This is a genomic window from Desulfitobacterium sp. (genome assembly GCF_035539115.1).
In the GTDB taxonomy this organism is placed as follows: domain Bacteria; phylum Bacillota; class Desulfitobacteriia; order Desulfitobacteriales; family Desulfitobacteriaceae; genus Desulfitobacterium_A.
This window is the reverse complement of record NZ_DATLJA010000086.1, coordinates 57672-138731: the sequence shown is the minus strand read 5'-3', so window position 1 is coordinate 138731 and position 81060 is coordinate 57672. Positions and strand designations below refer to the sequence as shown.

At 44.3% G+C, this 81060-nt stretch carries 66 protein-coding genes, 4 tRNA genes and 3 pseudogenes (1 of these 73 cut by a window edge); 11 read left to right on the top strand and 62 right to left on the bottom strand.

Annotation, left to right across the window (positions count from 1 at the left end):
* Positions 1-199, top strand: a 199-nt coding sequence (locus VM640_RS14270) for a hypothetical protein (RefSeq protein ID WP_325393347.1), incomplete at its 5' end; no start/stop codon positions are given.
* 556 nt (positions 200-755) lie between these two features.
* On the opposite strand, the gene VM640_RS14265 is transcribed toward VM640_RS14270, so the two are convergent.
* The 6 genes from VM640_RS14265 to VM640_RS14240 all read right to left on the bottom strand — a co-directional run bounded on the left by VM640_RS14265 (position 756) and on the right by VM640_RS14240 (position 7954).
* Positions 756-1796 (bottom strand): PfkB family carbohydrate kinase, encoded by a 1041-nt coding sequence (locus VM640_RS14265; protein WP_325393345.1) that lies wholly within the window; start codon positions 1794-1796, stop codon positions 756-758.
* A gap of 94 nt (positions 1797-1890) precedes the next feature.
* Positions 1891-3729: an HAD hydrolase family protein gene (locus VM640_RS14260; RefSeq protein ID WP_325393343.1), complete on the bottom strand. Its 1839-nt coding sequence runs from the start codon at positions 3727-3729 to the stop codon at positions 1891-1893.
* A gap of 114 nt (positions 3730-3843) precedes the next feature.
* Positions 3844-4974, bottom strand: a complete 1131-nt coding sequence (locus VM640_RS14255) for a hypothetical protein (protein ID WP_325393341.1) — start codon at positions 4972-4974, stop codon at positions 3844-3846.
* Positions 4961-6877, bottom strand: coding sequence for an ORC-CDC6 family AAA ATPase (locus tag VM640_RS14250; RefSeq protein ID WP_422653307.1), 1917 nt, complete (start codon positions 6875-6877; stop codon positions 4961-4963). Before VM640_RS14250 ends, VM640_RS14255 begins: the two co-directional genes overlap by 14 nt.
* A 36-nt stretch (positions 6878-6913) precedes the next feature.
* The gene (locus VM640_RS14245) at positions 6914-7513 is read right to left on the bottom strand and encodes a phosphoribosyltransferase-like protein (RefSeq protein WP_422653306.1); all 600 of its coding nucleotides are present in this window, start codon (positions 7511-7513) and stop codon (positions 6914-6916) included.
* Positions 7514-7549: 36 nt separating this feature from the next.
* Positions 7550-7954: a dCTP deaminase/dUTPase family protein gene (locus VM640_RS14240; protein WP_325393335.1), complete on the bottom strand. Its 405-nt coding sequence runs from the start codon at positions 7952-7954 to the stop codon at positions 7550-7552.
* Positions 7955-8967: 1013 nt separating this feature from the next.
* Between VM640_RS14240 and VM640_RS14235 the strand changes: the two are divergent.
* The 5 genes and pseudogenes from VM640_RS14235 to VM640_RS14215 form a co-directional block, all read left to right on the top strand.
* Positions 8968-9218: pseudogene (locus VM640_RS14235) on the top strand (hypothetical protein); the annotation flags it as partial.
* Positions 9219-9333: 115 nt separating this feature from the next.
* Positions 9334-9681, top strand: a complete 348-nt coding sequence (locus VM640_RS14230) for a helix-turn-helix domain-containing protein (RefSeq protein WP_325393333.1) — start codon at positions 9334-9336, stop codon at positions 9679-9681.
* Positions 9681-10433 carry an ImmA/IrrE family metallo-endopeptidase gene (locus VM640_RS14225; protein WP_325393331.1) on the top strand — a complete coding sequence of 251 codons (753 nt, stop codon included), beginning with the start codon at positions 9681-9683 and terminating at the stop codon, positions 10431-10433. Before VM640_RS14230 ends, VM640_RS14225 begins: the two co-directional genes overlap by 1 nt.
* Positions 10426-10962 carry a PIN domain-containing protein gene (locus tag VM640_RS14220; RefSeq protein WP_325393329.1) on the top strand — a complete coding sequence of 179 codons (537 nt, stop codon included), beginning with the start codon at positions 10426-10428 and terminating at the stop codon, positions 10960-10962. The genes VM640_RS14225 and VM640_RS14220 overlap by 8 nt, the downstream gene beginning before the upstream one ends.
* A gap of 415 nt (positions 10963-11377) precedes the next feature.
* Complete coding sequence (locus tag VM640_RS14215; protein WP_325393359.1) at positions 11378-11674, top strand: tyrosine-type recombinase/integrase; 297 nt, start codon at positions 11378-11380, stop codon at positions 11672-11674.
* 241 nt (positions 11675-11915) lie between these two features.
* Here the strand turns inward: VM640_RS14215 and VM640_RS14210 are convergent.
* From VM640_RS14210 to dnaG, 6 genes are all read right to left on the bottom strand, one after another.
* Positions 11916-11991, bottom strand: a tRNA-Val gene (locus VM640_RS14210).
* A gap of 30 nt (positions 11992-12021) precedes the next feature.
* A tRNA-Glu gene (locus VM640_RS14205) sits at positions 12022-12097 on the bottom strand.
* A gap of 91 nt (positions 12098-12188) precedes the next feature.
* Positions 12189-12263, bottom strand: a tRNA-Ile gene (locus tag VM640_RS14200).
* A 19-nt stretch (positions 12264-12282) separates the two neighbouring features.
* Positions 12283-12357: transfer RNA gene (locus VM640_RS14195), tRNA-Asn, on the bottom strand.
* A gap of 66 nt (positions 12358-12423) precedes the next feature.
* Positions 12424-13614 carry an RNA polymerase sigma factor RpoD gene (rpoD, locus tag VM640_RS14190; RefSeq protein WP_325393327.1) on the bottom strand — a complete coding sequence of 397 codons (1191 nt, stop codon included), beginning with the start codon at positions 13612-13614 and terminating at the stop codon, positions 12424-12426.
* Positions 13601-15526 carry a DNA primase gene (gene dnaG / locus VM640_RS14185; RefSeq protein ID WP_325393325.1) on the bottom strand — a complete coding sequence of 642 codons (1926 nt, stop codon included), beginning with the start codon at positions 15524-15526 and terminating at the stop codon, positions 13601-13603. The genes rpoD and dnaG overlap by 14 nt, the downstream gene beginning before the upstream one ends.
* A gap of 209 nt (positions 15527-15735) precedes the next feature.
* Here dnaG and VM640_RS14180 point away from each other — a divergent pair, with 209 nt between their 5' ends.
* A complete protein-coding gene (locus VM640_RS14180) occupies positions 15736-16335 on the top strand; it encodes a GerMN domain-containing protein (RefSeq protein WP_325393323.1) in 600 nt (199 codons plus the stop codon).
* Between the two features lie 133 nt (positions 16336-16468).
* Here VM640_RS14180 and yqeB read toward each other — a convergent pair whose 3' ends face one another.
* From yqeB to VM640_RS14055, 25 genes are all read right to left on the bottom strand, one after another.
* Positions 16469-17323: a selenium-dependent molybdenum cofactor biosynthesis protein YqeB gene (yqeB, locus tag VM640_RS14175; RefSeq protein ID WP_325393321.1), complete on the bottom strand. Its 855-nt coding sequence runs from the start codon at positions 17321-17323 to the stop codon at positions 16469-16471.
* A gap of 31 nt (positions 17324-17354) precedes the next feature.
* Entirely contained in the window at positions 17355-17726 is a 372-nt protein-coding gene (locus VM640_RS14170; RefSeq protein ID WP_325393319.1) for an XdhC family protein, read from the bottom strand.
* The gene (locus VM640_RS14165; RefSeq protein WP_325393317.1) at positions 17719-18501 is read right to left on the bottom strand and encodes an XdhC family protein; all 783 of its coding nucleotides are present in this window, start codon (positions 18499-18501) and stop codon (positions 17719-17721) included. Before VM640_RS14165 ends, VM640_RS14170 begins: the two co-directional genes overlap by 8 nt.
* Before the next feature lie 21 nt (positions 18502-18522).
* Complete coding sequence (gene xdh / locus VM640_RS14160) at positions 18523-21084, bottom strand: selenium-dependent xanthine dehydrogenase (protein WP_325393315.1); 2562 nt, start codon at positions 21082-21084, stop codon at positions 18523-18525.
* A gap of 14 nt (positions 21085-21098) precedes the next feature.
* Positions 21099-22481, bottom strand: coding sequence for a dihydropyrimidinase (gene hydA / locus VM640_RS14155; protein WP_325393313.1), 1383 nt, complete (start codon positions 22479-22481; stop codon positions 21099-21101).
* A gap of 357 nt (positions 22482-22838) precedes the next feature.
* Positions 22839-23789, bottom strand: coding sequence for a carbamate kinase (gene arcC / locus VM640_RS14150; protein WP_325393311.1), 951 nt, complete (start codon positions 23787-23789; stop codon positions 22839-22841).
* A 2-nt stretch (positions 23790-23791) separates the two neighbouring features.
* Positions 23792-24796: an ornithine carbamoyltransferase gene (locus VM640_RS14145; RefSeq protein ID WP_325393309.1), complete on the bottom strand. Its 1005-nt coding sequence runs from the start codon at positions 24794-24796 to the stop codon at positions 23792-23794.
* Positions 24797-24887: 91 nt separating this feature from the next.
* Positions 24888-26135, bottom strand: a complete 1248-nt coding sequence (locus VM640_RS14140) for a YgeY family selenium metabolism-linked hydrolase (protein ID WP_325393307.1) — start codon at positions 26133-26135, stop codon at positions 24888-24890.
* 270 nt (positions 26136-26405) lie between these two features.
* Entirely contained in the window at positions 26406-28175 is a 1770-nt protein-coding gene (locus VM640_RS14135) for a sigma-54-dependent Fis family transcriptional regulator (protein WP_325393305.1), read from the bottom strand.
* Positions 28176-28370: 195 nt separating this feature from the next.
* Positions 28371-29594: a diaminopropionate ammonia-lyase gene (gene dpaL, locus VM640_RS14130; protein ID WP_325393303.1), complete on the bottom strand. Its 1224-nt coding sequence runs from the start codon at positions 29592-29594 to the stop codon at positions 28371-28373.
* A gap of 33 nt (positions 29595-29627) precedes the next feature.
* Positions 29628-30005, bottom strand: coding sequence for a RidA family protein (locus VM640_RS14125; RefSeq protein WP_325393301.1), 378 nt, complete (start codon positions 30003-30005; stop codon positions 29628-29630).
* A 201-nt stretch (positions 30006-30206) separates the two neighbouring features.
* Entirely contained in the window at positions 30207-31568 is a 1362-nt protein-coding gene (locus tag VM640_RS14120; protein WP_325393299.1) for a PLP-dependent cysteine synthase family protein, read from the bottom strand.
* Positions 31569-31592: 24 nt separating this feature from the next.
* Positions 31593-32849, bottom strand: coding sequence for a threonine synthase (locus tag VM640_RS14115; RefSeq protein ID WP_325393297.1), 1257 nt, complete (start codon positions 32847-32849; stop codon positions 31593-31595).
* A 177-nt stretch (positions 32850-33026) separates the two neighbouring features.
* Positions 33027-34355, bottom strand: coding sequence for a putative aminohydrolase SsnA (gene ssnA, locus VM640_RS14110; protein WP_325393295.1), 1329 nt, complete (start codon positions 34353-34355; stop codon positions 33027-33029).
* Positions 34356-34457: 102 nt separating this feature from the next.
* Positions 34458-35801, bottom strand: coding sequence for a nucleobase:cation symporter-2 family protein (locus tag VM640_RS14105; RefSeq protein WP_325393293.1), 1344 nt, complete (start codon positions 35799-35801; stop codon positions 34458-34460).
* Positions 35802-36141: 340 nt separating this feature from the next.
* Complete coding sequence (locus VM640_RS14100) at positions 36142-37938, bottom strand: sigma-54 interaction domain-containing protein (RefSeq protein ID WP_325393291.1); 1797 nt, start codon at positions 37936-37938, stop codon at positions 36142-36144.
* Between the two features lie 215 nt (positions 37939-38153).
* Positions 38154-39650 (bottom strand): class I adenylate-forming enzyme family protein, encoded by a 1497-nt coding sequence (locus VM640_RS14095; protein ID WP_325393289.1) that lies wholly within the window; start codon positions 39648-39650, stop codon positions 38154-38156.
* Between the two features lie 95 nt (positions 39651-39745).
* On the bottom strand, positions 39746-40987 hold the full coding sequence (locus VM640_RS14090) for an acyl-CoA dehydrogenase family protein (RefSeq protein WP_325393287.1): 1242 nt from the start codon (positions 40985-40987) through the stop codon (positions 39746-39748).
* Between the two features lie 29 nt (positions 40988-41016).
* The gene (locus tag VM640_RS14085) at positions 41017-41418 is read right to left on the bottom strand and encodes a MerR family transcriptional regulator (RefSeq protein WP_325393286.1); all 402 of its coding nucleotides are present in this window, start codon (positions 41416-41418) and stop codon (positions 41017-41019) included.
* Positions 41419-41681: 263 nt separating this feature from the next.
* Complete coding sequence (gene ygfK, locus VM640_RS14080) at positions 41682-44708, bottom strand: putative selenate reductase subunit YgfK (RefSeq protein ID WP_325393284.1); 3027 nt, start codon at positions 44706-44708, stop codon at positions 41682-41684.
* Between the two features lie 65 nt (positions 44709-44773).
* Positions 44774-45277 (bottom strand): xanthine dehydrogenase subunit XdhC, encoded by a 504-nt coding sequence (gene xdhC, locus VM640_RS14075; protein WP_325393282.1) that lies wholly within the window; start codon positions 45275-45277, stop codon positions 44774-44776.
* Complete coding sequence (xdhB, locus tag VM640_RS14070) at positions 45261-46142, bottom strand: xanthine dehydrogenase FAD-binding subunit XdhB (protein WP_325393280.1); 882 nt, start codon at positions 46140-46142, stop codon at positions 45261-45263. Before xdhB ends, xdhC begins: the two co-directional genes overlap by 17 nt.
* Positions 46143-46161: 19 nt before the next feature.
* Positions 46162-48456 carry a xanthine dehydrogenase molybdenum-binding subunit XdhA gene (xdhA, locus tag VM640_RS14065; RefSeq protein WP_325393278.1) on the bottom strand — a complete coding sequence of 765 codons (2295 nt, stop codon included), beginning with the start codon at positions 48454-48456 and terminating at the stop codon, positions 46162-46164.
* Positions 48457-48736: 280 nt separating this feature from the next.
* Positions 48737-49738 (bottom strand): deoxyguanosinetriphosphate triphosphohydrolase, encoded by a 1002-nt coding sequence (locus VM640_RS14060; protein WP_325393276.1) that lies wholly within the window; start codon positions 49736-49738, stop codon positions 48737-48739.
* Between the two features lie 73 nt (positions 49739-49811).
* A complete protein-coding gene (locus tag VM640_RS14055; protein WP_325393274.1) occupies positions 49812-51176 on the bottom strand; it encodes an MFS transporter in 1365 nt (454 codons plus the stop codon).
* A gap of 398 nt (positions 51177-51574) precedes the next feature.
* Here VM640_RS14055 and VM640_RS14050 point away from each other — a divergent pair, with 398 nt between their 5' ends.
* Positions 51575-52933 (top strand): IS4 family transposase, encoded by a 1359-nt coding sequence (locus VM640_RS14050; RefSeq protein ID WP_325393357.1) that lies wholly within the window; start codon positions 51575-51577, stop codon positions 52931-52933.
* A 111-nt stretch (positions 52934-53044) separates the two neighbouring features.
* On the opposite strand, the gene VM640_RS14045 is transcribed toward VM640_RS14050, so the two are convergent.
* The 13 genes and pseudogenes from VM640_RS14045 to VM640_RS13980 all read right to left on the bottom strand — a co-directional run bounded on the left by VM640_RS14045 (position 53045) and on the right by VM640_RS13980 (position 65726).
* Entirely contained in the window at positions 53045-53578 is a 534-nt protein-coding gene (locus VM640_RS14045) for a flavodoxin (protein WP_325393272.1), read from the bottom strand.
* Positions 53579-53655: 77 nt separating this feature from the next.
* Positions 53656-53943 carry a cupin domain-containing protein gene (locus tag VM640_RS14040; protein ID WP_414648001.1) on the bottom strand — a complete coding sequence of 96 codons (288 nt, stop codon included), beginning with the start codon at positions 53941-53943 and terminating at the stop codon, positions 53656-53658.
* 121 nt (positions 53944-54064) lie between these two features.
* On the bottom strand, positions 54065-55234 hold the full coding sequence (locus VM640_RS14035; protein ID WP_325393270.1) for an iron-containing alcohol dehydrogenase: 1170 nt from the start codon (positions 55232-55234) through the stop codon (positions 54065-54067).
* Between the two features lie 439 nt (positions 55235-55673).
* A complete protein-coding gene (locus tag VM640_RS14030; RefSeq protein ID WP_325393355.1) occupies positions 55674-56849 on the bottom strand; it encodes a DegT/DnrJ/EryC1/StrS family aminotransferase in 1176 nt (391 codons plus the stop codon).
* A 21-nt stretch (positions 56850-56870) separates the two neighbouring features.
* Positions 56871-57995 (bottom strand): DegT/DnrJ/EryC1/StrS family aminotransferase, encoded by a 1125-nt coding sequence (locus tag VM640_RS14025; protein ID WP_325393268.1) that lies wholly within the window; start codon positions 57993-57995, stop codon positions 56871-56873.
* 23 nt (positions 57996-58018) lie between these two features.
* Positions 58019-58789, bottom strand: a complete 771-nt coding sequence (locus VM640_RS14020; RefSeq protein WP_325393266.1) for a DeoR/GlpR family DNA-binding transcription regulator — start codon at positions 58787-58789, stop codon at positions 58019-58021.
* Positions 58790-59757: 968 nt separating this feature from the next.
* On the bottom strand, positions 59758-60687 hold the full coding sequence (locus tag VM640_RS14015; RefSeq protein ID WP_325393264.1) for a ketopantoate reductase family protein: 930 nt from the start codon (positions 60685-60687) through the stop codon (positions 59758-59760).
* Between the two features lie 720 nt (positions 60688-61407).
* Positions 61408-61692: pseudogene (locus VM640_RS14010) on the bottom strand (IS91 family transposase); the annotation flags it as partial.
* Between the two features lie 39 nt (positions 61693-61731).
* Positions 61732-62277 (bottom strand): phage integrase N-terminal SAM-like domain-containing protein, encoded by a 546-nt coding sequence (locus VM640_RS17240; RefSeq protein ID WP_422653305.1) that lies wholly within the window; start codon positions 62275-62277, stop codon positions 61732-61734.
* Between the two features lie 549 nt (positions 62278-62826).
* Positions 62827-63219, bottom strand: coding sequence for a GNAT family N-acetyltransferase (locus tag VM640_RS13995; RefSeq protein ID WP_325393262.1), 393 nt, complete (start codon positions 63217-63219; stop codon positions 62827-62829).
* Between the two features lie 219 nt (positions 63220-63438).
* Entirely contained in the window at positions 63439-64275 is an 837-nt protein-coding gene (locus tag VM640_RS13990) for an alpha/beta hydrolase (protein ID WP_325393260.1), read from the bottom strand.
* A 3-nt stretch (positions 64276-64278) separates the two neighbouring features.
* Entirely contained in the window at positions 64279-64818 is a 540-nt protein-coding gene (locus VM640_RS13985; RefSeq protein WP_325393258.1) for a PadR family transcriptional regulator, read from the bottom strand.
* A gap of 281 nt (positions 64819-65099) precedes the next feature.
* Positions 65100-65726 (bottom strand): flavodoxin family protein, encoded by a 627-nt coding sequence (locus VM640_RS13980; RefSeq protein WP_325393256.1) that lies wholly within the window; start codon positions 65724-65726, stop codon positions 65100-65102.
* 164 nt (positions 65727-65890) lie between these two features.
* On the opposite strand from VM640_RS13980, the gene VM640_RS13975 reads away from it, so the two are divergent.
* Both VM640_RS13975 and VM640_RS13970 read left to right on the top strand, forming a co-directional pair.
* Positions 65891-66292, top strand: a complete 402-nt coding sequence (locus VM640_RS13975) for a MerR family transcriptional regulator (RefSeq protein WP_325393254.1) — start codon at positions 65891-65893, stop codon at positions 66290-66292.
* Positions 66293-66359: 67 nt separating this feature from the next.
* A pseudogene (locus tag VM640_RS13970) lies at positions 66360-67469 on the top strand (aldo/keto reductase).
* Positions 67470-67843: 374 nt separating this feature from the next.
* Here VM640_RS13970 and ppdK read toward each other — a convergent pair.
* Genes ppdK through ccpN form a run of 3 tightly spaced genes read right to left on the bottom strand, consistent with a single transcriptional unit; the run spans position 67844 to position 71963 of the window.
* Entirely contained in the window at positions 67844-70492 is a 2649-nt protein-coding gene (gene ppdK / locus VM640_RS13965; protein ID WP_325393252.1) for a pyruvate, phosphate dikinase, read from the bottom strand.
* Positions 70485-71306 (bottom strand): pyruvate, water dikinase regulatory protein, encoded by an 822-nt coding sequence (locus VM640_RS13960; protein ID WP_325393250.1) that lies wholly within the window; start codon positions 71304-71306, stop codon positions 70485-70487. Before VM640_RS13960 ends, ppdK begins: the two co-directional genes overlap by 8 nt.
* Before the next feature lie 15 nt (positions 71307-71321).
* A complete protein-coding gene (ccpN, locus tag VM640_RS13955; RefSeq protein WP_325393351.1) occupies positions 71322-71963 on the bottom strand; it encodes a transcriptional regulator CcpN in 642 nt (213 codons plus the stop codon).
* A 248-nt stretch (positions 71964-72211) separates the two neighbouring features.
* On the opposite strand from ccpN, the gene VM640_RS13950 reads away from it, so the two are divergent.
* Entirely contained in the window at positions 72212-72967 is a 756-nt protein-coding gene (locus tag VM640_RS13950; RefSeq protein WP_325393248.1) for an epoxyqueuosine reductase, read from the top strand.
* 78 nt (positions 72968-73045) lie between these two features.
* On the opposite strand, the gene VM640_RS13945 is transcribed toward VM640_RS13950, so the two are convergent.
* The 9 genes from VM640_RS13945 to era form a co-directional block, all read right to left on the bottom strand.
* Positions 73046-73375 (bottom strand): hypothetical protein, encoded by a 330-nt coding sequence (locus VM640_RS13945; RefSeq protein ID WP_325393246.1) that lies wholly within the window; start codon positions 73373-73375, stop codon positions 73046-73048.
* A 41-nt stretch (positions 73376-73416) separates the two neighbouring features.
* Positions 73417-73731, bottom strand: a complete 315-nt coding sequence (locus VM640_RS13940; RefSeq protein WP_325393244.1) for a hypothetical protein — start codon at positions 73729-73731, stop codon at positions 73417-73419.
* A gap of 156 nt (positions 73732-73887) precedes the next feature.
* On the bottom strand, positions 73888-74490 hold the full coding sequence (locus VM640_RS13935) for a hypothetical protein (RefSeq protein WP_325393349.1): 603 nt from the start codon (positions 74488-74490) through the stop codon (positions 73888-73890).
* A gap of 513 nt (positions 74491-75003) precedes the next feature.
* Positions 75004-77076 carry a glycine--tRNA ligase subunit beta gene (gene glyS, locus VM640_RS13930; RefSeq protein ID WP_325393242.1) on the bottom strand — a complete coding sequence of 691 codons (2073 nt, stop codon included), beginning with the start codon at positions 77074-77076 and terminating at the stop codon, positions 75004-75006.
* 1 nt (position 77077) lies between these two features.
* Positions 77078-77968 (bottom strand): glycine--tRNA ligase subunit alpha, encoded by an 891-nt coding sequence (gene glyQ, locus VM640_RS13925; RefSeq protein ID WP_325393240.1) that lies wholly within the window; start codon positions 77966-77968, stop codon positions 77078-77080.
* An 826-nt stretch (positions 77969-78794) separates the two neighbouring features.
* Entirely contained in the window at positions 78795-79277 is a 483-nt protein-coding gene (locus tag VM640_RS13920) for a DUF4342 domain-containing protein (RefSeq protein WP_325393238.1), read from the bottom strand.
* Positions 79240-80058, bottom strand: coding sequence for a DNA repair protein RecO (recO, locus tag VM640_RS13915; RefSeq protein ID WP_325393236.1), 819 nt, complete (start codon positions 80056-80058; stop codon positions 79240-79242). The genes VM640_RS13920 and recO overlap by 38 nt, the downstream gene beginning before the upstream one ends.
* 44 nt (positions 80059-80102) lie before the next feature.
* Positions 80103-80750 carry a deoxyribose-phosphate aldolase gene (deoC, locus tag VM640_RS13910; protein WP_325393234.1) on the bottom strand — a complete coding sequence of 216 codons (648 nt, stop codon included), beginning with the start codon at positions 80748-80750 and terminating at the stop codon, positions 80103-80105.
* Positions 80751-80782: 32 nt separating this feature from the next.
* Positions 80783-81060 carry the 3' portion of a GTPase Era gene (gene era / locus VM640_RS13905; RefSeq protein WP_325393232.1) on the bottom strand. The gene runs 634 nt beyond the window's last position, so only the last 278 of its 912 coding nucleotides appear in the window; its start codon lies off the right edge, out of view — the gene reads right to left on this strand; the stop codon is at positions 80783-80785.

The following is an 81060-nucleotide window of genomic DNA, read 5'->3' as shown; positions in this document are numbered from 1 at the left end:
ATTCACTATTAGACGACCCATAGCAAACGTTAAAACAAGCCTTGCTTTATTATATATTTTAACTTATAACGTACTCTGCTGTCATATTGCTATGAAAATTTGTTTTCGAGTTTTAGAACAAAACGAGTATTCTTGCGGCATCCGGCCACTAATCCTCTATACCTTAAAAGCCCTCCATCCGATGATGAAAGGCTTTTAATCTAAAACTGCTATTCTTTAAAATTATTGCCTGAATGTATATGATCTTTTCATTTGTTTTATGTCGCCTCTCGGGGGAATTGTTAAAAGACCAGTTAGTCCTTTTGCGATACGCCCTTGAACAGCCCCTTCTTGTTTGGCTAAAAATCTGATCGCGTCCTTTATGGTAGATCAACTTGTTATTGAATTTATCAAAGTCGGATAGTGTTACATTGCAATTGTCAGAATTGTTCCCCATCGTGTAAGGGTACGACCCCGCGGGCGCCCTTTTAAATAACAAGAGCAAGGAAATCTTTAGTTACTCCCTTGCTCTCTGACTTTGATTCATCCTAATAGGTGACATTTTATTTCTAAGGAAATTATATCCAAAAGAATATATATTATCAAACGCTAAACTATAATTTCTCCACTCTCCTCGAGGCCACCCTTTTCGGTGCGTCAGGAGCGATCCCCAATACTTTAGAACAGCAACTGGACAATACGTTAAGCGGAACCGACTTTGCTTATTGGGGCAATCGGTTCACTGAATGTAATTTTAATCCACAATTCCAATAGATTCACCTTTCCAACAAACAAAATTCGCAATTGTCTGAGCTCAAAATATCAGAGGGAGTAGCAGGAATCAAGGAGTTCGTAAATAATCTGGCACGATCGCCCAATAATTTCTTCTCCATCTCTTCGTTCACATCAGAATAGATGAGGCCTTGGGCACCAAGAAAACAGCAGGAAATAGCAGACAATGCTTGACCATATTGTAAGGAAGCCACCACGTCCTGATGGGTCAAATACGTTGTGAAATTAGGATACTTATGAACTAAACTATAGAGCATACCGGCTGTGCACCAATCTCCAGCACCACAAGAATCCACAAAATGAGGCACAGGCTGAACATCCAGATGTTTCCACTGAGACATCGTATTGTTCCGCGTGCGATAGCTGTACACCAGCCCCTCCGCTCCCATGGTGCGAACGATAAGTACTGTTGCACCATGCGTTGACTCGTTTCTTATCGTGTCGGCTATAGCCATAGATACTTTAGCTGCTGAAAACTTAACGATATGGGAATCAAGAGCATGGGTTACTAAGCTATTAACATTTCTCGAACTATTCGGTTCATAAACGGTCCATGCCCCTTTATCCTTAAACAGCTTTCTCAGTAAAGCAATTCCTTTTGATGCCCTATCCGAGTAGAACACATTAAAATCATCGAGTTCCAAAAAACAAACACTCTTCTCAGGCAAGGGGCTTAACCGAGGTAGTTCACGGCCGCATCGAGGGCAGACCAGAGAAAATCGATGCTCCTTTTGCGGTCCATTGATAAACTCCTCAATGATTCTTGGAGTAGCTAAACTCCCATGCTTAACTTCAATCCTTTTTACGCCCAATCCATCCAAATTGCAATTCAACAATTTAGCGGCTTCATCCTTATATTGGCCGATAAGAACAGCGTTCTCCCATCCCAAAAATGACAGTCCTGAAGCAACATTACCGCAACTTCCCCCATTATAGTATTGAACCTTGCCATCCCTATTGATAATATCCAGGCAAACCAATCCTGCGCCAAGCAAACGGGGAGCGGTTCTTTCCCTAACCGTCATTTTACAACCTCCATTACATATTCCTTATATTATGAAGCAACTTGTCAGTTTATTATAACCTTTCCTATCCACATCTGAATAGCCAAAACCATTCTCAATTACTGAAACTCTTGATGTCCAGTTTAAAACCACCCTCAACCTGCTCAATAGCTTTAAGCAATCTCAGCATCCCCTGCTCACCTCTCGACCTCTCATCTTTGCCCAGCCACAAACACGCATTGGATACCGGTCTGGCTTTCCCCACACTCGCCGAAGGTTTCCAGCTTAAAATTTCCTCATCATTTCCACCCAGCTGGCCTTGATCACCAATACACAAGACCTGCCTTTCCGGCAAAAGACTCATATTTTCCAGGACATTTAATTTACTCGCCCAGTAAGGTAAGATATCCAATGAATGTCCAGAATGCTCAAATTTCATAAACTTTGTTCCCTGTCCAAAGTTTCTTGATAGTTCCTGCTCAAGGAAATCTCTTTGATTTTTTTCAATTCCCGCCACTGTAATTTGAGTCGGTCTGACTGTTAATTCCGTCCCAGGTATTTTGCCGCATAGATCTTCAACTAGAGAAGCAATGGAAGGCAAAGACGCCCATTCCAACGCTTGCTTCTCATCTAAGTCCTCATCCAGCCTTAGAATTCGTGTTCCATTATATAATCCTACAATAACTTGGGGCCAAAATTCTTGAGATATAGAGTTCCTTAACAATTCTAAAGCGGATTTCCCTCTTCCTGTGGCAAACGCCAGCACCAGGCCTTCCTGCAAAAGGCGGTTCAACTCATTTCCAATATCTCCGCCAATAGCCGAATATCTGTTTTCTGTCTCGAGTAACGTCCCATCGATATCCGAAACTATCCCGACAAACGTCATTTCCAGAGCCGGATAATTAGCCCCTCTAGCCCTTGTCCCCTTCACTAATTCTTCCCCTGCTCCTGCTATGTCTTTCAAGCCTAACCGCAAAGAATGCAGCTTCCGCCCCCATTCAGGAACTGCAGGCTTTCCAGGATCGATAGCCTTAGCCTTAGCCAACTCAGAGAAAAGCAACATGGAGCGGGTTAAACAATAGACGGCTCCATCTAACCCTCCATACGGAGCGCAGATAGAGTAAGGGGTAATAAACTCTGGCAAATTCTTAATAAACCTTTGAATATAAGACTTTGAACGAGGGGTTCCAAACAAAACTACAAAAGAATCTCGATACGTTTCCAGCCAAATAAAGCGGCCATGGGCGAAATTCCGTGGATCAGTTAAGAAACAAGGGCTAACTCCAGACTCCGCCAAACGCGTTTCCAAATCATGACCTGCTGGTATCCCCCATTCGGAAGCGATAATCTGAATCGTAGGGACATGATCTAACGCCTTGATCAAATCGACATTTTCCTGATGGTCTTTGCAGGCAGTAGCAACCGGTGAATCTTCCACAGTTCCTTTCCCCAATAGACTCTGTGCAACTTTTACAATAATACCGGCCATAGCAATAATGGAGTTTACTGCCAAAAAACCATCCTTGGGGGTAGAAACTTTTGGGTAGATAACAACAGACTGATCAGGAAGAGATTTAGCAAGCCGAACCAAAGCCGAATTGGCATTAACCGTAAAAACGATAATTTTGCAGTCCTTGCGCGCTGCCGATCTAAACACCTGCAATATATCATGATTTTTCCCGCTGGCAGAAAAAAGAAAAACCGTATCAGGAGCCCTATCAAATTGGTTAAATTCATATGGCGTCACCGTCTTTGCCATGCCGAGATGATACTCTTCAAACACAAATTGCCATAATTTCGCGATGGCCATTGAGCCCCCCGAACCTATACAACAAGCGCTACCCGAAAAAAGATCAGCCTTAACAGGCGGGTTTATTACAACTTCGTGTGACTGGACCGTATTCCAGGTTGACTCCAATTCTTGTATTTCCTCAAAATATGAACGTTTAGCCATTATTTCAATCCTTTACCTCATTCGTCTTTCTGTTACCTTAGTTATTCTATAAAAACCTGCAAATCCCTTTGCCTAATGCGCAAGGAACCATGGCAAAATTCAACTTTACCATGTTCATTCATAGCAACTTCCCGAAAGGGATAGCGTAAATAGCTCATTATTTGCTTCAAAATCAGACATATCTCGCTGCATTGTATATCCTTGTGCTTCGATATGGGCTAATCCAATGCTTTTGCCTTTTCGTTTAAGTTCATACGTTGCAAGAAGTGCCCCTAGCGAAATCAACTTACTTGACACAGCTGAGATAACAAATTTACATCCACCCAAGGGATTAAGGGCCTGCTCATAATGTAAGACGGTACGGCAAATCTGCCTATAGGCTTCAAAAGGATTTTGCTCGCTTGAATAGATGATGTTTTTGGGTTCAACTCGCCATTGATCAAAGATCAATTCCCGATATTCTAATAGGATGTCATCTCCTTGACGAGGATTCGCTGATGGCGAAGGTAACACAGGACATATTTCATCAGGGCTCACAAGGGTATAGATTCTTTCCAGCTTAACAGAATTCCCTTCTCCCAAGATGGGAATCCAAATCTTAGGAATGCCTTCGGTTGCTTCATTCTCTAGTCCACTGCTAAAACCATGAACATAGTAAGCTTTATCATCGATCCCATCATCAATAATACGCTTATCTATCATGACATTCTCGCAAACGATGATATGCAGACTGATATGACTCGCTCTTTCATCAATCAAGGAGAGGCAGCTTCCAATTAAAGGGAAATAAATGCTCTGTGGCATCGCACTAACATCAACTACAATATCCGTATATTCATCGATGTTTTCAATCTTTGACATCACATTACCTGCCGAAAATGATCCTATCCTCCGTTTTCTTATATCATCTCCCGACCACATCTGGACAGATTCTCTCCGAATTATCCCTTTGCCAGACATCAACTCATGTAGTTTCTCTAAATTACGATGAGCTCTCGGAGAGTATTGATGAGAAGATGACTCCTCGCCTTCTTCAAATTCGATCAGCAAGCAATCTCTTTTCCCTTTCCCTCCATAGTACAAGAGTTGTTCTATTCCGTTACACATGCGAGGATCAAATCCTTTACCCAGGACATATAAAATTTCCTTTTCTCCTAACCCAAGATACTGATTGCAGAATTTTCCAAATTCCTCTCCCCCCTTTAATAAATATGGATCCCAGCGCATCGAATCACCCTTCATCAAATAGACTTCCTCCGTTCTTATCGGATAATCTGTATCCCTTGTCTACCCAGTTGATAAGTTCTTTTGGCTTTATAGATTTCCATCCACCATATTGTAACGGAAGACCAAATTGCAGGCATAACCATCTGTTTAAATAAAGAATCATCCAACTCTTTCCACCTTGTTTCAGACCGAGCGTTACTTCCAATAAATGATTTGAAATGCATAAGGAGAGAATTGTATTAAGATTTTTGTACATGGCATGCTGATAATTGCTATCTGATTTGACCATTTTATCTCGATCAACCATGGTAATTCCTATACCCGTGATCCCTCCACCTCCTCCATAAGAAGCAGTCCCTTTATCCCATTCTTCATTTGCTAAATCTTTTATGGCAAGCAGAAAATTCTGGACACCACGTCCATTGGGAATCCTTCTGATAATATCATCCCATCTTTGCTGTGCAACTTTTTTCTGGATCGCTTCTTGACGAGACGGATCCAGCGATTGTTGTCTTTTCAACAATGTAGAAGCAATTATCTCTTCAAATAGCTCGCCCGAAAAATCCAGAAATTGTTCAATATTGTAAGAAGCAATTGAAGTCACGCGAGAAATGCCATAATAGTATGGAATATTAAATTCTTCGGCTAGATATAGTTCTGCTGCAGCCTGTGCAGAGGAATTATCACGATGTTCCAGTTCATCAAGGGATAAGATATTATCAAAATCAAAGGAAAGTTGACTCTTGTTTAGATCACGCTCAATCAAAATTTCTAAAGTACGCCATCCGATGGCCTGCTGGCGCAGAGTCCCCTCTTCTATTTCTTTAGAACGAATCCAATCATCATACTTCTTCGAATTCCCCTTTTTATCCATTATTCTCTTTTCACATGTATCAATCGTTTGCTGAAAGACTTGGTTCCATTTTGCACCATCCAGGGATTCTTGAAGACAAGCATCAAAGGAAACTATTGGAATATCCCGTGCCGATCTGGCCCTCCGATCGGCAATATCGATCATTGCCTTTTCGAACCTTTTATTATGAACATTACGCCAATACTCTTCCATATTTATGGGCCTTTCGTATTCTCGTCCGGCGATTACTCCTGATGCAAGCAATTCATCCGGGGCGAGCGCCTCTAAACGCTCTGCTAGCCATACACTGACTACAGGTCTCGCTTCAATAACTGTTTGAATTAGTTTTCTGCGCTGGTTCAAGCTAAGTTGGTGTACATCATCAAACATAATGAGTACTCTACATTTTAACGGATTTCCATCAATCGAAATATGATCAGGCGTAATCATCTCTAAGGAAAATAAAGTATCATGCCCTTGGATAGGTTTCCTTTCTATAGGTCCAAACCTATCCATGATATCACTCACCGACTTTTCCACTGAGCGAGCCCATTCATATAATTGTCGCCCTGTACAGGGTGTTTCGATATCTGCCGGAAAGGCATCTATATTAATTTCAAAAGTTATTCTATGAAGATCGTTTGGATAATTCATTTTTTTTAAAATTAACACATTACGCAATGTTGCGAGGATAATTCTTGCATTTAAGAGCGCATAAAGTAAGCGTTCTTTTTGAACAGGATTACAATCAAGATCTTCTAATGTCGCATAGTTACGCGAACAGGAAAGGACGATACCCAATAAATTAGGGCCATCTTCTGTAATAACGTCCAACTGCTTCATTTTATTAAATAACATTTTATAATCTTCATTGCTTTGAGACTCATAAAGGGTATTCAATACATTCGGCGTGAAGGCACGAAGAAGGGTCGTCTTCCCTCCTCCAGGTGCACTACGGATTATCTGAACCCTTTCCCATAGTTTATTTTGCGGTAATAAATCCAACCCCTCCGGGCAAAATAGCCGAATAAAGGTCGAATCCGAGTCGATATGTTCTGAAGAACGCATACGAAATGGATTACGTGGCTCTCTCATTTCTCCTCCTTATGTATGCCTGCTCACTCTAGGAAACAGCCCTGTACTTTTCTCATATGAAAACCAAAGAATAGGTAATGAATTATTAGGCGTATTATGACTTAAAATGATCGGTAAAGCACATCCGTCAAATCCAAGATAGGGTTCTGTTAAGTCACCTTTTTCATAGCTGGATGTGATGATATCCGGATTATAATATCTCTTAACAATCTCCACAACAGCCTTTTCCGTTTCCCTATTTAAAGGTATCTCATCTCCAAGCGTTTGAATCGCTAATACTTGGATTTTAATCTTACTCTCATGATCCTTTACCCAATCATCAATTATGCTTTCTAAATAGTTTAAAGCTTTTTGGGTAGCAACATATAAAACAATACAGATAGTTATTTCCTCTAGATCAAAAAGTTTAGCTTCGCTTAATGAAAGAGAAACTATACGATTTAAAACCTTGCTGACTTTCCCTTTCCATTCTAATTTCTCCTCTCGAAGATAACTAATCCCACTGGCCGAAAAATCATCAAGGAGAAACACCGTACTAAATCGCATTTCGTCTGACTGAAGCTCTTTGTCCAAACAATTTTCCAACCGTTTTATTAACTCCTGCTTCAGTTCAATCGCTTTAGAAAAACTTCAACCTCACAATATTTACTTAACTTTCAAATAGTACGTCAAGATTAAAGTAACAATTGCAACAATGATACCGGATATTATTTGTGTATAATCCGTATTTACAATTTTATCTCTGATCATCTCCCGCTTTGTTCGCGTATAATCATCTTGTGGAAGCGGTTTATCTCCCCAGCCAGTAGATTTAGTCGGTATGCACTTTTCTGTTACATCAAAAAAAGATATGGCAGCAATTTTATCACCATTGTGACCCGCTTTTAGATCAATAGATCGTTTAGATAAATTGGTCATCACAAGCGTTAAATGATTAGGGTTAAAACCGGGGTCTATTTTACCTGGGGCAACCGAAAGTCCTTTTATTGCTCTAGAAGCAGAATTTACTACTAAACCAACAACATCTTCCTTTATTCCTATCGTGGACAAAACATATAAAGTTCAGTGGTCACAGACCGGTTTAAATGAACTTGCAAACATGTTGGCTTATCCTCCCGAAGTTAAGGAGCGCATTTTTAATGACTCATTCACTCGGTTATCTAATACGCCAACTCTTACTGCCAAGCAAATTCCTTACGGGAAGTTGGAAGGTTATTGGGCAAGACTTGGACTCTATCAAAATAATTCTAATATATGATGTCGATGAACAAAATGCGGACGTTTGGATTGACGGCATTAAACATAAACGTCAAAATATATACTGGAAGAGAATATAAGTTACATTGTGCAAAAACCTCCTGCTATCAGGGGGTTTTTGCACAATGTAACTTAATGATCCCGAGTAACATTTTAATTGTCAGAATTGTTTCCTATTGTGCGAGGGTACGACCCCAGCACTCTTTAACACCTCTCAATGATCTTCATATGTAAGGAACGAGTAGGAGCGTTCCAAGATAGCTTATTTGTGGCTTAGTGATTATCTACTTTGTTTTTCAATCTTAAGAACTAAGCGGATACCGTAATTACGCTGCATGTAACAAAAAAAGCACCTCCCTCGAAAGGAAAAGTGCTAGTTATAGAATGCTAATTATGCTGAAAGCCTTGATATGACTGGTGGGCGATACCGGGATCGAACCGATGACCTCATCCGTGTGAAAGGCCAGTACGCAGTTTTTCAATCGGTCCCATTTAGCGTTAATATCCATTAACCATGCGGTTTTCAGGCACTTCTAGTTAGGAGTGTCTGCTCTTTTTTCGCCCTGTTTTTTTAACGTTTTTGTATGCGTAACTATACACGTAACTATACAAAATGCATTCCATTTATCGATAACATCAGGGTTTTGGTAGTAACTGTAGCTAGCTCATTATATCACATTATCAGCAACAAGGAAATTCCAGTCGATATAGGGTTTGTGGATAGTGTGGTCAAGTTCTTTTATTCGAGACCCAAAATGACTTGTCCAAGCACTGTGGATATCCATAGTATGTCACTATCCACAAACCTATTCCTCATGACCTACTGCACACTGATTCTGCTCTAACTTGAAATCGAGTACAAAAGAGATTTACTGACCCTACAAAGGATGCTCATCGCTGTCTCTTTGAAAGCTACGATTCGTTTTTAGAAAAGCTCCGGCGACGAAGAAGAAAGGGTTCCCGGCGGATCAAGTATGGCCAGATCTACAAAATGACAGAGCACCAGATCATAAATGAAGAGATGGAGTCAATCTTGAGAGCGAAGCAAACCCAATAATCTCTCTTAACTCTCCTTCTTCTCGGCTAATCTCATTTTGTCATAAATTTATTTAAATTATTTATTTATTTTATGACAACTTTAGCATATACTATTCTTACAAGGAGGGATCTTTATGAAAAAATCATTCGACAACATCGGTGCTCAAATAAAAGTTTTACGTGAAAATAGCGGCTTTACCCAAAAGAATATTGCTAATTATCTAGGTGTAGACCAAAGTTTAATCTCGAAGTTTGAAGCTGGCGAACGTCCCATCAGTGCTGACATGCTTGAGAGACTGGTGACATTATTCGGCTGCAGCATATCCGTTTTCAAGGAAGCAACCGCCGAATATAAGCCCCTATCCTTGGTCCTTCGAGCAAGCGAAATAGGCGATGATGACTTGGAAACGATTAGCGCCATAAATAAAATTGCCTTAAACAGCGCTTTTATGACAAAATTACTGGAGAGTGAGGCACTCTAATGGATAAACTTGATTTGTGGAAAAAAGCGACCAGCTTACGCAAGTATTTAGGTGAGGACGCTCAATCTCCGCTCGATATCTTTGCTTTAGCGCATTCCCTTGATGACCTTACCCTTGTCTTTTATCCAATGGGTGATCGACTAAGCGGTATGTGCATCAAGAATCCCAAAAGCAATGTTATTGCGATTAACTCCGCTATGTCACTGGGTCGTCAGCGTTTTTCGATGGCTCACGAGTTATTTCATTTGTTTTATGACCCCAAAATGGCAACAACAATCTGCGCCCAAAAGATAGGCAGCGGCCAGCCCATAGAAAAAGAAGCGGACCAATTTGCCTCCTATATTTTGATGCCGCCGAATACTTTAACTGAGGCAATACAAAAAAATAAAAAAGACACAAATGCTAAACTAACCGTTGAAAACGTCGTTAAGCTTGAGCAGTTTTTTGGTATCAGCAGACAAGCCATCCTCATCCGCTTAATTGAAGAAAAAGAACTAACGGATCGTGAATCCGATTCTATGCGAAGAAATGTGATTCGCTCTGCCCGATGCCTAGGCTATGATGATGCTCTCTACAGACCCCTTCCCCCCGAAAAGCAGTTTATGACTTATGGACACTATATTCAACAAACTGAAAAAATTTTAGAACGTGAATTAGTATCCGAAGGAAAATATGAGGAATTGCTTTTAGACGCTTTCCGCTCCGATCTCGTTTATGGGGATATAAGCGAGGGAGGCGAATTAGTTGACTGATTCGCTCTTCTTTGATAATGATTGTTTATCTGCCTTTCTATGGGTTGGCGACGAAAATTTGTTAGTCAAATTATACCCTGGACGAGTTCGCATACCAAAACAGGTCTATATTGAACTATCCTCTCCCGGAGTAGCTCATCTCAAAGCAAGGGTAGATCATCTCTTAGCAAACAAACAGGTTTCCCTTACGGAAATAACTGTGGGTACAGAAATATTCGACTTATATTATCAATTGACTGAAGAACCAGAATCGGGACATGTGATTATTGGTAAAGGAGAAGCATCCTGTATCGCCTTAGCCAAATATTGCGATGGCATTGTTGCCAGCAATAACTTAAAGGATATTTCTTCATACATCAATGAACTTGGCTTAAAGCATATAACCACTGGCGATATTCTTATTGAAGCATTTGATAGAGGTTATATCACTAAAGCAGAAGGAAATACCTTATGGTCTGCCATGTTAGCCAAACATCGGAAATTAGGTGAAAAATCATTTACAGACTATTTAAAGAGAAGAAGAATATGATGTTTCAATTACATCATTCAGTAAAACACTGAATCCGCCATATTTCCCACGTGGGAAATATGGTCTTATTTTCTCAATTAACTAATCCAAATAACGGAAGCACCGAGCCGGCTAAAGCCCGCTCGGTTCCTGAATAAAGAGTGCATGTTATTCCCCAGTGTCCAATGCATGCTGGGCAGACAGCCGTCCAGTCCAAGATGAAAATTTTCCTGGTCCGCCTGGCCGTCAGACTGCCCTTGCCTCTGGGGTCAGGGCCTCCGCCCACGCTAGACTCCCGCACAGGCTCCAATCTCCGGGCTTCGCCACTCCGCCTGTGCACTCGTCCGCGTCGCCTCCGGCCTCTCGGGCAAAACTTACTGGTCCTGCTGTCGCGCGGCCGTTCGTAGACCGGCCGCGCTGGGTCATTCTCTGGGGTATGCATCGCTGCGCAAGATCAAGTCCGGCCGTTGCTTCACTTTACACTGCACGGCAGTTGCCGGCCAAGTATCAGCGGGCAACTGCCCACTATTTTTCGTTCAGATTGTATCGTAATATTTTTGGGTTTGAGGATTCCATGTTCCAAATATTTCGCTGTACTCCAATTGAACCCCGGAACCTTATTCGAACCTTTCATCGCATCCGCGATAAGGCAAAAATTCGTAAGGATATAACAGTCCACTCACTTCGGCATACGTTTGCCACAAGATTATTGGAACAAGGAATTGATCTCTAAACCGTTTTAGAATTGCTGGGTCATACCGACATATCGATGACTGGCAACATTTACTCTCACGTAATGCCCCGCTTACGCACAGGGACCGCTTCCAAAATGAACGGACTCTTAAAAACAAAGAAAGCACCTCTCCAAACTGGGAAAGTGCTAGCATCAAAACGCTAAATTATGCCGTAACTATACGTGTAACTATACATTGCATATTTCACTTGAATGTAAAGGCTGAAAGCCTTGATATGACTGGTGGGCGATACCGGGATCGAACCAGTGACCTCATCCGTGTGAAGGATGCGCTCTACCGACTGAGCCAATCGCCCATGGTAAAATCAATATTCTACTATCAAAAATGGTGACCCGTACGGGATTCGAACCCGTGTAGCCGCCGTGAAAGGGCGGTGTCTTAAGCCGCTTGACCAACGGGCCATTATCGATGTACGACAAAATTCGATGTTCGACTTTGGAGTAATCCCTTTGGTCTTTCGAGCTTCGAACCTCGTGCCTCGAACTTCGAGTATGGTGGGCCCACTAGGGTTCGAACCTAGGATCAACCGGTTATGAGCCGGCAGCTCTACCGCTGAGCTATGGGCCCAATCGCAGAAATAAAAAAATGGCTCCCCGAGTAGGACTCGAACCTACAACCTACCGGTTAACAGCCGGTTGCTCCACCATTGAGCTATCGAGGAATGCCCTGTGCACTGACTATTATACGCAATTCACTATTTATAGTCAAGCCTTCAGAAACAAATATTCTATTCGAGATAATCTTTCAGTTTCTTGCTCCGGCTAGGGTGACGCAGTTTACGGAGGGCCTTTGCTTCAATCTGGCGAATCCGTTCGCGGGTAACACCAAACTCCTGCCCGACTTCTTCCAAAGTCCGGGTTCTACCATCATCTAGGCCAAACCGTAAACGCAGAACTTTTTCTTCACGCGGTGTAAGCGTTTCCAGAACCTCTTCCAACTGCTCCTTGAGAAGGATAAAGGACGCTGCTTCCGCTGGGGCCGGAGCATCTTCATCAGGAATGAAATCTCCCAAATGCGAATCTTCTTCTTCGCCAATCGGGGTTTCTAAGGATACTGGTTCTTGGGCTATTTTCATGATTTCCCGTACCCGTTCGACGGGGATATCCATCTGAGCTGCGATTTCTTCGGGAACGGGTTCCCGCCCTAGCTCTTGTAAGAGTTGGCGCGAAATCCGAATAAGTTTATTAATCGTTTCAACCATATGCACCGGGATCCGGATAGTCCGCGCTTGGTCAGCAATCGCGCGCGTAATCGCTTGACGAATCCACCAGGTTGCATAAGTCGAGAACTTAAATCCTTTTTGATAGTCGAATTTCTCGACCGCCTTAATGAGTCCTAAATTTCCCTCTTGAATTAGATCGAGAAACAGCATGCCTCGTCCCACATAGCGTTTAGCAATACTGACGACAAGTCGGAGGTTTGCTTCGGCTAACCGTCGTTTCGCTTCTTCGTCTCCCTGCTCCATTCTTTTGGCAAGCTTAACTTCCTCTTCAGCTGATAATAGGGGGACCCGGCCGATTTCCTTCAAATACATACGAACTGGGTCATCTATTCCTACCCCTTCAGGAACAGAAAGATCAACCTCAACCTCTTCCTCAGCGTCTTCCTCTTCAGCATCACCGTGGAGATTATCCTCGGTTGTCTTTTCTAAGACTTCTTCCTCTTCACCTGGTTCAGGAATGATTTCAATACCCAGCTGCCCGATCTGCTCATATACCTCATCAATTTGGTCGGTTGTGAGCTCAATTCCTTGGAGGGTATCCATAATTTCGTGGTATGTGAGGGAACCCTTCTTTTTTCCTTTTTGAATGAGATTTTTAACGGCCTCAACCCGTAGTTCTTCATCATTCATGGACTTGGATTCCTTTCCTTCCTTGGGATTCTGTTTCTGCGTGCTCATAACCTTACTTTTCGCCACTTTTTAACCGCTCTCCTATCTCTTTTAACAGGGCAATTGCCCCTGCCATATCACCGGATTTTTCTAACGCGACCATACGGGTTTGTAATTCTTCTACTGTTTCCTCCGACTGGACTGATCGGATTTGATGCAAACAATCATGAAAAAGCTTTTCTGGCTGGGACACATCTGCCTCTTCAACCATAATATTCGCGATTTGGCTTTGTAATTCTTCCGATGTATTCATCGGAATTCCTGTTCTATTTTGCAGTTGAACTTCCTCAATCGCGTTAAAAAGTTGTTGATGGATTGGAACTTTCCAGAAATCCTTACCAAGTTCCGCTTCGACTTGAGCAACAGACAGTAACTGTTCCAGCAAAAGACGTAAAAGAATTCGCTCTGCCCGAAGGACTCCATTAGGTACCGTAATGGCAGAAGGAACAGGATTTACATACCTATTGATATTATCTCTGTTTTTTACAGAAATATCCTGATTTGCCGGAGAATATTCACTTTCCCGCGGTTTTTTTGCCTTATTCCTATCTTTACTTACAATCTCTAACTGAACCGCTTCCAAAGTAAGACCTAATTCCAAACTCAAAAAGCGTTCGTACCCTTCTCTTTCGACTGGACTCGTAACTTTGAGAATATCTCCTGCTAATTCGCTCACTAGTTCTCGTTTCTCTGGAGCGCTATGCACGGTGTGGTCTTGAATATAAACCTGATATTTAAACTCAATATAGGGTTTAGCCTGATCCAAGGCTTCCTTGAATTTCTCAGGCCCTTGGGATTTTAAATACTCGTCCGGATCCTTAGCACCAACTAAGCTTAAAACATCGACCCGGAAACCTGCGTCTCTTAATATCTCGCCCGCCCGGAGCGTGGCTTGAATCCCCGGCTTGTCCGAATCATAGACCACCACTATGCGTTGGGTATAACGTCTTAAAAGCTTCCCCTGATCTCTAGTGAGCGCCGTTCCCAGAGAGGCCACCGCATTACTGAAACCTGCTTTTTGCAAAGTGATGACATCCATGTAACCTTCAGCCAACAAGGCAAATCCAAATTCACGAATTCCTTGATGGGCCCGGTTCATTCCATATAAATGATGTCCCTTATTAAAAAAAGCAGTTTCAGGAGAGTTCAGATACTTGGGTAAGGTATCATCAAGAACCCGACCTCCAAAAGCAATGGATTTTTGTCGTGAGTCTAAAATCGCAAAAATGACACGATTGCGGAAACGGTCGTAATACCCCCGGTTTGCTTTTCCTTCCTGGGCATCTCTTTCAATGGCTAGACCGGCATCTGCCAGTTCCTGAGGACGAATTCCCCGAGACGAAAGTGCCTCAAGCAACCCCTCCCATCGAGCGGGTGCATATCCAAGACGAAAGGTGTTCATGGTTTCGGAGTCGACTCCTCGTTCCGCAAAATACTGCCTACCTAGTTCGCCCTCAGGCCGATTCATGAGGATATCATGATAGTAAACTGTGGCCCATTCATGGATTTCTTCCCAACGATGGCGACGTGCTTGTTGCTCCCTTTCGCGGGGTGAAAGTTCTTTTTCAGGAAGCATAATCGCGTATTTATGCGCCAAGTACTCGAGCGTTTCCGGAAAACTCCAGTTCTCTTTCTTCATGAGAAAAGAAAACACATTCCCCCCCGTATGACAGCCAAAACAGTAAAACATCTGTTTATCAGGAGTCACGGTGAAGCTCGGGGTTTTTTCGGAATGAAAAGGACATAATCCTAAATAGTTTTTCCCTTTGCGCTGTAATGAAACATATTCAGAGATGATTTCGACAATATCTGCATGTAATCTTATGTCTTCAACGGTATCTTCGGGAATTCTATAATCCACAGACTGTTGTTCGCCACCCCTGCCACATTTTATTCTGAAAGTCAAGACTAGATATAGATTTCTTCGCCAAAAAGTCATGGAATCCTCTTTTTAGGCACGACGAATATCCTGATTATGCAAATATTATCTTACTTAAGTTTGAGATTTCGTATTTCCCTAAACTATTCTCTCAAACTTCTATTTCTCCTCCCTATTTCGACTCCATTTTTAATATTAACTTCGACCTTAAATCATGATAGAATAGAATTGAAATCTTCCTCGCATTACATAAGAAAGGTGGAAATTCCATGCATCTCAAAAAAATCCGGCCTCTCGCCTTGATTCTAATAACCATACTCGTCACGATCCTTGGGGTAACCGGTTGCGGGTCGAGTAATATGAAAACTCAAGCCAACGTATCGGCAACTCCGAATGACACGAGTGTTGCAGCGAATTCTTCTTCTAGCCCAAGTTCAAACAACGCTCCAACTACTCAAGCGGTTAAAATGACACTTTATTTCCCAAAATCAGATGCCAGCGGTCTTATGGCGGTTGAGCGAACCATCAATGTCGACAACAAGGAAATCATTAAAGCCATGTTCAATGAATTAAACAATCCCCCTTCCGGTCTCGAGCGGCCCCTCCCTAAAGGAACTGAACTTCTCAGTGCCACTGTCAAAGACGGCGTGGCTACGCTTGATCTATCAAAACAGTTTAGGTCAAGTTTTACGGGTGGCGGTACGGGTGAACAATTGATTCTCTATAGTATTGTCAATTCTTTAACGACTCTGCCTAACGTTCAGAGTGTTCAATTCCTCTTAAACGGTGAAAATTCGATTGCAATTCTTGGCGAAACGGATACCTCGACACCCCTTAAGCGGGATGAAAGCTTGATTCAGAAACAGTGATTTCAAACCAGATTTAGTGTGGATTAGCGTTTTATTCAGATAAAAACGGCTAGAGAACCTTTAACACTTATCGTTAAGGGTTCTTTAGCCGTTTTTTGTTTTTCTTTAAGTTACTGTTTAAAATTTCAATTGTTTATGATACTCCGCAAATTATGGTTTTATTTCCTTCAGCACTATGTCTTTGTTCCAAGATGCTGAGCACGACTGCTGCTCCGATGGCCCGAGCTTTTTCCGAAATTGTCCAACAGTATTCCACTTTTCCTCGAGGATCGATATCCCCAACCTTGACTTGTTGACCCACTCGAACACCCGACCGCAGCAATCCTCGCAGCACACCATCGAGAGGAGAAAGAACGGGCGTGTTTAAGCCTTCAATCGTTCCTAAGACATCACCAGCAGCTACCTTCTCACCGATTTGGCGTTGTGCTCGAAATACACCAGCTTGGGGGGAATAGATAACCCGCTCGCGACTATAACCCGCGATATTCCCCGGAATTCCGGTATTCGGTTCAGCCGTTCCGGACGCAATGATCCGCCCTAGATCATGCCCACGATTCGTTTCGATCACTAAATGAACATCCTCCCCCGCCGTAAAACCAGGACCCAAGCCAATCGTTAAGGGCGCCATCTGACGCTGGGTTCCCAAATTTCGTTTAGCCAGGATGGCATCGACAAGCACTTCTGGCTGCCAAAGATCTAATACGTTTAAATCCGGGTCAATCAGGATGGGAATCTCTCCGTTTCCCCAAACGTTTGGGCATTCTTCCGGACTTGACACTCGCCGTGCAACGAGCCCTTCCACACTCCACTTTCCTTCTTCCACTGCTGTGCCAAAGCTTACCGGCCAACGCACCATGAGAGGCTGCTCAACTTCCGTCATCAACACCCTAAATCCCGCTTTAGCGAGAGCCCAGCCTACGCCGCTTGCCTGTTCACCCGCTCCGCGGACGAGGACAATCGACCCTGTCAATTTTCGGTTATTCTTCATTGGTCTATCTTTTTCGTCTTTCATTCGATCGTCATACTTTCTCCGGGGAGTACAGCGCCGGCTCAATATACACTTGCATAGCCCCACCACAAACCATTCCGTCCTCGGCAGCAGCTTCATGAGTGAGGTTAATTTCGACCACGGCGGGCTGGCCTTGCTCGATCACCCGAAAAGCATGTTGGCGTACTTCTGCTTCCCCACATCCTCCGCCGATCGTACCGACAACCCGTCCATCTCGAAAGAAAAGGATTTGGGCTCCGGCCTTACGTGGCGTGGAACCTAAGGTGTTGATAATGGTGGCTAACGCTGCCTGATTAAATAAATCATTTTCTGATCCCGCATCTTGGTTCGTTTGTGATTCCTCATTGAGTCGAAGGAGCGTCTCAAGTACTTTGCTATCCATTGCTTTTCTTCCCCCTAGCTTGCGTCCCTAGACCGTTACTCTTCCCATAGTGCTCAACCATGATAATTTCGGCCAGAATGCTGAGGGCAATTTCTTCGGGAGTCTGGGCGCCGATATCCAGTCCAATCGGTGCATATACCTTGTTCAGCAGTTCCTCAGGAGTCCCATTCTCTTTTAAGGCATCCATAATCGCGGCAACTTTGCGTCGACTCCCGATCATCCCTATATAGGCAGGCTGCACAGGGGTATTGAGCACCGCCTCGACGCAGAGTTGGTCATAACGATGACCACGCGTCACAATGACGACATACGTATTTTGATCAATACACACGCGCGGAAAAACCGTCTCAAAGCTCTCACAGATGACTTCGTCAGCTTCACCAAAGCGCACCGGATTGGCAAACGAGGGACGGTCATCGACCACGGTAACCTGAAAATCCATCAGCCTCCCCAGCTTGACCAGAGGCAGGGCAATATGGCCTCCTCCTAAAATAAGCAAGCGCGTTGGCGGATAAAGAGGATTCAAGAAAATCTTCAAACCTCCCGCTACGGTTAAAGTCATGGGCTTTTTGCTACGCATACTCATTAATAGATCTTCTTGAAGCGAATTAAGCACATTCTTGTTGAGATTTCCTGCCAGGAGTTCACCCGCGTCATTAACCAGAAATTTCGTCCCGGTAGGACAAAGCGCCGGATCTCCCTCGATCACTACTCCGCTTGCCCCAATCTGGTGATTTTCAAGCATTTCGTTGAGTTTATCATAAATTCTTTGCATAAACCGTTCTCCATTCTTGTCTCAACCCTTACTGTTATAAAGGGTCTCCTTTAAGGGTAAACTTAACCGCAGCTTACCGTCAAGTTTTCGATAAGCAGCCGCCACAGCAGCTGTGATGGGGATTGAAGAAATTTCTCCTATTCCTTTGGCACCATACGCCAAGGAGGATGGATTTTTCTCGATAATCACAGTTTCGATCTCTGGCATGTCTGTCGAACGGAAGAGCCCAAGCGTTCCATATTTAGCGGTAGGGACTCCTTTCTCTAGTGGAAAATCTTCCCGTAGGGTATAACCCAACCCCATGGCCACACCACCTTCAATTTGCCCTTCCACAGCGATTGGATTGATCGCGCGACCAACATCGTGTGCTGCCACGACTTTTTGGACTTTTCCTTTTTCGTCTAAAAGGGCAACATGCGTTGCATAACTATAGGCCACATGATTAACTGGGTTGGACTTATCAGATTGAAGCGGATCCGTTTGACCCAAGTATTCTCCGTAATATTCCGTCCCTTCGAGCTGTTCCAGCGTTTTATCTTCCAGGGCTTGTTGTAACGCTAAAGCCGCTTGGCGAGTGGCCTCGCCCGTGAACAGCGTTTGCCGCGAAGCCGTTGTGGTACCGGCATCCGGAGTAAGGAAAGTATCTGGGGCAACTACTACGATCTGATCCCCGGTTATCCCTGTTGCCTCATTCACGATTTGGATCACAATGGTTGCTAACCCTTGGCCAATACATTGGGCGCTGGTATAAACCCCCACTTTTCCCTTTTCAATCTTCATGCGCACGCGCGAGATGTCCGGTAAACCCACACCAATCCCAGAATTCTTATAGGCACAGGCAATCCCTGCATAAGGTGAAGATTCGTAAACTTCGCGGACAGCTAGGAGCGTTTCTTTGAGTGCTGTTCCTTCATCAGCGATTTGTCCACTCGGACCGACTTGACCGGGTTCTAACGCATTTTGAAAACGGATTTCCCAGGGAGAAATTCCGACTTTTTCCGCGAGAAGATTCAGATTCGTTTCTGAAGCAAAATTGGATTGGGGAACGCCAAAGCCGCGGAAGGCGCCTGCAGGTGGATTATTCGTATATACGCAGAATCCCATAACCTCAATATTGGGAACACTGTAAGGACCACCAAGATGGGTGCACGCCCGTTCCACAACGGCTGATCCGAGCGAAGCATAGGCTCCACTATCGGCCATCACTGTTGCTTTTATCCCTGTAAGATGTCCTTCCGCATCACAACCTGTTGTCACTTCAATTTCCATGGCATGGCGCTTCGGGTGAACCAGGATGCTTTCCTGGCGCGTTAAGGTGACTTTCACCGGCTTGCCTGTTTTCCAGGCCAGTAAAGCAGCATGGTGTTGCACCGTGAGGTCTTCCTTACCCCCAAAGCCTCCACCGACAAATTGACTAATCACCCGTACCTTCTCAGGAGGTAAACCAAGGATCGCACTTATCCCATGCATATCATCATAGACACTTTGACTTCCTACGTAAACAGTCACACTCCCATCCGAATGAGGAAGCGCTAAAGCGCTTTCAGTCTCCATGAAGGCATGCTCGGTGGGCGGCGTGGTGTAACGATTAGAGACAACATAGGCCGATTGCGCCAGGGCCTCCTCAGGATTTCCTCGGCGCAGATGAGTTTTACTCAGCAGATTTCCCTTGGGCTGGATAAGCGGCGCTCCAGAAGCTAACGCGGCAGCCGGTGTTAACAGCGGCTCAAGCTCCTCATACTCCACCTGAATAAGTTTGAGAGCTTCCCTCGCCTGTTTTTTCGTTTGAGCAGCGACTAAGGCGATGGCATCGCCGATATAGCGGGTTTCTTCACCGACCGCAACCAGCGTCGGCCAATCATGAAAAATATGCCCCCAGTAGCGCTCGCCAGGGATATCTTCGGCTGTCATCACCGCGACGACGCCAGGGTAAGCCTGGGCTGCCGAGACATCAATCCCTTTGATCAAAGCGCGTGGATATTTCGTGCGCAACGCAACCCCGTAGAGCATCCCGCCGACAAATAAATCATCAACATACTTGGCTTTACCCAGAGCCTTATCGATGGCATCGACGCGCACTAAATTGGTACCGATCCCTTCGCTTAGCGGTTTCGCGGATTGAGGTTTAATTTCGCCGCGCAAAGCCTTGGCTGCAAGACTAATGCCCTTTTCGATTTTCACATAACCTGTACACCGACAGATATTTCCTTTGATCGCTTGCTTAATCTCTTGGAGAGACGGACTCAAGGTTTTGTCGAGTAACCCTTTGGCACTAATCATCATCCCTGGAATACAGAAACCACACTGGACCGCTCCAACTTCAGCAAAAGCCCAGGCATAACCTTCTTTTTCCCGTTCCGAGAAACCTTCGACGGTAAGGAGACTTTTTCCATCGACTTTTGAGGCTTTGAGAAGACATGATCGCACCGCTTTCCCATCGACGAGAATCATGCAGGCACCGCAAGCACCCTCCCCACACCCATTTTTTAAAGAGGTTATATGCAATTCTTCCCGGATATAATCCAGAATATTAATATCTTCTTCAAGGGAATAGTCTTCCCCATTGATTGAAAATGTGTACATCTTCATCCCACCTTTCATGTGGAAAACGCATCACGATAGAGGTATTTTCCCTGAGGATATTCCGAATTCATTTGCCCCTCGCTCACCACGTGCTGACCGCGTAAAAAGACATGACGCGCTTGACCTATTTGGGTGAACCCTTCATAAGGCGAATAGTCAACCTGTTGAGCCTGGGTCTGGGCGGAAATCACTGCCCTTATTCCCGGATCCCAAACCACGATATCAGCATCACTGCCTACGGCAATCACCCCTTTGCGGGGATAGAGTCCGAAAAGTTGGGCAGCATGAGTTGAGGTCAGATTGACAAATTCCTGGAGTGATATTTTTCCGGGAACGACGCCGTAGGTGTAGAGCAGAGCCAAGCGCGTTTCAACCCCGGGCATGCCGTTAGGAATTTTACTGAAATCCTCGCGTCCCAATTCCTTCTGACCCTGAAAATTAAAGGAACAATGATCCGTAGCCACTGTCTCAATCCAATGATCTTTGATTCCCTGCCAGAGGGCATCTTGGTTTTCCTTCGCCCGCAGTGGCGGCGAGATCACATACTTGGCGCCCTCAAATTCAGGTAAATCGTAGACCGATTCATCAAGCAAGAGATACTGGGGACAGGTTTCGGCGTAAACGTTAAGACCTCGTCTTTTAGCTTGAGTCACAACTTGAAGCGCTTCGCCGGAGGTCAGATGAACAATATAAACTGGCGCCTGTGCTAGTTCCGCTAAGGCAATAGCCCGTGAGGTTGCCTCTCGTTCCGCAAGAATGGGCCGCGTATGTGGATGAAAAGAGGTCTCCAGTTTTCCTTCGTCGTGAGCTTCTTTTACGAGTTCAGCGATGATATCCCCGTTTTCACAATGCAAACAGAGCAGGGCTCCGCTCCGTTTGCTCTCACGGAAGGCCTGCAACAGGACACCATCATCGACTTGTAAGCTTCCTTTGTAGGCCATGTAAAATTTAAAGGAAGAGACGCCTTCCTCTTGGACGAGTTTCTGCATTTCTTGGGCCACAGCATCGTTCCAATCCGTAATCGCCATATGAAAGCCATAATCAGCATAGGATTTCCCCTGAGCTTTAGCGTGCCAGTTTGCTAAACCTTGGTGTAAGCTTTCACCTTTAAATTGGGTAGCAAAATCGATAATGGTTGTCGTTCCCCCCAGAAGGGCCGCCTTCGTCCCACTCGCGAAATCATCGGCAGTTACCGTTCCTGCTGAAGGCAGGTCAAAATGCGTATGGGGGTCAATTCCTCCCGGAAACAAAAAGCAGCCATCCACATCTAAGACTTTATCTTGTGCTTGTCGGATATTTTTCCCGAGGGCAACAATCTTTTCGTCTTCAATGCGTACGTCTGCTTCATATGTTTCGAGGGCTGTGACAATTTGACCACCGCTTAATACAATAGCCATGTTTTTCTCTCCTTGGCAGAGATACGTTCTGCCCTGAAAAATTCTTTAAGAATGACTAAAAAGACCCACAAACGTAGCTTCTCCCCTTCGAGGATAAGTCGACTAAGGCTTGAACTTCGTACCTCAACTCTAAGCCAAGTCTCCTATATCGCACAGGAATAAACGATTTCGCGGAGGGGCGCTATGGCGCACAACGCTTCTGAGGGTTAGCGGCGCCACTGGTTGACTTGCAGAAAGCAGAAGGGTTTGGCAGAGCTCCCTCAGAGACAAGTGTGCCAGTCCTGGAGCGCTGAGTGAATGGATGTGCGGGAAGCTACTCGACCCAAAATTCTTTTATTTTCCTTAAGACATATTGAATCAAGGAATAATGTGTGTCCCCGTTCTACCTGCGACTGCTTCTTCCAACGATTCAGGGTTTGTAATAATCGCTTCTTTACCGCCCGCTTCAAGAAAATTAATCACGGCTTGAACTTTGGGCAACATGCTTCCCGGTGTGAAGTGGTTTTCTTGGACATATTCTTTGATTTCAGCGAGAGTTATTCGATCTAACGCCTTCTCAGTCGGCAGCCCATAATTTAAATAAACCTGAGGTACGCCAGTCGAGATGATGAGCAAATCAGCGGCTAGTTGAGTTGCTAAGAGGCTAGAGGCAAAATCCTTATCGATGACGGCATCTACGCCATCAAATCCGCCATTTTCCTTAACTACGACCGGGATTCCGCCGCCACCGGCTCCGATGACACAATAGCCGGCATTGACCAGCAAATTGATGACTTCTTTCTCCACGATTTGACGCGGGGCCGGCGAAGGGACGACACGCCGATAACCCCGGCCTGCGTCACTGACCATAACCCAACTTGGATTTTCTTTTTGAATCAGGTGAGCCTGTTCTTCGCTGTAGAAAGAACCAATCGGCTTAGAGGGTTTCAGAAAGGCTGGATCATTCTTATCCACCAAAACTTGCGTAATGATCGTGACTGCGGATTTTCTGATCCCCCGTAGTCTGAACTCATTATCAATCGCTTGTTGGATCTGATAGCCGATCGAACCTTGGGTATCCGCACCGCAACTAACGAGCGGCACACCATGCATCGCTGCCACTTCACTGGCAATTTCCGCTCGGCGGAGAATAAACCCAACCTGCGGGCCGTTGCCGTGGGTAACGATCACTTCATACCCTTGCTCAATCATGCCCACAATATGGCGCGCTGTTTCCACAATTGCTGCGTATTGATCTTCGACGCTTTGATGGGCATTATCTCGAATCAAAGAGTTCCCGCCGATAGCTACAACAGCTAATTTGTTCACGTTTATCTGCCACCCATCAATAAAGTCATCACTGCTTTGGCTGTATGAATACGATTTTCTGCTTCATCATAGACAATCGAATGAGGCCCATCAATGACCGAATTTTCGACTTCATTATCGCGATCAGCCGGCAACGCGTGCATATACATCACATCTTTATCAGCGGTCGCCATTTTGGCTTCGGTGCATTTCCAGGATTTTTGAGCCATCAGTTTATCATCGACGACTTTCGAAGCGCCAACAAGTGTTGCTCCCGTTTGGTCGTTAACCCAACTTCCCCAGTTTTTCGGAATGACGATGTCTGCCCCTGCATAAGCTTCGGCTTCATTATTCGTGATCGTAACCGTACCCCCATAACGGGTAGCATTAACTTTCGCTTGATCAATAACCCAGTCAGGCAGTTCCCAACCTTTCGGATGGGCCAAGACGACATCCATACCATAGCGTGGGAAGAGCAAAATTTGGGATACCGGAACCGAAATCGGCTTTTTATGGCTTTCCGCATACGCCCAGATAATGGATACTTTAACCCGTTTCAGATCCCCGACTTTCTCTTTCATGGTCATCAGGTCGGCAAGAGCTTGAAAGGGATGGTAAAGATCGCATTGCAGATTCATAACCGGAGCTGTCGACCACTTAGCCAATTCATTGAGGTATTTATTGCCCACGCCCCAGTTGCAATAACGGGCGGCGATGGCATGTCCAAAACGGGAAAGAATGACTCCTGTATCTTTCGCTGTTTCGCCATGAGCCACTTGCATACTGCTGGAATCAAGGTAGTTAGCATGACCGCCCAGTTGAGCGATCCCCGCTTCCATCGAATTCCGTGTTCTAGTGGATTGCTCGAAGAACATCAGGAACATGGTTTTATTTTGTAGGTAAGGTGTATCAACACCCATCGCGAACTTTCTCTTCAGATCGAGCGAAACCTCGATCATTGTATCGACTTCTTCTTTGGTGAAATCTTCAAGATTAATGAAATGTCGGCCGTGAAAAATAGTTTGCATCTAAAATCTCTCCTTCTAATATTTTCTGATTTCAAGGTAGTATAACTCTTCACCTAACTTAGAGAATCTTAGAGTCTTTCGATTGAAACACTCAGTCGACCCGAAGTAAGTTTTCCGTGGTCTCTGGCATTTTCGCTGCGTATTTTTGGGTATAGAGCATGGGAATAACGGCATACATCGCAGCCGCATTGACCAATTCCTTTTTCCAAGTTTTTTCATTGGGGGCATGCGCTTGGTCTTCATGGCCGGGACCAAAACCAATACAGGGAATACCATATCGGCCCATGATTGAAACGCCATTGGTGGAGAAGGTCCATTTATCTAAGACTGGGGTTTCATGGAATAACTCTTGATAAGATTCTTCGAGTGTCGTGCAAAGTGGGTGTTCTTCTTCAATGAGCCAGGTGGGGAAGTAGCAATCGGTCGGATAAACCAGATTGGTATAAGAAGGCCGTTCGTAAGTATACATCGTCACTTCCGCTTGGGCCGCTTTAACGGCAGGCAGGTTTCGGATCTGTTGCAGCGCGAATTCGGCTGTTTCTCCGGCAGTTAAGCGACGGTCAAGGGAAATCCAGCAGCTATCAGCAACGGCACAACGAGAAGGTGAGGTAAAGAAGACTTCGGAAACGGTTAAGCTGCCTTTACCGAGGAAAGGATGATCAGTGAGGTTTTCATGGAGCGCACGCAGTTCGTTGAGAATTGGAGCCATTTTGAAGATCGCATTATCTCCACGTTCTGGAGCTGAACCATGGCAGCTGATGCCTTTCGTGGTCACTTTAATTTCCATCCGGCCACGATGTCCGCGATAGATCTTGCCATCGGTTGGTTCCGTAATGACTACGAATTCCGGATGGAGTTTGTCCTCATTGACAATATACTGCCAGCATAAGCCATCACAATCTTCTTCTTGAACAGAACCCACAACGATCAGCGTATAGTCATCTTCAAGTCCTAATTCTTTGATAATCTTGCCCGCATAAACCATGGAGGCCATCCCTCCGCTTTGATCGCTTCCCCCTCGACCGATAATGATCTCGTCATCTTCATACCCTTGATAAGGGTCATATTCCCAAAGCGAGCGATCCCCGATACCCACAGTATCGATATGGGCATCCATGGCGATCACGTGTTGACCATGACCAATATATCCGAGGATGTTCCCCATGGGGTCAATCACGACTTTATCAAAGCCCACCTTTTCCATTTCTTCTTTAATTCGCAAGACAACTTTTTCTTCTCCGCAGCTTTCGCTCGGAATGGCGATCAGATCCCGTAAAAAGCGACTCATTTCTGGCTTGTACGCTTGGGCCATCTCCAGGACTTTGGCAAAGTTCTCCACGCTGATTACCCCTTTCTTTCATCACCTGTTAAGTTCCTTGATTGACGTCTCACATTTTTTGCTTCTGTATACCCTATTTCTTTGCAAAAAGCGTGCCAATTTAACAGGGTCGTAAAACACTCATTTACGTTTGAGTATTTAGGGGGAAAATCTCGCTTTGAGACTGTTAAGTTTTATCCCAGATCACTATTTATGCCTATTCCTTACCCCAGTGGGAGTCTTTCTGTCCAGTCTCATATCGCGACACATTTCTCTTCATGAGACTCGCCTTTAAGAATACGTTTTATTAGCCGTTATCTGATATTCCTTAATCTTGCGATAGAGCGTGGCGCGGCTGATTCCCAGCAACTTTGCGGTCTCTTCTTTATCGCCTGAGGCTTCGGCCTGGGCCAGCGCCTTCATAATCGTCTCGCGTTCTAGCTCTTTCAGATTCAACCCTGAATTGGTAGGTCGTGATGTTAGATCAGCCTTGACCCGTTCTGGCAAAAGCTTAGCCGTGATGGTGTCCTGCTGAGACATTGTGACACAATATTCGATGACGTTTCCCAATTCGCGAACATTTCCAGGCCAGGAATAGCGTTCAAGAATCTGCTCCGTCTCGGGCATCAACCCTTTAACAGCCTTCCCTGTCACCTCACAGTAATGCTCGAGATAAAACTGAATCAGGATGGGGATATCTTCTTTACGCTCGCGCAGAGGCGGAATTGTAAGCGGAATGACGTTGAGGCGATAATACAGATCTTCACGGAACTCACCGGTTTTAACCATATTGTCAAGATCCTGATGGGTCGCGGCAATAACTCGTACATCGACAGGAAGAGAACGTGAGCTTCCGATTTTTTCAACCCGTTTTTCCTGTAAAACCCGGAGTAATTTGACCTGCAGATGAAGTGGCATATCGCCAATTTCGTCTAAGAAAATCGTACCGTTGTGAGCGAGCTCGAATTTCCCCAATTTACCGCCGCGGCGGGCACCGGTAAAGGATCCCTCCTCATAACCAAACAATTCGCTTTCCAACAAATTCTCAGGTATAGCACCGCAATTTACGGCAATAAACGCATGATTATGCCGTTTACTGCTTTGATGAATCGCCCGCGCGAACAATTCCTTACCTGTCCCGCTTTCACCGAGGATCAGGATCGTCGCGTTACTCTGAGCAACACGTTGGGCGACTTCCTTAACATTTTTCATCTTCGCACAATCTCCAATAATTTCGGAGAAATGAGTTTCGACCTCATTGACCGTAGTATCTCTGACGAGCTTTTTAATCTGCTTCATGTCCTTGAGACTGATGACTGCACCCTCAATCAGGCCATTATTTTTTATGGGGACAGCGTCGCAATAAAGCAGGGTGGCCACTCGTTTCCCTTTGATTTGACCGGAAAAGGACTCTCCTCTCATGATCGATTTCCAAATTTTCTTATCATCAAGGATTTGGCTCAGCTCGATCTTTTTGGGGTTTAATTGTGAAAAATCGAGAAGTTTAGCTCCCAATGTATTAAAATGGGTGACTTGTTTTTGCTCATTGACCAATAAAATTCCATCATGGAGCTGGTTTAACAGCGTAATCAACTGGCCGGTCAAAAGCTCCCGCTCCCGATTTTGGGCATTTTCCGAAACCTTGGCGCTCAGAAGGTCGGCCATCTTCTCTAAGAATTGCAGAAGCGATTGTTTGTTATCGATTAAACGCTTAGCTTGTTCTTCGTCAAAACTAACCAGGCCGATCGCACCGAGCACCTGGCCTTCTAAAACAATGGGGATGGCCACTTCGGAGTATTCCATACAGTTGCCTCGTCGCGGGCAGGGCTGACAGAGCGGATTAAAACCAGGGTTATCGATAATGACAGTGCTTCCTGTCTGCATCACATGGCGATAAACAAAGCCCTCTTTCATCGGAGCTCCACATTGATTCGAGTACTTCCCCGTGCCTGCGATGCGGATCAGCTCAGCGTCTGCGATCTCGACCTCAATTTTAAGGGCAGCGGCAATGGCATCTGCCGTTTGTTGAACCGTATTTTGAATATCTTGCAGTTGATACATAGATTCACCTCATTTGAAAATTAAAGATGCACTTTAATCTAATAACATATTCGTGCCCCAACTGCAATTTCCTACTCTCCTCCTCTAAACCCAGGATATTTTCAAAGGACTTAGTGCCGGTTAATCAGCAGATAAAATTTAGGGAGCACAAAACCTTTGACAGATTCTTTTTGTGCTCCCGCAATCTTTTTTGCCTTAACGTGCTGCTGAGGGAAATTCACCATCCCAAACAATACTTCGATACTTTTCTGGATCCGTGTCTCCTTCGGTATTGAAGATCAGGATTTGGGAATTTTCGTCCAAGCCCAAGGATTCACGAACCTCACTCATGTTCTTGTCTTCAAGTAAACTTAAAAGAAGTCCCGTCGTTACCGCTCCAGATTCGCCTGAAATGACCCTGGGGTCGCCTTTGAGGGGATTTCCTAAAGTTCGCATTCCTCGCGCGGCAATCCAATCAGGACAGGAGCAAAATAGTTGACTATAATCGCGTAAAATGTTCCATCCGATAGGGTTGGGCTCGCCACACGCCAATCCTGCCATGATCGTCTGCATCTCTCCACCGACGTTCCTCGGCATACCATCATTAGCTAGTACTGATTTGAATAAGCAGGCCGCTTTATTCGACTCGGCGATGATCGTCTTGGGCCGCTCTTCACCAAAAACTGAGGCGAAATATCCCTGTACTGACCCTGCCAGAGCTCCTACTCCTGCCTGAACAAAAATATGGGTCGGCTTTTTGATACCAAGCCGATTTAATTCCTCCAGGGCTTCAGCAGACATGGTACCATACCCTTGCATAATCCATGTTGGAATCTCGACATACCCTTCCCAAGCTGTATCTTGAACCACTACCCAACCCTTTTCCTCCGCTTCGGCAGCGGTCATCCGGACGGCATCATCATAATTCATATCCACTATGGAAGCTTCAGCACCTTCCGCGCGAATTTTTGCTAAACGATACGTTGATGACCCTTTGGGCATATATACCACCGCTTTTTGATGAAGTTGCCGTGCCGTCCACGCAATCCCCCGCCCGTGATTCCCATCCGTCGTGGTCACAAACGTAATCTCTCCTAGTTTCTCCCTGACTTCCTGTGACGTTAATAACGCGTAAGGGAGTTCAGAGATGTCCCGATGCAAGCGCTGCGCTAGATAACGGGCAATCGCGTAAGAGCCGCCAAGCGCCTTAAAGGCATTCAGTCCAAAACGATATGATTCATCTTTAACATAAATTCCACCCACCTTTAATTTTTCGGCAAGGTGGGAAAGATTCTGTAAGGGGGTCGGCTCATAGCTTGGGAAGGTCTGATGAAAGCTCTTGGCTTTTTCCACTTCCGCTGCACTGAAGAGTACAGTAGATACCCCTTCGCCATATTTCTTCACCATTTTGTTTTCTGTCCAAAGTATTTTCTCGCTCATAACTATCCCTTTCCCAATGTCTTGTCAATTCTATTAGACGATTACAATTGCTTCGATTTCAACGTGTGCACCCAGTGGCAGCTTCGCCACTTGCACGGTACTCCGGGCGGGAAAGTTCCCGCTAAAATATTGGCCATAGACTTCATTCACCGTTTGGAAATCGTCCAAATTGGTCAGAAAGATGGTCGTCTTGACAACCCGATTTAGATCTGAGCCTGCCTCACGTATAATCGCCGCTAAGTTTTCCATGCTCTGTTTGGCTTGATCCTCAATCTTCTCAGGCATCTTTCCTAGAGCTGGATCCATTGGCAGTTGTCCAGAGACAAAGATAAAGCCATTCGCTTTTATTGCTTGAGAGTATGGCCCAATCGCTTTTGGTGCACGTTCGGTGCTAATACATTCTTTAGACATTTTTAATCGACCTCCAATTGTTTCTGAGAAATTCTTCTTTATCTACATAATGCAAGTTTATAATGCAAGTTTCATGCCAATAAACTGAAATAAATTAAGGCTTGAATCCGTATACGGTATTCAAGCCTTGTTATTTTGGTTTCGCTACTAGACACCGGTTTTTATCATTTGATGGTGCTCATATCGGCATGAACGATTAGCCTACTCCTTTCGGAGTCTGGCGATTTCCTGATCGTAATGCTCTACTTTTGCAAATTCCATTTCCCAGAATTCTTCTGTTTTCATCGTGTCTAAATATTCCTGTGAATAACCAAAAGGTAACCAGTCTTTTTCTTTTTGCATATAGAGCTGTTCCTTGGCCTCTTTGCTCCGGTAATCATAAATATTGCTCGTATCCTGACAAAGAAATATATCTTTAGCCCAACGTCTTAAAACAAATTTTTCTGTTTCCAGGTAACGTTTTTCGAGATCCTCTAAGACTGAGGGATAACGATCAAAGCCGTCCGTCGCAATCGTCACGACATTGTCATCCGGCCCAAGTTTAAGGTAATGAGCCATTTTAATCGCGCCTAAGATATTACAAATTCCGGAAACTCCAAAAAGACCATGGAGAGCGAGCGCCTGCTCTTTGGAAACCCCTTGTTCTTCGAGAACTTCAGCCCCATCCTGCGTTATTTTCAAGCCACGAACGGCATCATCGTCCGGAATCAGGGCGACAAAGTCCGTGGTATTGATGTTGTGGATCAACGTACACATTTTATCACCGATGCCTTCGATCCGGTGCTGACCTCTGCCGCCATTGGCTAAAGTAGAGCACTCATAGGGTTCCAGCGCCACAATCTTGGCTTCCGGGAAAGCGTGTTTAATCTCATCCCCTGCCGCAATCGTACCTGCCGAACCGGGAGCAGAAGTAAAACAAGCAATCCGGCCGTTACCAATTCCTTTTACCGCTTCAATGGCTGAATTACCCGTGACATAACGATGAAAACGATAGTTTGGCATGAGCTCGAACTGAGCTAAGGGCCGATTTTTCGGGTCCTTTTTTAACTCATAGGTCCGTTGCAGGGTCAGAATGACATCCGATTCGGTACCAGGCGTGAGATCCAGTTTTGCCCCATACTTTTGAATCCGATCATAGCGTTCTTTACTCATGTTATCCGGCATAATGACGACAGCCTCATACCCCATCAGATTACAAATATAAGCAACACCGATCCCAAAGTTACCCGTTGAGGGTCCAAGGATCGTGTGTTCACCTGGAAGAATATCGCCATCAACACAGCCTTCAATCAGCGTCGCATAAGCAGGTCCAACTTTATGCGAACCGGAGGGGAAATACTTTCCCAGCATGACGACGATATTGGCTTCTGTCCCAGTCAGCTCTTTAGGAAGCACAATTTTTCGAACTTCCCCTTGAGCATCTTTCCAAGTGATGTTGAAGAGGTTAAGGGGATCTAATTCATTGGTTTCTTTGGCTTTTAAGGCTTGTGCATGAACTTTAGGAGCAATCGTCTCCGGATAAAGCATTTCCTGATAGGTCGGTCCAAACGGAATTTTAGCCATAGTGAGTGTTCCCCCCGTTAAATTCTATAAATTAGAACTAATGCCTCGTTGCTGCAAGGCTTCAATTAACAGTGGTAAGGACGGTTCAACACAAATAGGTTCACCCGCAGCTGCGATAGCATTTTTCACGTCTTTAAGTCCATTCCCGGTAACGATGGCAACCACCGTTTCGTCCCTTCCAATCGTTCCCTGAGCGACCATACGTTTTAACCCTGCGATTCCTGTCACTCCTGCCGGTTCACCGAAGATGCCGCTGGTCTTTCCGAGCTCACGCAGGGCTTCGAGAATCTCCTCATCACGAACAGCAATCATGGTTCCTCCCGATTCACGCACCGCTCGCAGCGCCTTTTCCGGGTTACGCGGTACGCCGACCGCGATACTGTCAGCAAGGGTATTCTCTTCGGCTGGCTGCCAGGGCCGATTTTCCAGAAAAGCATCAACTAAAGGGCTGCACCCTGTAGATTGAACTCCGACCAGCTTCGGCAAACGGTCAATCCAACCCACGCTGTACAGGTCCTTAAAACCTTTCCACACGCCGGCGATTGTACAGCCATCTCCGACTGAAAGGATGACCCAATCGGGAACCTTCCAGTGCAGTTGCTCGGCGATTTCCAAGGACACGGTCTTCTTCCCTTCAACAAGATAGGGGTTAATTGCCGCATTGCGGTTATACCAACCCCAGCGTTCAATCGCCTCGGCCGATAAACGAAAAGCATCTTCATAAGACCCTTGAACACTGATGACATTGGCCCCGAAAATCAGGAGCTGAGCGATTTTCCCCTGCGGTGCCCGTCCGGGAACGAAAATCACCGTGCGGATGCCCATCGCCGCCGCGCTTCCAGCTAACGATGAGGCGGCATTGCCGGTTGAGGAGCAGGCAATGGTTGTCGCCTGTTCTTCAATCGCCTTGATCACTGCAATTACGGAAGCCCGATCCTTCAAGGAAGAAGTGGGATTTTGACCATCATCTTTGACATATAAATTACTCAGGCCCAGACTTTCTCCCAAGCCCGCCGGTTTATAAAGGGGACTCCAGCCAATGCATAAATGCGGGCGAGGTGTTTCCGGCTTAATCGGAAGAAAGGGCAAGTAGCGAAAGACCGAGTAATCCCTGGAATTCTCGACTTGCTCCCGCGTCGTCTGATGCTTGATTTGGGCATAGTCATATTGGACATCGAGAATACCCTCTTTACTACCACAGCTTGGGCACGTATAGAGACCTGGCTTGGCTGGAAACTCTCTGCCACAGTGAATGCAGCGCAACCCAAGAACGTTATCCATGCTATCAACTCCCTTTTTCTATGACAGTAGACCCTTACGCCACTATGCAAAAATGCCTGACCCGAGACCCGAGCATTGACCCCAAACCATCGCTTGCTAAATACTTATTAGTACTGCTCTCAGTGCTCCTTAACATTCTCCAGCAAATGACGCCGCTGGTCCTGCCCAAGCAAAGCCTTAAAGTTTATTCCACAGCTTCTGTGCCAATTCCCGCGAACGAGCGCAAATCGCTTCTTCGTCAATTCCGATAAGCTCACGATTGAGCATCCGAACCTGACCGTTAATGATCGTTGTTTCTACTGAGCGTCCTGATGCTCCAAAGAGCAGGTGACCGCTCCAGTTTGATTCATTCATGGGCGTAAAGGGCAGATAGTCGACGATGATTACATCGGCCCAGGCCCCTGGTGTTAAAGCTCCAAATTGTCCACCAAAAAGCCGACCCGCGAACTTCGGATTTTGCTCATAAAGCATATGGGGAATTTCACTCCAAGCCACGCTGGGGTCTGCTGCCGTATGCTTTTGCAGGATATTCGCAACTTTAGCGCTTTCAAACATATCACAAGTATAGCCATCTGTACCCAAACCCATTTCGACACCACGCTCGAGCATTTTCAAGACAGGTGCGGCACCGACTGCATTCCCCATATTGGATTCTGGATTATGCACGACTTGAGTCTGGGTTGCTTTGAGAATCTCGATCTCCTCATCATTAACGTGCACACAATGTGCGGCGATGGTCTTCGGACCCAGAATGCCAAATTTATTTAAGCGTTCAACCACCCTTAGACCTGATTTTGCTAAGCTATCCTCGACGTCTTCTTTTCCCTCAGCCACGTGAACATGGTAGCCGGCCTTGAGCGGGGCATTGGCTTCTTGGCAGCGTTCTAAAGTCTGATCGGAGAGTGTCATGGAGGCATGAAGTCCGAATAGTCCTGCAACCATGGGGTTGGGATTGGCCTGACAATCGGCAATGAAGTCGGCATTTTCCTTAATCCCCTTGAGCGCAATTTTTTCACCGTCACGGTCAGACACTTCATAACAAAATGCTGAACGCATCCCAACTTCTTGAGCGGCTTTGGCCATGGTTGTTAAGCTCCTCGTCACAGCCATAGGGCTGGCGTGATGATCGATTATCGTCGTTGTTCCTGATTTAATGCACTCAATTAAGGGAACAAGAGCACTATAATAGACATCCTCAAGGGTTAACCGTTTATCTAACTTCCACCAAAGGCCCTCTAAAATATCGACGAAACTCTTCGGCGGCTTACTTTTGGCATCCATACCCCGAGCAAACGTACTATAAAGATGCATGTGGGAGTTAATCAATCCCGGCATAATCACTTTGCCATGGGCATCGATATACTGAGCCTCAGGGAAACGTTTTTTGAGGTCAGCGTTAAGACCAGCCTCTTGAATTTTTGTGTCCTGAATGAGAACTGCACCATTGGGAATAACTCGATTCGTTTGTCCCAGTGTAAGCACAGTACCATTTCCGATTAAAATCATAACGTCATCCCCTCACCTTTTTCATCCGTGTAAAAGCCTAATCATTACTCTTTCCAATGCGCTAAAAGGCGGGAAAGCGAAGCTCTCCCACCTCTCTATATTTTAACCATTCATCCCGGCATTTGCAGCTAGATCTTTTTGTACATCTGTCTCCGCATGGCCACCATTAAAGAACGCATTAAGAATAATGGCTGTCAACGATCCGAGGGTAATCCCACTATGAACGATCGTTTGACTCCAGGCTGGAAACATTTTAAAGAAATCAGGCGCAACGATTGGAATAAGACCGATACCGATACTGATCGCAACAATGAAAAGGTTATGAGGTTTTTTGTCAAAATCGACCTTGGACAAGGTTTTGATCCCATTAGCCGCAACAATTCCGAACATCGCAATGCCAGCACCACCAAGTACAGCATTCGGCAGAGAAGCAATGACAGTTGCTACTTTGGGGAAAAGTCCCATGGCCACTAAGATCAGACCTGAAGTGGCCACCACAAACCGGCTTTTTATACCCGTTAGACCGACAAGACCCACGTTTTGGGCAAAAGCAGTATAGGGGAAGGCATTAAAGGCACCACCCAGCATGGTCGCAAAACCATCCGCCCGAAGCCCTCGTGTTAGATCCTCTTCGCCGACGTGCTTTCCTACCATTTCACCAATCGCTAAGAAATCGCCCGTCGATTCGACCATAACAACCAACATGACCAGAATCATGGAAAGGATGGCCCCAAAATCAAAGGTTGGGATTCCATAGAAAAAAGGCGTATCAATACCTATCCAAGCTGCAGTTCCAACGCCAGAGAAATTGACTAATCCGAGAGGCATGGCCACAACCATCCCTATCACGAGTCCAAGCAAAACTGCAATATTAGCCATAAATCCTGTAAAGTATTTATTGATGAGAAGAATGGAAACCAGAACAATTGCCGCCACCCCTAAAAATGTCATAGATCCGTATTGAGGGTTGCCTACTCCTCCAGCCGCCCAGTTCACACCAACAGGGAGAAGCGAAACGCCGATAACTGTGATGACACTTCCCGTAACAACGGGCGGGAAAAAGCGAATAAGTTTGCTGAAAAACGGGGCAATCAAAAACGTGAATAAACCCGCGATGATCACAGACCCAAAAATAAGAGTCATGCCCCCTGATTTTGCCATCATCACCATCGGTGTCACTGCAGCGAAGGTCACCCCTTGAATAACAGGAAGTCGAATTCCCAATTTCCAGATTCCCAGAGTTTGGATCAACGTCGCGATACCACACGTAAATAAGTCCGCATTGATAAGAAACGCCGTTTGTTCTTTGGTGAGACCCGCTGCTGCAGCAATAATCAAAGGAACCGCTACAGCTCCGGCATACATAGCTAGAACATGCTGTAACCCGTAAAGAAATAATTTCCCGGCAGGCAGGATTTCATCGACAGGATGTGTACTATTAGCCATTATATTCCCTCCATTTCGATCAATCGATACTTCTGTGCGGGAGCCATTCGATGATGAAGGTCACCTCCTCATTTCCTTTTTTCTCTGATGCAAGCTCCCGCAACCTACTCAAAGCCTAGGGTCCTAAGAATAGTTCTCAGAATATATAATGCAATTTTCATGCCACATCTTTCACGAACAACTTCGTGATAACAAGTACATTTTAAACATTATCTATTCCATTTCTTTATCATATCGATAAATATTCGTTGTCCATCTCCCTTGATTTAATGAAAAACTCCTGTAAGGAATGCCTCGAACACAATCCCTGCAGGAGTTTTTATCCCTCTCATTTTGATAATCATTTTTCATTATGAGACATGTTTTCTTTACCAAGGCCATAGCGCGCAAGTTTCCGATAAAGTGTCGCTAGGCCAATTCCTAGTGCCGCAGCCGCTTTTTCTTTACCCGTAACACTCGTTCCAAATTGCTGGAGACAACGGCGGATCGTTTCCCGTTCAATTGTTTCAAGATCGAAGGATTCCTCCTGTTGTCCCTGCTCCGCCTGTCGTAGACGAGCCGGCAAATCCTGTTCGTCTAGAATCGCTTGATCGGCTAGATTCATCGCATATTCAAGCACATTTTGAAGTTCTCGTACATTTCCTGGCCACGCATAGTCCTGTAGTCTTCGTTGAAATCCCTTGGTCACCCTTTTAACCGCTTTTCCGAGTTGAGCATTATAGACCTCAATAAAATGGTTGGTCAATATTTCGAGATCCTCTTTCCGATTACGAAGGGCCTCAATGAACATCGGGATCACGTTAATCCGGTAATAGAGATCCTCCCGAAATTCTCCTTGGGCCATCATCTGCTCCAAATCCCGGTGAGTTGCCGCAATTACCCGCACGTCTACAGGCGTTGTTTGAATTCCGCCAACCCGTTCGATTTGTCGTTCCTGGAGAACACGGAGAATTTTAGCCTGAAGGAAAAGAGGCATATCCCCAATCTCATCCAGGAAGAGAGTTCCCTTATTAGCTAACTCAAATTTACCAATTTTACCTTCCTTCCGCGCACCGGTAAAGGCTCCCTCCTCATAACCGAAGAGTTCACTTTCTAACAACGCTTCTGGAATAGCTGTACAATTGATCGCCACAAAAGGTTCAGACCGACGCGGGCTTAAATTATGAATCGCGCGAGCCAACATCTCTTTCCCGGTACCACTCTCCCCACGAATAAGAACTGTTGATTTACTCATTGCCACAGTCCTCGCCCGTTCTCGAAGCTGCGTCATCGCTTGGCTCTTACCCAAAATATCTTCGACCGTATAGCTCGCCTCCTGGGTCGAGAGCCGATTAACAATCCGGCTTATTTCTTCAAAGGGACGAAGCGTAATGGCGATTGTCGTTACCCCGTCATCGAGGGCAATCGGAACAGCTCGTAAAATCAGGTGTACCCGCATCTGTTTATTTTCAAGGCGCACCTCATGATCAGTCAGTTTCTCACCCTTCTGACCGGCAGCCATGATTTCTTGGACGATAGGCGCTGGAAAAAGCGAATCGAGGGTCGCTTGGGGTTCGACTTTTGTACCTGCAAATAGGAGTTGGGCTGCCTGATTAATATGTTGAATCTGTCCCTCAGGATTAACGGTAATTAACCCCTCCTCCAAACAATCAACAAGGGAATTCAGGTAATGATTAGAAGAGAGTAGACCATTTAGGAATTCTTGCTCCTTCAGCTTAAGCGCAATCGTTTCCGCCATTTTAATGATAAAATTCAAATAAGACGCTTGGTTTTTCTGAATGCGATCAGCTTGCTCCTGGGTAAAACCGATGAGGCCAATCACCCCGACCGTCTGGCCTTCAATGTTGATAGGAGAAACAATCTCATATTTTTCCGGACAATTTTCTCGATCAACACAAGGTGCACAAAGGGGATGATAGCCAGGATTTTCAATCACGAACTGATGCCCCGTACACAATACTTCACGATAGACATAGCCTTGCCTATCCATAGACTTGCCGACACCTTGGCGATACTTACCTGTTCCGGCTACCCGGACCAAGCTCTGATCGGCAATCTCAATGTCAATATTAACCACGGTGGCAATGGCCTCGGCTATTTGTTGGGCATAGCCTTGAACGGCTATAAGTTCGACCATTTTTACTGCTCCTTTGAGCCCTCAGCTCCAAGTCTAACCCGGTGAAACGGATATAATTACCGAGATATTCGTTAACATTAAGCATTATCCTTTATTTTTCCACTCTGTATCATTTAGAATCGCAGATAACAGTAAACCCCCGCAATAGCGGAGGTTCATCAATCTAATTTATTAGCTGCGTATTACTCACCTAAGAACACCTAGTCCAAGCAGCACTAAGAAAGATCTTTCCTAAGATGGTATTTTAGCAATTTACCTGAAGAATTTCTCGGCAAAATGGACAATACCCTCATCAATTTGGGGATCTTGTAGTCGGCAAGTCTGCCCTGACAAAATTCACGGATATTAGCCAACGTCAAATCTTCTCCTTCATTGAGCGTTAGCACTGCACATACACTTTCACCCCAATCGGGATGTGGCACCCCAATTACAGCAGCATCGGTAATTCGGGGATGGGTCATAAGTAAGTCTTCAACTTCTTTAGGATATACATTGACCCCACCGGAGATTATCATGTCTTTCTTCCGGTCTAAAATCCACAGATAACCATCTTCATCCCTAATCGCTAAGTCGCCCGTCAAAAGCCACCCATCACGTAATACCCCTTTCGTTTCCTCTGGTTTTTTATAATACCCAAGCATCATACTCGGTGTCTTTAAGGAGATTTCGCCAGCCTCTCCGACATCAGCATTAGTTCCGTCCTGCCGGAGAACTTTTACTTCTGCATTTATGGACCCCCTTCCCCCAATACTACCCGCTTTATCGGCGTGTTCATCATTACGCAGGGCCAATCCATTAGGTCCGGCTTCCGTCAGGCCGTAAACCGACATAAATCTTCCAGGCAATACTTTTTGCCAAGCCAAAATCGGTTCCTCACCCGTCGGCGCTCCACCATAAATCCAATATTTCATACTACTGAGATCGCAATTCTCAATATTGGGTATTCGTAGCAAAAATTGATACGCGACTGGGGCTCCAAAAAAATGAGTTGTACGTTCTTCGACAACCATCTGCGCAAGCGTTTGGGGAGAAAACTCTCCGAGTGTAACCTGGGCTCCAGCCCAGCAAGCACCGACCAGAAAAAGATTAAGGGGTGCAGAATGGGTTAAGGGCATGAGCAATAAAACATTATCTTGATGGTAGATCTGAGATTCATAAGCCATCATTTGGCCTGTTGAAATGATGGCATAATGGGATAGCATTACCCCTTTAGGCTGCCCCGTGGTGCCGGATGTATACAGAATTTCTGCCAAATCCAGGCTATCGGCATAACCGGATTCAACATAGCTAATCCTGCCTGTGTCTCGACTTGAAAACTCTGATCCGGATAAAAGAATCTTAACCCCTGTCTGCTTAATTACAGCTTCCGCAGTCTCCCTTTTTTCTTCCGTAAAAAGCAGGGCTGTAGCTTCACTATTTTGCAAAATATAGTTAATTTCTGGTACAGTCAGCTTTATGTTCACGGGTACCACAACTGCTCCCATATAAGCTATCGCAAAAAAAGCATAAATAAATTCAGGACAATTGTGAAATAGAATGGCAACGCGATCTCCTTTGCCTACACCTTTGGCGTTGAGGGTGGCCGCTAAGTCCAAAGCACCATTTCGTAATTCTAACCAAGTTAACGTTTGTTTTTTTGCAGGATAACGTACTGCTATTGACTTAGGAAAATTCCGTGTGTTTCGCTCCAGAATACTCCAGAGATTATCCATAAATCTCCCTCGCTCTCATAAAATTTCCTCCACACGCTAAGGATTAGAACAGTCTACGCTATTCATTCTTGCCTGAATTGACGCCGTGGTTAATGCTACTCATAAATCTTCTCTTCATCAAGATGAGCATTTATAGCGTCCTCCTCCCAATCACGCTGTTTTACTGGGCTTTCAGCAGACAATTGTTTATAGTACTCATGTTGGATAATCATGTTCATGATCTCATTGGTCCCGGTCCAAATCATGATCAAACGAGTATCCCGCAGCATCCGTTCGATTGGATATATATTGGTATAGCCGATCCCACCCATAATCTGCATCGCTGCATTAACCACTTCCCATGCTGTTTCGGTAGCACACTTCTTGGCTTCAGAAACTAAACGACGGGCTCGTCCTGGCTCAACTCCGGCATCAACTGCCCTGGCCGCGATATAAACCAGAGCTCTGGCCGCATCAAGCTGGGTGATACTATCCGCAACTTTAAAGTTAACACCCTGGAAATCTTTGATCTTCTGCCCGAAAGCTTTGCGTTTGGTACTATAACGAGCAGCGATTTCCAGTGCCGCTCTGGCTGTTCCTAGAGCCCCGGCTGCACTAGTCATCCTTTCGGGAATCATCATTTGATAAAAAATTGCGGAAGCCCCATGTTCAACCCCAAGTAAGTTTTCAACAGGAACTTTTACGTCGCGGAAAACTACCCGGCCTGCACCTCCACCCCGAGTTCCCATCAGCCCATAGACATGCCCTACTTCTACTCCGGGGCCCCTCTCTACTAAAAGGGCACTAATACTTTTGTGTGGAGATGCATCCTCACATGTTTTGGCATAGACCATAAAATAGTCCGCGCCCTCTGCCCCCACTACGAAGCGTTTTTGACCATTCAGGATATAATAGTCGCCTTTGCGGACTGCCACGGTAGTGGCCCCGAAAAAATCAGATCCCCCTCTTGGCTCGGTCAAAGCTTCGGCTGTACAGATTTTGCCTTCCAACGTGGGTTGCAAAAATCTTTTTTTCAAATCTTCACTACCGAACTTGTTTATCGCTTCACCAACAATAGAAGGCAGGGAGAAAAGACAGCCCAGACTTGTACCTAGGGTACCAATCTCTTCTAAAGCAATCACTTCATCTGCCCAACCCAAACCCCTTCCTCCTAAGGTTTTGGGGAAACGAAGTCCCAATAAATTAGCCTTAGCCAGGGAGTTAATATATTCCTTCGGGTAAATAACTTTCTCAGCATCCATATCCAAGATCAATTGTTTTGGAACCTGCGTGCATACAAAGTCCGCAACTTCCTTGGCTAGTTCCTTCTGTTCCTCATTAAGCATAAACTCAAACATTTTCTTCCTCCTCGTTAAAACAGAACAGCTCATCTTTCAGTAAGTTGATTAAGTCTTTCCGAAAACTTGCGATGATACTCCGCGATTTCATCTCGCATGATTTGCAATTCCGTCATCATCTCATCGATTTCCCGCAGCCGCCTTTCACCATACTCCACAGTTCGCTTCAATTGTTCTTTTTCGGTAGCGTCCGCGTCGTATAAGTCAATCATTTCCTTAATCTCCGCGAGTGAAAATCCAAAACGCTTTCCCCTTAAGATTAGTTTTATTCGGGCTCGCTCCCGTAGACCATAGAGACGTTGTCCAATATCCTCATGATGCTGCGGTTCTACCAATCCCACCTCCTCATAGTACCGAATTGTCCGGGGTGTAATGCTTAGTTCATCCGCTAGTTCAGAAATCGTAAATACCGGACCAGTTAGCTTTGGCATCTCAAATACCACCTTTAAAGTATTTATATGAATTTTATGAATATTATAACGTCAGTTTACGTTAAAGTAAATAGGGTATTAGGATAAAGAAAACTTGGCTTGCGCCAAGCCTCTGGCGTAGGCGGAAGCCTTAGTTGCACTTATGCTATCTGCCCAAAACTTATACTTTCTGTTAGTATAACAAAAAAACCCGCCTAAGCGGGTTCAACTTTCCCAATCATCGCATTTTTCAACATCGCCTCGGTTGTTAACGATATGGGCGACTAAAAGAGATAGGAATACTCTTTAACTACCGTCTGAATTATCTCCAAAGCTTCTTCTGGCAGGGAGCTCTTCCCCTCCTGCTCAGATCGGATTATCTCGACCTTGCCATCCAGCCGAACCTTAAACTTGGGATTAGCTCCCGGTTCAATGCAAACGAATCCTGGATTTTGGCTATTCTCAAAATCTTCCTCACTCCAGAATAGGGTAAATTTATCTTGATAGGGTGCTCCTGCGTACGGGCAGAAGATAGCGCAGTTTCCACATTCATTACACATCCCGTCGACATGCAGAATCTGATTCGTGGCTAGAGCAATATTGGCTCGGTTCGGACAAACCTCCGTACAAATATTGCAAACGGTATTACATTCGAGACAACGCTCAGCTTCTCCCAGATCTGCCGAAGCTTCCTTCAAGACACCTTTCTTTTCCGAGATCTGCAGTAAGCGTTTTTCGGAATCAAAGGGTATCGTTGCTGACCCATTTTCCTTCCAAGAAAGTCCTTCCTGAGCGACAATCGCGCGGGCAGCCTGCGTACCCTGAGCGATCCCCATCACGACCGTTGCCGGACCATAGAGCGCATCGCCGCCCAAATAAACGTTCTTGACATTTGTCTCCAGCGTCTCGGGATCACAAGCAATATGACCTTTCTCATCAACCTTAATGCCGTTTTTACGGAGGACCTCATAATCAACAAGTTCACCAATTGCCGTGATCACCGTGTCGACTGCTAATTCTTCTTTCGCTCCAGCTATGGCTACCGGGCGCCGGCGTCCCGATTCATCCGGTTGGCCGAGCTCCATCTTCTGGCTGATCAATTTACCACCACTCAAACTCAAGGGGGCTAAGCATTCTTTAAAAACCACGCCCTCCTCCAACGCTAAATCGAGTTCTTCGCGATCAGCAGGCATTTCCGCCTTCGTTCGCCGATAGAGAATATAAACCTGTTCTACTCCGTTCACCCGTAGAGCCGCTCGGGCTGCATCCATAGCAGTATTACCACCGCCGATGACTGCAACGCTCTTGCCCGGTTTGAGAGGCTTTTGTGACGTATTAAACTGTTCCAAAAAGGGAATTGCGCCGATCACTTTATCTTTATCGCCTTCCAGTTGAAACAAATTTGTCTTGGCAGCACCAAGGGCCAGATAAATATACGTGTACCCTTGCGCTTGTAAGCCCTGAAGCGAGAAATGAGGGTTGACTCCAAATTCAAATTTGACTCCCATTTTTTCAATCAGCTTAACATCCTTAGCAATCGCTTCTCGTGAAATTCTGAAGTCCGGGATGACGTATTCGACCGTTCCTCCGGCGCGTTCCCGCCGATCCATGATCGTGACCTCAAGCCCTGCCTGAGCCAGGAAATAGCCAGCGGCAAGACCCGAAGGTCCGGCCCCAATCACAGCCACCTTAGCTTTTGTTTTCACAGGCTGAGCTTTTACTCTTTCTTGTACATAGGAGTCATACCCTTTATTCGCTGCGATCAGCTTCATCTCCCGAATTTGAATCGGCTCCTCATAATCGAGACGGGTACATTTGGTCATACAGTTATGATTACAGATCGTCCCGGTGATAAAGGGCAGTGGATTTCTCGCGACGATAACTTCAAAAGCATCCTGGTAACGCCCTTCACCAACTAACCGAATATATTCAGGGATGTCCTGACCAATCGGGCAACCCACTGAACAGGGATCGATAAAACAATCTGTCAACGGAAGTTGCTTCCTGATTTTGCGGCTGGCCACCGGTCTTTTTTCTTTCAAGTGATATTCATCAGCAAAGGCACTATCGGCTAAGGCCTTTAACTTAACCAGGTCGATCGAGGAAGATTCCTGACCATCGAGTTGAGGTTCTAGCTGCTCAGCCATTTGTTTAAACCGTGTATAGCCACCCGATTTCAAAAGAGTCGTGGCGACGGTAATGGGACGAATCCCTGTGTCGAAAATCCGTTCAACATTAAACGCATCTGCCCCGCCGGAGTAGGAAATTTTTAAGTCACCGTCAAATTCAGAAGCCAGTCTGAGGGCCAAGTTGATCGTTAAGGGATAAAGAGACCGTCCCGACATATACATTTCCTCACCAGGCAGTTCTCCTCGACTGATCCGAACAGGTAAGGTGTTGGAAAGTTTAACCCCAAATTCCCGGTTATACTCCTTGGCATAGCTTTTTAACCGAGTGAGCATGGCTACCCCATCCGCATATTGGAGATCATGACTAAACGACTCTTCTTTTAAATCGATATAGGAGTACCCCATTTGATCGAAGGTGTCCCTGACATAACGATAGCCTAAGAGAGTCGGATTCATTTTAACAAACGTATTAAGCTTTTTCTCAGCGATCAGATATTTCGAAATCGCTTCAATCTCAGCAGGGGGACAGCCATGCATCGTTGAAAGCGTGATCGACGTACAAATCTGAGCGGAAATTTCTTCAATAAATTCACGATCAACATGTTTAAATTGATCGAGATGGGCAAGCAGATAGGATTTACATTCCTTGAAAACATCAGTATTAGAGGCGTCTTTCATCCCCTCAATGTAATGATCGACTTTTGGAGATTTAATTCCTTCGAGGTTATACCCCACGCTCATATTAAACATAAAGCGACGCTCATTCTGATCAAATAGTTCTTTTTGCAGAAGGTGCACTAAAAACCAAGCTTTAACGTACTCCGCAAAAGCGTTTTCAATCGTCAGTTCAGTCGACCATTCCGTGTTATAGCACTCATCTTCGGCACGGATACAGGGTTTCGGAAATTCAAGAGCATCCAGGATCTGCACGGTTTTCAGTTCAAAAAAGCGACTCCCGCTTAGATAAGAAGCAACAATATTCTGAGCCAGTTGGGTATGCGGGCCAGCAGCCGGTCCAATCGGAGTTTCGAGCGCTTCACCGAATAATTTGATCTGGCGATTAGACTTAGGCTTGTAGATTTTCGGTTGAGAGATCCCAAAGATCGTGTTATGAGTCTTTCGTTCATCAATTGCCCAAGTCACGAGTTGGCTAAAAGGAATGGGTCGCATTTTATCACTCATTTTTATCCGCTCTCCTCTTTAGTTGAGAAACCGAAGCGTTCACGCTTCCTATTTCTGATTTTAGCTTACTCCTCGTGGTGATGTCCACAGGCGCAGTGATGTTCTTGCCCTAATGATCGTTCAGCAGCCGAGAAGATTTTCTGATAGCCCGTACAACGGCAAATATGCCCAGAAAGCTCTCGTTTTAATTCATCAGGGGTGTAATCTTTGCCGCTCTCGGCCAGAGCCGTCGTCGTAAGCACCAAACCTGGCGTACAAAAGCCGCATTGAATCGCGCCCTCCTCTACAAAAGCTTGCTGCACCGCAGTCAGCTCACCATTTTTAGCAATACCTTCAATGGTGCGGATTGTTTTGCCCTCCGCCCATACGGCCAAATAAAGGCAAGAATCAGTCGGAGTCTCATCGATGAGCACCGTACAAGCGCCACATTCCCCAACCCCGCATCCTTTTTTGACACCGGTGAGTCCCTTCTCCCTTAACACTTCAAGCAGGGATTTACGGACATCAACCTCCCAAATGACCTCTTGACCATTGAGTTTGAAGGAAATTCTTTTATACGTGGTAAACACCCCCTGCTCTATGAAGGGCAACTTTGAGCGCCCGTTGCGTCAGTTCCTCCACCAAATGTTCACGATACTCCTTCGAAGCACGCCAAGAAGTGCGTGCATGGGTTGACGTAAGCGCACGCCGAGCTATCTCCGCAAAGACTTCAGCCGTCATCATCTTTCCTTGGGCATAGGCTTCTGCTTCCGTACAGCGTAAAGGGGTCGGCCCAGCCACACCGAGTCCGATGCGCACTTCATCGAACCTCCCGTCTTTCACTTTACAAGCTACCGAGACTCCCAAGGTTGCGATATCCATCGCTTTCCGCATGGCGAATTTGAGGTAATAACCGCTAAACCCTCGATAATCTTCTGGAGCAATGTGAATTTCAGTCAGGATTTCGCCCTTCTTCAGATCGACTTTGCCGGGACCTAGATAAAATTCTCGAATGGGAATCACCCGCTTTCCCTCGGCACTTTGCAAGTGAAGTCGGGCATTGAGCACAAACAGAGTTGAGGCGCTATCTGCTGAAGTCGCTCCATTGCAAACATTACCGCCAAGCGTGGCCATATTGCGAATCTGTGGTCCACCCATGGAGATAGCGGCGTCAACAAGAGCAGGGACACTTTCCTGGAGAATCGGCTCGTTGGCAATTTGCGTAAACGTGACGAGAGCTCCGAGAACGAGGGTTCCGTCCTCGCGCTTTTCGATCTTTTTGAGCTCCGTAAGCTTGCGAATACTGAGGAGCTCCTGTTCGACAACAGGCTGATGCTGCATCTTGACCAAAATATCCGTACCACCAGCGATCAGTTTCCGTTGGGGACTTTCAGCCAGCATCGTAACTGCCTCAGCAAGAGTTTTCGCTTCGTTATAACCACCGATATTATACAATCCACGTCACCGCCTTTCATTATGAAAGCAATCCGCATTCCCGAAATTTCTCGAATACCCGTTGCGGATTTAAGGGTAAGCGGTTAAAGGCAACTCCGGTTGCCGCGAGCACGGCATTACGAATGGCTGGTGCCGGAGTAATCACTGGGGGTTCACCGAGGGATTTTGCCCCAAAAGGTCCGGTTGGATCCTCAGTTTCCACAAAACCGACCCCGATCTTTGGTGTATCCAGAATCGTCGGGAGTTTATAATCGAGGAGATTATTATTTAAAATTTTTCCCGTCTTTTGATCAAAAAGAAGTTGTTCCGAAAGGGCGTACCCTATGCCCATGCTCACCCCGCCCTCTACTTGTCCTTCGGCAAGCAAAGGATTGATGATCTTCCCTGAATCATGAACATTATAGATTTCCAGAACGTTGATTTGTCCCGTTTTAATATCGACTTCAACCTCGGCAAAGGTCACCCCATAGGACATGGCATTGACCCGGGCATTATTTGAAGTATCACTCGTAATCGGCTTGGCAAAGTTAGGATCATAATAGGTTTGCAGCGCAACCTCTCGCAAAGGCAGCACAACTTCGCCGGAATCTTTGTAGACCACATTTTGGTCGATTAATTCAAGCGCTTGTACTGGGATATCGGTCATCCCCCAGACAAAGTCCAGCAATTTAGCTTTGACTTCCTCCGCCGCTTTTTGCACCGCCATACCGGTGACATACGTCTGGCGTGAGGCAAAGGATCCTGGGTCAAAGGGAGAGATATCAGTATCTTGGGTCGTCAGCACATGAACCTCACGGACCGGAATTGAGAGAACTTCAGCAACCATTTGCGCAAAAACGGTATCACTGCCTTGCCCAATTTCTGTCGCTCCAATCTGGAGTTGAACAGAGCCATCTTGATTGAGAATAAGACGAGCACCGGCCAGTTCAACATTAACCGGGTAGGTTCCAGATTGATAACTAAAGCAAGCTAACCCCAAGCCCCGACGTTTATCTCCAGTTTGATTCTGGTACCGCACTCTTTTCTCATCCCAGTGAATGAGCTCTTGGCCTTTTGTCAGGCACTCTCGAATCCCGCAGCTTAAGACCCGGTTTTTGCTGATCGGATCGGTCCAGCCGATGTTCACGAAGTTTTTCTGACGAATTTCCAGCGGGTCAATCTGCAATTTCCGAGCAATATCATCCAAATGGCTCTCAAAAGCGAAGAAGATCTGAGGCGTTCCATACCCGCGCATCGCTCCAGCCACAGGTAAGTTTGTATATACTGTAACCGGCTCGTATTTGATCGACTTAGGCGTATAGAGGAAACGAAATTTTCCGCCTCCGCTCGAAGCAATCGAATGTCCATGTGAGGCATACGCTCCGGTGTTAGAAATCGCCGATATATGAATGGCTTCAATTTTCCCCTCTTTGGAAATACCCGTCTTCAAATGATATTTAAAGGCATGGCGCGTTCGTGTATCCAGCATAGCTTCTTCACGTGAATATTCGATTTTTACAGGTCGGCCACCTACAGCAAGCGTCATAGCTGCATTCAAAGGTTCAATCGTTACATCTTGCTTATTCCCAAATCCACCACCGACATAGGGCTTAATCACCCGAATTCGGCCCCAAGGAATGCCTAAAGCTTGCCCGACAATCCGTCGCACAATATGGGGAATCTGGGTCGAGGTGACGATCACAAGGCGATCCTCTCCATCAACATAAGCAAAAGATGTTTGGTTTTCCAGATGGCAATGTTGGACAATGCTTGTTTCATAATCCCCTTCAAACACAAAATTGGAAGTGCTGAACGCTTCTTCTACATCCCCAATCTGGTATCCGAAGGTCGAGAGAATGTTGTGCGGTGTGTCTTCATGGATTAAAGGGGCTTCTTCGCGCATCGCTTCTTCGGGCGAAAATATCGGTTCCAGCACTTCATACTCAACGTCAATCAATTGAAGCGCTTGAGCGGCGATGAGTTCATCCTGGGCCACAACCGCAGCAACAGCATCGCCGACAAAACGCGCCTTATCGGTGAGCATTAAGCGATCCGCTTTGTCTTGATGGTTCGGGTCAAGACTGTAGGGATGTCCAGCCGTAGCAAAGGGAATGTGGGGTATATTCTGATAGGATAGGACTGCTTCAACTCCGGGTAAGGCTTTAGCTTTGCTCACATCGATATTTTTAATCAGGGCATGAGCATAAGGACTTCTGAGCACTTTGCCAATGAGCATGTTGTTCCCGGCTAAATCATCTGTATATTTCGCCTTACCCGTGACCTTCGCCACAGCATCAACTCGTGGAACACTTTTTCCCAGAACTGAATAAGCCATTTTCTCCCCTCCGTCGTAGAGCTTTTTAGGGCAAAATCTTCTAACCTCTATACTAGCAATTTCTATGCCAACCTTCTTCCAGCAAAGAACTTTTTCGCTTAATACGCCAGATTCGCCTTATACGATCTTTTACGGTGATCCAGAAAGAAAGAGAAGAGATAGCTAATTTATCAATTTGATAAATTAGCTATCTCTTCTCGCTTCTTTTAGGCAATTATAGTAACCTTTTTAAATTGAGAATATCATCTCAATTTAAGACAAGATCGGCTAGCTCAAAGAGTTAAACATTTGAGAAATACCTGGGAACAAAGAAATTCTGAAACTGAGCAATGGCATAGTTATCTGTAAGCCCCGAGATATAATCGACAACGGCACATGTCTTATCCCCGCCATCCAAAGCCAAATAATCATTGGGGAGCCGCTCAATATGTTCAAGATAGTAATGAAATAAGGCCTGAACGACATACTCTCCTTTCTGGCGTTCTTCCTTTAAGGCTTCACTATTATAAACTTGACTAAACATAAACTTGCGAAATTCTTGCATCGCGTCATGGACACGTTGGGATTGATGAATTCGGTCTTGCTCTTGGGAACTTTCGATCATATCGATGACCATGGTTGAAATCATCTGGCTCGGAGTACGACCCAAAACGAGACGAACACTCTCAGGAAGATCACTGGGCAGGAGTAATCCCGCACGCAAAGCATCATCATAGTCATGACAAAGATAAGCGATCCGATCACCCGTTTTGACAATTTGCCCTTCTAAGGTAAAGGGTATTCCTGCTCCAGTATGATGAAGTACCCCATCTAAAACTTCTTTAGTGAGATTGAGTCCCGCCCCATCACCCGTTAGACACGTCAAGATGCGGATGGATTGTTCGTTATGCTCAAAATACCCGATAATCTTGCGCAAAGCTTCTTCCCCAACGTGACCGAAAGGAGTATGCCCGACATCATGACCTAAAGCAATGGCCTCAATCAAATCTTCATTGAGTTTAAGCCCGCGGCCAATCGTCCGACAAATCTGAGACACTTCCAAACTATGGGTCATTCGCGTCCGATAATGATCCCCCGTCGGGGCGATATAAACCTGGGTTTTATGTTTAAGTCGACGAAAGGGCTTACTATGCAAAATCCGGTCACGGTCCCGCTGAAATTTAGTCCGAATCGTGCATTCGACTTCTTCACGTTCACGTGTTGCCTCAGCACTCTTGGCCGCATAAAGAGAAAGTCGTTCCCGTTCTTCGCGTTCCGTTCGCTCACGAATATTTTTTAACAAGCCAAGACCTCCTTAATCCTGTGACCTCTGGTTTCAAAGCTTATTTCCCTCATTATTTCCTTGGTTTCGATGTTCAAGCTACTGCAGGGGATTTTTCACCCTCGCTAATCTCTTCCAGTGATTTGCCCATCGTTTCTTTTCCGAAAAGCAGTACAACTAAGGATACGAGGGCAAATACCGCTGTCAACATGATAAATACATAGGTATACCCTGCCTGTTTTCCATAATAATTGTAAACAACCGGCACGATAAACGGTGCCGTAAACGCGCCAACACGGCCAAAAGCGGCAGCCCAGCCTGAACCGCTGGCTCGAGCAACGGTCGGATATACTTCCGGCGTATAGGCATACACACATCCCCAGGCGCCCAAACTAAAGAAGTAAAGCAAACAACCAAATATCAGGACTTCATTTGTGCTACCTGCATGTCCAAACAACCAGGCCGCTACTGCTGTACCCGCAAAATAAACCGACAGAAGCAATTTCCGTCCAATCCGTTCGACAAGATAAGCTGCGCTGAAATATCCCGGTAATTGTGCCAGACACATAATCAGTGTGAATTCAAAACTTTTGACCAAGGCAAAACCCTTACCTACCAACAAGGTTGGTGTCCATAAGACAAAGCCATAATAACCAAAGTTAATACCAAACCAGATTACCCACAATACAATTGTGCTCCTCCTGTATTTTTTTGACCACAGATCCATGAAAGATACCTGCACATTGTTTACGAGCTTCTGTCCTTCACTGGTGACGCTTGCAAGTTTATGGGTGATGCCAGCCTGTTGCTCCATAATACTTACGAGTGCATCCGCTTCTTCAGTTTTTCCTACCGACTCCAAATAACGCGGCGATTCCGGGACAGCCCTCCTGAAATAAGCGGCAAAAAGCGCAGGCACCGCACCGACCCAAAAGGCCATCCGCCAGCCATAAACCGGAATGAGCAAATAAGCAACAAGGGCGGCTGCAATCCAGCCCCAAGCCCAGAAGCTTTCAAGTAAAATAACATTACGGCCTCGTACTTTGGTCGGTGAAAATTCGCTGACCAAAGTTGATGCAGCGGGTAATTCGCCTCCCAAACCAAGACCTGTCAGGAACCTTAATACTAGAAGCATGGGATAATTGACCGAAAAACCGGAAAGGAAACTGGCTACGCCATAAATAATTAATGTCCACATAATGACTATTCTTCGACCCCATTTGTCTGCGGCAATGCCTGCTAGAGCTGCCCCTAAGGCCATGCCCGCCATACCTGAACTACCGAGCAGACCCAATTGTCCTGTGGTTAGCACCCAGTCCTTGCCGATTGCCGCCATAACCCCGGACACCATGCCTTGGTCCATAGCATCAAACAACCAACCAATACCCGCCAAAAATAGGATTTTCCATAACATCGGAGTATGGGGCAATCTGTCAATACGAGAAGCGATACTCAACATTTTTTACCACCTTTTTACTTTCACATCCTGGGCCTGACAAATTTCCGCTTATCGGCTACCCCTTCGGGGACTCTTCTTCTTTACTATTTTCGTAGTATTTCAGGCTTACATCCCTTTATTCGCATAACTATAAATCGCTTAACTTTAATTATAAAGCTTTTTTACTATTTTTGAAGGAATATTCGATAGAAATATCAAAAGAGCTCGGGGCTACTAATGTCCCGAGCTCTTATTAACTCAACTTTCGCAGAGCGAAAGTTTGCTTAAAACCTTGGTGTTAAAGGGAAAAATAGTCATCAAATATACTCATTGACATAGAAAACACCTCATTTCTTTGGTATAGTGAATTTGATAAGAACCCACTACCAAATAGAAAAAGAGGTGTCTTCTACTTGATAATGATAGCGCAAAAGGAACAGAAAAATCAACTACCAAAAGAGATTCAACCAGCATTTAAGGAATTAAAAGTTCTTCAACATCTAAGAAACTCAGGTTTTAAGAAGAAATTTGGCTTTAGTTGTGCCTATCTCTTCCAAATTATTTTTGTTTTGATTTTCCACCACAAAAACTGGTTTCGCCTTCTTGAAACTGAGCGAGGTGAGTTATTTCCTGGCAAAGATGCCGTTTATCGTTTCTTAAACCATTCGGGCTATGCTTGGCGTCGCTTCCTTACCGCTTTAAGTGCGGAAACGGTTAAAAAAGTTTGCTCTTTAACATCAAATCAGCGCGTAACGGCTTTTATTGTTGATGATTCCATGTTTGAGCGAAACAGGAGTAAGTCGGTTGAACTTCTCGCGAAGTATTGGGATCACGCCAAGCATTGCTACTATAATGGATTTCGCATGCTCACGTTAGGGTGGTCGGACGGACATACGTTCATTCCCGTGGATTTCTCCTTGCTTAGTTCACCAAAGGCTCAGATCAATGGAATTTCAGATAAAATTGATAAACGTACGTCAGGATATAAACGGCGATTGGAAGCGTTAAAACATGCTCCAGAGTTAATTCCGATCATGATTGATCAAGCCTTGGCAACCGGAATGACGGCATCTTATGTGTTAATGGATAGTTGGTTTACCTACGCTCCACTCATTGGTGCGATTACTCAGCGTTGCTTAGATGTCATTGGTATGGTTAAGCCTACGAATCAGCGGTATTTAGTGAACGGCAAGAAGTTATCTCTCAAAGAACTTTACTGTGCTGCCACTCCAGTACAGGGAAAAACCAAAGGAATCCTCCGTTCCATTCGAACTCAGATGGTACCTGGAATGCCTATGCTTGTCGTGTTTGTTCGTCATCGAACCAATAGAAATGAATGGTTAGCTATACTGAGTACCGATTGCACCTTAACGGAAGAAGAAATCATCCGCATTTACAGCATGCGTTGGGATATAGAGACATTTTTTAAATGCACAAAATCGTTTCTTAAACTACAGAAGGAGTTCCAAGGACGTTCCTATGATATGCTGATTAGCCATACGACCATCGTTTATACACGATATATCCTGCTTGCTTGGCAGCATCGGCAAAACACGGATGACCGAACGCTAGGAGGACTCTTTTCATTATTATGTGATGAGGTTAGTGAGCTGGATTGGGCAGTTGCACTACAACAGTTATTGGATATCCTTAATGATGTTTCCGAAAAAGTTGGAAAGAAGTTAAACAAATTAATTAAAAGTCAACTCCATCAATGGATCATGGCTCTACCCGCTTATATCAGGGTTTATCTTACTGATTGTAGCTGCGAAAGTTGAGATCTGTTACTTTTAATGTTGATTTATGATTTGGAAATAATTCCTCATGATTTTTGTTAGCTGTTTCACTAATACTCATAAACTGCCTCCTAACTATAAAATGATTTCTGTTTAGAGAATACCTGATTTTTCAAGCCACTGCGATACCGCTTTTTCAGTTCCTTGCACACCACTACCTTTGATTGGCAGGCCACTTAAAACATTGGCGTTTGGGCAAAGCTTTTTGATGTCACTTTCACTTCGTCCCATTCCACTTCCTTCATGAGTGCAGAATGGAAGGATGGTCTTTCTGGAAAAATCATATTCCTCTAAAAAGGTAAACACCGCCATTGGAAAGGTTCCCCACCAGTTGGGATAGCCTAAGATTATTACATCATAAGCGTCCATATTTTCTACATGGGCAGTAAGCTCCAGTCTGGCATTATCCTTCTGTTCCTTAAGTGCTGCATGTGTTGTTTCATTATAATCTTTGGGATAGGGATTCACTGCTTCTATCTTAGATATATCACATCCTGTCATTTCCTGAATCATCTTCGCAACCACTTCCGTATTACCCACCGGTAGATTGACAATCTTTCCACTCACATAATTATTTCCTGCGTGAGAGAAATAGGCTCCCAGGATTTTCGCCTCTTTTAAATTCATTCGAAGTATTCCTCACTTCTACTTTTTTGATTATTATTTTACAAACTTACTCTCATTGGCACTGTAACGTGGACCTGTTACTGGATATGCCATTTAGTCGGTCCCTTTTCCGGATTCACCTCAACAGCAAGGTGCACAAACCAGCTGTCAGGTGCTGCACCATGCCAGTGCTTTACATCAGCAGGAATCTGAACTACATCACCTGGATGGAGTTCCTGTGCTGGATTTTCCTCTTCCTGATAATAGCCTCTGCCACCGGTAACAAGCAGGATCTGACCACCCGCGTGGACATGCCAGTTATTGCGGCATCCCGGTTCAAAAGTTACGTTTCCAATAGGACACGCAGTCCCAAAAGGTGTCCGCATGTTAAGCCATACTGTTCCTATGAAGTTAGAGTACTTTAAAACTTTTCTCCAACTGGGGAAATAACGCTATTGCTTAAATCATTTGATTCACTCATTGTTCTTGTCCTCCTAATTTTTATAATTATTTGTATGATTTTGTATAAATATCAACACAGTCTTCAACACTTAAGGGTGTTCTATCACACATAAATAATCCGCCCATAGTATCCTTCGCATTTTTTGCCATTGTCTCAAATTCTTCCGGTTTAATTCCATAATCGGACATCTTCAAATCTGCTACGCCACAATCTTCCTGTAACTTGATAAGCATGGTCATAAAATCTATCGGCTCGCTAGCCTCTTCCATTCCCATTGCCTTAGCCATACGAACAAATCGGTCATCGCACACATGCTTGTTTATGAAATGTGTAAAATACGCCTTGCTCAGCATGATAAGACCTGCACCATGGGGCAGTTCCTGATGATAAGCACTCATGGCATGTTCTAAGGAATGCTGGCTGGAAGTGGAACCCACGCACATTTCGATTCCGGATAAATAATTTCCAAAAGCAACTTTTTCTCTTGCTTCTAAGTCATTGCCAGTCTGGACTGTTTTTGCAAGATTGCGGCTGACATTTTCTATTGCCGTAATTCCTACCATGTCACTCATCAAATTTGCTTTCAGAGAAATATAACCCTCGACACTATGGAACAACGCATCAAATCCCTGATATGCCGTAAATTTAGGCGGCACCGTACACATAAGTTCTGGATCAACAATGGCTAATACGGGAAATAACGTTTCATCCACAATTCCTGTTTTCTCATTTGTCTCGGCATTGGTAATCACACCGCCAAAATCAGTTTCAGAACCCGTACCGGCAGTCGTTGTTATGGCTATCACCGGAAGCGGCTTCACAGTAATTGGCTTCCCTTTGCCTGTTCCCGATTTCACATAATCCCAAAGATCGCCCTCGTTTGTTACCATGAGTGCCATTGCTTTTGAGGCATCCATACAGCTTCCACCACCTAAGGCAACAATGAAATCACACTGATTCTCTTTTGCATAAGCAGCTCCTTCCATAACCGTTGTCTTTAATGGATTGGCCTCTACCTTGTCAAATACAACTGTTTCTACTCCTGCTATACGAAGCTGTTCCTCTGTCCTTGCAAGATATCCATTCTCTTTTGTTGATTTTCCATTCGAGATTACAACCATTGCCTTCTTACCCGGCATTTTCACACCATTTAAATCATTTAATCGACCCGCTCCAAATAATGCTCTTGTGGGTACATACATATTAAAGCCCATAATCCTTCACTCCTTATCCATCTCGATCTTTTTTAGCTCAAAAAAAGTCTAGCACTTAGAGTACACTCCAAGTCAAGTGATTTAAACAAAAAAGAAGAAAGTGATGATAGTGTCGCCAGGGTTCTCCGTCCGCCTTTTAATAATCAAACATTTTTTCTACCAATACGATCTAAAATATTGCTTTAATAAAAATAAGGGTATGGGTCCTTAAAATCAAATGAAGTTTAAGTTCCCATACCCTATATTTCAATAGCCTATGCTTATACCATTGATTTCATTTCTGAGATTAGTCTCAATGGCTAACCTTCGCCTGTGCTGCAGCCATCATAAAGGACCAATCTCAATTTTAACCATTACGGGACGTCTTATTCGAATTTGAAACCTGAATGATGAAGACATTTTCACGAAATCGACTCCAAATCTCGATTTTCGATCCCATCTAAATCTTTTCAATACACTTGATAAGCTCTTTCGCAACATATTCCGCATCCTCAACCGATAGCTTCGAATAAAGCGGTAAGGTAATCTCATTCGCATACTGAGCATAAGCATTGGGGTAATCTTTAATTTTATAACCAAGGTTCCGATAAAACGTGAACATAGGCAACGGCATGAAGTGTACATTGGTAGCAATATCTTTTTCGCCCATCTTTTCGATGACCCGATTCCTTTGTTCTTCACTAAAGCCCCTTAGTCTTAAGGTATATAAATGATAGTTCGTTTGAACTTCATTATTTTTTTCAAAGGGAAGGATCGCCCATTCTTTCGTCCCCAGAATTTTACTATAAACTGCATGAAGTTCCGCTCTTTTTCTTAACATCTCTTCATAGCGTTGAAGTTGAACCCGTCCGATTGCTGCCATAATGTCAGTCATATTACATTTAAAGCCATCGGTCACGATATCGTATTTCCAAGCTCCCGCTTGCATTTTGGAGAAGGCGTCCTTTGTTTGTCCTTGTAAGGACGTATATTTAAATTCCTTAAACAAGTTGTCCTTTCCATGAAAACTATTGTTGTTATAAGTAATTGCTCCTCCTTCTGCCGTTGTCAGGTTCTTTATCGCATGAAAAGAGAAAACATGAAAATCCATCTCGCCTCCAACCTTCTGTCCCTTATAGGTCGCTCCAAAAGAGTGGGCAGAGTCAGAAATTAGAGTAATATCTTCACGATTTTTGGCCTTTAGGGCGTTTCGTACGGCATCATAATCAACAGGTACTCCCGCAATATCCACCGTCATAATTGCCTTCGTTTTCGGTGTAATGGCTTCCGCGATCTTTTGTTCATCAATTAAGAAGCTATCTTTCTTTATGTCTACAAAGGTTGGCCTTATTCCCCGATGAACGAGTACATTGGAGGTTGCGGCATAGGTATAAGGTGTCGTGATCACTTCATCTTCCCCGCCGATGCCTAAAACCTTTAAAATCAGCTCCATACCTGCCGTTGCACTATTTAAAGCAATTGCGTGTTTCGTACCACTATAATCCGCTAATTCTTGTTCAAATCGAGCTGTATTGGGACCCGTTGTAATCCATCCGGACCTTAGCACTTCCGAAACAGCAGCAATTTCTTCCTCCGTAATATCTGGCGGTGAAAACGGTATTTTCTTAAGTGTCATCATCCATTTCCTTTCTTACGTTTATTTATTTCTATAAAACGCCTTGATTTTTTCACAGACGAATTCAACTTCATCCTTCGTTATTTCAGGATAGATGGGGAGGGCAATAATCTCTTTTGCTACTCTCTCTGCTACGGGGAAGTCTCCTATTTTATACCCCAAATCCTTAAAACACGCCTGGACATGAAGGGGGCGAGGATAATAAATGCTGTACCCTATTTCATTTTCAGTTAAATACGCCGCAAGTTCATCCCGATTCTCGGCCAAAACGGTAAACACATAAAAAACAGACTTCTGTTGCCCTTTAATCTTAGGGAACCTTATATTTTCACAATCACTTAAGTGATCCATATACAAATGGGCAACCTTCTCCCGCTTACGTATGGCTTCATCAATATATTTCAATTTGACCAACAATATTGCTGCTTGAAGAGTATCTAAGCGTGAATTATACCCCACATTATCATAGTAGTATTTCTTTGACGCCCCATGTACCCGATATTGTTTTGCTTTTTGCGCAAGTTCTTCATTATTAGTAACAATCATTCCGCCATCGCCATAGCCCCCGAGGGTTTTGGTGGGAAAAAATGAAAACACGCCAAAATCACCGATCGTTCCTGAATGCTTATATTCACTGCCCTTACCCTTCCATCGCATTCCAAAAGCTTCAGCAGCATCTTCCAGCACCCTGAGTTGGTGCTTTTCAGCAATATCCATGATTCGATCCATATCTGCCATCTGATTAAACAAGTGGATTGGAAGGATTCCTATCGTATTTGGATTGACCTTTTCTTCGATCTTATTCACATCAATTCCAAAGGTCTCTTCATTGATATCCACAAATACGGGACGTCCTCTATGCTTTGTGATACATGAGGCTGAAGCAAGAAACGTAAAGGGCGAAGTAATAACCTCTTTTCCATCCTTAAACCCAAGTATATCCGACGCTATGGTTAGTGCATCGGTTCCAGACGCTACCCCAACCGCATATTTCACCTGACAATAGGCTTGGATTTCGTTTTCAAGTTGAGCAACCTGGTCACCGAGGATAAAATTTCCCTTCTCAAGGACGAGCTGAAGCGCACGATTAAATTCATCCTTTTTCTCATGATATTCTCTCTGTGACTCATAGAATTTGACTTTCATAATTAATCCAACCTTCTTTTCATTTAATTTTCTTCGGCAATTAAGACTTTAACCCCTAACTGTTTAATTTTCCCAATTTCTTCATCTGGTGCTTCCCAATCCGTAATGAGAACATCCAAATCCTTTAAATCAATCGTTTTGGCAAAGAATTCTGTCCCCACCTTGTCAAAATTCGCCAGGCAAATGGTTTGATGTGAGACTTCCGCTACAGCTCTTTGAAAAATAGCGCCTTCCGGGGTTGAACTACTCAGTCCATGTTTGGCAGAAATTCCGCCACCTGTTAAAAAAGCCGTATCAATTCGCAAGGTTCTTATGAATTCCGTCGCCAAAGGATCAACAATTCCTTCCTCGCTTTTCACTTTCCCACAGACGATATAGGTTTCAATATTACTGTAACGCTTTAATTTCTCAGCAATAACGAGTGAATTTGTAATGACGGTATAGTCCCGATCAATAGGTAAGTATTTGAGTAAAATATAATGGATACTGGCTCCACCAATAAATAAAGTGTCACCCTGCTCGATATAAGATACAGCGAGCTTAGCTACTGCGTTTTGATGCCCTGTTCCTTCACCATAACGAATTCGATCATCCATAGGGAATCTTCTAACCTTCGATAGCGGCACAGCTCCTCCATGCGTTCTTTTGAGAAGACCGTTTTCTTCCATTGTGGTAAGGTCTCTACGAATGGTATCAATGGACACTCGAAATTCTTCTGCAAGGTCTTTAGCAAATACCCTTCCCAAGGATCTTACCTTAGAAAGGATTTGCTCTTGGCGTTCCTCAGCAAACATACTCAACAACCCCTCTATTGCATTATATCATGTTGTCTGCAGTTTTGTACTTATATTATTGCATTTTCATGCTATTATATGCTGTTTTAAGCTTTGGCTATTTATAATACTCAATATTTATAAAGAAAACCCGGCTTTCACCGAGCTTTGCGAAAGCGGAAGCCTTAGTTGCACTAATGCTATCTGCCCAAAACTTATACTTTCTTACGAAAATGGACTACATTTTCATACCTCCCTGTGAATCGGCAGGTTCATGGAAGTTTCTGTTAGTACAAAAAAAGCCCTCCTTTCATTGAAATAAAGAAAGGAAGGCCATATCATTTCGGTGGGGTTCGGATAACACCCAGCTTGCAATAAAATAGGGATATTGGTACTTAAAATCAAAATGATTTAAGTTCCAATATCCCTCTATTTTTATTATACAATGGGTCAAAATGTCCATATATCGGTTTACAGTTTGCGCTTGGCTATTTGTTTCGTTACTGATTAGTCCTGATTGTTAACTTTAGCCTGTGCTGCAGCTATCATAAAAGACCAATCTCAATTTTTAACATTATGGAACACTTTTTGTAACCAATAACATTTATATCTGTTCGGACTAATTGCACAACATAAGAATAATGAGTCTTACTGTTAGCATCGTCCTATATTACAGTAAATAATGATTTGTGGGTAAAAAACTTTTAAAGAGTCTTCTCCTCCCCCTACTCTAAGATACTACAAGGGACTGTGTGAAACACAGTCCCTTGTAGTATCTTGTTTATTTGTCTCTAAAGAACAGAGGGGCGGTTCATTTGCATTAACCAAACCCTTTGTCTTTTTATTTCTTCATACGTGCAATGCTAAAAAAGAACGTAAGACCCTGCCCCGATAAGACCATTAACAAATTATTTAAATTATAAGCAAAAAGACATTTCTTTGAGATGATGGGTATTGCAAATCAACTTATGCTATGGAGAATTGGTGGATCAACTATGGGGAGTATATTCTCTTCCACGGGACTTTTCCTTCAAATGAATTAGCTGAATAATGATGTTGTTGATCGGAGTGGGTATGCCAAGTCTCTTACCTTCTCTTACCAGGCCACCGTTTATGGTATCTACTTCGGTCTTGCGACCGGCAGTGATGTCCACCAACATTGAGGGGGCGTGGGGTTTCCCCAGTTCCAACACGTCTAAACGCTTTCTCATGCTTTCGCCGGAAATGGCAACGCCGTTGGCATTGGCAATAGCTAGACCCTCATCAGCCATCTGATAGAGCAGGTCAAAGGCACCGATGGGAGAGAGCATTTCGGAGGAGACGCCCAAGAGAGCGCACAAAGGATTAGCGACGGCGTTAAAAATAATCTTTTCCCAGATAAATTCCCACGCACCTTCGCCGATGATGTGTTTGATGCCCGCCTTATCCATTTCGGCAGAGATCTTCTTTGTTCGTTCTGTCAGGGGGCCCTCGGCGTCGACAAGTGCACCAATATCGGCAAAGCTGCTGACGATTTCCCCGGGAGCTATGAGATCAGAAGGATACAGGGTCATACCCAGCATAATCTGCTCGGTAGAGACATATTCCTGAAGCAGTTCTTTGTTGCCCAGGCCATTCTGCAGAGACAGGACGGTCATTTTGTCATTGAGGATATGGCGTACGGAATCCATTGCATCGTGCGACTGAAAAGCCTTTGTCAGGAGGATGAGAAGATCAAATTCACCCTCAAGCTCATTGGCATAACAGGCTTTGGGATGGACAACGATGGGACCGGTCCAGGCCGTATTCATTTTTAGGCCTTTTTCCCGAATAATAGGAATACTCCTGCCGCCTACAAGGGTAACATCATGGCCGATATGCGACAGGCATCCGCCGTAAAGGCAGCCCATAGCGCCGGCACCGAGTACACATATTTTCATGTTAGCACTCCTTTGTTTTGAATTCTTATGAACCACGAAGATGCCTAGGATATTTCCTAAGGATGTGCCTCGGCGGTCCTGTATTTGATGTGATTCTTAATGAGTCACTAAGGCAGGCCGATCGGATTAGTTTCACAGCCGGCATGCCTCACAGGTGGAGAAAATGTAACTATCCGATAATTTGAATTTCACCAGTTGGGAAAGTGTTGACCAGTTCCGGAGCAGCTTCTACTGCCTTCTCGCAATGCATAAAGCAATGCTCTAAACCACATTCACGTTTCAAGTTATTAAAAATTCGAGTTTTCAATATCCCAACATGCTCTTATTATTTTTAACAATGTCTTAAGTGCCATATCCATACAAGTCGTTACAATTATAATCTGTGTGCGCTGCTTGCTCTTATGTCTCATTGTAAATTTCACAAATCGCGACATTGATACACTTTCAAAATCGTTCAAAATACCGGTGAAATCAATGGTTTGAATGTAGCAGACGCTAAAGTGCTAACTATTACATTCTATTCGTAAGCATAAATTCATTTTCGCATGAATCTTCATCATTGTCTAACTAGTCTGACCTTACAAACGTTATTGTACTATCATGAAAATTGATTCATCGTAAGTCGCCGAATTACAAAAATGAGCTGAACCTTACTTTCGTTATTGAATTTTTGTATTACGATCGAATCGTCGCAAAATGCCAAAACGTATTTTTCTTGTTGGTGAATACCACATGGAAGTATCCAACGTCGAGCAAATTGCTTTTCTGGTTTTCAATCCAGCGTTCTTTGGCAAGAGTTTGGCATTTAGGGCAGTGCCTGTTGCGGCAAGAATTGTAAGAAATTCGAGTATGCCCACAAGCGTCACAAACCTCCTTATGGCCGCCTAAATGTGATGTTCTGCATTTTTGAATGGCTGACATCGCTTTATGTTGCACTAGAGTGAGCTTGTGGTTGTTTCGGTAGTCTTTGCCGTATTTTAGGAAGATATCTTGAACCTCAGCCATTGGCCTTATCCGATTCAGCCAGCCGATCTAGAGGACTCTTTACGTTGAGTGATTCAATCTTAAGCAAATGCAAGTAATAGCAAGTCGAGCTGATATCTGAGTGCCCGAGCAACTGCTTGATATAAAAAATATATTGACATATTTATGAAAAATATTTTGTATAGCTCTATGCAAAATGTGTGTGTTGGTATTATTCCTGCTGTAAAAAAGCCATTCTTTAAGGGCGATAGGCTTTCCAGTATGTTCTGAGGATATCGAGATTGGCTTGTGAAAGCAGAGCATATCGATCTTTGCTGCCTTTAGCATTGCGAATGAACAACTGCATTTTGTTGCTATCGATATCTGAAACTTTAAGGGAGGCTGCTTCACTGAGGCGAAGCCCTGCACCACAGGCGCAAGCTTTTTTTCTGTGGTGAGATAGTGGAGAAACTGTCTAATATCCTCTTCACCTAACTCGGTTGCAGGTTTATTAAAGTGATCCTGAAAGATTTTGACTCTGGTAGGGTATTCAGCCTGGGTATGCTTGCTTAGCCCCCTGAGTTCCACATCAAATTGCAGCTTCGCTAAAACCTCTTCTTTTGTCATAGATCGAAACATCTCCTTTAAAATAAAATCTCTAATATTTTACAGGAGATATGAACGAGAAGTAATAGTTAACAGCAACATTCGGTTGAATAACAGGGGCTATACTACGGAAACCACCGCGCCAGCGGTTTAGTGCTATATCCTACAAGTGCGCAATAGCCATTTTTTAATTAATATCTCAAAAATATAGCTTTTAATAAAAATAAGGGTATGGGTACTTAAAATCAAATAAAGTTAAGTTCCCATACCCTATATTTTTTAATAAGACTAGTCTTAAATAGTCTATGCTTATATCATTTCTGAGATAAGTCCTAATTGTTAACTTTAGCCTGAGCTGCCGCTATCATCAAGGACCAACCTCGGTTTTTAACCATTATGGACCACTTCTTGTTATTCAATAACATATATTCTGCTTAGGCTAATTGCACAATATAAGAATTTCCACTCAGCGTCCGGTCCCCATTTCTTTGCTTTAATAATCAACTCTCTTGTAGTTCCGAAATGAATAAATAGTTACGAACTTTTGTAACTCCTAAATAGCCTCGGTCTCTATTCAACTCGGTTATAAACCAAAGATAAATTGGCGTCTTTAAATCCCATATGCTTGTAAAAATCTACATTTTCAGTGTCACCTCTAAGAATGTAAGTAACCATTTTACTACTGTTAAGAATGTTTGAAATAAGTCCCTTACCGATTCCCCTACCGCGGTATTCTTGATCAACTATAACGTTATTTATTTGGCCATTGAATACATGATCAGTAACGCACCTAGCGAAACCAATCATATTCCCCTCATCCCAAGCAGTGACAACAATTTGTGAATTCTCAACCATTAACTGTAGACGGTCTAGATCCGATGTTTTATCTGTCCAGCCTGCCTGGTTGAAAAGTTGTACAAGATGTTCAAAGTTGACCTTCTTCCCCAGATTATATTCAATCATTCACATCCCCCCAAATCCTTGCCCTAACACGCATGTCCTATAACCTGCATTCCCGCTAAAATTATAACAAGGAGCCTTAAAAGCCCAATAAATCAACGTTTGTAGAGAATTACCAAGTGAGCTTCGTTATAATACTTTATAACAAGGCTGACGAAAAAGGACTGTAGATATGGGCTTTTTCAATACCTCGTTATAATAATCCGGGAATGCAGGCTATAACTATGGAATCTCCGAAAAAAATATTAAATTATCACAAAAATTTTTAATCGTTGAAACAACTCCTTCATCCTTGAGGTACCCTGCATGTTTAATCCCTTGAAATTCAGTAACACGAGCATCATTAAAATAATTTACTAACGAATAGGAAATCGACCGATCCAGTGTACCATCAGAATCGGATGTGATAATCAAAGTTGGTTCTGTTACAGATTGCGCATATTCTTTTGTATTAATATTGTCTGTAATAAACCAGCCCAATGGACTATTAAAGATTGGAATAATTGCATTGTATAAATCAAAAACATCACGATATGGAGTAACTAATACCAACTTTTTACAGCCTTTTTCTGAGGCAAGATAGGTTGCTATACCTGTCCCATAACTATTTCCCATAATATATATATTATCTTTATCTATATAATCCAAATCGACTATATAATCATAGAATCTTAATGCGGCTTCTTGCATGGTTTGTAAATTCATTGATCCTTTGCTTTCCTGACTTCCCGGGTAATCAACAGATACAAATGCATAATCATCAAAAACCTTACCATAGTCTAATACCGCATTGTAAGCTATTTCTTTAGAGCCACCAAAGAAAAGAATCGTTTTCTTGGCTTGAGTATAATCAGTGCTTCTTACATATCCAATTAAATTTTTTTCTTTACCTATCTCTAATTTTTTAACTGCGTTATCTCCCTGTGTATATTGTTCCGTATTCTTATAAAAAGAGTAACTGATATATCGAAACACTTGATTAAAGGCAATGCCACAAAAGACAAATAAACCTACCAATACGACAACACCAATCATTGCCAGCTTAATATTTTTATCCATGCCTTAGCCCTCCAGGATCTTTTTGGCCTCTTCACACCACTCTATATATGTCTTATAAACTTTTTCTCCAAATAGAGCTGTCAACAGATAGTAGCTATGCGCCTCCTCTTCTTTCTGAATCTTCTTTAATTCGCGAACAGCCCCTTCTAAATAGGGCAATTCACATTTGATCTTTGTTTCGAAATCTAGGATGTGACCGATCGTTACCTTTGGGCCAATCTCACTTCCAAAAAAAAGTTTCAATAAAGTCTCGTATCTTAACTCATCCTTTGTCACAGGAAGTACAAGCCATTGTTTTAAATACTCTCTTCCCGCATCCGTAATTGTATAAATTACCTTATCTCTTCCCTTATCTGTTATCTCCAACTTTGTTACTAGGCCGTCTTGATCGAGGGAATTGAGTGTTGGATATATACTTCCAAAGCTTGCACTCCAGAAAAATTTAAGTGTTGTATCTATTCTTTTTTTAATCTCATACCCCGTCAGCGATTCATGACTTAACAGTCCAAGAATCACACAATCCATTTTCTTTTCATTTGCCATTTTAAGCCTCCTGAGCCTTTACTCAAACAATTACGCATATATCAGTTTGATATATAAATATTATATCAAACTGATATGTAAGTCAAATTTTTAAAAAAATAAATTTTATAACTCAAGTTTTTCAAATTATTTTCGGCGAAATATACTCCCGGTAAAAAGAAAAAAGACATGCAAAATTCGCATGTCACTTTTGGTTTTGTTCTTTCTCCTATAATAAAACCTTCAGAGCCTATATCGTTGCTCCTTGCTTGAACTGGCTTTTCAGTATTATCTTTTAATCCTTAGCGAATAAAGTTGGTCATAACACGCTCTTCTTCAATCGGGAAAGGAATCTTGCCTTTGCTGGCATCAATCACCTTGAGTAGCCAAGCCATTGCCCGGGCATTTTTACGAAGGGTCTGGATACCCTCTCCGTCTTGGTGAACTTCTCCTTCGCTTCTGCCATAGCCAACAGTCCAGTACTGAGACGGCGGGGTAACAGTTTGTGCCAAATTGAGATAGTTATTAAGCTGATGTACCACATCCACTCCGCCGGCACGACGAACAACTGCGACTGAAGTCGCAACCTTATATTTAAAATAGCCCGAACTGGTATAGAATACTCGATCGAGAAATGATTTCATGGTCCCGGCAATTCCTGCATAATACGTTGGCGAACCCAGGATAAATCCGTCGGCTTCGCGCATTTTGGCCGCTACCTCATTGAGAATGTCATCTTTAAAAACACATTGGTTCTGTTCGGAAGTAAAACAGTGTCCGCAGGCGATACAGCCATGAATGTTCTTGTGTCCGATCTGAATGATCTCGACTTCAATGCCTTCCTTTTTCAACTCATCAGCCATAAGCTGCAGTGCTTGTCCTGTATTGCCGTTTTTACGGGGACTCCCATTAATTGCAATAACTTTCATCAATAACCCTCCTAGAATTGATTATATATGTGAGTATAAATCTTAGAGTTAACTATAAGTCAATAGGCAGCTTGTAAAAAAAATTCCCATGGATAAGCTTGACTTAGAGTTAACTGTAAGTCGTACAATAGTATTATACAATAAAAATCGAGGTGACGATGATCGTGGAATACAGCATAACACAAGCCGCCAAGAAGATGCAATTAATAACCTATACTTTAAGATACTATGACCGCGAAGGCTTACTGCCCAGCATCTCAAGGACGAAAGCCGGCAATCGCGTTTTTACCGAAGCTGATCTGGATATGCTTTCGGTTGTCTGTTGTCTAAAAAATACGGGAATGCCGATCAAGGAGATCAAGCAATTTACGGACTGGCAAAATGAAGGCGATCATACCCTTCATGCCCGTCACAATATGCTGCTTAAGCATAAAGAAGATGTATTGAAGCAAATGGAGGATTTAAAAGAAAATCTCCGTTTGCTTGATCATAAGCTCGATTATTACCATAACGCCTGCCATGCTTATGACGCAGGATTGCCCATTCCTTCTTGTTGTGAAACCTGAAAAAAATTAAGAAGTCATTTTTATATTAAATTATTTTAATAAAACTATAGAAAGAAGTAACCCATCAATGGAGTATGTTCAATTTGGTAAAACCCGTTTAAAGGTATCGCGCTTTGGCCTTGGATGTATGAGATTTCCCTCTAATGAAGCTGACGCGATAGAAATGGTCCGCTATGCTATTGATCATGGTGTCAATTACGTGGACACCGCCTATATTTACAAAGACAGCGAAGTAATTACTGGGAAAGCATTGAAAGGCGGCTACCGTGAACGCACCTATTTAGCCACGAAAAGCCCAATCTTCAATATCACCAGTCATGCCGACTTTGAAAAATATCTGGATGAACAGCTCTTGCGGCTCGGTACGGATTACATTGATATTTACCTGCTCCACAATCTAAATCATGAACATTGGGAAACCGTAAAAAAATACGATGGACTCACCTTCCTCGATAAAATGCTTGAAAAAGGGAAAATTCGCCACAAAGCATTTTCCATCCATAACACCTTCCCTGCTTTTATGGAAATTGTGGATTCCTATGATTGGGAAATGGCCTAAATTCAGCTCAACATTTTAGATGAACACCAACAAGTCGGTATTGAGGGGCTGAAATATGGAGCAGAAAAAGGTCTGGCCATGATCATCATGGAACCGCTGCGTGGAGGCTCTCTGTTAAATAATATCCCAGCAGAGGTAACTGAATTAATCAATACTTATCCTGAAAAGCGCTCACTCATTGAATGGTGCTTCCGCTGGCATTATAACCGGCCTGAGGTTTCCGTTATCTTAAGCGGTACAAGTTCATTGGATCAACTCAAAGACAATCTGAGAATCTTTGAGCATGATACTCCCAATGTCATGTCAGAAAGCGATCTGGAGTTAATCCGCAAAATCCAGGATGTTTATGAAGGGAGAAAGCGGATTGGCTGCACAGGCTGCAAATACTGTATGCCCTGCCCGCAAGGAGTCAATATCCCGGAAATCTTTAAAGTTTATAACAGCTATCAGTTCTCCAAGCCCCAAGGCATAGATAAGCTTTTTTATCAAAGAAATCTACGTACTCCCGGCTCAGGAGCTGATCAATGCATTACCTGCGGCCTTTGTGTGCAGCAGTGCCCCCAAAAGCTGGAGATCCCTGATTTGTTAAAAAAAGCCCATCAAGAGTTAACTGTCTAATCGTTCTTCTCCCCTATCCATCGAAGCGGGGAATTCTGACCTAACAGAATTCCCCGCTTATTTTATATCCTTATTTATATCTATGAACGCTCTATATTTAATCTAAAAATCTCAAATAAATCGCCCTGTTATAGAATTTCGATTGTCCCGTATCTCTTCAGGAGTTCCTTCAGTGATGACTTTGCCGCCATATACACTTCAAAGTCAGCGCCGGACTTCACGACTTCTTCCCGGCATTCGCATGAACCTATCTCTAAAATAAATGGGTAATGTCTTTAAAAGACAGTACCCATGTACTTTTATAGGAAAATCTATTTCCCTAATCCTTAGTGTAAGGTTATCAGGCCTATTACTATTCTGTATCCAATTTTAATTTATTGCCCCTTGTTGCTTGCAGAGGCTTGTGCCGCAGCTAAACGAGCAAGAGGTACGCGGAACGGGGAACAAGAAACATAGTTGAGTCCCAGCAAATGACAGAACTCAATTGAAGAAGGTTCTCCCCCATGTTCGCCACAGATTCCGAGCTCAATCTCTGGATTAGCAGAACGCCCAAGTTGGACGGCCATTTTCATCAGTTTCCCTACGCCATCACGATCGATCACAGCAAAGGGATTCTGCGCCAAGATCTTTTGATCGAGGTAGGCGGGGAGGAACTTTCCTTCGGCATCATCACGCGAGAAGCCTAACGTCGTTTGCGTAAGATCATTCGTACCGAAGGAGAAGAAATCTGCAACTTTCCCAATCTCATCGGCAGTCAGCGCAGCTCGAGGAACTTCGATCATCGTCCCAACTTTATAAGCGAAGGTAACGCCTTGTTCTGCCATGACAGCTACGGCTGTGTCCTCGGTCAGTTTACGCAGTATTTCTAACTCTTTAACATGAATGACAAGTGGGATCATGACTTCCGGATGGATTTCATACCCTTCCTTGACGAGACGGGCTGAAGCTTGGAAAATTGCCCGAGCTTGCATTGCATAGATTTCGGGAAAAGTGATTCCCAAACGACAACCACGGTGTCCGAGCATCGGATTTAGCTCGGCAAGTGCGCGAATTTTTCTTAAGAGCACTTCTTTATCTTTGAGTTCCTCAGGATCTGCTCCGGTCAATTTGAGTTTAGTGATTTCTACAACAAGGTCTTCAACATTAGGAAGGAATTCATGTAGCGGTGGATCGAGTAACCGAATGATTACAGGTAAGCCCGCCATCGCTTTAAGAATGCCATAGAAATCTCCTTCCTGCATTGGCAGAAGTTTAGCAAGAGCCGTTTCACGCTCCGCCAAAGATTGCGAGAGGATCATTTCTTGGACAATCGGAATCCGTGCAGGATCCATAAACATATGCTCGGTCCGGCAAAGTCCAATGCCTTGAGCGCCAAAATCCCGCGCTTTTTGGGCATCCTTCGGATTGTCGGCATTGGCCAATACGCGCAGACTCCGAATTTCGTCTGCCCAAACCAGTAACACTTTAAATTCCTCACTCAACTCGGGATCAATCATTGGGACAGCTCCCTTGATGACCCGACCTGTTGAACCATCGATGGACAGAATTGTGCCTTCTGGATAAACCACGCCATCGATCGCCACTGTATGCTCAGTATAATCAATCCTCAACGCTTCACAACCACAGACTGCTGGTTTTCCCATATGGCGGGCGACAACTGCGGCATGACTCGTCATTCCGCCACGGCTGGTCAGAATTCCTTGAGCCGCCAGGATACCATGAATATCATCTGGAGTAGTTTCGGTGCGAAGTAAGATGACCTTTTCCCCATCATGGCCCAGACGTGCAGCTTCATCCGCGTCAAAGACGATTTTACCGGATGCTGCTCCTGGAGATGCCGGTAAGCCTTTAGCCAAAACTTCAAGTTTCGCTTGGGTATCCATCCGACGGTGCAGAAGTTGATCAAGTTGTCCGGGTTCAATTCTCGTAATCGCTTCTTCTTTAGAAATTACACCTTCACGACAGAGTTCCACAGCCACGCGAATCGCTGCCGGAGCGGTTCGTTTACCGTTCCGAGTTTGCAAGAAGAAGAGACGTCCCTTCTCGATCGTAAATTCGATGTCTTGCATATCCCGATAATGCGCTTCCAAACGAGAAGAAATCTCCACAAACTGATCATAAATAGCTTTGTTTTCTTTCTCTAGGGATTTGATCGGTTGCGGCGTACGAATACCAGCAACCACATCTTCCCCTTGAGCATTCATTAAATATTCCCCGTAGAGCGCTTTTTCTCCCGTTGAAGGATTCCGCGTAAAGGCTACCCCGGTACCGGAGTCATTGCCCATATTTCCAAAAACCATGGACTGAACATTGACGGCCGTTCCAATATCATCCGGAATAGCGTTGATTCTACGATAAACGATAGCCCGGTCATTATTCCAGGACCGGAAAACGGCGAGAACCGCTTGTTCCAATTGTTTAATTGGTTCTTGCGGAAACGGCTTGCCAGTTTTTTGTTGGATTAACTTTTTATACTCTTCGACAACCTGCTTCAAGCTATCAGTCGAAAGCTCGGAATCATAGGTTACACCTTGTTTTGATTTTGCTTCATCCAAAATTCTCTCAAAGAAATGATGCTCGATTTCGAGAACAACATTTCCAAACATCTGAATAAAACGTCGGTAGCTGTCATAGGCAAAGCGGTCATTTTGGGTAGAATTGGACAAACCTAGGACCGTTTGATCGTTCAAGCCAAGATTAAGAATCGTGTCCATCATCCCCGGCATGGAGAATTTTGCCCCGGAACGAACCGAAACGAGCAATGGATTTTTCTGATCTCCAAAGGTCTTCCCGGTTGCTTCTTCGACAACTTTTAAAGCGGGAGTAATTTGTTCCCAAAGTCCTGCTGGAAATTGAGCACCTGTTGTGTAGTATTCATTACAGGCTTCTGTGGTAAGCGTAAACCCTGGAGGTACGGGCAACCCGATATTCGTCATTTCGGCTAAGTTTGCTCCTTTTCCCCCTAGCAAATCGCGCATAGAGGCTTTCCCTTCACGGAATAAGTATACATACTTCTTAAACATTTCGCTCCCCCTTATATAAAATTTCTAAGATTAAGGCTGCTGTTTCTTCCACAGCTTTTCCTGTGGCATCAAGAATCGGGCATCCTACCTTACGCATAATTCCGCGGGCATATTCTAATTCTTCCATGATGCGTTCTAAACTTGCATAATCAGCAGAAGCTCCCAAACCTAAGGTTTTCAGACGTGCTTTGCGAATTTCATTTAAATGATCGGGCCTTAACGTCAGTCCCACGACTTTTCGTGGAGAAACCTCGAATAACTCCTGCGGGGGGGCAACCTCGGGTACGAGTGGGATATTAGCTGCCTTAATTCCCTTATGCGCTAAATACATACTTAATGGGGTTTTTGAAGTTCGAGACACTCCGATGAGCACAACATCAGCATAAAGTGCTCCTCGAGGGTCTTTTCCATCGTCATATTTAACAGCGAACTCAATCGCCTCTACTTTACGAAAATACTGCTCATCCATACGGTGCGTAATATTCGGGATATTGCTTGGCTCCAAGCCCGTTTCTTCAGATAATATCTTTAACAACGGACCCAGAATATCAACTGTTCTTAGCCCTTTTTCAACTGCCTGTTCCTCAAGATAATGACGCAGATTGCTCAAAACCAAAGTATAGGCTAGAATCGCCTGCTCGTGGACAGCGTCTTCTAAAATTTCATCGATATGTGCTTCGTTCCGCACATGCGGTACCATTCGAATCCTTGTTCGGACTCCGCTAAACTGTGCTGCAGAAGCTCGGCTCACAAATTCCGCCGTTTCTCCCAAAGCATCAGAAATTACATAAATCACAGGCATTTCTCTCGTCACTCGAGCACCTCCACACTATTGACCTAGCGTTCCAATTTGAACTAAGATCTTGGTCACGTTCGTTTTTGTGAAACGTCCAACCACTTCATAACGTTCATCCCCATGCTCATTGATAAACCCTTCGACGACGGGTAACGTATCAATTTGGTGTTGCATTAACTTTCGCGCGGCGTCGAGCACCAGTTCATCAGGCGTTGTCATAATAATATTGGGCATCCGAGTCATAATGACGCCTACCGGAACCTGCTGAAGATCTGTTTTTCCTAAAGCTGCTTTCAGTAGATCTTTCCGTGAAATCATTCCGAGCAGTTCACGATCCTCGGAAACAACAATAAGACTGCCGACATTTTGGGTAAACATCGTGACAATAGCATCATAATTACTGATATCAGGGCGAATCGCCGCCGGTACAGACTTGAAGTCCCCTACTCGCAACTGACGCAAATATACTAATAATGGGGATGGCTCATGCTTATCTCGGTAAAAATACCCGACTCTGGGACGAGCCTCCAGAACACCGGCCATCGTCAGTATCGTTAGATCTGGACGCAGGGTGGCTCGCGTTAAGTCCAGCTTAGCTGCAATTTGTTCACCTGTAATCGGACTTGTATTTTTCACAATTTCCACGATACGCGATTGACGTTCCGACAATTCCAACCCGTTCACCCCAATCCAAAATTGCCCCATGACAGAGATATATGCTTAACTTAGCTTAAATGTGACATACTAATTTAGACCTAATAGATAATTATTCCACACAATTTCATTTTTTCCTGCAATATATTGTTCAGTATAAAAATAATTTTATACATGGTCCTGGCTTTTTCCTTTCGCTCTTTAGTCATCTGTTCCAGCGAACATGCTAAAATAGGCAGTAGCATTGAAGTTAAGAGTAGGGGGTAAACATGTTGTTAAATATAGCGAATCAAATCATAGAAATTATTAACGAGCAGATTAACAACGCGCAGACAGTCACTTGTTATAGGAGACCACTCATCGGGTTCGCCTCTGCCCATGACCCTTTATTTACTCAAATGAAAGAAATTATTGGACCCCATCATTTACTGCCGACTGATTTACTGCCTACTGCTAAGACCGTTGTGGCCTTCTTTCTCCCTTTTGCGGAGGACATCGTCAAAGCTCATCGCAAGAGCCCGAATATCCCCCTGGAATGGTCTGCCGCCTATATTGATACCAATGCGCTCATCGAAACAATCAGTCAAGAATTAAAAAGAGAACTCGCGTCCTCTGGAATATCGGCCGTTACACAAAAGGCCACTCATAATTTTAACGAGCAAGATTTAACGGCGGTTTGGTCCCATAAAAGTGTGGCCTATGTTGCTGGCCTAGGTACCTTTGGCCTGAACCAGATGTTAATCACCCCGTCAGGTTGTGCTGGTCGCTTTGGTAGTCTCATTATTTCAGCTGAAGTTCCTCCCTCTCCTCGACCCGCCGTGGAGTACTGTAGCTACAAAAGAGAGGGAAAATGTCAATTTTGTATCAACAACTGTCCAACAGGATCGTTAACTCAAGAAGGCTTAAATAAGCAAAAATGTTATGAACAGCTTTTAAAAGTGAATCAAGAATTTCCCGACTTAGGATTATGTGATGTTTGTGGCAAATGTGCCATTGGGCCTTGCGCTTTAAAAAATGATGGTTAAGCTTTAACAATGACCATGAACCACTGCGAGACCTTACTGCATAATATAGGAAGAATGCGCATCATGGCTTTGGAGAATTTAACGCTTATTAAAATAGTTATTCAGTTTCTCCATCCTCTTGGCATACTCCTCAAGTGTGAAAAATCCACTCTCTCGTAATTCGTTAAGAACTTTTGAGTAGTTCTCATATTGCCGTCTATCTTCATTTTTAACACTTTTACTATGGAATAGTTCAATTACCTCTTCAAGCTCCGTATTAGTTAAAACTTCAATATCTCGCAACTTAACCAAACTAACATCATTTTCATCAATTTCTAATTCCGTTGTTTTAGGTATTAATGGGTTTATCGCTAACCTAACTGCTAAATAAATGATAATAAAGAGTAGAATTACATAAAGAAAAATCATTCTCTCTATCCTCCTTTAAACACCCTCACAATATAAGGATATTACGCAATCAATGCTGGAATTCCAATTATAATAAATATGAGTATGATTAAAGATATTATTTTACCTAACGTAGCCCCTAAATTATTTTTAAACTTATAACCCACAATAAATGATGGTATAAAAAATATAGAAGAATAGAATATTGTGTAATGTATTCCGCTACTACCATTTGACCATGATTTTATTCCTATAGATTTTAATATAGCATCTCCATAGCACCCTTTATCTCCAAAGGAAAAGGAAAATAATATTCCCATAACACATAATAGTAAAGAAATTGAACCTAACCCTATTTTCTTTTTAACTTTGTCCAAAATTAACACCTCCATCTTAATAAGATATGATAAATGTTAGTGTACAATATCCTACGAATGTGTCACAGCGTACACGTCCTGAATTCCAGACGCGGTTATTCTCATCTAACAATATAGACTTTATAGAGGCACATATACTCCCACTTGACTCCATCCTTACTTGATTGTAACAGTTGTTTCCGTTAAAAATACCTCATGTATCTCAGGTACTTCCCGATGTGGTTTTACGGTCAAACGGAACTCAAGTCCATCCACCTCGTCCGGCAACGGCGGTATCACGACAAAGGAATGCTGCATTCCCTTTTTTTGTCCGCATCCACTGTCAAGTCGGCACTGATATTTTGAAGAGATAAACAATTCAAAGCTAGCATGTCCCAGTCTGAGGTACGGTTCTTCAGTGTTGACTTCGGTTTCAACGAACACCACACTGGCATTACTGTATTGTTTCATGTGAGTAACAGCATAGAATACGCCATCAATTTTAGCGGATTTTAAAATAGGTACGAACTTTAAAAATCCAGCGGGTTCTACTAGTGGCACAAACTGATGTTCACTGTACATATATCCAAAGAGCCTTAGAATCATATCTTCATTGAGTCCATACTGCTGGCTCCACGCTGAAATCCGATCAAGATGTGGAAATCCCGGATTGTTATTTGAAAGCTCTTTACGCTTTGCCAGCAATCCACAAATCTGCTCATCTATCGAAGCCAACTCTTCACAGTAGTAATCAGTAGGTGGACGAAACGGCATTCTCATCAAATTAATGACCCTCTTCCTTTTAACATAATGGCCTTACATCAAGTTTGCGAGACGACTGGGAATTCGCTGAGTCACCACCAGCAATAACTCGTCACCGACTATTGTCAACGAAGTTCCGTCCCAATCAACCACGGTACGGAGGCGAGGGGCGGCAAGTGCTAAGGTTCAATCTTCCAGTGGTGAATGTGGCTAGCTGGGAAGCAGACCGGAATTGCGCTTTTTTTGAGACATCCATAGACGGTGACAGAAGTAACCACAAAACCTATGCAACACATAATATGAAGCACGTGAATTAACCTGTTATTGGTAATTTCTTTGTTTACCATATGGAATCCTTCAAATAGACTGAAAATTGTTTGACTACCTAACAATAAGTATTAATGCAAGCAATAGACATAACACACCTCACTCAATTATAAATATAACAGAAAACGGTGGACAAATTCTCACGAATCTGTCCACCGTTTTCTGTCATTGACTTATTCAATTTGGCATATTGTCCAAATTGTTTTACGCCAACACGCTCAAATCTCCTAAGCACCCGAGCATTTCCACACACTCGCTTAAGAGAGCCAGACGAGCTTGTTTGAGTTTTTCATCCTCAACCATAATCATGACTGCTTGGAAAAGAGCCTCAATGAACGGAACGAGTTCCGATGCGACATGATAAGCTTGAGCGTATTCGCCCATCGTCACTAGATTATCAAAACGCTCCTGACGCAGGGAAATTGCTTCAGAGAGTGCGATTTCAGCTGGGTCAACCAAATCTTTCGTGTTCAAAGCCTGAGTTTCGGCCTTTTTGCTCAAGTTCAAACAGCGAATAAAGGCTTGCGAATACGGAGTGAATTCCGGAGTTTCCCGTTTTTCAGTGAGTACTGAAGCCTTTTTAGCTAAATGTGTTATGTTGTCGCCGTCGTTAGCCAGTACGGCATCAATCGTGTCATAGCGGAGACCCTGCTCTTGGAGGACATAGCGCAGACGTTGCAGGAAAAAATCATGAAGCGCTGGTAAGCTTTCAGCTAAGGGTTGAAGTTTGACGCCTTGTCGTTTAAAGCTTTCATAAGATGCAGCAAAAAGCTTCTCCAAAGAAATATCCCATCCCGCTGCAATGAGAATCCCCACAACCCCTTGGGCCTGACGACGCAAAGCATACGGATCTTGGGAGCCGGTGGGTTGGAGTCCAATCCCGAACGATCCGACAATCGCATCGAGCTTATCGGCGATGCTGACAACTTGGCCAGTTAGAGATTGGGGTAACGCATCTCCCGCAAATCGCGGTTGATAATGCTCTAAGATTCCGGTCGCAACCTCTTGGGGCTCTCCACTCAAGGCTGCATATTCCGCACCCATGATTCCCTGGAGCTCAGGAAAATCGTAGACCATCAGCGTCACGAGGTCAGCTTTCGCAAGCAGTGCTGTCCGATCAATAAACGATTTTTTCTCTTCGCCAAGACCAAGTTGTTCGGAGATCGCTCGTGCAAGTTCGCGTACCCGCTCGACACGCTGACGAACCGTTCCGAGTTTATCGTGGTAAACAATCTTTTCGAGTTTACCGACCAAATCAGCTAGGAGTTGCTTCTGGTCTTCGCGATAATAGAAGGCTGCATCTTCTAAACGTGCCTTCAAGACTTTTTCGTTTCCGGCTTTCACTTTATCTAAAGCATGGGTACCGCCGTTACGAACCGTGATAAAATAGGGCAACAGTTTGCCATTTTTGCCATGAACGGGAAAATAACGTTGGTGATCCTTCATTGGGGTTGTAATCACAGCTTCCGGCAGGTGCATATATTTATTCGCGACCTCACCCATCAGTGCGGTTGGGTACTCCACGATATGCATCACTTCTTCAAGCAGCTCCGCATCCTCATCGACCGACCCACCCACTTGTTGCGCTAATTTCTGAATCTGTTCCCCAATGACCTTTTTCCGTTCCTCGGGATTGACCATAACATAGACTTTACGCAAATCCTCCACATAGTGTGTGGGATTCTTAAGCTCTACGTCATGACCCAGTGTCCGGTGTCCTCGAGTCACTCGACCCGACGTCAAACCGACAAATTCAAAGGGAATCACTTCAATGCCAAAAAGAGCAACGATCCAGCGAATCGGACGGGCAAACCGAAAGTCAAGATCAGCCCAACGCATCGGTTTGGGGAAATGCAACCCGGTAATCAGATCTAAACAAAACTGAGCAAGGAGTTCCGCGGCAGGCTTTCCTGCTTCGAATTTGCGGGCATAAACATAAGGAATGCCGTTTAACTCTTGTTCAAAGAGATCCTTCGGCTCCACACCCTGTCCTCGAGCGAACCCTTGAGCCGCTTTGGTAGGGTTTCTTTCTGCATCATAAGCGGCTTTGACAGCAGGGCCTTTAACCTCAGCAGCTAAATCCGTTTGTTTTTCCGCTAAATCTTTTATGAGAACCGCCATCCGTCGAGGTGTCGTGTAAACTTTCAACTCTGTGAAATCTAAGCGCAAATCTTGGAGTTGTTCGCGAGCCTTTTCTTCAAGTTGTTGTAACACGCTGGGAGCAAATTTAGCAGGAAGTTCTTCTGTTCCAATCTCCAATAAAAAATCTTTAGCCATCTTACTTACCCTCCTTGCCCGACTGATCTTTGAGAAGCGGGAAGCCTAGCTTTTCCCGTTGCTCTACGAAGGCTTGAGCACAAAGCTTCGCCACGTTGCGGACCCGGGCAATATAGGTTGTGCGCTCCGTGACACTGATTGCGCCCCGGGCTTCCAAGAGGTTAAACGCGTGAGAACATTTGAGAACATAGTCATACGCAGGTAAAACTAGGCCTTTTTCCACGACTCGGATCGACTCTTTTTCATACATATCGAACCAGGTTTGGAGTGCTTCAACATCCGCAACTTCAAAATTATAATGCGAATAGTCGATTTCATTTTGTAAATAAATATCTCCGTAGGTCACATCTCCAACATACTCGATATCAAAGACACTTTCTTTATTCTGAATATACGTGGCGAGTCTTTCTAAGCCATACGTAATTTCAGCCGAAACGGGTTTGCAGTCAATTCCACCGCATTGCTGGAAATAGGTGAACTGGGAAACTTCCATTCCATCCAGCCAGACTTCCCAACCCAGTCCCCAAGCACCAAGCGTCGGCGATTCCCAGTTATCCTCGACGAAACGAATATCATGCTCCTTCGCATCAATTCCTAAGCGTTCCAGACTTTCGAGATAGAGCTCCTGAACGTTGTCTGGGGAGGGCTTCAAAATAACTTGATACTGAAAATAATGCTGTAAGCGGTTTGGATTCTCGCCATAGCGACCATCAGTCGGGCGCCGTGAAGGCTCGACATAGGCGACCTTCCAAGGCTCCGGGCCAAGTGCTCTTAAAAAAGTGTTCGGGTTAAAGGTTCCCGCTCCTTTTTCCATATCATAAGGCTGGGCTAAAATACAGCCTTGTTCACCCCAAAACTTATTCAGGGTTAAGATCATATCCTGAAACTTCATAACTTACCTCCCATTAATTTTTTATGAAACGAGGGGACAGGGTCCTCGTTTCCATAGATTTTTCAGAGTAAACTTCCATGCGGGTACGTAGTACCATCAGAGGATGAGAAATTTTGGGTCATGTAGCTTCTCGGGTCTTTAATCTCGTGGTCTTCGAAGCGAGTTACGATTACAGTAAGCGAGGACTCTACGTCGAGCAGTAACCAAGCTTAGGCAGAACTGCACCTACTTTAGCGGGACGAGTCACGTGATGTGACTCGCCGACCGTGAGCCAAGGACGGCGAATTGGGAGGCTATCCCGCATCTTGCATCCAGCAGTTATGCCCTTAGCTTGGTCTGCGAGCGTACGTCTGAGCGTCTGTAACGTAACTCTGCTTGCAAGAACCCCAGTAACAACCTATTTGACCTGAACAGACCAAAGGCTTTTTTAGAGTAGTCGCAAACAATAAAGAAAACTTGGCTTGCGCCAAGCCTCTAGCGTAGGCGGAAGCCTTAGTTGCACTTATGCTATCTGCCCAAAACTTATACTTTCTGTTAGTATAAAAAAACTCTCACCCCCGTAGCATAATGCTACAGGGACGAGAGTTTTTCCCGCGGTTCCACCCTGTTTGATCCTCAAACGTGAGGATCCTCTTCGTTAAAAGTGCTCCGAGTTGCCCCAATTCGCTTCAACCCACCTAGCTTTCACCGACACTAGGCTCTCTAAAGGGATCGTCGAATCTTTGACTCATCCTTACACTAAAAAGTCAATTTTAATTTATTATATTCCGGTAATTTTCTTCTGTCAAATATCTTAACTTATCTTGCGATTCATGGATGTTCTGAATTACTCACTAATTCCAGCTTCCCTATTTTTCCCGGATTCCTCATCGGGAACGATTACAGTCTTAGTATCATAAGGATACTCATCATATTCTTCTTGTTCTTCTAAACTATCCACTTCGAGCCCATAGTGTTTGACCGCGGCCGTTGCTGCCCCGAGAAGTCCGAGTATTCTTAAGGTAGGTCGCTTCCAAATCGTGTACGCCAAGGCGACTCCTAAAGGCGCTGACATGCTAAGGACTGTTTTATCCTCATGCTTAAGATGAAGCTGCGTTTTGTTCATCCGTTTTATCTGTTCCTTGAGGCCATCCATTAGTCGGCCGCCCAACCCGTCGTCCCTGCTTTGTTCTTCTTCAAGTTTAGCTAAGGCCCTAACGAGATCTCCCTGAGTCGCTTCCAAGGCTAAACGTGCTTGTTCATAGCTTATCCCCATGCGCTCCCGCAACACATCAACTTTCTCGAGTTCTGTCCACAGTACTTCGCTCATTAACCTGACCGTCCTTCCCGCTCTGGTTTTGTCCCACGTTTGCCAAGCGGCTCCCCATACTCCAAGACTTGAGTCGTCGATTAAAGGTCTGTTCACTCAGGAATTGAAGGCATATTAATATCTCTTTTTTCATTCCTTCATTCCACCGTAGACGATCTAATTTTGTTAAATCAACCGTTAAAAGCTGTCTCATAAAAGCTATACTTCCCGCTTGGAGCCAACGACCTAATCTTGCGTTATCCCCTAAACATTGACCACATACGACTCCACCCTCTTCAAGGCCAAAGTAGACTCGTGTTCCACGGATGGATTGCCCGCATACCGAGCATTCGGACAACTTCGGGCGATATCCTAAATAAGTTAGCAAACGTAAAGTATAAGCGCTTTGCAGAAGCGCGGGGTCAAGATACTCCAAAAGAAAAAGGCTCGATAAAGTTAAAGTAAATAATTCTGGATAAGGTTGACCCTGAATCGTGCCAATATCGAGAAGCTCCACAATAGCCGAAGCGGCCAAGCACTTCTCCATATCGCCCCACAAAAAGGGGAAACTTTCTTTGGGGCTGGCTTGATTGACCGTGTCCAGCGTTCTCCCTCGATATAACAGGAAATCTGCATAAGTAAAGAGTTGTGCTCCAGCCCTTTGTCGGCTTTTAGGCTTTCTAACTCCCTTAGCCACAGCGTGAAGTTTACCCTGTTCTCGCGAAAAAAGCGTCAGCAATCGGTCTGATTCGCCATATTCCCGACTTCGGATCACCAACGCATCGGCTTGGTAAACACTCACGATTACACCCCATTATTGTTAGTCAGTCGCTGACTAAGTATACTTCATTCCGTAATGAGCTGTATCCCAGCGCTTGCTCCAATACGTTCCGCTCCAGCCTCGATAAGTTGCAAGGCAAATTCGCGAGTCCGAATTCCTCCGGAGGCTTTAACTTTGACTTCGTCGCCGACCCAAGCCTTCAGATTTCGGACATCCTCTACAGTCGCCCCGCCACCTGCAAATCCAGTAGAAGTCTTAATAAATTCTGCGCCTGAACGCTTAACGATTTCTGCAGCTTGACGCTTTTCTTCTTCCGAGAGAAGGCAAGTCTCGATAATCACCTTGACTGCTACCCCGCAACAGTGCGCCGCTTCGACTACACGGACAATATCTTTTTCAACGGTTTCCCAATCTCCAGACTTAGCCCAGCCGATATTCATAACCATATCAATTTCGCGAGCCCCATGGGCTTTCGCAGCAAAAACTTCGGCTACTTTAATCTCCGTTAAGGTTGCACCCAAAGGAAACCCGACCACAACTGCTACCCCGACGCCTGTACCATGGAGAAGTTTCGACGCCGTGCGGGCATAGGATCCGTTGACACAAACCGTTGCAAATTGGTATTGCTTCGCTTCATGGCAGAGCTTGACAATATCCTTCTCGGTCACGTCAGGCTTTAATAACGTATGGTCAATCATTCCTGCTAGATTCATTGGACAACCCCTTCTTTCTTCAAGATAATTCCTTACTTCCGATTCGAATAACCAAATTCCCGTAAATTCAAAGCCTGGTTCCGCCAGTCCTTTTTCACTTTCACAAAAAGCTCGAGAAAAACTTTACTTCCAAGCAAGGTTTCAATATCCAGCCGTGCAAGAGTACCGATCTCTTTTAAGAGTTTCCCACCCTGACCGATGATAATTCCTTTTTGCGAATCCCGTTCTACAATAATTGAAGCCCGAACTTTTACGAGAGTCGTTTTTTCTTCAACCGATTCAACGATGACCGCAATGGAATGCGGAACTT

Excerpts from the sequence above, each read along its gene's own strand:
- VM640_RS14250 (WP_422653307.1), bottom strand. The coding sequence starts at position 6,877 with ATGCGTTCTTCAGAACATATCGACTCGGATTCGACCTTTATTCGGCTA.
- ppdK (WP_325393252.1), bottom strand. The coding sequence starts at position 70,492 with ATGTTTAAGAAGTATGTATACTTATTCCGTGAAGGGAAAGCCTCTATG.
- VM640_RS14090 (WP_325393287.1), bottom strand. The coding sequence starts at position 40,987 with ATGTTTGAGTTTATGCTTAATGAGGAACAGAAGGAACTAGCCAAGGAA.
- dnaG (WP_325393325.1), bottom strand. The coding sequence starts at position 15,526 with ATGACTTTTTGGCGAAGAAATCTATATCTAGTCTTGACTTTCAGAATA.
- VM640_RS14265 (WP_325393345.1), bottom strand. The coding sequence starts at position 1,796 with ATGACGGTTAGGGAAAGAACCGCTCCCCGTTTGCTTGGCGCAGGATTG.
- VM640_RS14260 (WP_325393343.1), bottom strand. The coding sequence starts at position 3,729 with ATGGCTAAACGTTCATATTTTGAGGAAATACAAGAATTGGAGTCAACC.
- VM640_RS14105 (WP_325393293.1), bottom strand. The coding sequence starts at position 35,801 with ATGGCTAATAGTACACATCCTGTCGATGAAATCCTGCCTGCCGGGAAA.
- VM640_RS13920 (WP_325393238.1), bottom strand. The coding sequence starts at position 79,277 with ATGAGCGAAGTACTGTGGACAGAACTCGAGAAAGTTGATGTGTTGCGG.
- VM640_RS14120 (WP_325393299.1), bottom strand. The coding sequence starts at position 31,568 with ATGGCTAAAATTCCGTTTGGACCGACCTATCAGGAAATGCTTTATCCG.
- VM640_RS13995 (WP_325393262.1), bottom strand. The coding sequence starts at position 63,219 with ATGATTGAATATAATCTGGGGAAGAAGGTCAACTTTGAACATCTTGTA.
- VM640_RS14025 (WP_325393268.1), bottom strand. The coding sequence starts at position 57,995 with ATGAAAGTCAAATTCTATGAGTCACAGAGAGAATATCATGAGAAAAAG.
- VM640_RS14230 (WP_325393333.1), top strand. The coding sequence starts at position 9,334 with ATGAAAAAATCATTCGACAACATCGGTGCTCAAATAAAAGTTTTACGT.
- VM640_RS13980 (WP_325393256.1), bottom strand. The coding sequence starts at position 65,726 with ATGAAAGTTATTGCAATTAATGGGAGTCCCCGTAAAAACGGCAATACA.
- ygfK (WP_325393284.1), bottom strand. The coding sequence starts at position 44,708 with ATGAGTGATAAAATGCGACCCATTCCTTTTAGCCAACTCGTGACTTGG.
- xdh (WP_325393315.1), bottom strand. The coding sequence starts at position 21,084 with ATGTACACATTTTCAATCAATGGGGAAGACTATTCCCTTGAAGAAGAT.
- glyQ (WP_325393240.1), bottom strand. The coding sequence starts at position 77,968 with ATGAAGTTTCAGGATATGATCTTAACCCTGAATAAGTTTTGGGGTGAA.
- dpaL (WP_325393303.1), bottom strand. The coding sequence starts at position 29,594 with ATGAGCGAGAAAATACTTTGGACAGAAAACAAAATGGTGAAGAAATAT.
- VM640_RS14085 (WP_325393286.1), bottom strand. The coding sequence starts at position 41,418 with ATGCCAAAGCTAACTGGTCCGGTATTTACGATTTCTGAACTAGCGGAT.
- VM640_RS14040 (WP_414648001.1), bottom strand. The coding sequence starts at position 53,943 with ATGCGGACACCTTTTGGGACTGCGTGTCCTATTGGAAACGTAACTTTT.
- VM640_RS14115 (WP_325393297.1), bottom strand. The coding sequence starts at position 32,849 with ATGGATAACGTTCTTGGGTTGCGCTGCATTCACTGTGGCAGAGAGTTT.
- deoC (WP_325393234.1), bottom strand. The coding sequence starts at position 80,750 with ATGAATCTAGCAGGAATGATTGACCATACGTTATTAAAGCCTGACGTG.
- VM640_RS14020 (WP_325393266.1), bottom strand. The coding sequence starts at position 58,789 with ATGTTTGCTGAGGAACGCCAAGAGCAAATCCTTTCTAAGGTAAGATCC.
- VM640_RS14030 (WP_325393355.1), bottom strand. The coding sequence starts at position 56,849 with ATGACACTTAAGAAAATACCGTTTTCACCGCCAGATATTACGGAGGAA.
- VM640_RS14015 (WP_325393264.1), bottom strand. The coding sequence starts at position 60,687 with ATGAAAATATGTGTACTCGGTGCCGGCGCTATGGGCTGCCTTTACGGC.
- VM640_RS14125 (WP_325393301.1), bottom strand. The coding sequence starts at position 30,005 with ATGTCTAAAGAATGTATTAGCACCGAACGTGCACCAAAAGCGATTGGG.
- VM640_RS14035 (WP_325393270.1), bottom strand. The coding sequence starts at position 55,234 with ATGGGCTTTAATATGTATGTACCCACAAGAGCATTATTTGGAGCGGGT.
- VM640_RS13935 (WP_325393349.1), bottom strand. The coding sequence starts at position 74,490 with ATGAGAATGCCGTTTCGTCCACCTACTGATTACTACTGTGAAGAGTTG.
- VM640_RS14095 (WP_325393289.1), bottom strand. The coding sequence starts at position 39,650 with ATGGATAATCTCTGGAGTATTCTGGAGCGAAACACACGGAATTTTCCT.
- VM640_RS14165 (WP_325393317.1), bottom strand. The coding sequence starts at position 18,501 with ATGCAAAGAATTTATGATAAACTCAACGAAATGCTTGAAAATCACCAG.
- VM640_RS13945 (WP_325393246.1), bottom strand. The coding sequence starts at position 73,375 with ATGATTTTTCTTTATGTAATTCTACTCTTTATTATCATTTATTTAGCA.
- VM640_RS14045 (WP_325393272.1), bottom strand. The coding sequence starts at position 53,578 with ATGAATTTAAAAGAGGCGAAAATCCTGGGAGCCTATTTCTCTCACGCA.
- glyS (WP_325393242.1), bottom strand. The coding sequence starts at position 77,076 with ATGGCTAAAGATTTTTTATTGGAGATTGGAACAGAAGAACTTCCTGCT.
- yqeB (WP_325393321.1), bottom strand. The coding sequence starts at position 17,323 with ATGAAGAATAACCGAAAATTGACAGGGTCGATTGTCCTCGTCCGCGGA.
- ssnA (WP_325393295.1), bottom strand. The coding sequence starts at position 34,355 with ATGATTTTAATCGGAAATGGTACTGTGCTTACACTGGGACAAACGAAT.
- VM640_RS14225 (WP_325393331.1), top strand. The coding sequence starts at position 9,681 with ATGGATAAACTTGATTTGTGGAAAAAAGCGACCAGCTTACGCAAGTAT.
- VM640_RS17240 (WP_422653305.1), bottom strand. The coding sequence starts at position 62,277 with ATGACAAAAGAAGAGGTTTTAGCGAAGCTGCAATTTGATGTGGAACTC.
- VM640_RS13990 (WP_325393260.1), bottom strand. The coding sequence starts at position 64,275 with ATGGATAAAAATATTAAGCTGGCAATGATTGGTGTTGTCGTATTGGTA.
- VM640_RS14145 (WP_325393309.1), bottom strand. The coding sequence starts at position 24,796 with ATGCAAACTATTTTTCACGGCCGACATTTCATTAATCTTGAAGATTTC.
- VM640_RS14100 (WP_325393291.1), bottom strand. The coding sequence starts at position 37,938 with ATGGTCGAACTTATAGCCGTTCAAGGCTATGCCCAACAAATAGCCGAG.
- VM640_RS14170 (WP_325393319.1), bottom strand. The coding sequence starts at position 17,726 with ATGGATAGCAAAGTACTTGAGACGCTCCTTCGACTCAATGAGGAATCA.
- xdhA (WP_325393278.1), bottom strand. The coding sequence starts at position 48,456 with ATGGCTTATTCAGTTCTGGGAAAAAGTGTTCCACGAGTTGATGCTGTG.
- VM640_RS13950 (WP_325393248.1), top strand. The coding sequence starts at position 72,212 with ATGTTGTTAAATATAGCGAATCAAATCATAGAAATTATTAACGAGCAG.
- VM640_RS13985 (WP_325393258.1), bottom strand. The coding sequence starts at position 64,818 with ATGGCAAATGAAAAGAAAATGGATTGTGTGATTCTTGGACTGTTAAGT.
- VM640_RS14135 (WP_325393305.1), bottom strand. The coding sequence starts at position 28,175 with ATGTATCAACTGCAAGATATTCAAAATACGGTTCAACAAACGGCAGAT.
- VM640_RS14215 (WP_325393359.1), top strand. The coding sequence starts at position 11,378 with ATGCATCGCTGCGCAAGATCAAGTCCGGCCGTTGCTTCACTTTACACT.
- VM640_RS14050 (WP_325393357.1), top strand. The coding sequence starts at position 51,575 with ATGATAGCGCAAAAGGAACAGAAAAATCAACTACCAAAAGAGATTCAA.
- VM640_RS14180 (WP_325393323.1), top strand. The coding sequence starts at position 15,736 with ATGCATCTCAAAAAAATCCGGCCTCTCGCCTTGATTCTAATAACCATA.
- hydA (WP_325393313.1), bottom strand. The coding sequence starts at position 22,481 with ATGGCTATTGTATTAAGCGGTGGTCAAATTGTCACAGCCCTCGAAACA.
- VM640_RS14055 (WP_325393274.1), bottom strand. The coding sequence starts at position 51,176 with ATGTTGAGTATCGCTTCTCGTATTGACAGATTGCCCCATACTCCGATG.